Genomic DNA, 82,207 nt, shown 5'->3' with positions numbered 1-82,207 from the left:
GGGGCGGTGCGGGTCGCCCGACCTAAGATCTGGGGGCGCCCGCTCCCCGGGGCGCGGCCCGGGCACCCCGGGCGCCCCCCCCCCCCCCCCCCCCGGGGGGGGGGCCGGGGGCCGTCGGCGTGTCAGGGCTGCGGCGCCTCGCGGCTCACGACGACATGACGCGTGCGTGCAGCGCCTGGACCGCGTACCGGGCGGACCAGAACGCGCCGTGCTGCCAGGCCGAGATCTCCGACATCCAGTCGCCCGCGAAGTAGACGTTCCCCGCGCCCTGCTGGAGCTGCTTGAAGCGCGACGACTGGGTGTTGGGGTAGGCCCACGCGCCCTCGATGTAGGGCACCTTGTGCCACGCGATCGAGAACGACGACTCGAGCTCGGTCCGGTACTTCTCGCCGTGGATCTTCACGCCCTGCTCGACGGCGCGCATCTCGCGCTGGCGCGGCGTCATGTCCGCGTAGGTGCGTGCGTTGGCCCCGGTGTTGTAGTAGCCGACGACGAGGCCCCGGCGCTCGCCGTACCCGTACGACGGGTACCAGATGTGCGCGAGGTCCATGTCGGTCTCGGTGATGCCGCCGAAGATGCGGTGGTCGTCCTCCCAGAACCGCGAGCGGTACTGCAGGCCGATCTTGCCGGCGGGCGAGCCGACCGCGAACTCCCCGAGGGCGGCGTCGATGTCCGGTCCCCAGTTGGTGTCCCAGCGCCGCATCAGGCCCGCGGGGGCGGAGACGATCGCGAAGTCCGCGTCGACCTGGCGCGTCTTGCCGTTGTGCGCGGTGTAGGTGACCGTCACGCCCTTCGACGTGTTCTGCACGCCCGTGACGGGCGAGTTGAACTGCACGTTCTGCTTGCCGATCGCGCGGACGAAGTAGTCGTACGTCGTGTCCATGCCGCCCTTGGGCTGGAACATGAGCATCGACTGCTCCCAATTGATCTCGAACGGGAAGTACTGGCCCACCTTCGAGGCCAGGACCTCCGACACCGAGCCGGGGCCCGGGAGCGGCGTGCCGTGCTCGTTCCACGCCGAGGGGTAGACGGAGTACCCGCGGTTCGCGCCGCCGCGGTAGGTGCCGTCGGACTGGAGCGAGCCCCACGAGCGCAGGAACGAGCGCAGGTTCTCCTTGTCCGCGTCGGTGAGCTTCTGGTCCAGGGCGCCCTGGTCGGTCGCGTAGCTCAGCAGCTCCGACGTGTAGCCGAACACGTCGGCCTTCGCGGTGCGGTAGCGGATCGGGTTGCCGGGCGTCGCGCCGGAGCGCTCGTTGTAGAGGTAGGCGTCCGCGTTCGCGTTCGTGAACACCTCGTAGGGCACGCCGAGCTCGCGCAGGTAGTCCATGGTGACCATCCACTGCGCGATGCGGCCTGCGCCGGCGTTCATGTAGATGCCGTCGGCGAAGTTCGCCTTCTGCGTGACGCCGTTGATGTCGGTCTCGGAGTCGCCCCCGCGTATCGTCAGCGTGCGACCGCCGGGGCGGTGGCGCGCCTCGAGCACGGTGACCTGGTAGCCCGCCTTCCGCAGCTCGTACGCCGACGCCAGGCCCGCCGGCCCGGCGCCGACGATCACGACCTTCTTGGCGGACCGACCGGTGAGCGTGAAGTCGCTGCCCTTCGGCGGCGTCCACGAGTCGGCCTTCGGCTGCGCGGCGGCGGTCGGGGCGAGCCCGACCGCACCCATCGTCGCGAACATGACGCCGGCGCTGGAGCCGACCCCGACGGCCTGGAGGAAGCTGCGGCGCGAGACGCCGGACGTCTTCTCGTCAGTGACCATGTGGCTGGAGCCCTCTCGTCCACGGCCTGACGGACGGTCGGCCCGGCCCACGATGCCGGGTGCCTCCGTCAGCGCCGCGCCCGACGTTAAGGACGCCGCGTCGCGTGCCGGGGTCCGGCACGTTTCGGGTCCGTCAACGCGACATCGATTTCGTAAACGTTCTGTGACATCGCTGTCGGACCGACCCGCGGGAGGACGCGGGAGCGCGCTCCACCTGCGGCGACGCCCGACCCCGACCGGACACGTGGCCGTCACGACGCCGAAACGGCGGGTGTCTAGCGTCGCCGCTCCGGTCGCCCTCGGGCCGCCGGGACGAGGCGCCACGGTGGCGCCCGTCGTCTTCGCCTGGAGGCATGCATGAAGAACTGCAGCAAGGTCGTCCTCGCCGTCGCCCTCACCGCCGCCGTCGCCGTCCCCGGGACCGCGGTCGCCGCGGGCAAGCTGTTCGAGCCCAAGCCGACCGAGGCCGTCTCCTTCATCACGGGGGACACGGCGCAGATCGCGGACGGCGTGGCCATCGGCAAGAACGTCTCCTGGTACAAGTCGTCCGGCCTCGGGCCCTCGGCGATGAACTCCGGGGCGGGCGTCACCGCCGAGCAGCGCTACATCCCGACCGACGTGTTCCCGGGCGGCGTCCTGCCCGCCGGGGTGACGATCACCGAGGCGCAGGGCATCAACGCCCTCATGCGCATCGGGGAGAACCTCGAGAAGGCAGGGCTCTCCTACGACGACGTCGTCTCGATGCGCGTCTTCCTCCAGAACCCGGAGGGCGAGGAGAAGATGGACTTCGCCGGCTGGAACCGCGCCTACCGCCAGTTCTTCGCCAACACGAACCTGGCGACCGGCGCGACGCTCGACGTCCAGCTCGGCTCGACGACGACGAAGCCGATGGTCGTGAACCCGGCGAGACCGTCGCGCTTCGCGCTCGAGATCGAGAACCTGCCGGTCAACGGCTGGCTCGTCGAGGTCGAGGTCGACGCGGTCTACCCGAAGTGACGCCACGGGCCGGCCTCCCGGCGGGGAGGCCGGCCCGCAGCGGCCGTCGTGCGGCCCGCGGTCGCCCGGGCGTCGGGCGTCGCGTCGGGCGGCGCGTCAGTCGCGGAACGTCTCGATGTTCGCCCCGAGCTCGCGCAGGCGCTCGGTGAGGCCCTCGTACCCGCGGGCGATGATGTCGACGCCGCGGAGCACGGACGTGCCCTTCGCGGCGAGCATCGCGAGCAGGATGACGACGGCGGGGCGCAGCGCGGGCGGGCAGCTCACCTCCGCGCCGGACCAGCGCGTCGGGCCCGTGACCTGGAGGCGGTGCGCGTCGAGCAGGCGCACGTCCGCGCCGAGCCGCGTGAGGTCGGTGAGGTGGATGGCGCGACCCTCGTAGACCCAGTCGTGGATGAGCGTCGTGCCGTGCGCGTTCGCGGCGATGACCGCGAAGAACGGCAGGTTGTCGATGTTGAGGCCGGGGAACGGCATGGGGTGGATCTTGTCGATCGGCGCGTGCAGCTCGCTCGGGTGCACGGTGACGTCCACGAGCCGCGTGCGCCCGTTGCGCGCCACGTACTCCGCGCTCAGCGTGTAGCGCAGGCCCATCTCCGCGAGGGTCGCGAGCTCGATCTCCATGAACTCGATCGGCACGCGCGCCACGGTGATCTCGGAGCCGGTGACGATGCCCGCGGTGAGCAGGCTCATCGCCTCGACCGGGTCCTCCGAGACGGCGTACTCCACGTCCACGTCGATGTCCGTGCGGCCGTGGACGCGCAGCGTCGTCGTGCCGATGCCCTCGACGCGCACGCCGAGGAGCTCGAGGTAGAAGCACAGGTCCTGGACCATGTAGTTCGGGCTCGCGTTGCGGATCGTCGTGACGCCGTCGCGGCGGGCCGCGGCCATGAGCGCGTTCTCCGTCACCGTGTCCCCGCGCTCGGTGAGCACGACGGTCAGGTCGGTGCCGGACGCCGGCGCGACGGTCGCGTGGTAGTTGCCGCCCGTGGCGGTCACGGCCAGGCCGAAGGGCCGCAGGGCGATCATGTGCGGCTCGACGGTGCGCGTGCCGAGGTCGCAGCCGCCCGCGTAGGGCAGCTCGAACGCGTCCCGCAGGCCGAGCAGCGGGCCGAGGAACATGATGATCGAGCGCGTGCGACGCGCGGCGTCGACGTCGATCGCGGCGAGGTCGAGGCGGTCCGGCACGACGATCTCGAGGTCGCGCCCGCCGGTCGTCCAGGTCGCGCGGACGCCGATCGAGCGCAGCACGTCGACGATCCGGTCGACCTCGACGATGCGCGCGACCCCGCGCAGCGTCGTGCGGCCGCGGTTGAGCAGCGACGCGCACAGGAGCGCGACGGCGCCGTTCTTCGAGGAGTTGACCTCGATGCGCCCGGACAGGGCGTGGCCGCCCTGCACGCGCAGGTGGGCGTGCTTGGGGCCACCGAGGCTGATGATCTCGGAGTCGAGCGCGAGGCTGATGCGGTTGAGCATCTCGAGGCTGAGGTTCTGGGCACCCTGCTCGATGCGGTGGACGGCGCTCTGGCTCGTCCCGAGCCGCTCGGCGAGCTGGGTCTGCGTGAGGCCCCGGTTCTGGCGGGCGCCGCGGATGAGCGCGCCGACCTGCGTCAGGGGGGCGTCGTCGATCATGGTCATGTTGGCGACGATAACTCATCCATGAGATATCCGCCCCTCGACGCGAGGCTGCAGGCCGGTGATCATCCTTTCCTCACACGTTCTCCATCCGTTTCATGAGATAGCGGCGTGACGGGTGGCACACCCGCGTGCGGCTCACGCGGGCCAGCGGCCGTCCGCCCCGGCGCCGACGTACGGCTGGTCGCGCTCCGGGTCGAGCGCGTCCACCCAGCGGCGGTGGGCGTCCACCTGGAGGTCGTGCAGGGCGTCGGCGCCGAGCGCGGCCAGCCCCGGGAAGGCCCGCGCGAGCGCGTCGAGCAGGTCGAGCGTCGCGAGCACGTCGGCGTCCGCGGTGTGCAGGTGACCGACGTCGAGCACCTCGTACCGCGCGCACAGGTCGACGAGCCGGCGCTTGCCCTCGCGCGCCGGGTCCCACGCCCGGTCGAGCACGAGCGGGTCGAGCACGGGGCGCACGGGCCGCCCGAGGCGTGCGGCCAGCGTCGGCAGGCCGTGCCGGACGAGCTCGGCGTCGAGGATCGCGAGGTCGAACGCCGCGTTGTACGCGACGAGCGGCACGCCGTCGCGCTGCGCGTCCACGACGAGCGTCGCGATCTCGTCCAGCGCCGCCGCGGGCGCGCTCCCGTGGGCGGCGGCGTGCGCCGTCGTGACGCCGTGGATCGACGTCGCCTCCGCCGGGATGTCGACCCCCGGCGCGAGCAGCCACGTGCGCACGTGCGTGGACCCGGGCTCGCGCAGCACGAGCGCCGCCGTGACGACGCGGTCGGTCGCGACGTCGACGCCCGTGGTCTCCGTGTCGAGACCGAGGAGCGGTCCCGCCGTCCAGGGCGTCGTCGTCATGGTCCACCTCGTGCGGGTCGCTCGTCGCCGCCGCTCGTCGCGCCGGCCGCCGCCGGTCGTCCCGGCGACGACCGTCACCCTGCCAGCGCCCACCCACACGGCGGTGGGGCCCGCGGCCCGCCGGTAGGCTGGCCCGGTGAGCAACGAGATCGAGATCGGACGTGGCAAGCGCGGTCGGCGCGCGTTCTCCTTCGACGACGTCGCCGTGGTGCCGTCCCGGCGCACGCGCGACCCGGAGGAGGTGTCGGTCGGCTGGCAGATCGACGCGTACCACTTCGAGCTCCCGATCCTCGCGGCGCCCATGGACTCGGTGATGAGCCCGGCCACGGCCGTCGCGCTCGGCAACCACGGCGGCCTCGGCGTGCTCGACCTCGAGGGCCTGTGGACGCGCTACGACGACCCGACGGCGCTGCTCGAGGAGATCGCCGCGCTCGAGCCGGTCGAGGCGACGCGGCGCATGCAGGAGATCTACGCCGAGCCCATCAAGCCGGAGCTCATCACGCAGCGGCTCAAGGAGATCCGCGCGGCCGGCGTGACCGTCGCGGGCGCCCTGTCGCCGCAGCGCACGCAGGAGCACTACCAGACGGTGGTCGACGCGGGCGTCGACCTGTTCGTCATCCGCGGCACCACGGTGTCGGCCGAGCACGTCTCGGGCGTCGCGGAGCCGCTCAACCTCAAGCGGTTCATCTACGAGCTCGACGTCCCGGTCGTCGTGGGCGGCGCGTCCACCTACACCGCGGCGCTGCACCTCATGCGCACGGGCGCGGCCGGCGTGCTCGTCGGGTTCGGCGGGGGAGCGGCGCACACGACGCGCGTCTCGCTCGGCATCCACGCGCCCATGGCGACGGCGGTCGCGGACGTCGCGGCGGCCCGTCGCGACTACCTCGACGAGTCGGGCGGCCGGTACGTCCACGTCATCGCGGACGGCGGCGTCGGGCGCTCGGGCGACCTCGTCAAGGCCGTCGCGTGCGGCGCGGACGCCGTGATGCTCGGCGCGGCCCTCGCGCGCGCCGAGGAGGCGCCGGGCCACGGCTGGCACTGGGGTTCCGAGGCGCACCACGCGCAGCTCCCGCGCGGCGAGCGCGTCCGCGTCGGCACGGCGGGCACGCTGGAGGAGATCCTGTTCGGCCCGGGCCGCCAGGCGGACGGCACGCTCAACCTCGTCGGCGCGCTGCGGCGCGCGATGGCCACGACCGGGTACTCCGACGTCAAGGAGTTCCAGCGCGTCGAGGTCGTCGTCTCGCCGTACCAGCCGCGCTGAGCCGCGCCGTGGCCGGACGGATCGCGGACGGGCCCCGGCTGACCCGCGCGGGCGACGGGGAGCCGGGCGCCCTGCCGGGTCCGGGCGGGGACGTCGTCCTCTCCGAGATCGTGGACGACGACGTCGAGGCGGTCGTCGCGCTGTGGCGCGCGTGCGGCCTCACCCGCCCGTGGAACGACCCGTACCGCGACCTCGCCGACGCGCGCCTCGGCGAGACCTCGACCGTGCTCGTGGGCCGGGCGGCGCGCGACCTCCCCGCGCTCGGTGACGGGGCGGCGGACTCCGACGACGCGGGGCCGGGCGACGTCGTCGTCCGCGCGGGCGAGGTCGTCGCCACCGCGATGGCGGGCGTCGACGGGCACCGCGGGTGGCTCTACTACGTGGCCGTCGACCCGCGCCTGCAGGGGTGCGGCACCGGGCGCGCCGTCGTGGTGGCCGCCGAGGCGTGGCTGGCCGCGCGCGGCGCCCGCGCCGTGCGTCTCATGGTGCGCTCGACGAACGAGGCCGTGCGCGGCTTCTACGAGCGGCTCGGCTACGTCGACCAGGACTGCGTCGTGCTCGGCAGGCCGCTCGGGGCGCCGGACGCCCGCGACGCCGGGCGATGACCCCGGCGGTCCGCGCCTGGGAGCCCGACGGCGACGACCTCGCCGCGCTCGAGGCCGAGCACCGGGCACGCGCCGCGGCGCACGACGCGCTCGTCGCGGTCCCCGACCTCGGCGCGGTGCCGGGCGACGAGCGCCTAGTCGCCGTGCGCCTCCCGGACGGCTCGCGCGCCGCGGGGCTCGCGACGTCCGGGGACGTGCCTGCCGGGTCGGCGGCGGCGACGTTCCGACCGCTGCGCGAGCACCGGCTGCGCGCGCGTGCCGCGGGCCCGGACGTGGGGGGCGCCGTGCGCGCCCTGGTCGACGCGTGGACCACGCGCGTGGGCGGCGCACCCGGCGTCGCGCCCGACGGCGACGGGCGGCCCGAGCGCGGGCCCGCGCCGCGCGACCACGGCCTCGTGCTCCTGTGGCCGAGCCGGGACGTCGAGGCGGTCGGGGCGCTCGCGGCGAGCGGGCTGCGTCCGACCGTCCACCTCGCCGCGCGCCGGGACGCCCCGCCCGCGTCGCCGCGCGTCGCGCCGGGGGTCGTGCTCGCGGAGGCCGGTCCCGGGGACGTCGCGGACGTCGTCGAGCACCAGCTCGCCGAGCTCGAGTACGACGAGCTCGTCGGCGCGGCCCGCGTGCGGCCCCGGGCGCGCGAGCACCTCGCGGCGCAGGTCGCGGGGGCGGTCGCGAACCCGGCGACGACGGTGCTCGTGGCCCGACGGTCCCCGGCGCACGGCGAGGACGCGGGCGAGGTCGTGGGCGTCGTCGCCGTCGAGCCGCCGGAGCGCGCCGGGGCGGTCGCGGGGACCGTGACCGCGGGACCGGTCTCCTACCTCGTGCTCCTCCACGTCACGGGCGGGTCCCGCGGCGGCGGGGTCGGCGGCGCGCTCGTGGACGCCGCGCTCGCGCGCGTGCGGGACCGGCTCGGCCCGGGCGCCGTCGTGCTGCTCCACCACGGCGTCCTCAACCCGTTGTCCGCCCCGTTCTGGGCGCGGCAGGGGTTCCGACCGGTGCTCACCACCTGGGAGCTCCCGGTCGGGGCTCTGTCACCCGGAGCACGTAGCCTGTCCCCATGACGAGCTCCTCCGGCACACCCGGTTCCGGGCACGGCGACGGCGCCGCGCTGGACGGCCTGATCGACCCCGAGAACCCGGCCGCGACGTACGTCCTCGAGCCGGACGTCGTGGCCCCCCTCGCGCGCCGCCTCGTCACGGGCAACGAGGCGGGCATGCACCGCTCGGTCCTCCCGTTCACGGGCGCGCCCCTCGCCGCGATCCCCGTGTCCTCCACGGACGACGTCGCCCGCGCCGTCGAGCGCGCCCGCGCCGCGCAGCCCGCCTGGGCCGCGCGGTCCGTGCGCGAGCGCGCGGCGGTGGTGCGCCGGTTCGGCGAGCTCGTGCTCGCGCGCCAGTCGGACGGCCTCGACCTCGTCCAGATGGAGTCGGGCAAGTCGCGGCGCAGCGCGTTCGAGGAGGTCGCGGACGTCGCGATCCTCACGCGCCACTACGCCCAGCGCGGGCCGCGCTACCTCGCGGACCGGCGCGCGCCCGGGATGCTGCCCGTCCTGACGGGGACGCGCGTGCACCGCCGCCCGGTCGGGGTCGTCGGTGTCATCGCACCGTGGAACTACCCGCTGACGCTCGCGTTCGCCGAGGCCGTGCCCGCGCTCGTGGCGGGCAACGCCGTCGTGCTCAAGCCGGACCTGCAGACGACGCTCACCGCCCTGTGGGGTGCCGAGCTGCTCGAGGAGGCGGGCCTGCCCGCGGACCTCTTCCTCGTCGTCGCGGGCGGCGGGGACGTCGGTGCCGCGCTCACCGACCACGTGGACCACATCGCGTTCACCGGCTCGACGGCCACGGGACGCAAGGTCGCGGCGCGCGCGGGGGAGCGGCTCATCGGCGCGACGCTCGAGCTCGGCGGCAAGAACCCGCTCTACGTCGCGGCGGACGCCGACGTGCGCGCGGCCGCACGCGGCGCGGTGCGCGCGTGCTTCTCGAACTCCGGCCAGCTCTGCGTGTCGATCGAGCGCCTCGTGCTGCACGAGGACGTCGCGGACGCGTTCCTCGACGAGTTCGTGCCGCTCGTGCGCGAGATGCGGCTCGGCGCGGGCCTCGACTACTCCGCGGACATGGGCTCGCTCACGTCGCAGGACCAGCTCGACCGGGTCGTCGCGCACGTCGAGGACGCGATCGCCCGGGGCGCGCGCGTCCTCGCGGGCGGCGTGCACCGGGCCGACATCGGGCCGTGGTTCTACGCGCCCACCGTCCTCGACGACGTGCCCGACGACGCCGCGTGCGCCCGGGAGGAGACGTTCGGCCCGGTCGTGGCCGTGCGCCGCGTCGCGAGCGACGACGAGGCCGTGCGCGTCATGAACGACTCCGAGTTCGGGCTCAACGCGAGCGTCTGGACGCGCGACGTCGCGCGCGGCCGGCGGATCGCGGCGCGCGTCGAGGCGGGGACGGTCAACGTCAACGACGGGTACTCGTCCGCGTGGGGGTCCGTCGGGGCGCCGATGGGCGGGTTCAAGGCGTCGGGGCTGGGGCGCCGGCACGGGCGCGAGGGGATCGAGGCGCTCACCGAGGCGCAGACGATCTCCGTGCAGCGCGGCGCGAACCAGGGCCTCACGCTCGACACGCTGTACCAGCTCGGCGGCGAGCGCCCGAGCAAGGTCCTCACGTCCGCGCTCGACGTCATGCGCCGCCTGCGGATGCCCTGAGCAGCCCGCTCGGCTGCACGGACCGGGCGGGTCGGGGTGTCCCGGCCGGGCCGGCCCGGCGCCGGGTTCAGCGACGTACGGCGTCGAGCAGGGCCTTCGTCGCCGCGGGGACCTCGCGCACGCGGTAGAGCACGGCCTTCCACGGCTCCACGCTCGCCGCGCTGACGCCGACCCCCACGGCGTCGAGGCCCGCGACGCGGCACGAGAACAGCGTGCGCGGCAGGTGGTAGCCCTGCGTCACGACCACCGCCGTGCCGAGGCCGAGCTCCGACACCGCGCGCGTGCACGTCGCGTGCGTGTCGTAGCCCTCGCGGTCGAGCAGGATCGCGTCGTCGGGCACGCCGCGGTCCAGGAGCCACGCGCGCATCGAGCCGGGCTCGTCGTAGTCGTCGTGCGCGTCGCCGCTCACGAGCACGACGGGGGCGAGGCCCCGCGCCCAGAGGTCCGCCGCGGCGTCGAGCCGGCGGCGCAGGTAGGTGGACGGCGTGCCGTCCGGTCGCAGCCCCGCGCCCGGCACGACGATCGCGGCACGCTCGGGCACGGCGTCCGCCGCGACCACGTGGGTGCGCCCGACGGCCTGCACGACGACGAACGGCGCCAGCACGAGCACCGCGAGCCCGGCGGCCGTCCACAGGGTGGAGCGCCGCCGTCGTGCACCGCGGGGCCGGACTCTCGACGCCCGTGGGGATGCGACGGAGCGCGGGGCTGGTGGGTCGTCGGTCACGGCCCGACCCTAGCGCCGACCATGCGCTCGTAGCCCGCCGACCATGCTCTTGTCGCCCGTCGAGCGTCCGGGAAGGGGGACAGGCACATGTTCGGCGGGTCAGGCGGGGGAGTCGAGGGCCGCGAGCTCCGCGGTGAGGTTCGCGCGGGCACGCTCCTCCCAGCGCGTCGCGCCCTCGGCCGTGCGGAACAGGGCGCTGCCCGCGAGCAGCCCGCACAGGACGGCGGCGCGCCCGGCCCGGAACGCGTCGTCGGGCACGTGCGCGTACTCGGCGCGCACCTGGCGCACGTACCGTGCGTACCGGTCGGGAGCCGACGCGAGGACCGCGAGGTCCGCGTCGGACACGAGGGCCCCGGTCCGGTCGTCGGCGGCGGGGGAGTGGTCCGTCGTGACGAGCACCAGCCGCACCACCTCGTCGACCGCGCCCGCGTCGAGCCGCCCCGCCAGCCGGGCACCGGCGAGCGCGGCCGACCGCTCCTCGTCCCGGCCCGCCTCGCCGTCGTGCACCGCGTCGTGGAACCACAGCGCGAGCTGCGTCACCCCGGGCGCCGAGCCGCCGGGGCCCGACGGCGCACCCGTCCCCGCGTGCCCGGGCGAGCCCGCGGCGTCGGGCACGCCCGGCGGACGCCCCTCCAGGAGCGCGAGCGAGTCGAGCGCGTGCACGAGGTGCTCGGGACCGTGGTAGACGCGGTGCGGCTCGTGCCAGCGCTCGACGAGCTCGACGCCGACCTCGCGCGCGCCCGGCAGGAGCGCGTCCCACCGAGCGAGCAGCGCGTCCGCCTTCGTCGCACGACGCGCCCGGCCCGGCACGCGCAGGCCGGACGCGCCGAGCCGACGCGCGAGCTCCCGGCCGCCGACCGGCACCGCGCCCGCCGCGACCGCGACCTCGTACCGCTCGGCCGCGACGTCGTAGTGGTCGAGGTCGAACGCGCGCGGGCTCACGCCGATGCTCGCGGCGAACGCGTGCAGCTCGGCGAGCGACGTGTCCGACACGAGATGGCTGAACAGCGTCCCGTGCGCGGGCCACGTGGGCGGGTCGATGAGAACGGTCACCGCCCGAGCATCCCACCGCTGACGCGACCGCGCGGCGGCGTCCGGGCCGGGCCCGGGTCGTGACGCTCCGGGGTGGCCGTGCCGGGTCTTCCCCCCCCGCGCCGCTCGTCCCTCGCGCCGCTCCTGCCAGACCCGCCACGACCCGGCACGGCGACCCCTGCGGTCCCGACCCGGCGGGGTCGGGCGCGTTGCCGTCAGCCGGCGCGGGACGCGGCCTCGACGGCCTCCACGCACTGGCGTGCGATGGCGAGCTCCTCCATGGTCGGCACGACCATGACGAGCGTGCTCGTCCAGTCGGGCGAGACGACACGCGGCTCGCCCGACTGCACCGCGTTGCGCTCCGGGTCGACGGCGAGGCCGAGCGGCTCCAGGCCCTCGACGACGGCGGCGCGCACGTGCGCGTCGTTCTCGCCGACGCCCGCCGTGAACGCGAGGACGTCGACGCGGCCGAGCACGGCGTGGTACGCGCCGACGTACTTGCGCAGCCGGTGGATGTACACCTCGAACGCCTGGCGCGCGCCCTCGTCACCGGCGTCGATGAGCCGGCGCAGCTCGCGGAAGTCGTTGACGCCGGACAGGCCCTTGACGCCCGAGCGCTTGTTGAACAGGTCGTCGATCTCGTCGATGCTCATGCCCGCGTTGCGCGCGAGGTGGAACACGACCGCCGCGTCGATGTCGCCCGTGCGGGTGCCCATGACGAGGCCCTCCAGCGGGGTCATGCCCATCGACGTGTCCACCGCGACGCCGCCGCGCACGGCCGACGCGGACGCGCCGTTGCCGAGGTGCAGCACGATCGTGTTGAGCCCTTCGATGCGGCGCCCGAGGACGCGCGCGACCTTCCCGGACACGTACTGGTGGCTCGTGCCGTGGAAGCCGTACCGGCGCACGCCGTGCTCCTGCGCGACGGCCCGGTCGAGCGCGTACGTGGACGCGGCGTCGGGGAGCGTCGAGAAGAACGCGGTGTCGAACACCGCGACGTGCGGCACGTCCGGCAGCAGCTCGCGCGCGACCTCGATGCCCTTGACGTTCGGCGGGTTGTGCAGGGGCGCGAGGGGCGACAGGTCGGCGATCTGGCGCACGACCTCGTCGTCCACGAGCACGGGCGACGAGAACACGGCACCGCCGTGCACGACGCGGTGGCCGACCGCGTACACGTCGGCGTCCGCGAGCGTGGGGCCGACCTCGTCGAACAGGCCGAGGGCGATGCGCAGCGCCTCGCCGTGGTCCGCGACCGGCTCCTCGCGCGTCGTCGTGTTCCCGGCGAACCGGTGCTTGATGATGCCCGAGTCCTCGCCGATGCGCTCGATCGTGCCGGCGGCGATGGCCTCGCCGCCGACGGGGTTGACGAGCTGGTACTTGAGCGAGGACGACCCCGAGTTCATGACGAGCACGGACCCGTGCGCGCCGTACGCGCTGTAGGGGTTCGGGCGCTCGCCCTCGGGCAGGATCGTCATGAGGTGGCTCCCTGGGGGACGGGGGTCGTGGACGGGGCGGGCACGTCGGCCGGGGCCTGCGCCTGGATCGCGGTGATGGCGACGGTGTTGACGATGTCCTGCACGAGCGCGCCGCGCGAGAGGTCGTTCACCGGCTTGTTGAGGCCCTGGAGGACCGGTCCGACCGCGACGGCGCCCGCGGAGCGCTGCACGGCCTTGTAGGTGTTGTTGCCCGTGTTGAGGTCCGGGAAGATGAACACCGTCGCGCGGCCCGCGACGTCCGAGCCCGGCATCTTCGACGCCGCGACGGACGCGTCCACGGCGGCGTCGTACTGGATCGGCCCCTCGACGAACAGGTCGGGGCGGCGCTCGCGGACGAGCGCCGTGCCGCGTCGCACCTTGTCGACGTCGGCGCCCGAGCCGGACTCGCCCGTCGAGTACGACAGCATCGCGACCCGCTGGTCCACGCCGAACTGCTGCGCGGTCGCGGCCGACGAGATCGCGATGTCCGCGAGCTGCTCGGCCGTCGGGTCGGGGATGACGGCGCAGTCGCCGTACACGAGCACGCGGTCCTGCAGGCACATGAGGAACACGGACGACACGACGGAGACGCCCGGCTGGGTCTTGATGATCTCGAACGACGGCTTGATGGTGTGCGCCGTCGTGTGCTTCGCACCCGAGACCATGCCGTCCGCGAGCCCGAGGTGGACCATCATCGTGCCGAAGTACGACACGTCCTGGACGCGCTCGCGCGCCTCCTCGAGCGTCATGCCCTTGTGCGCGCGCAGGCGCTGGTACTCCGCGGCGAAGCGTTCGACGAGCTCCGGGTCGTGCGGGCTGACGACGTGCGCGGCGTCGATGTCGAGGCCGAGCTCGGCCGCGCGGGCCCGCACCTTCTGCTCGTCGCCGAGGATCGTCAGCTCGGCGACCTGGCGGCCGAGGAGCGTCGACGCGGCGCGCAGGATGCGGTCGTCGTCGCCCTCGGGCAGCACGACGTGCTTGCGGTCCGCGCGGGCGCGCGAGAGCAGCTCGTACTCGAACATGAGCGGCGTGACGACCTCGGGGCGCGGCACGTCGAGGCCCGCGAGGAGCGCCGCGCCGTCGACGCTCTGCTCGAACAGCGCGAGCGCCGTGTCGACCTTGCGCTGCGACTCCTTGGTCACGCGGCCGCGCGCGCTCGCTGCGGCGCTCGCGGAGCGGAACGTCCCGAGGTCGGTGCGGATGATCGGCAGGCTCGGGTCGAGGTCCGCGACGAGGCGCGCCGTCGACTCGGGCGGGAAGAACCCGCCGTTGAGGATGACGCCGGCGAGCGACGGGAACCCGGACGCGGAGTGCGCCGCGAGCAGCCCGATGAGGATGTCGACGCGGTCGCCGGGCGTGATGACGACGGCGCCGTCGGTGAGCCGGTCGAGGAGGTGCTCGAACGACATGGCGCCGACGAGCAGGTCGGTGGCCTCGCGGCCGAGGAGCGCCTCCTCGCCGAACGCGAGCGACCCGCCCACGGCCTCCATGAGCGCGCGCACGGTCGGGGCGTCGAGGAACGGGTCCTCGGGCACCGCCCAGCCGGGCAGCCGCGCGCCCGGCGCGTGGTCCGCCGTCGTGCCCGACGCCGTCCCCGCCCCGGCGATCGGCTCGCCGTCCGGGCCGAGCGCGCCGAGCAGGGCGCGCACCGCGTCGAGGTCGCCCGGGTCGACGCGGTTCGCGACGACGCCGATCGGCTGCGCGTGCTGCGACCGGAGCTCGGCGACGCTCACCTCGATGAGGTTGCCCACGGCGTCGGGCGTGCGCCCCTTGCCCGACACGACGAGGAGGACCGGCGCGCCGAGGTTCGCCGCGACGCGCGCGTTGAACGACAGCTCGGTGGGGCCCGCGACGTCGGTGTAGTCCGTCCCGACCACCACGACGAAGTCGCACTGGCTCGCGACCTCGTGGTACCGCGCGACGATCTGCGAGAGCGCGGCCTCCGGGTCGGCGTGCACGTCCTCGTACGTGACGCCGATCGCCTGGTCCGCGGTGAGCTCCACGCCGTCGTGCGCGAGCAGGAGCTCGAGCACGTAGTCCTGCACGTCCGGGCCCGCGGCCCGGGTGACCGGCCGGAAGACCCCGACCCGCTGGACCTTGCGGACCAGCAGGTCGAGGACCCCCAGCGCGATCGTGGACTTGCCCGTCTCGCCCTCGGGCGAGGTGATGTAGATGCTGCGAGCGGTGTCGCTCACTCGTTGTCTCCTCCGGTGTCCTGCGCAGCGGCGCTCGCGCCGTTGTACTGCGGGCCGCCCTCCTCGGTCGCCGTCTCGCCGACGTCGGGCCAGACCCAGTCGCGGACCTCGGGGATGTCCTCCCCGTGCTCGCGCGTGTACTGGCGGGCCGCGAGCCGGGCGTCGACCATCTCCTGGCGCAGCCCGGCGTACGTGGAGCGCAGGGACGGCACGCGGTCGATGACGTCGATCACGAGGTGGTAGCGGTCGATGTCGTTGAGCATCGCCATGTCGAACGGCGTGGTGGTGGTGCCCTCCTCCTTGTAGCCCCGCACGTGGATGTTGGGGTGGTTGGTGCGGCGGTACGTGAGCCGGTGGATCAGCCACGGGTACCCGTGGTAGTTGAAGATGACCGGCCTGTCGGTCGTGAACAGCGTGTCGAAGTCCTTGTCCGACAGCCCGTGCGGGTGCTCGTTGGCGTCCTGCAGCCGCATGAGGTCCACGACGTTGACGACCCGGACCTTGAGGTCGGGGATGCGCCGCCGCAGGATGTCCGCCGCGGCGAGCACCTCCAGGGTGGGGACGTCGCCCGCCGAGCCGAGCACGACGTCCGGGTCCTCGCCCTCGACCTCGGTGCCCGCCCACTCCCAGATGCCGAGGCCGCGCGTGCAGTGCGCGATCGCCTCGTCCATGGACAGGAACTGCGGCGCGGGCTGCTTGCCCGCCACGACCACGTTGACGTACTGGCGCGAGCGCAGGCAGTGGTCGTAGGTCGAGAGCAGGGTGTTCGCGTCCGGCGGCAGGTAGACGCGGACGATCTCGGCCTTCTTGTTGACCACGTGGTCGATGAAGCCCGGGTCCTGGTGGCTGAAGCCGTTGTGGTCCTGGCGCCACACGTGGCTCGACAGCAGGTAGTTGAGGCTCGCGACGGGACGGCGCCACGGGATGTGGTTGGTCACCTTGAGCCACTTCGCGTGCTGGTTGAACATCGAGTCGACGATGTGGATGAAGGCCTCGTAGCTCGTGAACAGGCCGTGCCGCCCGGTGAGCAGGTAGCCCTCGAGCCAGCCCTGGCACTGGTGCTCCGACAGCATCTCCATGACCCGGCCGGCGCGCGCGAGGTGCTCGTCGACGTCGGGCCCGAAGAAGTCCGCGTTCCACTGCTTGTCCGTGACCTCGTACACGGCCTGGAGCCGGTTCGACGCCGTCTCGTCGGGCCCGAAGATCCGGAAGTTGTCCGGGTTCAGGCGCACGACGTCGGTGAGCCACTGCCCGAGGACGCGCGTCGCCTCCGCGACGGCGCTGCCCGGGCCCTCGACGTCCACCGCGTAGTCGCGGAAGTCGGGCAGGCGCAGGTCCTTGAGCAGGAGACCGCCGTTCGCGTGCGGGTTGTCGCTCATGCGCAGCGCGCCCTGCGGCGCGAGCGCGGCGACGTCGTCGACCAGGCGGCCGTCCTCGTCGAACAGCTCGTGCGCGCGGTAGGACTCCAGCCAGCCGCGCAGCACCTCGAGGTGCTCGGGCGTGTCCCGCGCGCTCGCGAGCGGCACCTGGTGGGCGCGCCACGAGTCCTCGGTCTTCTTGCCGTCGATGTCCGGCGGGCACGTCCAGCCCTTGGGCGTGCGGAAGACGATCATCGGCCACGCGGGGCGCTCGTCGTTGCCCGCGGCGGCGTCGGCCTTGATCTGCGCGATGTGGTTGAGGACCTCGTCGAGGAGCGTCGCGAAGCGCCGGTGCACCTCGAAGTGGTCCTCGCCGTCGAACCCGCCCGTGAAGAAGTAGGGCGTGTGGCCGTAGCCGATCATGAGGTCGCGCAGCTCGTCGTCGCTGATGCGCGCGAGCACCGTCGGGTTGGCGATCTTGTACCCGTTGAGGTGCAGGATCGGCAGGACGACGCCGTCGTTGCGCGCGTTGACGAACTTGTTCGAGTGCCAGCTCGTCGCGAGCGGGCCGGTCTCGGCCTCGCCGTCGCCCACGACCGCGGCGACCAGCAGGTCGGGGTTGTCGAACGCGGCGCCGTACGCGTGGGAGAGCGCGTAGCCGAGCTCGCCGCCCTCGTGGATCGACCCCGGCGTCTCCGGCGCGACGTGGCTCGGGATGCCGCCGGGGAACGAGAACTGGCGGAAGAGCCGCCGCAGGCCCTCGGTGTCCTGCGTGACGTCCGAGTACGTCTCGGAGTACGTGCCCTCCAGGTACGCGTTCGCGACGAGGCCGGGGCCGCCGTGCCCCGGGCCGGCGACGTAGATCGTCGACTGGCGGCGCTGCGCGATCGCGCGGTTGAGGTGCGCGTAGAGGAAGTTCAGCCCGGGCGTCGTGCCCCAGTGGCCGAGGAGGCGGGGCTTGACGTGCTCGCGGTCCAGCGGGGTGCGCAGGAGCGGGTTGTCGAGCAGGTAGATCTGCCCGACGGACAGGTAGTTCGCCGCGCGCCACCATGCGTCGACGCGGCGCAGGGTGGCGTCGTCGAGGGGCTCGACCTCGGCGCTTCTCCAGGCGGTGGGCTCGGTGGTCGTGCTCATCTCACGCTCCTGCAGGGGGAAGGGATTCGTGAACGACTACGGCTTCATACAACCGCATCGACCGGGGCGGTGCACGGTCCGTGACGGCCGCCCGCGGTGTGACGTGCGTCGGGACGGGCACAAAGGGCCGAAGGTCCCGTCCGCCCGCCGTGCCGCCGGGGACGTCCGGCCCTCGTCGCCCCGGCCCGCGCCGCTGCCGGGACCGCGCGCGGCGTGTGACGTTCGCCCGCCCGGGGCCGCGGATTCGGGGACTCGCCGCGGGCCCGGATACCGTGGGCACGTGCCCGAGCCCACCGCCCCCCGGTCCTTCTGGGCGGTCGCCCGCCAACCGCGCGTCGTCGGGCTGCTCGTGCTCTTCCTGCTCGCCGCGTTCGTGTGCGCGCGGCTCGGCGTCTGGCAGCTCGACCGCGCGCAGCAGCGCGCCGAGCTCGCGGCGCAGCAGGAGGCCGCCGAGCTCGAGGCGGCCGGGCCCGAGGGCGTCGGGGTGCTCCTGCCGCCGCAGTCCACGTTCCCCGGGGAGCTCGTCGGCCGGCAGGCGTGGGTCGAGGGCGAGTACGACGCCGACGGCCAGCTCCTCGTCGAGGGTCGTGCGCTCGACGGCCGCGTCGGCTACCTCGTCCTCACGCCGCTGCGCGTGACGGACGACGGCACGCAGGGCGCGTCGTGGGCCGAGCTTTCCGGAGCCCCCGTGCTGCCCGTGGTCCGCGGTTGGGTCGCGACTCCCGAGCAGGGCCCGGCGCTCGAGCCGCCGGCCGGCGTCGTGCGCGTGACCGGCTACCTCCAGGCGTCCGAGGCCGCGGGCCAGGGCGGCTCCGCGCCGGGGCTCACCGACTCCGTGTCGACGGGGGCGCTCGTCAACGAGTGGGGCGGACCCATCTACTCGGGCTACCTCGTGCTCCGCTCGTCCGACCCCGAGCAGCCGCCCGCCGTCGACGGCGGTCCGGCGCAGCTCCCGCGCCCGACGATCGAGGGCGGGACCGGCCTCAACCTGCAGAACCTGTTCTACGCCCTGCAGTGGTGGGTGTTCGGCGGTTTCGCCGTGCTGCTGTGGGTGCGCCTCGTCCGCGACGAGGCCGCGGGCGTGCGCCGCCACGGCCGCCGCGAGAGCAGCGGCATCGCCGGTCTCCCCGGCGACTGACCCGGCCCGTCCCCGGCCGTCGCCGCGCCCCTCCCTGGCCGGTCTCGGGGCTGCCGCACCCCTGCGGGAGCTGCCCCTTCCGGGACGACGCACCCCTGCGGGACGGCCCGGCGACCGTCAGGATGGGCGCGTGAGCGTGTACCTGGCCTGGACCGAGCAGGAGCCCGACGGGCTCGACGGACCCTGGAGCGAGGCGCGCGCGGTCGCGCCCGGCCTGCTTCTCGTCGAGAGCACCGCGTCGCTGTCGACCGTCTACCACGCGCTGAAGTGGTCGCTGCCCCACGGCGCCGCGCTCCTCGTGACGCCGGTGGACCGGACGCCGAAGCTGCGCGGCCTCGCGCCCGGCACGACGACGTGGCTGCGCGACCGCACGCGCCCCGCGGAGGAGGCGTGACGCCCCGCCCGTGACGCCCGGCGCCCGTGAGGTCCGCGGCTGGTGGCGTCCGGGGGCCCGCGACGTGCGTGCGTCCCGCCCCCCTCGGCGTCGACCGCGTCAGCCGTCGAGATCGAGGTCCTTGAACCACGACTCGGTGACGTGCTCGGTCTCCCAGCCGAGCGACCGGTACAGCTCGTCGGCCCGGGTCGGGGAGTCGGCGTCGACCTCGAGGGCCACGCGGTCGCGGCCGCTGCGCGCGGCGTCGGCGATCACGGTGGCGAGCAGCGACTTGGCCACGCCGCGGCCGCGCGCGGCGCGGGTCACCCCGATGTACTCGACGTACGTCCCCGGCGCACCGCCCGCGGGCGCCGCGAGCGACGAGCACACCACCGTGCCGGCGGGCACGGGCCGGCCGTCGTCGTCCTCCACGTACGCGAGCCACCAGTGGTCCCAGCTGTGCCCGGGGTCCTCGCGCAGCCGCTGGACGAACTCCGTGAAGCTCTCGCGGTACGAGTTGAAGTGGTCCTGGAACGACGTCTCGAGCATCTCGTGCACCGTCTGGAGGTCGGTCGCGACGGGCAGCCCGTTCTCGTGCCGCTCGACGGGCCGCACGGTGACGCCCGGGCGCGCGGTCAGCCGGGCCTCGTCGGGGGTGACCGGGCGCACCATGTGCAGCCACGTGCGGCGCTCCGCGTAGCCGGCGCGCGCGAGCCAGCCGAGCTGGCGCGTGTCGCCCGCGAACGGGCTCTCGTCGAGCCGCGTGGCGGTGACGCCGCGCAGCCGCGCCATCGCGACCGCGGCGTCCTCGGCCCAGCGGTAGAACGCCTCGGCGATCGCGTCGACCTCGGGCACGTCGCGGTCGAAGTAGCCCCACACCGTCGCGCGCCCCGCGGCGCGGTCGTGCACGGTGATCCACGCGCGGGGGACGTCGTCGTCGGCGACGGCGACGAGCTGGCGCCGCGTCCATGACGCGAGCCCCACGACCTCGGACTCGATGCCGGGGCGGGCGGCGTGGCTCTCCCCGGTGCCCTGGAGCTCGTCGAGGCGCCGCAGCGCGACGAGCGCGTCGACGTCGGCGTATCGCGGGACCCGGGCGCGCCAGGGGCTCGGCAGGGCGGGGACGGTGTGCGGGGTGTCGTGCGCGGCGTCAGGCATCGGCACCATGGTGCTCGATCAGACGCCCGCCGTCACGCGCGCGGCCGCCCGCCGCGTGCCCACGACGTGCAGCGCCGCGCCGACGACGACCCACGCCACGAGGGTCAGCGCCGCCCGGAGTCCGCCCGCGCCGTCGAAGTACGCGGCCGAGCGCACGAGGGTCCCGGCAGCGCCGGGCGGCAGCGCCTGGCCGAGCGCGCCCAGGGCCGGCGGCAGCCACGCGCCGGTGGTCGCGATGCCCGCGAGGGGGTTGCCGAGGAACATCATCGACATCGCGCCGAGCGTGAAGCCCTTCGCGCCGAACGCCTGCTGCAGCCCGGCGAGGGGCACGGCCAGCGCCGCGACGCCCAGCGCCATCGCGCCCGCGACGGGCCAGAACACGCCCTCGACGCTGCCGAACCAGAGCTGCAGCACGGCAGCGACGACCGTCCCGCCGACGGCGGCGAACGTCACGAGCCCGGCGAGCTTCCAGCCGTCGCTGCGCGGGAAGACCTTGCGGAACGCGACGACGGGCACGATCCCGCCGAAGACCAGGGGGAACGCGAGCCCGCCGACGCCGATGCCGGTGGGGTCGTCCGCGGGGAGCGGCACGACGTCGCTGACCGTCACGGGCAGGCCCGTCGCCTGGCCGACCGCGGTCGCCGCCGCCGTGAGGGAGCCCGAGATCGCCGTGGACCCGGCGCTCGCGACGACTGCCTCGAGCCCGTCCGCGGTGACCACGAGCCCGCCGACGACGTCGCGCTCGCGCACGGCCTGCGCGAGGTCGTCCGCGGTGCCGAACGCCTCGACCGCGAACGCGCCGGGTGCCGCGGCGTCCAGGGCCGTCTCGACCGGGGCGGTCGCCGCGGGGTCGCCGACGACGCCGATCGGGAGGTCGTGGGCGCCGCTCGCGAGCGACGGGAGGATGAACAGCGCGAGGAGCGCCACGAGGATCGCGCCGAGCCCGGCCGTCAGTCCCGCGAGCCGGACGACCGGGGGCGTCGCGCCGCGCGCGCCGGGGGCGCGGCCGCGGGGGCTCTTCTCCGGGGTGGTGCCGGGCGTGCCGGTCGCGCCGGGCGTGCCGGGCGCGCCGGCGGGGCCGGCGGTCGAGGTGGTCGTGGTGGTCGCCGCGCTCATCAGGTCCTCTCGGAAGTGGAGGATCTTCCTCCGCTTGTTTACCGGACGATCCTCCTCCGGTTAGAGTGGGGAGTCAAACCGGCAGGTCAGGAGGAGCGGATGCGCGCGGACGCGCTACGGCGCCGGACGGCGGTCGTGCAGGCGGCGAGGTCCCTGATCGCCGCACGGGGGAGCGACGTGGCGCTCGACGCCGTCGCCGACGCGGCGGGGGTCGGGATCGGCACGCTCTACCGCAACTTCGACTCCCGAGCCGCGCTGCTCGACGCGGTGGCGCTCGCGATCCTCGACGAGGTGCACGCCGTGACCCACGAGGCGGCGCAGGCGCTCGCGCACGCCCCGCAGGACGCCTGGGACGACTACGTGCGGCGGCTCGTCGGCCTGGAGCTCGGCGCGCTCACCGCGGCGCTCGCCGACCACGCGGGCGACGCGCTCGCGCGCGACGTGCGCGAGGCGCAGGACCGCGCGCTCGACGGCGTCGGGAGCCTGCTCGCCGCGGCGCAGCGGGAGGGGCTCGTGCGGGACGACCTCACACCCCTGGAGCTCGTGACCGCGGTGGGCATGATCACGCGCCCGCAGCCCGAGGCGGTGCGGCGCGCGGCGCCCGACCTGCGCGAGCGCATGGTGTCGATCCTGCTCCAGGGGCTGCGACCGGAGCACCGCGGCGCCCGGTGGCCCGGGCGCCGCGCGGCGGCTACTCCTGCTGCCAGGAGTGCCAGAGGCGGGCGTAGTCGCCGCCCGCGGCGACGAGCTCCTCGTGGGGCCCGATCTCGCGGACGCGGCCCCCGTCGACGACGGCGACGCGGTCGGCGTCGTGCGCCGTGTGGAGGCGGTGCGCGATCGCGACGACGGTCCGTCCTGCGAGCACCGCGTCGAGCGAGCGCTCGAGGTGCCGGGCCGCGCGCGGGTCGAGCAGCGACGTCGCCTCGTCGAGCACGAGCGTGTGCGGGTCGAGCAGCACGAGCCGCGCGAGCGCGACCTGCTGCGCCTGGGCGGGCGTGAGCACGTGCCCGCCCGACCCGACCGCCGTCCCGAGCCCGTCGGGCAGCGCCTGCGCCCATCCGCGCGCGTCGACGGCGTCGAGCGCATCGAGCAGCTCCGCCTCGGTCGCGTCGACCTTCGCGAGGCGCAGGTTGTCCGCGAGCGTGCCGACGAACACGTGGTGCTCCTGCGTGACGAGCGCGACCTCGCGGCGCAGGTCCTCCAGCGGGAGGTCGACGAGGCGCACGCCGCCCGAGCGGACCGACCCCGCGGTCGGGGGGTGGATGCCGGCGAGCATCCGCCCGAGCGTCGACTTGCCCGCGCCCGACGGCCCGACGACGGCGAGCCGCTCGCCCGGCTCGAGGTCGAGCGAGACGCCGTGCAGCACCGGGTGGCCCTCGCGGTAGGCGTACTCGACGTCGCGCGCGACGAGCCGGTCGCCGTCGGGCATCTCGCCCGAGGGGGTGCGGTCGCCCGGTACCAGCGCGACGCCGACGATCCGCGCGTACGAGGCCGCCGCGACCTGGATCTCGTCGAGCCAGAAGATGAGGTTCCACACCGGCCCGGCGAGCTGGAACGCGTACGTCGTGATCGTCGCGACCGCGCCCAGCGTCGTCTGGCCCTGGGAGAGCAGCCACGCGCCCCACACGAGCGCGGCCACGGGCGCGATCGCGATCGCGAGGTCGATGCCCGGGAACAGCACGGTGCGCAGCCCGAGCGTGTACCGCTCCGCCTCGAACGCCTCCGTGAGGTCGGCGCGCACGCGGGCCCGGCGGCGCTCGGCGAGCGAGAGCGCGTCGACCGTGCGCGCGCCCTCGACGCTCTCGGTGATCGTGCCGTTGAGCGTCGCGTACGCGGCGGCCTCGCGCTGGTAGCCGGCCGACGCGCGCCTGAGGTACCAGCGCGAGACGACGACGAGCAGCGGCACGCCGACGATCAGCGCGAGCGCGACGAGGGGCGCCACGACGACCGCCGCCACGACGGTGAGCAGGAGCGTGACGACCGCGACGAGGAGCTGCGGCACCCCGAACCGCACCGCGTGCTGGATGCGGTCGACGTCGTTCGTGGTGCGCGCGACCAGGTCGCCCGTGCCCGCGCGCTCGACGGTGGACAGGGGGAGGGACGTGACGGTCTCGACCAGGTCCTCGCGCAGCTCGGCGAACACCGTCTCGCCGAACACCATGGACAGCCGCTGCGCGTACCGGCGCAGCACGGCCTGCGCGACGACCGCGCCCGCGCCGACGGCGACGACGGTCGTCACGTACGCGGACGTGGTGCCGTCCGTGACGGCGTCGACGAGGCGGCCGAGCAGCCACGGCCCGACGAGGCCCGCGACGGCGGCGAGCGTGTGGAGCACCGCGATGAGCACGAACGTGCCGCGGTGGCGGGCGAAGAGCCGCCCGGCGGCGGCGCGGACGGCGGGGCCGTCGGCGACGGGGAGCCTCATGAGGTGCCTCCGGCGGGTGCGGTGCGGGCGAGCGCGGGCGCCTCGTCGAGCGAGCGGCCCACGACGCGCAGGTAGCGCGCCGCGGCGTCGTCCGGGGAGGTCCCGTCGGCGTGCGCGCGGTCGACGAGGTCGCGGTGGGTGCCGCGCGCGGTCACGCGCCCGCCCTCGAGCAGCAGCACCTCGTCGACGTGCTCGAGCACGAGCGGCGACGCGGTGACGACGAGCGTCGTGCGGCCGCGCCGGACCTCGGCCAGGCGCGCCGCGATCCGCGCCTCCGTGTGGGCGTCGACGGCGCTCGTCGGCTCGACGAGCACGAGGATCTCCGGGTCCGTGAGCAGGGCGCGCGCGAGCGCGACGCGCTGGCGCTGCCCGCCCGAGAGCGACCGGCCCTTCTCGGGCAGCTCGCCCGCGAGGCCGTCCGGCACGGAGTCGAGCACGTCGTGCGCGTCGGCCGTCGTCACCGCGGCGAGCACGTCCTCCTCCGACGCCGTGCCGCGCGGGTCGAGCTCCTCGCGCAGCGCGCCCGAGAAGAGCTGGGGCGTCGCCTCGGCGACGACGACCCGGCGGCGCAGCGCGTGCTTGTCGAGCTCGGCGAGGAGCGTCCCGCCGAGCCGCACGGGCGTCGCGGCCTCGGCGGCGTCGTCGAACCGGCCCAGCCGTGTCGCTACCGCCGCCGACGCGTCGGGGTCCGCCGAGACGAGCGCGACGACGCGACCGGGCTCGAGGACGAGCCCGCTCGTCTCGTCCACGAGAGGGCTGCCCGCCGGCGGCATGGGCGCGGTGGCCGGGGTCGCGCCCGCGGCGGGCTCGACCGCGAGCACGCGCACGATCTTGCGCGACGCGACGTGCGCGCGCGTCGCGATGTTGAGCATCTGCGTCGCGACCTGGAGCGGCCAGCCGAGGAACGCCGCGTACCCGTAGAACGCGACGAGCTGACCGGGCGTGATGTCCCCGCGCAGGGCCGCCGTCGCGCCGAGGTAGACCACGACCACGACGAGCAGGCCGGGCAGGAGCACCTGGAGCGCGTCGAGCGTCGCCTGCGTGTGCGCGACCTTGACGCCTGCCTCGCGCACCGTCTGCGACTGCCGCGCGTAGCGGCCCACGAACACGCCCTCGCCGCCGATGCCGCGCAGGATCCGCAGGCCCGACACCGTGTCCGCGCCGAGCGTCGTCAGGCGGCCCTGCGCCTCGCGCTGCGCGGCCTGGCGCTGCTGGAGCGGCTTGACGAGCAGCGCGAGCACGGCGGCCACGACCGGCAGGCCGAGCACGACGACGAGCCCGAGCCGGAGCGACGTCGAGAGCATGATGACGGCCACCACGACGTACGCGCCCAGCGCACCGAGGAACTGGCCCATCATCGAGAAGAGCTGACCGACGCGCATCGCGTCGCTCGCGACCGTCGACACGACCTCGCCCGTGGGGAGCTCCTCGGTGATCGCGTCGCCCGATCGTGCGGTGACGTCGCCCACGAGCTGCGACGTCGTGAGCGCGGAGCGCAGCCAGTTCGCGATGTCGAAGCGGTGCTGCGTCACGCCGGTGACCACGATGCCGAGGCCGAGCGCGAGCAGGAGCCCCGCCCACCGCCACAGGTCCGGGCCGAACCCCGCCGTCAGGCCCTCGTCGAGCGCGCGGCCCAGCATGTAGGGCTGGAACGCCTGGCACGCGAAGTTCACGAGCCCCAGCAGCACGGCGACCGTGAGGATCCCCCGCTGCCGCCGGGCGATCCAGAGGAGGTAGCGCGTGGGTCCGCGCAGGTCGGGGGTCCCCGGGTCGGGGAGGGGGAGGGGTCGCACGGTGTTCTACCCTAGGTTCGGCGTCCGACACGCGGCGACGCTTTAACCTGCGACCGCGTCACACGCCACCGCGCGCGGCACGGACCGGCGCGGCCGTCTCGCCGGAACGAGGAACCTCTGCCATGACCACGCAGGACCCCGCCACCCCGACCGCCCCGGCGGCCGCACCCACGACGGACGCGGCGCGGACCGCGATCCGCAAGGCGCGCGGCGCGCTCTCGCGCTACCGGGTCCTCGCGATCGTCACCGGCGTCATGCTGCTGATCCTGTGCGTCGAGCTCCTCGTCAAGTACGGCGTCGGCGCGGTCGTGGACGTCGACCCGGTGATGCGGTACGTGTCCTGGATCCCGTTCGCGCACGGCTGGATCTACGTCGTCTACCTCGTCACGGTCCTCGACCTGTGGACCAAGATGCGCTGGGGCTGGGGCCGCCTCGCGACCATGGTGTTCGCCGGCGTCGTCCCGGTCATGTCGTTCGTCCTCGAGAAGAAGGTGCACGCCGAGGCCGAGGCGAAGCTCGCCGCGCTGGAGGAGCAGTACGCGTCATGACGGCCCTCGCACCCCTCGTCGCTCCCGGCCCCGAGCTGACCGCCGCGGAGCTCGAGCGGTACGCCCGTCACCTGTCGCTGCCCGGCGTCGGGCCCGAGGGCCAGCGACGTCTCGCCGCGGCCCGGGTGCTCGTCGTCGGCGCGGGCGGCCTCGGCAGCCCCGCCCTGCTGTACCTCGCCGCGGCGGGCGTCGGCACGATCGGGATCGTCGACGATGACGCCGTCGACACGTCCAACCTCCAGCGTCAGGTGATCCACGGCGGGTCGGACGTCGGGCGGCGCAAGGTCGACTCCGCGCGCGAGACCGTCGCGGACGTCAACCCGCACGTGCGCGTCGTCGAGCACGCCGTGCGCCTCGACGCGGACAACGCGCTCGACGTGCTGCGCGGCTACGACGTCGTGCTCGACGGCGCGGACAACTTCCCCACGCGCTACCTCGTCTCCGACGCGGCCGAGGTGCTCGGCCTGCCCGTGGTCTGGGGCTCGATCTACCGCTTCCAGGGCCAGGTGAGCGTCTTCTGGGGCGCGCCGCGCCTCGCGGTGCCCGACGACGTCCCGCACCCCGGCGACGCGCCCGCCGGGGCGACGGGGCCCGAGGAGGGGCAGGTGCGCGGCGTGACGTACCGCGACGTGTTCCCCGTCCCGCCCCCGCCGGGCGCCGCGCCCGACTGCGCGACCGGCGGCGTCTTCGGCGCGATGTGCGGGACGGTGGGCTCGGTCATGGCGACCGAGGCGATCAAGCTCGTCACGGGCGCGGGGACGACGCTCCTCGGGCGCCTCGCCGTCTACGACGCGCTCGACCTCTCGTGGCGCCAGCTCACCGTGCGCGCCGACCCGACGCGCGAGCCCGTCACCGCCCTCCTGCCGGGCGACGACGCCTACGCCGCGTTCTGCGGGCTGGCCCCGGCGGGCCGGGCGCCGGTCACGGGGGAGCGCGACGTCACCGGGCGCGACGCCGCGGCGCTCCTCGCCGACGCGTCCCCGGCGCCGTACGTGCTCGACGTGCGCGAGGACTGGGAGGCGCAGGTGCGCCCGCTCCCCGGGGCGACCCTCGTCCCGAGCGGCGCGTTCCTCGCGGGCGACCCGTCGTCGGCGCTCGCCGACCTCCCCGCGGACCGGCCGGTGCTCGTGGTGTGCGCGGTCGGCGCCCGGTCCGCGCGCGTCGCCGACGTCGCCCGCGCCGCCGGGGTCGACGCGCGCTCCGTCGTCGGCGGCGTCCCCGCCCTCCTCGACGCCCTGGCCGCGAGCTCCCCGGTCGCCTAGTACGCACCCACCCCGCCGAACATGCGGTCATGGAGCGTCCCGGGCCGGTGACGGGCGACGACGACATGCTCGGCCCGCCGGAAGGGACGGGCGGCGCTAGAGCGCGAGGTCGAGACGGCCCTCGGGCGACGAGCTCGCGAGCGCGCCCTCGCGGCGCGGGATGCGGCCCGCGCGCGCGGCGAGACGGCCCGACTCGACGGCGAGGCGCATCGCGTGCGCCATCCGGACCGGGTCGGCGGCGCGCGTGACCGCGGTCGCGAGCAGCACGCCGTCGCACCCGAGCTCCATCGCCTGCGCCGCGTCCGACGCCGTCCCGATCCCCGCGTCGAGGATGACGGGCACGCGCGCGGCGGCCGCGATCGCCTCGATGTTGCGCGGGTTGAGGATGCCGAGCCCCGTGCCGATGGGCGCGCCGAGCGGCATGACGGCCGCGCAGCCGACGTCCTCGAGCCGGCGCGCGAGGATGGGGTCGTCGTTCGTGTACGGCAGCACGACGAAGCCGTCGCGCACGAGCCGGTCCGCGGCCTCGACGAGGCCCACCGGGTCGGGCAGGAGCGTGACGTCGTCCGCGATCACCTCGAGCTTGACCCACTCGGTGCCGCACGCCTCGCGCGCGAGGTGCGCGGTGAGCACGGCCTCCCGCACCGAGAAGCACCCCGCGGTGTTGGGCAGCGCGCGGATGCCGAGGCGCGCGAGGAGCGCCCAGATGCCCGCGTCGGGGCTCGCGTCGCCGCCCGCACGGACGGCGACGCGGCGCATCGCGACCGTCGTCAGCGCGGTGCCCGACGCGACGAGCGCGTCCTCGAGCGTGAGCAGGTTCGCGGCCCCGCCCGTGCCCATGACGAGGCGGGACCCGACGGCGGTCCCGGCGACGACGAGCGGGTCGGCGCCCGCGGGGTCGGCCGCGGCGGGGCGGGACGCGGGGGAGAGGTCGGTGGTCACGGTGTCCTCCTCAGCCGCCCTGGACGGCGGTCACGATCTCGATGCGGTCACCGGGTGCGACGACGGTGCTCGCCCACGCGCCGCGCGGCACGACGGCGTCGCCCACGGCGACGGCGACGCCCTGCGGCGTGCCGTCCGCGACGTACGCGGGCACGAGCGCGGCGACGAGCCGTTCGAGGTCGACGTCGCCGTCGAGCGGGTAGGGCTCGCCGTTGACGAGCGCGGTCGGTGCGGTCACGGGGATCACCTCGGTGCGGTCGGGGTCGCGGTCGGCGCGGCCCGGCGGTCGCCGGACGCGGGGTCGTCCCCCGGTCCGGGCACGGTCCCGGGCCGGGTGAAGCGGTCGGTGCGCGTCGCGGCGAGGGCGGTCGCGACGTCGGGGGGCAGGCCGTCGCCCGTGAGGCCCGCGACGACGGCCTCGGCGGTGAGCGGCGCGAGCAGGACGCCGTTGCGGCCGTGGCCCGTCGCGACGTGCAGACCGGGGACGGCGGTCGGCCCCACGAGCGGCAGGTTGTCCGGGGTCGCGGGCCGGGCGCGCGGCGTCACGTCGACGAGCGCGGCCTCGTCGATCCCGGGCAGCAGGGCGCGCGCGTCGCGCAGGAGGGCGAAGGCGCCGCCCGCGGTCGCGCGGCGGTCGTCCGGGTTCTCCTCGGTCGTCGCGCCCACGACGACCTCGCGGTGCCCGGCGCGCGGGCCGCCGGGCACCGGGGTGCGCGGCACGACGTACACCGGCCGGCCCTGCACGACCCCGCGCACGACGTGCTCCAGAGCGAGGTCGGGCCCGGCGTCGAGGCGCAGGGTCTGGCCCTTGACCGGTCGTGTGGGCACGACGACGCCCGGCACGTCGGCGAGCAGCGCGCCCGACTCCCACCCCGCCGCGACGACCACCGCACCGGCCGCGTGGAGGTGACCCGCGTCGTCGTGCACGCCGACCGCGCGCCCCGCGGCGTCGCGCGCCACGCGGGTCGCGGCGGCCCGGACGACGACGGCCCGCGCCGCGGTGCTCGACGCCTCGGCCGGGGCGTCGAGCGCGGCGAGCAGCGCGGCGTGCGTCGCGCGGGGGTCGACCGCGTGGTCCGCGGGCGCCCAGGCCGCGCCCGCGACACGGGGCCCGAGGTAGGGCTCGCGGCGGCGCGCGTCCGCGACGGTGAGCTCGCGCGAGGCGAGGCCGTGCGCGGCGTGCAGGGCGAGGACGCGGCGCAGGAGCGCGAGGTCGTCCGCGTCGTACGCGAGGGTGAGCGTCCCCGCCGGGCGCAGCCCGACGTCCCGCCCGGTCGCGGCGCGCAGGTCGGCCGCGAAGCCCGGCCACGCGGCAGCCGCCGCCAGGTGGAGCCGCAGCGCGTCGTCCTCGCCGAAGTCGGCCTCGGTCACCGGGGCGAGCATCCCCGCGGCGGCGTGCGTCGCGCCGTCTCCCGGAGCCGGGTCGAGCACCGTGACGGTCAGCCCCGCGCGCGCGGCGCGCCACGCGACGGCGAGCCCGACGATCCCGCCGCCCACGACGACGACGTCGCGCGGGCCGGCTGGCGACGGCCCGGCGAAACCGGCCGTGCGGGGCCCCGGACGGACAGGGGTGTGCATGTGCGCTCCCTTCGCTGGCATGACCCAGATCAGGTTCGACGGTCGGCTCCGACGCCCTCTCAGCCCCGTGCGGGGCTCCCGTGCTGTCGGCCACAGTACCGCCTGCGCCCGGAGCGCCGGGGCTAGGCTCCGGCGGGTGAGCACCGAGACCTTCGCCACGCCCACGACGGCCGCCGCACCGGACCCGGACGCCGTGCGCGCCCGGCTCGCCGACGCGCGCCTCTACCTGTGCACCGACGCGCGCGAGGAGCGCGGCGACCTCGAGGACTTCCTGCGGGCGGCGCTCGCGGGCGGCGTCGACGTGGTCCAGCTCCGCGACAAGACGCTCGACGTCGCGCGCGAGCTCGAGCTGCAGGCGCTCGTCGCGCGCGTCGCGACGGAGCACGGCGCGCTGTGGGCCGTGAACGACCGGGCCGACGTGGCGCGTCTCACGGGCGCGCCCGTCGTGCACATGGGCCAGGGCGACCTGCCCGTCCCGGCGGTGCGCGCGCTGCTCGGCGCGGGGCCCGTGCTCGGCCGCTCCACGCACTCCGCCGCGCAGGCCGCCGCGGCCGAGGCCGACCCGGCGGTGGACTACTTCTGCGTGGGCCCGCTGTGGGCGACGCCGACGAAGCCGGGGCGGGCCGCCGTCGGGCTCGACCTGCTGCGCGACGTCGCGGCGACGCGGCCGACCACGCCCTGGTTCGCGATCGGCGGGATCGACGCGGACCGCCTCGACGCGGTCCTCGACGCGGGCGCCACCCGCGTCGTCGTGGTGCGCGCCATCACCGGCGCGCGCGACCCGGAGGCCGCGGCACGGGCGCTGCGCGAGCGCGTCGCCGAGCGGGCCGCGGCGCGCGACGGCGCCTGAGACGGCGGACGGTGCCGCGCCGCACGGCGACTATCCTGGAGCGGTGACGTCACCCGCCACCGCTCCCGACACCCCCACCACCGCCGAGGTCGCCGCGACCCCGCGCCCCGTGCTCGTCGTCGACTTCGGCGCCCAGTACGCGCAGCTCATCGCGCGCCGCGTGCGCGAGGCCAAGGTCTACTCCGAGATCGTGCCGCACACGTTCACGGTCGAGCAGATGCTCGCCAAGGACCCGGCCGCGATCATCCTCTCGGGCGGCCCCTCGTCCGTGTACGCCACGGGTGCCCCGTTCGTCGACCCGGCGCTGTTCGAGGCCGGCGTGCCCGTCATGGGCATCTGCTACGGCTTCCAGGCCATGGCGAAGGCGCTCGGCGGCGAGGTCGCCCAGACGGGCCTGCGCGAGTACGGCGGCACCGAGGTCGAGGTGTGCGCCGCGGGCGTGCTGCTCGACGGGACGCCGACGAACCAGACCACGTGGATGAGCCACGGCGACGCCGTGCACCGCGCGCCCGAGGGCTTCGAGGTCCTCGCGACGTCGTCGGGCTCGCCCGTCGCCGCGTTCGAGGACCGTGAGCGCCGCCTCTACGGCGTGCAGTGGCACCCCGAGGTCAAGCACTCCGCGCACGGCCAGACCGTGCTGGAGCACTTCCTGTACGACGGCGCGGGCCTGGCCCCTGACTGGACGCCCGGCAACGTCATCGCGGACCAGGTCGCGGCGATCCGCGCCCAGGTCGGCGACGCGCGCGTCATCTGCGCGCTGTCCGGCGGCGTGGACTCCGCCGTCGCCGCGGCGCTCGTGCAGCGCGCGGTGGGCGACCAGCTCACGTGCGTGCACGTCGACCACGGGCTCATGCGCGCGGGCGAGGTCGAGCAGATCGAGCGCGACTTCGTCGCGGCGACGGGCGTCAACCTCGTGATTCGCGACGAGAAGGAGCGGTTCCTCACCGCGCTCGCCGGGCACAGCGACCCGGAGACGAAGCGCAAGATCATCGGCCGCGAGTTCATCCGCGTGTTCGAGGACGCGGCGCGCCAGATCGTCGAGGACGCGGGCGAGCACGGCGCCGAGGTAAAGTTCCTCGTGCAGGGCACGCTCTACCCGGACGTCGTCGAGTCGGGCGGCGGCGAGGGCGCGGCGAACATCAAGAGCCACCACAACGTCGGCGGCCTGCCGGACGACCTGCAGTTCTCTCTGGTCGAGCCGCTGCGCACCCTGTTCAAGGACGAGGTCCGCGCCGTCGGCCGCGAGCTCGGCGTGCCCGAGGAGATCGTCGCGCGCCAGCCGTTCCCCGGCCCCGGGCTCGGCATCCGCATCGTCGGCGAGGTCACGGCGGACCGCCTGGAGACGCTGCGCGCGGCCGACGCGATCGCGCGCGAGGAGCTGACGAAGGCCGGTCTGGACGGCGAGATCTGGCAGTGCCCGGTCGTGCTGCTCGCCGACGTCCGCTCGGTCGGCGTCCAGGGCGACGGCCGCACCTACGGGCACCCGATCGTGCTGCGCCCCGTCTCGTCCGAGGACGCGATGACGGCCGACTGGACGCGCCTGCCGTACGACGTGCTGTCCGTCATCTCGACGCGCATCACCAACGAGGTGCCCGAGGTCAACCGTGTGGTGCTCGACGTGACGAGCAAGCCCCCGGGCACCATCGAGTGGGAGTGACCCCCTAGGGGTGGGTCGGACGGGCTGCGACGATCGTCGCAGCCCGTTCGTATGCCGCCTGCACGTCGGCGAGCACGCGCGGCCAGCCGGCCGACGAGGGCACGTCCCGGTTGTGCGCGACGATCCGGTCGAGCAGGCCGTCCTCGGTGACGAGGCGCACGAGCGCGTCGGCGAGGCCCGCGTCGTCGTCCGCGAGGAGCGCGTCGACGCCGTCGGTGAGCCGCTCCGCGACGCCCGACTGCGAGCGCGTCACGACCGCGAGCCCGGCCGCCTGGCCCTCGAGCGCCGCGATGCCGAACGCCTCCTCGACGGCGGGCGCGGCGAACACGTCGGCGCGCGCGTAGAGCCGCCGGAGGCCCGTCGCGTCGAGGCGGCCGGGGAGCGACACGACGGACCCCAGGCCGTGCTCTGCGACGAGGCGCCGCGCGTCGGCCAGCTCGGGGCCGTCCCCGGCGAGCGTCACGTGCAGCGCCCCCTCCGGGAGGCGCGCGACGGCGTCGCGCACGACCTCGAGGAACGGCAGCACGCGCTTGCGCGGGGCGAACCGCGTCGCGGCCACGACGTGGACGGCCGCGCCCTCCATGCGGTCGGCGCGCTCGGTGCGCGGGACGCGCCACGCGTCGAGGTCGAGGCCGTTGTGCAGCACCGCGACCTCGCCGTGGTCGCCGACGATGCGGCGCAGGGGAGCGGCGGTGAGCTCGCTCACCGCGGACCACAGCACGGGCCACCGCGACCACCGCACGACGCGGTCGAGCCCGGCGAACACCGTCTCGGCGGCGCCCCAGACGCTGTGCACGGTGAGGACGGCGGGCAGCCCCGTGCGCACGACGGTCCGCAGCGACGCCTGGGTCGACGGCGTGAGGACGCCCATGTGCAGGTGCGCGACGTCGGGCCGGTCGGCGCCCAGGATCCGCGCCACGTGGTGCGGGGCGCGCGGGTGGACGGGGTAGCCGCCCGGGACGCGCGCGGCGAGGCGGTGCACGGTGACGTCGCCGTCGCGCTCGGTCGAGACGCCGTGCGCCCCGGGACGCGCGGGCGTCGTGCAGATCACCGACACGTCGTGCCCCGCCGCGGCCTGCTGCTGCGCGAGGCGGGCGACCTGGGTCTCGATCCCGCCGAGCAGCGGCAGGTAGCAGTCGGTCAGGTGGGTGATGCGCACGGACGGCATCCTCCCATCCCCGCAGGGACCCGCCGCGACCTCGGGCGGCGCAGCCCCGCGAGGTGCGGGTTCGCCGCGCGGTCGACCCCTCTCGTCGCTACCGTTGCTCCCGTATGGGTGGTTCGACCGTCCCGTGACCGACCGGCGCCGTGCAGGTCGCCTGACGAGGGCGGACGCAGGTGGGTCCTGACGAAGGGGAGAACGCGCCATGTCGAGCACCGTCACCGTCACTCCGGCCAGAGGGGCGCGGGGCATCGGCCTCGTGTCGATCATCGCCGGCATCATCCTTCTCCTCGCGGGCATCGGCACGTGGATCGTCGTGGCGAACCAGCTCTCCGCCGAGGAGATCACCGTGTCCGACGACGCGGCGTTCCTGGCGGGCCGGCACGTGAACGGGCCCCTCACGGCGTACGCGCAGGCCGAGGTCATCAACAAGCACGCGCTCGAGGCGAGCGGTGGCCAGACCTACGCCCAGCTCGACCAGGACGACCCGACGCGGCAGACCGTCATGACGGCGTCGTTCCTCCGGGCGTCGCTGTACACGTCGGTCGTCGCGTTCGGCGTCTGCCTGCTCGTCATCGGCCTCGGGATCCTGTTCGTCCTCGTGGGCATCGCGCTGCGTCGGCTCGCCGGAGGGCCGAGCGTCGCCGTCGAGACCCCGGCCGCGTACACGTCCTCGGGCGACCTGTCGGACGCCGGGCGCCACGCGGCCCCGGCGCACGCCCAGCCGTCGCCGACCACGCCGCCCGTGCGCCCCGAGCCGACGACGCCCGAGCGCACCTCGGCGCTCTCGACGCCCGGGGCCGAGGCCCGCGCGGCCGCTGCCGGTGCCCCGGCCGCGACGACCGCCGCTCCGGTCGAGGCGACCGGGGCACCCGGGACGGGCACGCCGTCCGCGCCGGGCTCGTCGCCCGCCGCGTCGCCCGACACGCCGACCACCACCGACGGGCCGGGCGTCGTCCCGCCCGAGCGCAGGGGTGACGAGCCGCCCCGCTGACCGTTCCGGCCGTCCGTCCGGACGCCGAGGACCCGCTCCCACCGGGTCGCACCGGGGGGAGTGCGCGGGGCGGCGTCGCTCGGACACGTCGAAGGGCCGTGGCGCCTGCCACGGCCCTTCGGTGTGTCCGGGGACGGGTCGTCAGCCGCGCCGCCGGCGCGCGCCGGAGACGATCGAGCCGACGACGAGCGTGACGCCCGCGGCGGCGAGCACGACGATCGAGGCGAGCCCCAGGTCGACGCGCGCACCGAGCGCGCCCGCGAGGACCACCGCGCCGAACGCGACGATCACGAAGCCCCACACGATCGTCGCGACGCGCGGGCCGCGCCTCGCTGCGAGGGGCGACACCGGCCCGGTCGGGCCCGGCTGCCCCGCGGTGGCCGTCGGCCCGGCCGGCCCGGCCGGCCCGGCCGGCCCGGTCGGCCCGGTCGGTCCCGGCTGCCCGGCGGGCGCCGTGGGTCCGGGGTTCTGCGCGGCCGCCGCAGGCCCTGGGGCGTGCGCGGGTGCCGGGTCGGGCACGTCGAGGACGGTCGTGTCGTCGTCGCGGCCGGCGGTCGGCAGCGGCTCGGTGGGCCGGGCGTCGGCCGCCGTCCCCGCGTCCGTCCGGCCCTCGAACAGCTCGTCGCCGAGCGGCCGCGTGTCGTCGCGGCGGGTGTCGTCGTTCATCAGTCCTCCTCGATCGTGACCTGGCCGGCGCCGACCTCGACGTGCAGCACGAGCAGCGGGTCGTCGCCCGCCTGGACCTCGTCGTTGTCGAACGTCACCGGCTGGGTGCTGACGCCGCCGATCTGCTGCCGGTCGCCGTCGATGTGCCAGCGCGCGTTGCCCGCGAGCACCTGGACCTCCGCCCGCACGGGCACGCCGTCCGGCACGACGACCGTCACGTCGCCCGCGCCGAGCTGGACGGGGACGTCGACGGGGGAGCCGGGCGTGGCGTCCGACAGGTCGAGCCCCGACAGGTCGATCGTCGGGTCGCCGAACGACACGCCGAACCCGCGCTCCGCGACCTCGGGATCGGACACGCGGTGCGTGCCGTCGGTCACCGTCCGCACCGAGTCGTCCAGGAAGAACGTCGCGGGCGCCGCGCGCCACGCCGAGGCGGGCACGGCGACGAGCAGGACGATCACGGCGAGCCAGCCGAGGCCTCCGCTCGTGCGTCCGCGCAGGCCGCTCACGACGATCGCGAGGCCGGCGAGGATCGTGGACAGCGCGGCCCACGTGAGGAACACGGGCCAGGGGAGGTCGCCCGAACGCTCGACGACGAGGAGGAACGCACCCAGCAGGAGGCTGATCCCGACGACGACGCCCGTCGTCGTGGCCCCCGGACCGCCGGGACGTGGCGGCTTCGGCGGCTTCGGCGGCTCGGGCGCACGCGGGGGCGCGACCGGCGGCGGGGCGGCACCGAGCGGCGCCCCGGTCCCCGGTGCGTACGGGGGGAGGGGAGCCGTCGTGCGCGGGGCGGTCGCGGCGTAGGGGCTCGCCTCGGCCGTCCACGGTGCCCGGTCCTGGACGCCGGGCGCGGGCGCACCCGGGCCGGTCGCGCCGTACGGGGCGCCGGCCGGACGCGCGGGGCCGGGCGAGCCCCACGGGGCGTCGGCGGGGGCGCCGGGGCCCGCCGGGACGGGGCCGTGGCCCGCGGCCGGGGCCTGGCCCGGGCCTGCGGGGGTGCCCGGCCCGGGGGCCGGGTGGCCGCCCCGGCCGGGACCCTGCGGGGACTGGCCCGGGCGGGAGCCGCGCTGCGTGAGCGCGGAGACCACGACGACGGCCACGGTGACGAACGCGGCGACCCAGAAGAGGCCGGTCAGCCAGCCGAGGTCGATCGCGTCCCACCACGACCACCAGCCGCCGCCCCACGACAGGCCGACGACGACGAACGCCGCCGCGCCGAGCAGGGCGACGTCGACGTTGCCGCGGAACGCCTCCTGGAGGTGGATGCGGCCGTCGCGGCGCTCGGGCAGCAGGGCCCACGCCGCGCCGTACAGCACGAGGCCGGCGCCGGAGAGGAAGAACGTCACGAACAGCAGGCCGCGCACGACGAGCGGGTCGATCCCGAACCGCTCGGCGACGCCGGAGGCCACGCCCCCGATCCAGCGGTCGTCGGAGCGGAAGATGCCGACCCGGCGCACGGCGTCGAAGAAGCCGTCGCCGCCGGTCGGGCGCGCGCCACCGGGCGCGGCGCCGCCCGGCGCCCCGGGGGGCGGGGCCTGCGCGGGGTCGGGTCCGGTCCAGGCCGTGCCGGGTCCCGGCGCGGGGCCGGACGGCCCGGGAGGGACCGTGCCCGGCTGCGGGCCGGGCGTCGAGGGGTCGCCGGGGTGCCCGGGCTGGCCGCCGGGTCCGGGGAGGTCGGGAGTGCTCATGACCACCATGCTGGTCCGCGGGCCGCGCGTCGGGTATCGGGTGCCACCCTGACCCGACCCTGAACGGTGCGCCGGACGACCCTGGTTTCGCGGTCGGGGGGTCCTCCGGGGGCGCGCCACGTGTGACGATCGGGGGGTGACGTCAGCCCTCTCACCTGCCCGCCGACCCGGAGACCTCCCGCTGCGCCGACCCGAGCGCGGCCGGTGGGTCGGCGGCGTGTGCGCGGGGCTCGCGGCGCACCTCGGCGTCGGCGTGGGCGTCGTGCGGCTCGTCATGGCGCTCCTCGCGCTCGCGGGCGGGGCCGGCGTCGCGCTCTACGTGTTCTGGTGGCTCACCGTCCCGCCGGGCGACCCGGAGACGGCGCGCGACGAGCAGCGCCCCGCGTCCCTGTCGCGGCTCGCGCCGCGGCTCCAGGGCGGGGTGCGGCGGCTGCCCGTGCGCGACGTCGCGGTCGGCGTCGTCCTGCTCGGCGGCGCCGCGCTGCTCGTCGCGCTGCGCACCGGCGTGGACGTCGAGGTGTCGTGGGTGATCCCCGTCCTCATCGCGCTCGCGGGCGCGGCGCTCGCGTGGAGCCAGCTCGACGCGGTCGAGCGCGGCCGGCTGCTCACGCGCGCGGGCGGGCGCACGCCCGCCGGGGTGCTGCGCATCGCCGGGGGCGTCGTGCTCGTGCTCGTCGGCATCGTCCTGCTCGTGGGCCAGGACGCGCGCCCCACGCAGATCGTGCGCGCGGCCGTGGCGGCCGTCGCGGTGCTCGCCGGCGTGGCCATCGTGCTCGCCCCGTGGTGGCTGCGGCTCATGCGCGAGCTCGGCGACGAGCGGGCCGCCCGCGCGCGCGAGGCCGAGCGGGCCGACATCGCCGCGCACCTGCACGACTCGGTGCTCCAGACGCTCGCGCTCATCCGCGCCCGGTCCTCCGACGCGGACACCGTCGCGCGCCTCGCACGTGCCCAGGAGCGCGAGCTGCGCGAGTGGCTGTACGACGACCGCCCCTCGCCCGGCACGTCGCTCGCCGCCGAGCTCCGCGCGCTCGTCGCGGAGGTCGAGGACGGCCGCGTCGGCCGCCGGGCCGAGCCCATCGGCGGGGTGCCGGGGGAGGCCGAGCCCGGCCCCGTCGTCGTGGACGTCGTCGTGGTGGGCGACTGCACGCCGACGCAGGAGACGGCCGCGCTGCTCCAGGCGACGCGCGAGGCGCTCGTCAACGCCGTGGCGCACGGCGGCCCGCCGTACTCCGTCTACCTCGAGGTGAGCGACGACGCGGCCGAGGTGTTCGTGCGCGACCGCGGCGACGGGTTCGTCATGGACGACGTGGCGCCCGACCGGTTCGGGGTGCGCGAGTCCATCCTCGGGCGCGTGCAGCGGCGCGGCGGCAAGGCCGAGATCATCAGCCGGCCCGGGTGGGGCACCGAGGTACGGTTGCGCGTGCCGCGCGCGGTCGCCGAGCCGGGCGCGACGCCGGGTCCCGCGACGGGCCCGGCGGCCCGGGCCGAGGGCGGCACGGGCCGCGCGCACGCCCCGACGAGCGAGGAGACGCCGTGACGACCATCCCCAGCGCGACGACCGACGGCGCGCCCGCGACCGGGCCCGTGTCCGTGGTGCTGGTCGACGACCACCACATGTTCCGTGCGGGCGTGCGGGCGAGCCTCGACCCGGCGCTCGTCACGGTGGTCGGGGAGGCCGACGACGTCGAGTCCGCGGTCGCGCGCGTGCACGAGCTGCGACCGCCGGTCGTGCTGCTCGACGTGCACCTCCCGGGCGGGAACGGCGGCGGCGGCGCCGAGGTCATCCAGCGGTGCGCGGACGTGCTCGGCGAGGTCCGGTTCCTCGCGCTCTCGGTGTCCGACGCCGCGGAGGACGTCGTCGCGGTCATCCGCGCCGGAGCGCGCGGGTACGTGACGAAGGCGATCTCCGGGCCGGACCTGTCGGCCGCCGTCGGGCAGGTCGCGGGCGGCGACGCGGTGTTCTCCCCGCGCCTCGCCGGGTTCGTGCTCGACGCGTTCGGCACGGGCGCGGGCGACGTCGCGGTGCACGACGACGAGCTCGACCGCCTCTCCGCGCGCGAGCAGGAGGTCATGCGCCTCATCGCGCGGGGCTACACGTACCGCGAGGTCGCGTCGGAGCTGTTCATCTCGATCAAGACCGTCGAGACCCACGTCTCCGCGGTGCTGCGCAAGCTCCAGCTCTCCTCGCGGCACGAGCTCACGCGCTGGGCTGCCCAGCGCCGCCTGCTCTGACGGCGCTCAGCGCGGGGCGGCGCCCGCCCACGCGGGGGAGAGGGTCACGACGTCGCCGACGACGGTGACCGCCGGGGGCCGGACGCCGGCCTCGCGCGCCCGCTCCGCGATCGTCGCGAGCGTCCCGACCGTGGTCCGCTGGCGCGGTCCGTAGCCGTCCTCGACCACGGCGACGGGCGTCCCGGGCGAGCGGCCCTGCGCGACGAGCGCGTCGGCGGTCTCGGCGAGGCGCGAGACGCCCATGAGCAGCACGACCGTGTGGTCCCGCGCGGCCGGGACCGTGCCGACGTCCTCGTGCCCGGTGAGCACCGTGAACCCGCGCGAGAGGCCGCGGTGCGTCACGGGGATGCCCGCCGCGGCGGGGACGGAGACGGCGCTCGTCACGCCCGGCACGACCTCGACCGGGACGCCGTGCTCGCGGCACGCCTCGAGCTCCTCGCCGCCGCGCCCGAACACGTACGGGTCGCCGCCCTTGAGCCGCACGACCCGCCGCCCGACGAGCGCGTGGTGCACGAGGATCCGGTTGATCTCCGCCTGCGGGACGGGATGGTGGCCCGGCGTCTTGCCGACGTCGATCACCTCCACGTCGTCGCCGAGCTCCGCCAGCAGGCCGCGCGGCCCGAGGCGGTCGACCACGACGACGTCCGCCTCGGCGAGCAGGCGGCGACCGCGCACCGAGACGAGCCCGGTGTCGCCCGGGCCGCCGCCGACGAGCGCGACGGAGCCGACCGGACGCACGAGCGGTGCGGTGACGGCCCCGGCGAGAGACGTCTCGCCGTCGGTCCCCGGTGCGGGGGTGCCCGCGCGCGCCGGGCGCACCGCGCGCAGCGGCAGCTCGCCGGTCTCCAGGAGCACGGCGACGGCGTCGCGCACGCGCTGCGCCCGCCGCGGGTCGCGGCCCGCGTTGACGGACACGGTGACCTCGGCGTCCGCGGCGGCCGCCGCGGACGACGGCGACCCGACGCGCGTGCGCGCGACCGCGGGCACCCACGCCGTCGCGAGGTGCGCGTCGCCCGCCGTGACGCAGAAGACGCGGTCCGCCTCGGCGTCGGCCGCGACCTGCGCGTCCACGGCAGGGTCGCCCGTCGCCGCGTGCGCGAGCCACGCGCCGTCGAGGTCGCCCGTGAGGTAGTCGCGGCGGACCCACGTGAGCCGCGCACCCGTCGCGGGGCGCGCGCCGGGCGCGTGCTCGGCGACGAGGTCCGCGAGGTCCTCGCACACGAACGGCGCGACGACGGTCACGACCGCTCCCGCGTCGAGGAGACCCCGCGTGCGACGCGCGGCGACGGGCCCGCCGCCCACGACGACGGCGAGCCGCCCCGCGAGGCGCAGGCCGAGCGGGTAGGTCTCGTGGTGCTGCGCGCTGGTCGTCACGGTGTCCTCAGATCGCGTACGAGCCGGGTCGCTCGGCCGGGCGACGGACCGCGGCGAGCGCGTCGCCGACCATCCCGGCCGCGAGGGTCCCGCCGTCCTGGGCGTCGACGAGCAGGAACGCCCCGGTGCGGCGGGCGACGACGTACTCCTCCGCGGCGACGGGCGCGGCGAGGCGCAGCGTCACGCGGCCGATGTCGTTGAGCTCCAGGCGCTCGGCGGGCTCGAGCTCGGCCGTGTCGAGGTCGAGCCGTCCGACGACGTCACGCACCACGGCCTGCACGGTGCGGGTCGTGTGCTTGAGCAGCACGCGCGCGCCAGGCAGGAGCGGGCGGTCGCCGAGCCACGCGAGCGTGCCCTCGACGTCCTGCGTGACGTCGGGGGCCTCGGCCGCGGCGGCGATGAGGTCGCCGCGCGCGACGTCCACGTCGTCGGTCAGGCGGATCGTCACCGACTGCGGCGCGAACGCCTCGGTGAGCGTCTCGCCGCTCGCGAGCGAGTCGGCCGTGTCGATCCCCGCGACGGTCGTGCGGCGACCCGAGGGCAACACCACGACCTCGTCGCCGACGCTGACGACGCCGGACGCGACCTGCCCCGCGTACCCGCGGTAGTCGCGGTAGCGCTCGTCGGCCGCGGCCTGCGGCCGGATGACGACCTGGACGGGGAAGCGGAACGACTCGGTCTCCGGGTCGTCACCCGTCGGCAGCTCCTCGAGGAGCTCCAGCAGGCTCGGGCCGTCGTACCAGGGCGTGCTCGCGCTCGACCGGTCCACGACGTTGTCGCCGACGAGGGCCGAGACGGGGATCGTGTGGACGTCGCCGACGCCGAGCGACGTCGCCGCCGCGCGGATGTCCGCGGCGAGCTCCGCGTAGCGGGCCTCGCTGTAGTCGACGAGGTCGATCTTGTTCACCGCGACGACCACGTGCGGCACGCGCAGGAGGCTCGCGACCGCGAGGTGCCGGCGCGTCTGCTCCAGCAGGCCCTTGCGCGCGTCGACGAGCAGCACGACGACGTCCGCCGTCGAGGCGCCCGTCACGGTGTTGCGCGTGTACTGCACGTGCCCGGGGCAGTCCGCGAGGATGAACGACCGGCGCGCGGTCGCGAAGTACCGGTACGCGACGTCGATCGTGATGCCCTGCTCGCGCTCGGCGCGCAGGCCGTCGGTGAGCAGCGCGAGGTCCGCCGTCTCGAGGCCGCGGTCGCGCGAGACGCGCTCGACGGCGTCGAGCTGGTCGGCGAGCACGGACTTGGAGTCGAACAGCAGGCGGCCCACGAGCGTGGACTTGCCGTCGTCGACGGACCCGGCGGTCGCGAGGCGCAGGAGCGTGCCGCGGCGCGTGTCGTCGAGCGGCACGGACTCGCCCTCGACGGTGCTGGTCTGGGTGCCCATCAGAAGTACCCCTCCTTCTTGCGGTCCTCCATGGCGGCCTCGGAGAGGCGGTCGTCGGCGCGGGTCGCGCCGCGCTCGGTGATGCGCGTCGCGGCGACCTCGGCGATGACGTCCTCGACGCCGGCGGCGTCCGAGCGCACGGCACCCGTGCAGGACATGTCTCCCACCGTGCGGTAGCGCACGGTCTCGGTGCGCACGGACGCGGCCTCGGCGTCGGTGCGGGGCGCGGAGTACGGCCCGACGGCGAGCAGCATGCCGTCGCGGTCGAACACCTCGCGCTCGTGCGCGTAGTAGAGCGCGGGCAGCTCGATGCGCTCACGCGCGATGTACCGCCACACGTCGAGCTCGGTCCAGTTCGACAGCGGGAACACGCGCACGTGCTCGCCCGGCCGGTGGCGCCCGTTGTAGAGGTTCCACAGCTCCGGGCGCTGGTTGCGCGGGTCCCACTGGCCGAACTCGTCGCGCAGCGAGAACACGCGCTCCTTGGCACGCGCCTTCTCCTCGTCGCGGCGCCCGCCGCCGAACACGGCGTCGAACCGGTGGTCCGAGATCGCGTCGAGCAGCGGCTGCGTCTGGAGCGGGTTGCGCGTCCCGTCGGCGCGCTCGCGCAGCCGGCCGTCGTCGATGTAGTCCTGCACGCGCGCGACCTCGAGCCGCAGGCCCAGGCGCTGCGCCGTCGCGTCGCGGTAGGCGAGCACCTCGGGGAAGTTGTGGCCCGTGTCCACGTGCAGCACGGGGAACGGCACCGGGCCGGGCGCGAACGCCTTGACGGCGAGGTGCAGCATCACCACGGAGTCCTTGCCGCCGCTGAACAGCAGCACCGGGCGCTCGAACTCGGCCACCACCTCACGGATGATGTGGATGCCCTCGCTCTCGAGCGCGTCGAGCTGCGTGAGGCGGCGCGCGCCGGGCAGGGCCGCGGTCGGGGTCGGCGCCGCGTCCGGGGTGGAAGGTCCCGCGGACGGCGCGTCGGTCGTCAGGTCGATGGTCGTCATGCCCGTCCTCATACGTGGAGTCCGCACTCCGTCTTGTCGAGCCCGGCCCAGCGGCCGGCCCGAGGGTCCTCGCCCGGCGCGACGCGCCGGGTGCACGGCTGGCAGCCGATCGACGGGTAGCCGTCGTTCAGCAGCGGGTTGAGGGTCACCTGGTGCCGGGTCGCGTACGCGAGCAGGTCGTCGAACGACCAGGCCGCGAGCGGGTTGATCTTCACGAGCCCGTTCTTCTCGTCGAACGTGACGAGCGGCGTGCGCGTCCGCGTCGGCGCCTCGTCGCGGCGCACGCCGGTGACCCACACCTCGTAGCCGGCGAGCGTGCGGTGCAGCGGCTCGACCTTGCGCATCTGGCAGCACAGGCCCGGGTCGCGCGCGAAGAGGTCCTTACCGTGCGCGGCGTCCTGCTCGGCGACGGTGAGCTCGGGGCGCACGTCGACGATCGTCACGTCCAGCTGCTGCTCGACCGCGTCGCGCGTCCCCACCGTCTCGGCGAAGTGGTAGCCCGTGTCGAGGAACAGCACGTCCACCCACGGGATCTGCGCCGCGACGACGTGGGGGAGCACCGCGTCCGCCATCGAGCACGCGACCGCGACTGACGTGCCGAACTCGCGCGCCGCCCAGGCGACGACCTGCTCGGCCGTGGCCTCGTCGTCCGCCCCGATGCCGGAGCCCGCGAGCTCGGCCGCGCCGCGCCGCGCGATCTCGCGCAGCTCGTCGAGCGACCGCTTGGGCCGGCCGTGCCGCGCGCGCTCGGCGTGGTGCGCGGCCTTCGCAGCCTCGCGCTGCTCGGTGCGGGCCCGCGCGGCGGCGCGCAGCGCGGCCAACGGGTCGGTCGTGCCCGGCACGGTCGTCGTGGTGGCCTGGTCCTCGCTCACTGCAGCGCCTCCTCGTCGGCCCGGTGCGCCCACTCGGCGAACGTCTCGGTCCCGGTCTTGTCCGCCTCGTACCGGCGCACGACCCGCTCGACGTAGTCCGGCAGGTCGGCGGCCGTGACCTTGAGCCCGCGCACCGTGCGGCCCATGCCCGCGACCTCGCGGTCCTGCGAGGCGAGCCCGCCGCCGAGGTGGACCTGGAAGCCCGGGACCTGCTCGCCGGCGTCGTCCATGACGAGCTGGCCCTTGAGCCCGATGTCCGCCGTCTGGATGCGTGCGCACGAGTTGGGGCACCCGTTGACGTGCAGCGTCACGGGACGCATCTGCGACAGGTCGCCGAGCCGCTTCTCGAGCTCGTCGATGGTCGTGGTCGCGGTGTCCTTGGTGTCGACGATCGCGAGCTTGCAGTACTCGATGCCCGTGCACGCGATCGTGCTGCGGCGGAACGGGCTCGGGTTCGCGTCGAGCCCGTTCTCCTTGAGCGTCGACACGACGTGCTCCACGTGCTCGTCGGGCACGTCCAGCACGAGGAGCTTCTGGTGCGGGGTGAGCCGCACGCGGCGCGAGCCGACGGACTCGGCGAGGTCCGCGACGCGTCCGAGGATCGTGCCCGACACGCGCCCCACGTACGGGGCCGCGCCGACGTAGTTGAGCCCGTCCTTCTGCTTGTGCACGCCCACGTGGTCCCCCGGGACGGGCGGCTTCGGCGCGGGCGGGCCGTCGGGCAGCCGGTAGCCGAGGTACTCGGTCTCCAGCACCTCGCGGAACCGCTCGGGGCCCCAGTCGGCGAGCAGGAACTTCAGGCGCGCCTTGTTGCGCAGGCGCCGGTACCCGTAGTCGCGGAAGATCTGCACCACGCCGTGCCAGACGTCGGGCACCTGCTCCTCGGTGGCGAAGACGCCCAGGCGCTCGCCGAGGCGCGGGTTCGCGGACAGGCCGCCGCCGACCCACACGTCGAACCCGACGCCGAGCTCGGGGTGGCGGTGCGCGACGAACGCGACGTCGTTGATCTCGTGCACGACGTCCTGGCTCGGGTGCCCGGTGAGCGCCGTCTTGAACTTGCGGGGCAGGTTCGCGAGCTCGGGGACGCCGATGTAGCGGCGCGTGATCTCGGCGATCGCCGCGCTCGGGTCGATGAGCTCGTCGGCCGCGATCCCCGCGACGGGGCTGCCGAGCACGACGCGCGGGACGTCGCCGCACGCCTCGGTCGTCTGCAGGCCCACGGCCTCCAGGCGGCGCCAGATCTCGGGGACGTCCTCGACCTCGACCCAGTGCAGCTGGATGTTCTGGCGGTCGGTGATGTCGGCGGAGTCGCGGCCGAACTCCTTCGAGATGTCCGCGATGACGCGCAGCTGCTCGGTCGTCAGGGCCCCGCCGTCGATGCGGACCCGGAGCATGAAGTACCGGTCCTCGAGCTCGTGCGGCTCGAGCGTCGCCGTCTTGCCGCCGTCGATCCCGGGCTTGCGCTGCGTGTACAGCCCCCACCAGCGGAAGCGCCCGTGCAGGTCGTCGCCGGGGATGGAGTCGAAGCCGTCGCGCGCGTAGATCGTCTCGATGCGCTCGCGGACGGACAGGCCGCCGTCCTCCTGCTTCCACTTCTCGTTCGCGTTGAGCGGCTCGGTGCCGTCGACCTTCCACTGCCCGTGCGGTCGGGCGGCCCGCGCGGGTCGGGCGGGCGCGTCCGTGCGCGCGGGGCGGCCGGCGGTCCGTCGTGCGGGCCGGCCGGGCGGAGCGGCGCCGTCCGTGGCCTCGGGCGCAGTCGTTGCCTGCGTCATCGGGTTCCTCGTGTCCTCGTTCGGGTGCGGGGACGCGCGACGGCGAGCGCTCAGCGAGGGTGCGAGGGGCTGAGGACCGACGGCGCGCGCCGGTTCTCAGAGTTCTCCAGGGGAGGGGGCGAGCCGGGGCTCGCGCTGAGTCGGGCGCGGTTCAGCGACAACAGCTGAGACACGTGTGCGCGCACGCCGGCATCCCGTGACGCGAGGTCACGAGGAGGGTGCGGGCTGCCGTGGTCATGCCGAGAACCATAGCCGCGGCCCGCGCGCGTGGACACCCCTGGTCCGCATGGTGGGAAACCGGAAATTCTAGACTCTTTCGATCCAGTTTGTCGATCCTGCCGTGACCTGCGAAGGCGCTGTCCGTCGCGTCCGGGCGCGGGGCCCACTGCATGTCAGGACGTCCGTCCGGCACCGGGGCGCATCTCACTTTGTGCAAACTTTCACGACGGGGGCGTCAGCAAATACCATGTCCCCATGGAGATCCTCTACAACGTCTTCCTCACGCTGCACTTCGTCGGCTGGGCCGTCGTCCTCGGCGGCTACCTCGCGTCGCTGCGCACGCCGGGCCTCTACACGGGCGTGCTCCACGGCGCGCTCACCGCGCTCGTCGCGGGCATCGCCATGGTGGGCGTCGGCGAGGCGTCGGTCTGGGAGACCTGGCCGAATGGCGGCCCGGACATGGCCAAGATCGCCGTGAAGCTCACGGTCGCGCTCGTGATCTCCGTGCTCGCGTTCGTCGCGAAGCGCCAGGGGAGCAAGGCGGCCGACGGTGCCGTCGCGCCGGGTCTCAAGCACGCGATCGGCGGGCTCACCCTGGTCAACATCCTCGTCGCCGTCTTCTGGAACTGATCCCTTCCGACCCGTGCGGCCCGTCGACGCTCCTGCGTCGGCGGGCCGTCGTCGTCCCGGCCGGGACCGTTGACGCGGAACTAGGTGCATGGTCCACTAGTCGCATGGTCCTTCGCTATCTCGTGCTCGGGCTCCTCACCCTCCGGCCGATGACCGGCTACGACCTCAAGCGCGCGTTCGACTCGTCCGTGCGCCACTTCTGGGCGGCCGACCGCTCGCAGCTCTACCGGACCCTCGCCGCGATCGTCGATGCCGGGCTCGCGGAGGTCGAGGTGGTGCCGCAGGAGAGCTACCCCGACCGCAAGGTCCACACGATCACCGACGCGGGCCGCGCGGCCCTGCGCGACTGGCTCGGATCGCCGCTCGAGGCGGAGGACTCGCGCGAGCCGTTCCTCGGGCGGCTGTTCTTCGCCGACCAGGTCGACGACGCGGAGGTCGCCGCGCTCCTCGCGGCACGCCGCGCGCAGGCGGAGGAGACGCTCGCCGCGCTGACCGCCGAGGAGGAGCGGGTCGCCGCGGTCCTCGCCGGCGGCGGACCCGACGCCGACCGCGTCCGGGGCACGCGGGGGCTCGCCCTGCGGCTCGCGACGCTGCGGCACGGGCTCGCGCACGCACGCACCGAGCTCGCGTGGCTCGCCGAGACCGAGCGCGAGGTGCTCGCGTGAGCCTGCCGGACGCCGTCGTGCACCACCCCGCCCGACGGACCGGCGCGGCCGCCACGGAGCGCACGTCCGTCGTCCTGCTGCACGGGGGCAACGTCGCGTCGTGGATGTGGCAGCCGCAGGTCGAGGCGCTCGACGACCTCGACGTGTGGACGCCCGACCTGCTCGGCTTCGGCACTCGCGCGGGCGAGGTCCCGGCGTCGCTCGACGCGGTCGCCGACGACGTCGCCGCGACCGTCGCGGGGATCCCCGCCGAGCACGAGGTGCACGTCGTCGGGCTGTCGTTCGGCGGGGTCGTCGCCCTGCGCCTCGCGGCGCGGCACCCGGGCCTCGTCCGCTCCGTCCTCGCCTCGGGCGCCGTGCTCGACGGCGTGCACGGCCTCGCCGGGGCGCTCGGCCGCGCGCAGCTCCGGGTCTGGGACCGGCCCTGGTACTGGCGCGCGCAGGCGCGAGCCACGGGCGTCCCCGCCGACGCGCGGGACCTCTTCGTGCGCTCGGGCCTCGCGATCCGCCGCGCGACCATGGAGCGCATCGTGGCCGATGCCTACGGCGGGTGCTGGCCGGACGGGATCGAACGGTCCGGAGCACGCGTGCTCGCCGTCGCGGGCGGAAAGGACGTGCGTGCCGCGCGCGGCGCCCTGGCGACCGTGCGGCGCCGCCTGCCGGACGCCGTCGTGCGCCTCGCGCCCGGGATGCACCACCAGTGGAGCGCCGAGGACCCCGACCTGTTCAGCGCGATGATCCGGTCGTGGGTGCTCGACGGCGTCGCGCACCCGCGGCTCGTGCCGCTCCCGGGACGTGCGCGCGGCCGCTGACGTGCGAGGGTTGCCCTCGTGAGCGTCGGTGGAGAGGTCCTCGTCGGGCTGGCGATCCTCGTCGGGCTGGTCGGGATCGTCGTGCAGGTCCTGCCCGGGAACGTCCTCGTGCTCGGGGCGGTCCTCGTGTGGGCGGTCGTCACGGGCGGCACGGCGGCGTGGGTCGTCTTCGCCGTGGCGGCCCTCTTCGTGGTGGCGGCGGAGGTCGCGCAGTACGTGCTCGCGGGTCGGCACATGCGCCGCGCCGAGGTCCCGTGGTCGACCCTCGTGTGGGGCGGGGTCGCGGGGGTGGTCGGGTTCTTCGTCATCCCCGTGATCGGGCTCTTCATCGGGTTCGTGCTCGCCGTGTTCGTCGCCGAGCTCCTGCGCCGCCGCGACCGACGCGCCGCGTGGCGCGCGACCGTCGCCGCGATGCAGGCCACCGGCATCACGGTCCTCGTCCAGCTCCTGGGTGGCCTGCTCGCCGCCGCGACCTGGGGCGTCGGGCTCGCGATCACCTGACCCGGCGGCTCAGCCGGGCAGCTCCATGACGTACAGCGTGTTGCCGTCGACGTCGCGCAGCGCGAACATCGGCGGCACGCCCTCCCAGCGCAGGAGCTCGCCCGTGTCCGCACCGGCCTCGCCGAGCGCCGCGTGGTCGGCGGCCGCGTCGGAGGTCGTGAGCCGGATCCCGGTGTCGACGCCCGCGGGGAAGCCGTCGCCGGCCGCGACGAGGGCGAGCGACGTCGCGGCTCCCGGGGGCGCGACCTCGACCCACCGGAACCCCTCCTGGAGCTCACCGTCCATGCGGACCTCGAGCCCGAGCGTCCCGGTGTAGAACGCGAGCGCGCGGTCCTGGTCGGCGACCGGGACCGCGACGGTGTGCACGCCCGTGAGGCGGGTCGTCGTCATGGTGTCTCCTTCGACAGGGCGGGGCGTGCCGCCCGGACGGGCGGTCACGAACGGCAGACCGCCCGGGGTGGCGCGACTCATCGGCCGATCGGCGCCGGGTGTGGGCGCGGGCGCCTAGGCTGGAGGGGCTATGGCTTCGCTCTTCGAGAACCTCCCGCTGCCCGGCCTCGACACGCTGTTCGACGGCCCGCGCGTCGACCACGGCGGCGAGTCCCGCCTCCCGCGGACCGCGCCGCGCTGGACCGACGACCCGGCCGTGCCCGACGGCGCGGGCTCGCCGGTCGGGGACGCCGCGGCGGGCGGGACGACCGCGCCGGGCGACGGCGCGCCGTCGGGCACGGGGGAGCGACGCGGCAGGTACGCCCACCTCGACCCCGACGCGCTGCTCGACGGGCTCAACCCGCAGCAGCGCGAGGCCGTCGTGCACGCGGGCGGGCCGCTGCTCATCGTCGCGGGCGCCGGGTCGGGCAAGACGCGCGTGCTCACGCACCGCATCGCGCACCTGCTCGCCACGGGCCGGGCGCGCGCGGGCCAGATCCTCGCGATCACGTTCACCAACAAGGCCGCAGCCGAGATGCGCGAGCGCGTCGAGGCGCTCGTCGGGCCGTCCGCGCGCACCATGTGGGTCTCCACGTTCCACTCGGCGTGCGTGCGCATCCTGCGGCGCGAGGCCAAGACGCTCGGGCTGCGGTCGAGCTTCTCCATCTACGACGCCGCGGACTCCCAGCGGCTCATCACCCTCGTCACGCGCGAGCTCGACCTGGACCCAAAGAAGTACCCGGCGCGCTCGCTCGCGAACAAGATCTCGGACCTCAAGAACGAGCTCGTCGACCCCGAGACGTACGCGCGCGACTCCGGCGCGCACGCGACCGACGAGGGTCTCGCGGCTCGCGGCGCGAGCGTCCCCGAGTTCGACCAGGTGCTCGCCGACGTCTACACGCGCTACCAGGCCCGTCTCGTCGCGGCCAGCGCGCTCGACTTCGACGACATCATCATGACCACGGTCAACCTGCTCCAGGCGTTCCCCGCGGTCGCCGAGCACTACCGCCGCCGGTTCCGCCACGTGCTCGTCGACGAGTACCAGGACACCAACCACGCCCAGTACGTGCTCGTGCGCGAGCTCGCGGGCGTGGGCGAGGACTCCGCCGCGACCGACGCCGCGACGAGCGGGACGGGCGAGGCGCAGGTCCCGGCGCTCGACCCGGCCGAGCTCACCGTCGTCGGCGACGCCGACCAGTCGATCTACGCGTTCCGCGGCGCGACGATCCGCAACATCCTCGAGTTCGAGGCCGACTACCCGGACGCCCGCACCATCCTGCTCGAGCAGAACTACCGCTCGACCCAGAACATCCTCTCGGCCGCCAACGCCGTCATCTCGCGCAACCCCGACCGCAAGCCCAAGCGCCTGTGGACCGACTCGGGCGCGGGCGCGAAGGTCATCGGCTACGTCGCGGACAACGAGCACGAGGAGGCGCGGTTCGTCGCGGAGGAGATCGACCGCCTCGGCGACACCGAGGGCGTGCGTCCCGGCGACGTCGCGGTGTTCTACCGCACCAACGCGCAGTCCCGCGCGCTCGAGGAGGTGCTCATCCGCGTCGGCCTCCCGTACAAGGTCGTGGGCGGCACGCGCTTCTACGAGCGGCGCGAGGTCAAGGACGCCGTCGCGTACCTGCGGGCGATCGACAACCTCGACGACGACGTCAACCTGCGGCGCGTGCTCAACGTCCCCAAGCGCGGGCTCGGCGACCGGGCGGAGGGCGCGGTCGCGGCACTCGCGGACCGCGAGCGCATCTCGTTCGGCGCGGCGCTCGACCGCATCGACGAGATCCCGGGCCTGACGAACCGCACGCTCAACCCGCTGCGCGCGTTCGTCGAGCTCATGACGGGCCTGCGCGAGCTCGCGGACTCCGGCGCGACCCCGGCCGAGATCCTCGGCGCCGTCCTCGACCGCACGGGCTACCTCGCCGAGCTGCGCGCGAGCGACGACCCGCAGGACGCGACGCGCGTCGAGAACCTCGCGGAGCTCCACGCCGTCGCGACCGAGTTCACCGAGCTCGAGCCCGAGGGCACGCTGTCCGACTTCCTCGAGCGCGTGTCCCTCGTGGCGGACGCCGACCAGATCCCCGCCGAGGACGTCGCCGACGGCGCGAGCGAGGCCGAGGAGAAGGAGGACCCGGGGGTCGTCACGCTCATGACGCTCCACACGGCGAAGGGCCTCGAGTTCCCCGTCGTGTTCCTCACCGGCATGGAGGACGGCACGTTCCCGCACATGCGGTCCCTGCACGACGACGCCGAGCTCGCCGAGGAGCGCCGCCTCGCCTACGTGGGCATCACCCGCGCGCGCGAGCGCCTCTACGTCTCGCGGTCCGCGGTGCGGTCCGCGTGGGGCATGGCGAACGAGTTCCCGCCCAGCCGGTTCCTCGAGGAGATCCCCGAGGAGCTGTGGGACTGGCGACGGCGCGAGTCGTCGATGGCGACCCTGCGGGCGGGCGGGTCGGTCTGGGGCCGCGGCTCGTCGTCGGGCTCGTGGTCCGGTGCGCGGTCCGGGCCGTGGTCGGGGTCGCGGGCAGGTGCCGACGGCGACGGATCTGCCCCTCGTGGCCCTCGTTCCTCGGGGTCCTCGCGCCAGGCCCGCCGCGACCCGGCGTCGACCACCTCTGCGCGCTCTTCCTTCGGCTCGGCGTCCGGAGGGGCGACGTTCGGGTCGGCGACGCCGCGGGCCGACGGGGACGTGCCGAACCTCGCCGTCGGGGACAAGGTGACGCACGACGCGTACGGGCTCGGGACGGTCGTCGCGCTCGAGGGCGCCGGGCCGAACGCCGTGGCGAAGATCGACTTCGGCGCGGACGGGACGAAGCGGCTGCTGCTGCGGTACTCGCCCGTCACCAAGCTCTGACGCTCAGCCGAGGCTGCCGACGGTGCCGAGCCAGATGTAGGCGGAGTAGAACGCGCCCGCGACCACGGCCGTGCCCGCGACGGTGACGACGACCGGCCACGTGCCGCGGACGCGGCGCGCGAGCATCGCGGCGAGCAGGACGAGCGACGCGACGCCGGCGACCACCCAGTAGGTCGCGCCGGTGTGCTCGGCGACGGTCAGGAGGCCGTACGTGCCCTCGCCGACCCCGATCCCGGCGAGGAGCGCCGTCGCGAGGGCGGCGCGCACGCCCTGGGTCCGCAGCCACGCCGCGGCGACGCCGACGAACGGGCCCGCGACGACGCCGACCAGCCCGAACAGCAGCGGGTGGTACACGAAGCCGCGGAGGTCGGCGGCCACGGTGTACCCGAGCACGAGGAGCACGAAGCTCGCGGCCCCGAGCACCGCGGCGTGCCACGTCCGGGCGCGGGGTGCGCCCGCGAACCACGCCACGAGCAGCACCGTGAGCAGGGTCCACCCGCTCGACGAGTTGGCGAACGGGCTCGCGGCGTCCGGCAGGAAGCCCTGCGCGTACGACGTGAGGCCGCCCAGCAGGAACGACGCGGCGACGACGACGAGGGCGCGCACCGCGGTGCGGGCCGCTCCGTCGGCCGGTACGGGTCGGCTCGGCGCGGACGAGGGGAGGGCGGCGGAGGCCGTGCGGGCGGCGGGTTCGGTGGCGGGCACGGAGCCACGCTAGGTCGCCGCACGAGCGCCGTCGTCCGACCGTCGCCCGACCTGGGGCGCACGAGCGTCCACCCGTGGTCGGAGTCGAGGGTCGCGCATATCGATCATCGTTGTTATCGTTTCTCGATGTTATCGATCGTCGATACGCGACGATCCGCGACCCCAGGAGGAACGGTGCCCGCCACCGAACGCCAGCGCTTCTCGTTCGTCGAGCTCGACCGGACCGACGTCGTGGTGACGTACGTCGTCGCCGCGCTCGTCGTGGTCGGCTCCGCCGTCGCCGTGGTGCGGCGCGTCGCCGAGCTCCTCGGGGGCGGGCCCGTCCCGGTGCGGATCGAGCTCACGGGCGACGAGACGCTGCGCGCACCCCTCGGGCCGGGCGGCGCGGACGTCCCGGCCACGGCGGGATCGGTCGTCGTCGAGGTGCCGCACCTGCCCGGCCTCGCGACGGGCGTCGCGCTGCTCGAGGCGGTGCTCGTGCCCGCGGCGTACGGCGTCACCGCGGTGTGCCTCGCGCTGTTCTGCCGGCGCGTGGTGCGCGGGGCGGCGTTCACGGCCGGGACCACGCGGCTCGTGCTCGTGTCGTGCGTCGCGCTGGTCGTGGCGTGGCTCGTCCAGGTCGGCGCGACGACGGCCGTCGGCGACGCGGCGCGCGCCGCCCTCGGCGGGGCGGAGGCGGACCCCGGCGCCGTGTTCGTGGCGTCGTTCCCCCTCGGGCTCCTCCTCGTCGCGATCGCGCTCGGCGCGGTCGCGGGTGCGATGCGCGTGGGGGAGCGGGTCCAGCGCGAGACCGAGGGGCTCGTCTGATGCCGCCCGAGGAGGAGGCCGGCCGGGTCCACTGCCGGCTCGACGAGCTCCTCGAGGAGCGCGGCATGACGCTCAGCCGGCTCGCCGAGCTCGTCGGCGTCACGGTCGTGAACCTCTCGGTGCTCAAGAACGACCGCGCGCGGGCCGTCCGCTTCTCGACCCTGACCGCGATCTGCGACGCGCTCGGCTGCGAGATCGGCGACCTGCTGGTCCTGCGACCGCACGCGTAGCGCCGGCCCCTCGCGCGTGCCTCGCGCGTCCGGCGAAGGAGCGCGCGAGGCCCGGGCTCAGGACGCGGTGCGGTGCTCCGTCGCGAGCGCGGTGCGCAGGCCGTCGAGGTCGCTGCCCGCCTCGGCGAGCGCCGCGACCAGGGCGCGGTGCGCCGTCGTCCCGTCCGCACGGACGAGGGCGAGGAGCACGTGACCGGAGTCGATGGACCGCGAGCCCACGCGGACCGCCTCGCGCAGCGAGAGCTCGAGCGTCTTCTTCGCCTCCTTCGTGAACGGCAGGTGCCCGCGACGGGCGTGCCGGCGCCGGTCGAGCGCGCCCGCGCCGAACGCGGCGTCCGTCCGCGCGCGGACCGCGTCGAGGTCGATCCCGAGCGATGCGAGCGCGGGGCCGTCGAGGTCGTCGCGGGCCCCGGGTGCGGCGGCGTGCCGGTCGACCGCGTCGGGCGTGACCCCGACGGCGGCGAGGGCGCTGGCGGCGACGCCGCCCGGCTGGTGGGCGAGGGCGAGGAGCAGGTGGACGGCGTCGATGGCGTCGTCGCCGCGCTCGCGCGCGTGCGTCTGGGCCTCGACGACCGTCGCCCGCGCGTCGCCGGAGAAGCGTTCGAACATGTCATGACCTCCTGGTGCTACGGGACGCCGCGTACTTCTTGTGCACGGCCTGCCGGGTCACGCCGAGCCGGTCCGCGATCTCCTGCCACGACCAGCCCAGCGAGCGCGCGTTCTCGACCTGCAGCGCCTCGAGGCGCTCGGCGAGCACGCGCAGCGACCGCACGGCGCGCAGACCCACGTCCGGGTCGGTGCTGCTCGCGGCGTCCATGTCGACGGGTTCCATGGCTGTCAATCTAGGTTGACGGCGCCTTCGTGTCAACCAGTGTTGACGAACGGTGCCGGGGCGGGTCCCGGACGGCGCGCGCGGTCCACTAGGGTCGTGGCGCCGCGCCGGCGTCCGAGGGCGCAGGGGGCACACCGACGACCACGGAAGAGGACACGATGCAGCAGCGGTCCGACGCGCCCGGGGGACGCGCACGGCGCGCGCTCCTGGCGCTCACGGCGTGCGTGACGGCGGCGACGCTCGTCGCCGGGTGCGGGACGACGACCAGCCCCGAGGAGCCCGGCGAGACGTCGGCGTCCGAGGGCGCGGTGGCGCCCACCCGGTCCACGGACCCCACGCCGGTCGTGGTCGAGGGCCACGTGCGCGGCGTGGACGTCGAGGCGAGGGTCGGGCCGGTCGCCGTGGACGGCGACCTCGCGGTGCTCCGCGTCGAGGTCGAGGCCACCGGCGGCGACGAGGCGGTCATGGCCGGGTTCGTGTTCGCCAACCGGGCGCTCACCCAGGAGGACTCGTTCGACGGCGTGCGGCTCGTCGACCTGGAGGCCGGCGTCGTGCGGGAGGCGGCACGGACCGCGGACGGGGCCGCGCTCGCGTCGATGGGCGAGGAGTACATGCTCTCGCCCGGCCGTGAGCCCGTCGTCGGGCACGTCGCGTTCGACGCCCCGCCCACGGCCACCACCTCCGTGCTCGTCCCGGCCGTCGGCCTCGTCGAGGACGTGCCCGTCGTCGAGGCGGCGGACGCGGACGGCCTCACCGTCCCGGTCGCGGAGCTCTCGTCGGGCGACCTCGCGGGCGTCGTCGCTCCCTCCGCCTACCTCGAGACGTTCAGCACCACGGCCGGCGACGCCGTGCGCACGCGCGACGCGCACGACGTGGTCAGCGTCGTGGTCGACTCCGACGTCCTCTTCGACGTCGACTCCGCCATGATCGGGCCGGGCGCGGACGAGGCGCTCGACGCGGTCGTCGCGCAGCTCTCGCTCGCGGCCGACGGCGAGCTCGTCGTCGTCGGGCACACCGACGACCAGGGCGAGGAGGCCGCGAACCAGGAGCTCTCGGAGCGGCGCGCCCGGGCCGTCGCGGACCGGTTGGCCGAGATCGCCGACCTGGGGCGGTTCGACGTCCGGGTCGAGGGTCGGGGCGAGAGCGAGCCCCTCACGACGGAGGCGACCGACGAGGCGCGCGCGCTCAACCGCCGCGTGACCGTCGAGTTCACGCCCGCCACCGACGCCGCGACGGTCCGGGCGCCCGCGGGCGACGGGCTCGTCCCGGCCGAGGGCCCGACGATCGAGGGCCTGGGCGGCGCCGTCGTCCTGCACGGCGACGGCGTCGGCGGGGTGCAACGCCTGCACGTCGAGCTGCTCGGGGTGCGGCGCGTCGGCGGATACCTCGTGGGCGAGCTCGCCGTGCGCAACGACGGCGCCGAGCAGGCGTCCTTCGTCAGCGTCCTCGGCTCCGTCCGCGACGGCCGGGGCGACCTCGGCCTGGGCCTGCTCGGCGCGAGCAACGTGACCCTGCTCGACGGCGGGGTGCGGGTCTATCCCGTGGACTACCTCGTCGACGAGGACCTCTACGAGATCTCGGCCCGGAACGTCCTCGCGGACGCCGCGGTCGGCTCGCTGGCGTCGGGGACGACGTCGGTCGTCAGCGTGGTCTGGCCCGACCGGGGTTCCGACACGGTCGTCGTCGACGTGCCCGAGGGGTCGACGTCCGTCACGGACGGCAGCACGCCCATCCGGTTCGTGGACGTCCCGGTCTCGGGCTGAGCCCCCGCGGGGCGCGCTCCGCTGCCGGAGGGCTGCGGCCGCGTGACGAACGAAACACGCGTCGTCGGCGGCCGGGGGTCGGCCCGCGATAGGAGCGCTCGGCTTCGCGGGCTACCCTGTAGGGGGATGTCTTGATGTCGAGACATCGGTCATGCCGCACACGGCGCATCAGACGGAAGGACGCAGCAGGGTGGACCTGTTCGAATACCAGGCGCGCGACATCTTCGAGAAGCACGGCGTGCCCGTGCTGGGCGGGGTCGTCGCGACGACGCCCGAGGAGGCCCGCGCGGGCGCTGAGAAGCTCGGCGGCGGCACCGTGGTCGTCAAGGCCCAGGTGAAGACCGGCGGCCGCGGCAAGGCCGGCGGCGTCAAGCTCGCCCACTCGCCCGAGGAGGCCGCCGAGAAGGCGTCCGAGATCCTCGGCATGGACATCAAGGGCCACACGGTCCACCGCGTGATGATCGCGCAGGGCGCCAAGATCGCCGAGGAGTTCTACTTCTCGGTGCTGCTGGACCGCTCGAACCGCAACTACCTCGCCATGTGCTCCGTCGAGGGCGGCATGGAGATCGAGCAGCTCGCGGTCGAGCGTCCCGAGGCGCTCGCGAAGGTCGCCGTCGACCCGATCGTGGGCATCGACGAGGCGAAGGCGCGCGAGATCGTCGACGCCGCCGGCTTCGCCGAGGACCTCAAGGCCCCGGTCGCGGCGGTCGTCCAGAAGCTGTGGACCGTGTTCACGGCCGAGGACGCGACGCTCGTCGAGGTGAACCCGCTCGTCCGCACCGAGGACGGCTCGATCGTCGCGCTCGACGGCAAGGTCACGCTCGACGACAACGCGTCGGAGGTCCGGCACCCCGACCACGCCGCGCTCGAGGACAAGGAGTCGACCGACCCGCTCGAGGCCAAGGCGAAGGCGAACGGCCTCAACTACGTCAAGCTCGACGGCGAGGTCGGCATCATCGGCAACGGCGCCGGGCTCGTCATGAGCACGCTCGACGTCGTCGCGTACGCGGGCGAGAAGCACGGCGGCGTGAAGCCCGCCAACTTCCTCGACATCGGCGGCGGCGCCAACGCGCAGGTCATGGCGAACGGCCTGGACGTCATCCTGGGCGACCCGCAGGTCAAGTCGGTGTTCGTCAACGTCTTCGGCGGCATCACCGCGTGCGACGAGGTCGCCAAGGGCATCGTCGGCGCGCTCGAGATCCTCGGCGACGAGGCCTCGAAGCCGCTCGTCGTGCGCCTCGACGGCAACAACGTGGACCTCGGTCGCGCGATCCTGCGCGAGGCGAACCACCCGCTCGTGACCCTCGCCGAGACCATGGACGGCGGGGCCGACAAGGCTGCCGAGCTGGCCAACGCCTGATCGCCCGAAGACGCGGAAAGCTGAGACAGAGAACACCATGTCGATCTACCTGAACTCCGACTCCAAGATCATCGTCCAGGGCATCACCGGCGGGATGGGTGCCAAGCACACCGCCCTCATGCTCGACTCGGGCGCGCAGATCGTCGGCGGCGTCAACGCGCGCAAGGCCGGCACGACCGTCACGCACAAGGACCACGAGGGCAACGACGTCACGCTGCCCGTGTTCGGCACGGTCGCCGAGGCGATGGCCGAGACGGGCGCGAACGTGTCCGTCCTGTTCGTCCCGCCGGCGTTCACCAAGGACGCCGCGATCGAGGCGATCGACGCCGAGATGCCGCTCATCGTCGTCATCACCGAGGGCGTGCCCGTCCAGGACACGGCCGAGGTCTGGGCCTACCTCCAGGGCAAGAAGACGCGCATGATCGGCCCGAACTGCCCCGGCATCATCACGCCGGGCGAGTCGCTCGCCGGCATCACCCCGCACACCATCACGGGCAAGGGCCCGGTCGGTCTCGTGTCGAAGTCGGGCACGCTGACCTACCAGATGATGTACGAGCTCAAGGACCTCGGGTTCTCGACCGCCATCGGCATCGGCGGCGACCCGATCGTCGGCACCACGCACATCGACGCGCTCGAGGCGTTCGAGAACGACCCCGAGACCAAGGCGATCGTCATGATCGGCGAGATCGGCGGCGACGCCGAGGAGCGTGCCGCGGCCTACATCAAGGAGCACGTCACGAAGCCGGTCGTCGGCTACGTCGCGGGCTTCACCGCGCCCGAGGGCAAGACGATGGGCCACGCCGGCGCCATCGTCTCCGGCTCGGCGGGCACCGCCCAGGCGAAGAAGGAGGCCCTGGAGGCCGTCGGCGTGAAGGTCGGCAAGACGCCGTCCGAGACCGCCGCGCTCCTGCGCGAGGTCCTCGCCTGACACCGGGGTCCGCGGCCGGCGCATGACGCCGGCGCCACCCGCACCCGACGCCCCGCGACCCTCCGGTCGCGGGGCGTCGTGCGTCCGGCACGGCGTCGCCGACCCCGGCGTCGTGGCCCTTGGCGTCGTGGCCCCCTGGCGTCGTGGCCACGGCCACGGGTGCGCAGCGCCCGGCGCGGGGGCATCGCGGGGCACGGGTAGTCTGGCGCGCCGGGGCGAATGTCACGAACCGACCTCCCGATCGACGACGATAGGCACCATGAGCACCACCAGCACGACGCGTGGTGCGCGCACGCGCACCGTGGACGGCAGCCCGGCACCAGCACCGGTGGTGGTCCGGCGCGGTCCCTCCGGGGTGCTGGCCGCGCTCCAGGCGTTCGTGCTGTCCCTCGCGGTCGTCGTTCTGCCGGGCGTCGTGGCCTTCCTCGGCTCGTCGAGCGGGACGTCGGAGGGCAGCGGGTGGGGCCAGTCGGTGACGATCGCCGCGGGCTTCTGGCTGCTCGGCCACGGTGTCCCGCTCGTCGCGAGCGGCACGACCGTCACGCTCGTCCCGCTCGGCCTCACCGCGCTCGCCCTGTTCTGCTGCTTCGCGTCCGCGCGCCGGTCCGCGTACACCTCGACCGCCGCGTGGGCCGCCGGGACGGCGACGTACGCGCTCGCGACGCTGGGCGTCGCGCTCCTCGCCGGCTCGACGCCGCCGTGGGGTCTCGGGGTCGCGGTCGCGGGCGGCGCGCTCGTGGGCGGGCTCGGCCTCGGGGCCGGGATCCTCGCGCGCCCGGACGCCCCGCTCGTCGGCGACCTCACGCAGCGGCTGGACCGCTGGGTGCCGCCGTCGCTGCGGCTCGGGCTCCGCGGCGGTCTGCTCGGCACGAGCCTCCTCGCGGGCGTGTCCGCCGTCGTGGTCGGAGCCTGGCTCGTGGCGGGGCGCGCGACGTCCGCGGACATCGTCGCCGGCCTCGTGCCCGGGACGATCGGGGGGATCGTGCTCGCGGTCGCGCAGCTCGCCGTGCTGCCCAACCTCGTCGCGTGGGCCGGGGCGTGGCTCGTCGGGCCGGGCTTCGCCGTCGGCGAGGGCAGCACGTTCGCGCCGACGGGCTCGCAGCCCGGCGCGCTGCCCGCGATCCCGCTCCTCGGGGCGCTGCCCGGCGACGACTGGACGAACCCCCTGACGCCGTGGGTGCCGGCCGTCGTCGTGGCGCTCGGCGTGGTGGCGGGGCTCTTCGTGCAGCGCCGGCTGCGCGACGTCACGGGCACCCACCCCGACGACGACGTGCCGTGGCTCGACGCGTGCCTCGCCGTCACGGGCACGGCGGTCGGCGTCGGGCTGCTCGCCGGGCTCGTGAGCTGGCTCGCGGGCGGCGCGGTCGGGCCCGGCCGGCTCGAGGTCGTCGGGGCCGACGCGCTCGTCGTGGGCGCGCTCGCCGCGGCCGAGATCGGCGGCGGCGCCGCGCTCGCGGTCCTCGCCGCCCGGCTCGACGTCCTCGGACGGCGCCGCACCGAGGACTGAGCGAGGGGCGCCCTCGGGTCAGGGCGACGTCGGCGCGGGCGCGGGGAACCAGCGCGCGAGCTTCTCCTCGAGGGCCTGCGTGCGCTCGACGTCGCAGCGCTTCTCCGCCGCGACCGTGATCGCGCCGTCGAGGCACTGCTGGTGGGCGAGCGCGACGTCCCACGTCACGAGCGTCGAGACCATCTGCAGCGCGAGCATCGCCGACAGCCCCACGCCGATGCCCAGCGCCGGGACGAGCGCGCCGCGCACACGCGCGCGCCACACGGTCAGGAGCGCGCGGATGCCCACGACGATCGCGCCGAGCGCGAGCGCGAGGCTCACCGCCTGCCACGGGAACGGCATCGTGCTCACGACGATCACGGCGAGCAGGAGCAGGCCGAAGTGCAGGGTGCGCCGCGTCGCCTGCCGAGCGAGCTCAGGGTCCGGCTCCGCGGGTTCCGGTGCGGGCGGGCGGCGGTCGGCGGGGGAGCCGTGCGGGGGCGGGGGCACGGGACCCGACGGGCCGTGCCCGGCGCCCGACGGGACCGGCGCGTCCGGACGCGAGCCGTCGTCCGGCGGCTGCGGCGACTCGGGGCGGGGCCGCCGCGGCGCGTCGGGACGGGGCGGTGCGTACGGGTTGCCCACGGGCGGCTCCTCGGTCGGTCGGGCGGCTCGCGGTACATTCTCCCATCGGACGCCGGGTGCCCGGGAGGGTGCCCGCCCGTCCCGCCCGACCGGCGCCCCGGCGCCGTGCGGGCGCCGCACCGACGCCGACCCACCCGACCGAAGCCCCGCAGGAGCACCGTGCAGACGCCGTCCGGCCACCCCGTCGAGTCCACCTCCGCAGCCCGCGTCGTCGTCCTCGTCTCGGGCGCGGGCAGCAACCTCGCGGCCATCCTCGCGGCGCACGACGACGCGGCGTACGGCGCGCGCGTCGTCGGCGTCGTGTCCGACAAGGCCGACGCGGGCGGGCTCGACCTCGCGCGCCGAGCGGGCGTCGCCGCCGTGACCGTCGCGCCCGGGGACTTCGTGGACCGGGCGGCGTGGAACGAGGCCGTCGCGCAGGCCGTCGACGTCTTCCGGCCGGACCTCGTCGTCCTCGCCGGGTTCATGCGGATCCTCGGGCCCGCGTTCGTCGGGCGCTTCGCGGGCCGCACCATCAACACCCACCCGGCGCTCCTGCCGTCGTTCCCGGGCGCGCACGGGGTCCGCGACGCCCTCGCGTACGGCGTGCGCGTCACAGGGTGCACCGTGCACGTCGTCGACGACGGCGTCGACACGGGCCCGATCATCGCCCAGATCGCGGTCCCGGTCGAGGACGGCGACGACGAGGAGTCGCTGCACGAGCGCATCAAGGTCGCCGAGCGGGCCCTGCTCGTCGAGACCGTCGGCCGCGTCGCGCGCGAGGGCATGCGCATCGAGGGTCGTCGCGTCGTGCTGGGCGGGGTGTCCTGACCGACTGAGGTCGGCACGTCCGTCCGAGATCGGCATTCCCGTCCGTGATCGGCGGTCCGGGCTGCCGATCTCGCGAGGGAGCGCCGATCTCACCGCTCGGCGGGCGGGCCGGCGTCGCGCGGCGCGAGCACCGCGAGGAGCTGGTAGGTCTCGCGGGGCGCGTCGGGGCTCGCGCGACCCTCGTCGACCGAGCGCGCGGACCAGCGCTCGACGAGCTCCTCGATCTCTCGCGTCATCGCCGACGCCTGGTCGGGCGTGAGCACGAGCGCGCTCAGCGCGAAGATGCGGTCCTCCCGGGGCGCGGTCCCGCTCCCACGGCGCAGCGTCTCCTCGACCCAGGCGAGCGCGGGGCGGACGACCTGGCGCACGGCGTCCGGCGTGCCGGGCTCGACCGTGTAGCTCTCAGCGACGTTCCTCCAGACGCGGTCCCGCCGGTCCCGGGCGTGCTCCGGGGCCTCGACGATCATGCCCGCCCGGGCGAGGACCCGGAGGTGGAAGCTCACCGAGTTCGCGGGCTCCCCGGTGGCCCGGGCGAGGTCCGCGGCGCGCGCGTGCCCGAGGACGGCGAGCTCCATGAGGATCCGCTGGCGCGTCGGGTGCGCGATCGCGCGCAGCGCCGCGGGGTCCTGGACGCGGAAGGTGTCGAGCACAGGGCGAGGCTAGCAACGCGAGCGGCGCGCGAGGCATGTGCACATCCGACGTTGCGCAATGGGGATTGCGCAACGTGAGTTGCGCATGTACGTTGCCGCCATGTCCACCCCGCCCTCCGCCGAGAGCCGTCCGTCCCTCGCGTCGCCACCGGCGCCCGACGCCTCGGGCGACCTCGACCCCGGCACGGGCGCCCCGCCGTCGCTCCTGCGCAACCGGTCGTACCTGCTGCTCATGACCGGGCTGACCGCGGAGTCCCTCGGAGCCGGGGTGGCGCTGTTCGCCGTGCCCCTCGTGGCGTACGGCCTCACCGGGTCCGTCGTCCAGGCCGGGGTGGTGGCCGCCGTCGGGCAGGTGGGCGCGCTCCTGGCCACGTTGCCCGCCGGCGTCGTCGCGGACCGCGTGGACCGCCGCCGCCTCGTCGTGGCCGCGGCGACCGTCGGGGCGCTGCTCTGGACGACCGTCGCGGTGGCCGCCGGCACCGGGTCGCTCTCCGCGTGGCACCTCGCCGCCGTCCTGTTCGGAGCCTCGGTCGTCGGCGCGCTCGTGGACCCGGCGACGAGCGGCGCGTTCCGCTCGGTGGTCCCGGTGCCGCAGCTCCCGACGGCGCTCGCGGCCGTCCAGGGGAGGGACGCGGTGGCGAGTCTGCTCGCCGGACCGCTCGGCGGGGCGCTCTACGCCGTCGCGCACGCCGTCCCGCTCGCCGGGGCCGCGATCGGGCACGCGGCGACCGCGGTGTGCACGTGGCTCGTGCGCGAGCCGCTCAACGGCGACGTCGCGGCGGCGCGCGCCACCCGGCCCGTCGCGGCGCTGCGCGAAGGGCTGCGCTTCGTGTGGTCCGTGCCGCTGTTCCGCGCGCTGCTCGGCCTGTTCGTCGTCATCAACGTCGCGTTCGGCGGACTCATGGTCGGCATCAACCTCGAGCTCGTGCGCACGGGGACGGCACCGCTGCTCATCGGCCTCGTCGATCTCGCGGTCGGCGTGGGCGTGCTCGTCGGGGCCGTGCTCGCGCCCCGGCTCGTCGCGAGGGTGCGCGCCGGGCTGCTCGTCGTCGCGGCCCTGGGCGTGCTCGCCGCGGGGGCCGTCGTCATGGCCGTCCTGGAGTCGTACGCCGCCTACCTCGCGGTGCTGCCGATCGCCCTCGTGCTCGTCCCGGCGGTGAACGCGGGCCTGTCCGGGTACGCCGCGGCCGTCACGCCGCCGCAGCTCCAGGGACGGCTCTCGTCCGTGCTCGGGCTCACCGGCCTCGCGGCGGGCCCGCTCGTCCCGCTGGTCGGCAGCGGGCTCCTCGACCGGTTCGGGCTCGGGACCGCGCTCGCGGTGCTCGCGGGGCTCCTCGTGGTCACCGTCGCGGTCGTCAGCACGGTCCGGCCACTCTGGCGGGTCGGCACGCCCGACACCTGGGCGGACGACGCCGTCGCGCTCGCCGCGTCGGGCGCGGTACCGGGAGCCACGGCGGGCGTCGCGCCGGACGAGCCCGGGCGCCCGGGGCCGGGCCGCTAGACTGGGCGGCGGCCGCGACTGGCGAGGGTGGGAACGACCACCGGGGAGCGGCCGGATCTACCTGCTGGTGCGTCGACCGCCTGGGCGCCTGGGTTCTGCCACTCGCGACGGCCACGTCCGTCGCAGCGACCGCGACCCAGAGGAGCCCCTCGTCATGTCTCATCCCGCACCCTCCGCCCCCGACGTCCAGCTCGCCGACGACGCGCAGCGGCCCGTGCGCCGCGCGCTCCTCAGCGTCTACGACAAGACGGGCCTCGTCGAGCTCGCGACGGCGCTCCACGCCGCGGGCGTCGAGCTCGTCTCCACCGGCTCGACCGCCGCCACCGTCGCGGGCGCGGGCGTCCCCGTGACCAAGGTCGAGGACCTCACCGGCTTCCCCGAGTGCCTCGAGGGCCGCGTCAAGACCCTCCACCCGCGCGTGCACGCCGGGATCCTCGCGGACTCGCGCAAGGCGGACCACCTCGCGCAGCTCGACGAGCTCGGCATCGCGCCGTTCGAGCTCGTCGTGGTCAACCTCTACCCGTTCGCCGCGACCGTGGCGTCGGGCGCGGGGCCGGACGAGGTCGTCGAGCAGATCGACATCGGCGGCCCGTCGATGGTCCGGGCGGCGGCGAAGAACCACCCGAGCGTCGCGGTCGTCGTGGACCCGGCCCGGTACGACGACGTCGTCGCGGCCGTGCAGGCGGGCGGCTTCACCTACGCGCAGCGCAAGGCGCTCGCCGCGGCCGCGTTCGTCCACACCGCGACCTACGACGTCGCGGTCGCGTCGTGGATGGGCAGCGTCGTCGCGCCCACCGACGCCGTCGAGACCGACGGCGGGACCGTGAGCACGGGCTTCCCCGCCTGGATCGGCGCCACGTGGGACCGTTCCGACGTGCTGCGCTACGGCGAGAACCCGCACCAGCGTGCCGCGCTCTACACGGCCGGCCACGGCGCGACCGGTCTCGCCCAGGCGACGCAGCTCCACGGCAAGGCCATGAGCTACAACAACTACGTGGACGCCGACGCCGCGTGGCGCGCCGCGCACGACCACGACGAGCCCGCCGTCGCGATCATCAAGCACGCCAACCCGTGCGGCATCGCCGTCGGCGCCGACGTCGTCGAGGCCCACGCGCGCGCCCACGCGACCGACCCCGTCTCCGCGTACGGCGGCGTCATCGCCGCGAACCGCGTGGTGACCAAGGCGGCCGCCGAGCAGATCGCGCCCGTGTTCACCGAGGTCGTCGTCGCTCCCGGGTTCGAGCCCGACGCGCTCGAGGTGCTGCAGGCCAAGAAGAACATCCGCCTCCTCGTCGTCGACGCGCCGCCCACGGCCGCCGTCGAGACGCGCCCCGTCAGCGGCGGCCTCCTCGTGCAGAGCGCCGACCGGGTCGACGCCGTCGTGACCGACGCCGACGGCACCGTCACCGGCGGTGACGCGCCCGAGCACTGGACGCTCGTCACGGGCGACGCCGCGGACGACGCGACCCTCGCCGACCTCGCGTTCGCCTGGCGCGCGATCCGCGCCGCGAAGTCCAACGCGATCCTGCTCGCGCGCGACGGCGCGGCGGTCGGCGTCGGCATGGGCCAGGTCAACCGCGTCGACTCGTGCCGCCTCGCGGTCGAGCGCGCCAACACCCTCGCCGACGGCGAGGAGCGCGCCCGCGGCGCCGTCGCGGCGTCCGACGCGTTCTTCCCGTTCGCGGACGGCCTGCAGATCCTGCTCGACGCCGGCGTGCGCGCCGTCGTCGCGCCGGGAGGCTCCATCCGTGACGCCGAGGTGATCGAGGCCGCGCGGGAGGCGGGCGTGACGATGTACTTCACGGGGACGCGCCACTTCGCGCACTGACGGGCCGAGCATGTCGTTGCGGCCCGTCCCCCGCCCGGGACGCGCCGCAACGACATGTTCGGCGGTGGTGGGGTCGGCGGCCGGTCGGTCAGCGCAGGGCGTCGCGCAGGCGCCGGGTCGGGTCGAGCGCGACGTCGAGGTCGACACGCAGGTGGCCCGTGCGGTTCATCGCCTTGCGGACGGGGCCGACGTCGCGCGGCGAGTCGACGAGGAGCACCGCCCGGACCTCGGCGACCCGGCCGCCCGGCGCGGGCTCCGCCGTCGGGCCGGACGCCGGGCCCGAGCCCGCCGCCGGGTCGTCGCCGAGCGAGCCCCGGGGGACGTAGAACGCGACCCAGCCGTCGTGGCCCGACGTCCCACCCGCGGGGTCGCCGCGCACGAGCACCTCGTCGTCCTCGGCGGGCACGCCGAAGAGCGCGAGGTCGTGGCCGAGCTGCTGCGAGAACACGTACGGCGCGTGACCCGGGCCCGCGGGCGCCGCGCCGAGCATCGCGGCCACGGTCTCGTCCGGGTCGTGGAGGGCGGCCGACCAGTGGCCGCCCGGCACGGCGCCGAGCACCGGGTGCTCCCGCGTCGCGCAGTCGCCGACGGCCCACAGGCCGGGAAGGCCGGGGACCGCCCCCGACGCGTCCACGCGCACGCTGCCGCGCGCGTCGCGCGGGACCGCGCCGTCGAGCCAGTCCGTCGCGGGCCGCGCGCCGACCGCGGCCAGCACGACGTCCGCGGCGAGCTCGCGCCCGTCGGCGAGGCGGACGCCGTCGGGCCGGACCTCGGCCACGAGCGCACCGGTCACGAGCTCCGCGCCCGCCGCCGCGTACCAGGGCGCGAGGTGCGCGCCGACGACCGGGCCGAGCTGGCGACGCAGCGGCGTCGGCGCGGCCTCGACGACCGTCACGCGGGCGCCCGCCCCGGCAGCGACCCCGGCGATCTCGGCGCCGATCCACCCCGCGCCGACCACGACCAGCCGCAGCCCCGGGCGCAGCGCGCCGCGCAGGGCCTCGGCGTCGTCGACCGTGTGGAGGAGGCGCGCGCCGTCCCACCCGCCGGGCAGGAGCGGTGTCGAGCCGACCGCGAGCACGACGTGGTCGGCGGCGACACGCTCACCCGCCCGGGTCGTGACCTCCCACGACGCCCGCCCGGCCGCGTCGTGCCGCTCGACGCGCACCGCCGGGTCGGCGAGGCACACCTCGTCCGCGAGGGCCTCGACGTCGACGCCGAGGTCCTCCGCGAGCCACGCCGGGCCCGGGCGGCTCAGGAGCTCCTTCGACAGCGGCGGGCGGTCGTACGGGGGCACGCCCTCGGCGCCCAGCAGCGTGACCCGGCCCGCGAAGCCCTGGCGGCGCAGCGCGCCGACCGTCTGCGCGCCGGCGAGGCCGGCCCCGACCACGACGACGGACGACGACGGACCCAGGGCCGGCGCGGACGGGGCCGAGGGCTGAGGTGCGGGAGGGGCCTGCTCGACGGACGCCATGCACGTCACGCTAGGCCACGACGGTAGGCTTCCGGGCGTGGAAGGTGCAGCAGCGTGAGCGACGTCACCGCCGACGGGGGCACGCAGCACCCGCCGCGCCCGACGCTCGTCCCGGCGTGGCACCACGTCGACGACGACGCCCCGGACGGCCCCGGGTCCGCGCACGACCCCGCGCGGGACGACGACGCGACCCCGCCCCGGGTGCCCGAGCCCCCCGCGAGCCTCGCGCCGTCCCGCCAGCCCGCGATGTGGCTCGTGCTCGCGGGCGTCGCGGTCGCGACGGCCGTCACGATGCTCGTCGGGGCGCGCGCCGGGTGCTTCACGCTCGCCGGCCTCCTCGCCGTCGCCGGGCTGTGCCGTGCGACGATCCCCGGCCCGGGACCGGTCGGCATCACCGTGCGCTCGCGCGGTCTGGACGTCTTCTTCTTCCTCGCGCCCGCCGTCGTCATCGCGTTCCTCGCGCTGACCCTCGACCAGGGCGAGATCTGACGCCTGCCGCCCCGTGCCCGGGACGGACGCACGTCGCCCGGCGCTGACGCCTCGCATCCCGGCCCGCCGCCGGGCACCTGGCGCTGCTCCCGGCGTCCCGCGCCCCGCACGACGACGGGCCCGGACCGCGCGTGCGGTCCGGGCCCGTCGGGGGAGCGGTGCGGTCAGGCCTTGGGCGTCTCGTCCGTGCCCGTGGCGTCGTCCGCGGAGCGGGCGTCGGGCTCCTCCGCCTCGACGACCTCGACGGCCTCCTCGACGGCGACGACCTCGCCGTCCTCGTCGGTCACGACGACCTCCTCCTCGACGACCGCCGCCGCGGCGCCCGCGGTCGCCCCGGTCGCCGCCCCGGCCGAGTAGGCACCGCCGGCCGGGGCGCCCTCGGTCACCGTGACGACCTGCTCCTCGCCGAGGAGGTCGTCCTGCTTCGGGGCGAACGCGAACGCGCGGTAGAACAGGCCGGCGATCGCCGCGCCGAGCAGCGGCGCGACCCAGAAGACCCAGAGCTGGCTGAGCGCCCAGTCGCCGCCGAACACGGCCGAGACCGTCGAGCGCGCCGGGTTGAGCGACGCGTTGGTGAACGGCGCCGCGACGAGGATGAGCACACCCAGCGCGAGGCCGATCGCGACCGGGGCCACGGTGCTGCGCGAGCGCGAGTCCGTCACGCCGAGGATCACGCCGACGAACAGGGCGGTCGCGATGACCTCGATGAGCAGCGCCGCGACGAGCGGCAGCGTGACCTCGAGCCCGAGCTGCTGGGCCGCGCCCCCGAACGTGCCGACGATCGGCGAGTGCTCGTCGAAGCCGTTCGCCGTCGCGCGGAACAGCGCGCCCGTCGTCGCCTCGTCGAGGAGCTGGTTCTGCTGCAGCACGTCGAGCGTCGCGCGGGGGATCGTGGCGAGGAGCACCAGGCCCGCGAGCAGCGCCCCGACGAGCTGGGCGATCCAGTAGGGGAGCACGTCGCGCCACGCGGTGCGGCCGCCGATCGCGGCACCCAGCGTCACTGCGGGGTTGAAGTGGCCGCCCGAGACGTGCCCCACCGCGGCGACCGCCGCGAGCAGCGCGAGACCACCGGCCAGCGCGACCGCGAGCACGAGGTTGCCGTTGAAGAACCGCACCCACATCGCCACGCCGACGATCGCGAGGACGAGGAAGAACGTGCCGAAGACCTCGGCGCCGAGGCGCGCGAGGAGGCCGGGCTGGACGACGGCGACGGTCTCGGCCGGCGCGTGGCGCGCGTCGTCGGCGATGCCCTCCGGTGCGCCGGGAGCGGTGGTGTCCTGGGACATGATGATCCTGTCTGCTTCGGTGGGAAATCGGGCGGTCCCCGCCCCGCCGGCTCCGGTACGGCACCGGCGGACGTCGGGACGACGGCACGATGCCTGACCGAGGTGCCCGGCCATTCCGGCATCTGGGGGCATCTTGCCACCACGACCCGGGAGATGGGTGAAGATCGGCGGTGCACCACCTGAGAACCGGCGCGTCGTCTCACGATGCGAGCCGTGGTCGTTCGGTCGCAAAGTATCTTGACGTCGAGAAGTCGAGTACCCTGGACCGCGGTCAGCAACGCCCTCGTGTGCGACGGACCGGGCCCCACGGGCCGCACCGGTCGCCGTCAGCCTCCCGGGGGCACCAGTCCCCGACAGTTGGAGCGATCTGCGCATGGGCAAGATCAAGGTCGTCAACCCGGTCGTCGAGCTCGACGGCGACGAGATGACGCGCATCATCTGGCAGTTCATCAAGGACCGCCTCATCCACCCGTACCTCGACGTGGACCTCAAGTACTTCGACCTGTCGATCCAGAACCGCGACGCGACGGACGACCAGGTGACGATCGACGCCGCCAACGCGATCAAGCAGTACAACGTCGGCGTCAAGTGCGCGACGATCACGCCCGACGAGGCGCGCGTCGAGGAGTTCGGCCTCAAGAAGATGTGGGTCTCGCCCAACGGCACGATCCGCAACATCCTCGGCGGCGTCGTCTTCCGCGAGCCGATCATCATCTCCAACATCCCGCGCCTCGTGCCGGGCTGGAACAAGCCGATCATCATCGGCCGTCACGCCCACGGTGACCAGTACAAGTCGACGAACTTCAAGGTCCCCGGCCCCGGCAAGATCACGATGACGTTCGAGCCGGCCGACGGCTCCGAGCCGCAGAAGTTCGAGGTCGTGACCATGCCCGAGGAGGGCGGCGTCGCGATGGGCATGTACAACTTCAACGAGTCGATCCGCGACTTCGCGCGCGCCTCGTTCGCGTACGGCCTCCAGCGCGAGTACCCCGTGTACCTCTCGACGAAGAACACGATCCTCAAGGCCTACGACGGCGCCTTCAAGGACATCTTCCAGGAGGTGTTCGACGCCGAGTTCAAGGACCAGTTCGACGCCAAGGGCCTCACCTACGAGCACCGCCTCATCGACGACATGGTCGCCTCGGCCATGAAGTGGGAGGGCGGCTACGTCTGGGCCTGCAAGAACTACGACGGCGACGTCCAGTCCGACACCGTCGCGCAGGGCTTCGGCTCGCTCGGCCTCATGACGTCCGTCCTCATGACGCCCGACGGCCAGACCGTCGAGGCCGAGGCCGCGCACGGCACGGTGACGCGTCACTACCGCCAGCACCAGCAGGGCAAGCCGACGTCGACCAACCCGATCGCGTCGATCTTCGCGTGGACCCGCGGCCTCATGCACCGCGGCAAGCTCGACGGCACGCCCGAGGTCACCGAGTTCGCGCAGACGCTCGAGGACGTCGTCATCAAGACCGTCGAGTCCGGCAAGATGACGAAGGACCTCGCGCTCCTCATCGGCCCGGACCAGGAGTGGCTGACGACCGAGGAGTTCCTCGCCGCGCTCGACGAGAACCTCAAGGCGCGCCTGGGCTGACCGGCCCTCCTCGCACGCCCGACGGCGGCGTCCCCTCGCAGGGGGCGCCGCCGTTCGTCGTCCCGGGCCGCGAGCCTCTGGCGGGCTGCCCTCAGGGCGCTCCGCTGGAGAGGAGCCCGTGGTCGGGGTCGCTTTCGCGGGGCGCTCCGAGGAGGAGGGCGCGGGTCTTCCATCCGGCCGCTCGTTCCTCGCGGCCTCCCGCCAGACCCGCCACGACCCGCGCCCTCCTCCTCTGCGCGCCCCGCTCCCGGTGCCGTCGCCTGCCGCGCGGGCCGAGCGGGCGACGACGGCCGGGTGAGCCGGGCGGCTGGGGGTCGAGCGGGCGACGACGGCCGGGTGAGCCGGGCGGCACAGGGCGGCTGGGCGGGCCGTGCCGCGGGCGCCGGCCGCACGGGCTGGGCCGCATGGTCCGGGCTCCCGATGTGCCGGGTGCGTCGTGACCAGGGTGGGGCGACGCCCGGACGGGCCGGGTCGGGTGCGAAGGGCGTCAGAGCCGCGCTTGGGAAGCGAGGACGACGGGCGGAGGTGACGGCGCGGCAGCCCGAGCACGTGAGCCGTCCCGTCCACCCAGAGGCGACCCCGCGCGTCGTGACCCACGCCGGCCACGAGGCGCCCCGTCCACCCAGACGCGACCCCGCGCGTCGTGACCCACGCCGGCTACCAGGCGCCCCGTCCACCCAGACGCGACCCCGCGCGTCGTGCCCCACGACGGCGGGGCGTGCGAGGCGTCCGAGCGCGGCGCGTTGTGGGAGAGTGAGCGCATGACTTCCCCCGTGAACGTGACGGTGACCGGCGCGGCCGGTCAGATCGGCTACGCACTGCTCTTCCGGATCGCGTCGGGCCAGATGCTCGGCACCGACACCCCGGTGCGCCTGCGCCTCCTGGAGATCCCGCAGGGCGTCAAGGCCGCCGAGGGCACCGCGATGGAGCTCGACGACTGCGCCTTCCCGCTGCTCGCGGGCATCGACATCTTCGACGACCCGACGGCGGCGTTCGAGGGGACGAACGTGGCGCTCCTCGTAGGCGCGCGGCCGCGGGGCCCGGGCATGGAGCGCGGTGACCTGCTGGAGGCGAACGGCGGCATCTTCAAGCCGCAGGGCCAGGCGATCAACGCGGGCGCGGCGGACGACGTGCGTGTGCTGGTCGTCGGGAACCCGGCGAACACGAACGCGCTCATCGCGGCGTCGAACGCGCCCGACGTGCCGAAGGACCGGTTCACGGCGATGACGCGCCTGGACCACAACCGGGCGCTCACGCAGGTGGCGAAGCGCGCGGGCGTGCCGGTGTCCGAGGTCCGCAAGGTGACGATCTGGGGCAACCACTCCGCGACGCAGTACCCGGACATCTTCCACGCGGACGTCGCGGGCACGCCGGGCGCGCAGCTCGCCCAGGACCGCGAGTGGCTGGAGGGCACGTTCATCCCGACGGTCGCGAAGCGCGGCGCGGCGATCATCGACGCGCGGGGGGCGTCGTCGGCGGCGTCGGCGGCGAACGCGGCGATCGACCACGTGCGCGACTGGGTGCTCGGCACGCCGGAGGGCGACTGGACGAGCGCGGGCGTGGTGTCGGACGGGTCGTACGGCGTCCCGACCGGCCTCATCTCGTCGTTCCCGGTGGTCTCGCGCGGCGGGTCGTGGGAGATCGTCCAGGGCCTGGAGCTCTCGGACTTCTCGCGCGGGCGCGTCGACGCGTCGGTCGCAGAGCTCCAGGAGGAGCGCCAGGCCGTCGAGGAGCTCGGTCTGGTCTGAGCCGTACAGCCGCGGCCCGGGTCCTTCGGGGCCCGGGCCGCGCTGCGTTCGGGGGCGACCCGAGCCGGCCCGGCTCGGCCCCGCGCCGACCGGGCCGGGCAGGGCTGCGGGCAGCGAAAATCTCTGCGTCGCCGGGGGCGGGTCGCCGTAGGGTCGTGGGGCCATGATCGACGCCTCCCTGCCGACCGAGCAGCCCACGAACCCCCCGTCCGACCCGCACGCCACGCCGTCGGCCACAGCCCCGCGCTCGACCGACCCGGCCCGGCGCCTGGACTGGCGCCGCCTGCGCAGGCCGCAGGCCGTCGTCGCGCTGCTCGCGCTCACCGTGGGCGCGGTCGGCTCCGCGCTGGGCACCGTCATCGCCGGGTGGCTCGCCGAGGACCCGACGACGGCGACGCTCCAGCTCCTCGCGGTGTGCGTCGTCGGCGCGGCGCTGCTCGACACCGTCGGCCAGGTCGTGTGGGCGGGCGTCGTGGACCGCGCCGAGGGGCGGCTGCGCGGCGACCTGCTCACGGCGGCGCTGCACCAGCCGCTCGCGACCCTCACGGAGCAGGCGGTCGGCGAGGTGCTCGACCGCGTCGACGACGACACGCACGCCGTCGGCACGCTCGTGCGCCGCCAGCTGTGGGGCGCCGGCCGCACGGTCGTGGGCGTCCTGCCGATGTGGGTCGTCGCGGGTCTGACGTGGTGGCCCGCGTGGCTGCTCTTCCCCGTGCTCGGCGCGCTGGCCGCGGTGATCGTGCGCCCGATGCTGGGCGAGATCGCGCGGCGCAAGGTGATCGAGGAGGCGGCGTGGACGGACCACGCCGCTGCGTTCGAGGAGTCCGTCGCCGCGCGGGACGACCTGCGCACGAGCCTCGGGCAGTCGTTCGCGGTGCGGCGGCTCGCCGAGCGCTCGGCGGACGTGCACCGGAAGTTCGAGTCGGTGCTCGTCGTCGAGTCGCGCATGCTCCGCCGGGCGGGGCTCGTGCTCGCGTCGCTGCTCGCGGGTGTCGCCGTCGCGGGGGCCGCGCTCGCCGCGGACGGCGACCTGGGCGTGGACCGCCTGGTCACGCTGTTCCTCGTGACGGCGATGTTCGTGGGGCAGGTCGACAACCTGGTCCACCACCTCCCGGACATCCAGGAGGGCCTGGGCGCCCTGACCCGGATCCGGCAGATGCTCGCGGTCGAGCCGGAGCCGACGGGCGGGCGCCCGCTGCCCCCGGGGCCCGTGGGGATCGAGCTGCGCGACCTCCACTTCTCGTACGCGGAGGGCACGTTCGCGCTCGACGGCGTCACCCTGCGCGTGCCCGCCGGTCAGACGGTCGCGCTCGTGGGGCGCACGGGCTCGGGCAAGTCGACGCTCGCGTCGCTCCTGTCGCGCGCGGTCGAGCCGCCGCGCGGCGCGGTGCTCGTGGGCGGTGTGGACGTGCGCGACCTCGACCTGCAGGCGCTGCGCGCCGCCGTCGGGGTCGTGACGCAGCGCACGGAGATCCTCGCGGGCACCCTCGCGGAGAACATCGCGCTCTTCGCGGACGTGCCGCGTGCCGACGTCGAGGCGGCGGTGCGCGAGCTGCGCCTCGACGACTGGGTCGCGGGTCTGCCGGACGGCCTCGACACGCTGCTCGGACCGGGCGGGACGTCGCTCTCGGCGGGGGAGGAGCAGCTCGTCGCGTTCGCGCGCCTCCTGGTCCGCGACGTGCAGGTCGTCGTGCTCGACGAGGCGACGGCGCGCATGGACCCGCTGACGGAGGCGCGGGTCGTCGCGGCCTCGGAGCGGCTGCTCGCGGGACGCACGGGCGTGCTCGTCGCGCACCGGCTCACGACGATCGAGCGGGCCGGGCTGCTCGCGGTGCTCGACCAAGGCCGTGTGGTGCAGCAGGGGGAGCGGGCGGCGCTCGCGCGCGTCCCGGGGCCGTACCGCGACCTGCTCGCGGCGAGCGTCGCGCAGGGCGACGTCGTGCTCGACGCACAGGGTGACACCGCGCCCGACGCGCAGGACGACGCCGCGCCCGACACGCAGGACAGCGCTGCGCTCGCGGCGCCGGACGCGACCCGCACCGACCGCGCGACCGACGCCGTCGGCGGTCGGCGCCGGCGCGGCACGCCCCCCGTGCTCGCCGACCCGGGCGACGGGCCCTCGCTGGCGCGCGGGGTCGTGCACGCGCTGTTCGTGCGTCCGGCGTGGGGCGTCGTGGGCGCCCTGCTGTTCCTCGTCGCGAGCCTCGTCTCCGCGCAGGGTGCGATCACCGGGTTCCTGTGGGGCCGCGCGGTCCAGGACCTCGACGAGGGCTTCCCCGCGCAGCTCCTCGTCCCGCTCGCCGTGCTGCTCGTCGTCGCGCCGCTGTGCCTCGCGTGGGCGCTGTACGTCTACCCGCGCTGGTGGATCGAGGTGCTGCTGCGCGTGCGCATGGCGGTCATGGCAGGGCAGACGCGCCAGCACCGCCTCACGGCGACGCCCCCGGGCGAGGTCGTGGCGCGCGCCATGGACGCCGACCGCTTCGTGCGGTACGCGGACCGCTGGGTCGACCTCGTCAACGGCCTCGTCATCGCGGGCGTGACGGCCCTGCTCAGCGGGTCGTGGCTCGCGGGCGCGGTGCTGCTCGCGGTCATGGTGGTCTCGGCGGCCGCGTCGGCGCTCGGCCGGCCCATCGCGGGCCGGTCGGCCACGCGCTCGTCGGCCGCCCGCGCCCGGTTCGGGCGGGCGCTGGTCTCGGCGCTCGACTCGGCGCGCACGGTCAAGCTCGCCGCCCGCACCCCGCAGGTGCACGCGCACCTGCGGGACGTCGACGCGGGCCGCGTGCGCGCCGCGATCTTCGAGCACCGCGTCCAGGCCGCGCTCGACGGCGTCCCGCTCGTCATGATCCAGCTCGGCGTCGTCGCGGCGTGGGCCGGGCTCCTCGCGGGCACGTGGGACCTCGCGACGGCGCTCCTCGTCGCCAACGCCGTGACCGGCTTCGGCTGGTTCGGCGTCGTCGCCGGCGCCGTCGTGACGGAGGCCCCGGGCACGCGCTCGTGGCAGCGCGCGACGAGCCGGTTCGCGGCCGGGACCGACCTCATGGACCTGCCGGACGGCGTCGACCTCCTCACGGGCGCGGCGCCCGCGCCCGCGCCCGGTCCGCGGCGTCCGCTCGACCGCCTCGACCTCGAGGACGTCACGGCGCTGCACGACGACGGCACGATCGGCGTCCAGGGGGTCGACCTCGCGGTGCGCCGGGGCGAGCTCGTGCTGCTGCTCGGTCAGGTGGGTGCGGGCAAGTCGAGCCTGCTGTCGGCGCTCGCCGGCCTCATGGAGCACACGGGCAGCATCCGCTGGAACGGCACGGACGTCGTCGACGCCCAGACGTTCCTGCGCCCGGGCCAGGTGGCGCACGTCGCGCAGGTGCCGCGTGTCCTCTCGGGGTCGTTCGCCGACAACGTGCGCCTCGGTCACGAGCGCGACGTCCGCGGGCCGGTCGCGGCCGCGCGGCTCGAGCGCGACGTCGTCGAGGCCGGCGGGCACGAGGCGCTCGTCGGGCACCGGGGCGTGCGCCTCTCGGGCGGCCAGGTGCAGCGCCTCGCCCTCGCGCGGGCGCTCGCGACCGACGCCGAGCTGCTCCTCGCGGACGACGTCTCGAGCGCGCTCGACGCGGCGACCGAGATCGAGCTGTGGACGTCGCTGCGCGAGCGCGGCACGACCGTCATCGGCGCGACGTCGAAGCGCGCGGCGCTCGCGCGCGCCGACCGCGTCGTCGTGCTCGACGAGGGTCGCGTCGCGGCGGTCGGGCCGTGGCGGGATCTCGCGTCGCGATGGGGGCACCTCGCGGGCTGACGCTCCCGGCTCCCGGACGGGGCCGCCTCTCACGGACGCACCGTGGGGGCGGCCCCGCGCGTGTGCTCGGGACCGCCGGGGCGGCACGGCCGTTGCGGACCCTTGCTGCAACTTTCTGCAACCAGTACAGTTCAGCCAGCCGTACGCTGAGGAAGCCACGGTCGACGTCGACCACCGCCGGCGGCGTCGCCCGCGTTCTCGTCGGCCGTGCCTGCTCACGCCTGCGGTCCCGCACCAGCCACCGGACGAGGGAGTCCTCATGACCTCCACGCCGCGACGACGCCGCGACCCGCGCACACCGTCGCCCGCTTCACCCGACCAACCGTCCCGACGCCCCCGGGCGACTCGCGCGACCGCGTCGGTCACCGCCGTCGCGCTCGCGACCTCCGGGCTCGCGGGCCTCACGCTCGCCGCGCTCGCGACCCCCGCCGCGGGAGCCGACGAGCGCACGCTCGCCCTCGTGGGCGACCTCCAGTCCGAGCTCGGCTGCGGCGCCGACTGGGACCCCGCGTGCGCGGCGACCGAGCTCGACCCGACCGACGTCGCCGGCGTGTGGACCGCCGAGTTCGACCTGCCCGCGGGCGCCTACGAGTACAAGGTCGCCTACGACGACGCGTGGGACGAGGCGTACGGGCGCGACGGCGGCCAGGACAACGTGCCGCTCGTGCTCGGTGGCGACGCGACCGTCCGCGTCACGTTCGACGAGGCGACGCACCGCATCGCCCTCACGCCGCTCGGGCTCGCAGGCGGCTACGACGAGGCGCAGGACGCCGACCTCGTGGTGCCGCCCGTGCGCCAGCCCGGGTCGGACGAGCGCTTCTACTTCGTCATGACCGACCGGTTCGCCAACGGCGACCCGTCGAACGACACCGCGGGCCTGGGCGACGACCCGCTCGTCTCCGGGTTCGACCCGACGAACAAGGGGTTCTACCAGGGCGGCGACATCGCGGGCCTGCGCGAGAACCTCGACTACGTCGAGGGCCTCGGCACGACCGCGATCTGGCTCACGCCGTCGTTCAAGAACCAGCCCGTCCAGGGCACCGGGGCCGACGCCTCGGCCGGGTACCACGGGTACTGGATCACCGACTTCACGCAGATCGACCCGCACCTCGGCACCAACGCCGAGCTCGAGGCGCTCGTCGACGAGGCGCACGACCGCGGGATCAAGGTCTACTTCGACATCATCACGAACCACACGGCCGACGTGATCGACTACGAGGAGCAGCAGTACTCGTACGTCGACCAGGCCACGTCGCCGTACCGGGACGCCGAGGGCACCGTGTTCGACCCGGCGGACTTCGCCGGCACCGGCGACTTCCCGGCGCTCGACCCCGCGACGTCGTTCCCGTACACGCCGGTCGTCCCCGCGGGCAAGGAGGACCTCAAGGTCCCGGCCTGGCTCAACGACCCGACGCTCTACCACAACCGCGGCAACTCGACGTGGACCGGGGAGTCCGTGACGTATGGCGACTTCGACGGCCTCGACGACCTCATGACCGAGCACCCGACGGTCGTCGACGGGTTCGTCGACGTCTACCAGGACTGGATCGACCTCGGCATCGACGGCTTCCGCATCGACACCGTCAAGCACGTGAACTTCGAGTTCTGGGAGACGTGGACCACCGAGGTCCTCGACTACGCGCACGCGCAGGGCAAGGACGACTTCTTCATGTTCGGCGAGGTGTACGACGCCGACGCGGCGAAGCTCTCGCCCTACGTGCGCAGGACCGACATGAGCTCGACGCTCGACTTCACGTTCCAGTCCGCCGCGACGAGCTTCGCGAGCGGCAACAGCGCCAAGGGCCTCGCGTCGCTGTTCGCGAGCGACGACATGTACACGACGCCGACGACGAACGCGCAGGCGCTGCCGACGTTCCTCGGCAACCACGACATGGGCCGCGTCGGGTACATGCTCGCGAGCACCGACGACCCGCTCGCGCGGGACGAGCTCGCGCACGACCTCATGTACCTCACGCGCGGGCAGCCCGTCGTCTACTACGGCGACGAGCAGGGCTTCGCGGGCACGGGCGGCGACAAGGACGCGCGCCAGACCCTGTTCGCGACCCAGGTCGCCGAGTACGCCGACCAGCCGCTCGTCACCGGCGAGCAGGCGGGCAGCGTCGACCGCTTCGGCACCGACGCGCCGCTGTACACGCACATCGCGGACCTCGCCGCGCTGCGCGAGGCGCACCCGGCGCTCGCGGACGGCGCCCAGGTCGAGCGCTACGTCGAGAACGGCGCGGGCGTGTACGCGTTCAGCCGCGTCGACCGCTCGGAGAAGGTGGAGCACCTCGTCGCGCTGAACAACGCGACCGCCGAGCGCTCGGCGACGTTCACGACCCTCACGCCGGGAGCCTCCTACGAGGTCATGCACGGCGACGGGGCGCAGCCCGTCACCGCCGACGCCGACGGCGTCGTCACGGTCACCGTCCCCGCGCTCGGCACGGTCGTCCTGCGGGCCGACCGCGAGGTCGGCGCCGACTCGTCGGGCGAGATCGCCGTCGCAGTCCCCGCCGCGGGTGCCGCGGTGACGGGCGTCGCTCCCGTCGCCGCGACGGTCGACGCGGACGCGTGGTCCGAGACGTCGTTCGCGTGGCGCGAGGTCGGCAGCGCCGAGTGGCACGCCCTCGGCACCGCCGAGGACACGACGCCGCGCGTCTTCCACGACGTCGCGGGCCTCGCCGAGGGCACGCTCGTCGAGTACCGCGCCGTGACGACCGACGCGGACGGCGACCGCGCCGCCGCGTCGACGTTCGCGAGCGTCGGGGTCGACGTGAGCGGCGACGTCAGCGAGGAGCCCGAGCCCGAGATCGACCTCGTGACCGTGCCCGGGAGCCACAACGCGGCCATGGGCTGCGCGGGCGACTGGGCCCCGGGCTGCGAGGCCGCGAAGCTCACGCGGCGCGCCGACGGCGTCTACGAGGGCACGTTCGACGTCCCGGCCGGCACGTACGAGTACAAGGTCGCGATCAACGGGTCGTGGACCGTGAACTACGGCGTCGGCGGCGTGCAGGACGGCCCGAACGCGACGTACACGACGGCCGGGGGCCCCGTGACGTTCTACTGGGACCCGGTGAGCAAGGACTTCTCCAGCACGGCCCAGGGCCCGATCGTCACGCTCCCCGGCTCGTTCCAGGACCAGGTGGGCTGCCCCGGCACGTGGGCGCCCGACTGCCTCGCGACGTGGCTCAAGGACCCCGACGGCGACGGCGTCTACACGTGGTCGACCGACCGCCTCGCGGCCGGCGCGTACGAGGGCAAGGTCGCGCACGGCCTGAGCTGGGCCGAGAACTACGGCGTGGGCGGCGCGCGCGACGGGGCGAACTACCCGTTCTCCGTCGGCGACGGCGAGAACGTCACGTTCTCCTACGACCTCGCCTCCCACGTCCTGACGATCGACGTCGCGAACCCGCCGCTCCCCGGCACCGGCCAGCAGGCCGCGCACTGGGTGCGCGAGGGCCTCGTCGCGTGGCCGGACGACCTCGGCACCGGCGACGAGTGGACCCTGTGGGCCGCGCCCGAGGGCGGGCTGGTGGTCACCCCGGGCGGTACCGACGGCGAGGTGCAGGCCCCGGAGGGGACGGCGTCGTACACGCTCGAGGCGGACCCGGCCGGGCTGCCCGACGACGTCGCCGCGGACTTCCCGGCTCTCGCCGGGCACACCGCGCTGCGCGTCCTGGGCGACGACGGCGAGCCGCTCGGCCGGGCCGCGGTCGAGGCCGCGCTCACCGGCGAGCTCCTCGTCACCCGGGCCGACGGCGGCGCGCTCACCGCCGCGACCGGCGTCCAGGTGCCCGGCGTCGTCGACGACCTGTTCGCGCAGGGCGCGGCCGAGCGCGAGCTCGGTGTGTCGTGGCACCCGAACGGCAAGTGGGCGTCGTTCGCGCTGTGGGCCCCGACGGCGAAGGCCGTCACCGTGCTCGCCTGGCCCGCCGGGGCGTCGCTCGACGACGACCCGCGCCGGTTCGAGGCCGCGCGCCAGTCCGACGGCACGTGGACGCTCGACGGCAAGGCGGCCGACAAGAAGCTCGGCGGCGCGGACGTCGGCTGGAAGGGTGCGCGCTACCTCTACGAGGTGCAGGTCTACGTCCCGAGCACGGGGAAGGTCGAGACGAACGTCGTCACCGACCCCTACTCGGTGGGCCTCACGCTCGACTCGACGCACTCCGTGGCCGTCGACCTCGACGACCCCGCGTTCCGCCCGAGCGTCTGGGAGGGCACGCCCGCCCCGGTCGTCGAGCGCGCGGTGGACCAGACGATCTACGAGCTGCACGTGCGCGACTTCTCGATCGCGGACGAGTCGGTCCCGGCGGAGCGGCGCGGCACGTACCTCGCGTTCGCCGAGGAGGACTCGGCCGGCATGACGCACCTGCGCGAGCTCGCGGACGCGGGCGTCACCACGGTGCACCTGCTCCCGACGTTCGACATCGCGTCGATCCCCGAGGACCGCGCGGCCCAGGCCACGACCGGCGACCTCACCGGGTTCGCGCCCGACTCGCCCGAGCAGCAGGCCGCCGTCGCGGCCGTGCAGGCGCAGGACGGCTTCAACTGGGGCTACGACCCGTGGCACTTCTCCGTGCCCGAGGGGTCGTACGCGGTCGACGCGGACGGCGGCGCGCGGGTGGCCGAGTTCCGCACGATGGTCGGCTCGCTCCACGGCGCCGGGCTGCAGGTCGTGCTCGACCAGGTGTTCAACCACACCGCCGCGAGCGGACAGGACGCGAAGTCGGTGCTCGACAGGGTCGTGCCGGGGTACTACCACCGGCAGAACCCGACCACGGGTGCCGTCGAGACGAGCACGTGCTGCCAGAACGTCGCGACCGAGCACGCGATGGCGGGCAAGCTCATGGTGGACTCCGTCGTCACGTGGGCCAAGGACTACAAGGTCGACGGGTTCCGCTTCGACCTCATGGGCCACCACTCGAAGCAGAACATGCTCGACGTCCGGGCCGCGCTCGACGAGCTCACGCTCGCCGAGGACGGCGTCGACGGGCAGTCCGTCTACCTGTACGGCGAGGGCTGGGACTTCGGCGAGGTCGCGGGCAACGCGCTGTTCGAGCAGGCCACGCAGGGCCAGCTCGGCGGCACGGGCATCGGGACCTTCTCCGACCGGCTGCGCGACGCCGTGCACGGCGGCTCGCCCGTCGACGGCGCCTCGACGTTCACGCAGGGCTTCGGCACGGGCCTCGCGACCGACCCGAACGGGCAGCCCGCCCGGGCGGGGGAGCCGGGGACCGTGAACGACGGCTCCGCGGACGAGTACGCCGACCTCGGCCACCAGACCGACCTCGTGCGCCTCGGCCTCGCGGGCAACCTGCGCGACTACACGCTCGTCACGTCGACGGGCGAGGAGAAGCGCGGCGACGAGATCGACTACCGCGGCTCGCCCGCGGGGTACGCCGACTCGCCCGAGGAGGTCGTGACCTACGTCGACGCGCACGACAACGAGACGCTGTTCGACCTGCTCGCGCTCAAGCTCCCGGCCGACACGCCGATGGACGAGCGCGTGCGCATGAACACGGTCTCGCTCGCGACCGCGGCGCTCTCCCAGACGCCGTCGTTCTGGCACGCGGGCACGGACCTGCTGCGGTCGAAGTCGCTCGACCGCAACAGCTACGACTCGGGCGACTGGTTCAACGCGATCGACTGGACCGGTCAGGACAACGGCTTCGGCAAGGGACTGCCGATGGCGGCGGACAACGAGGACAAGTGGCCGCTCATGGCCCCGCTCCTCGCCGACCCTGCGCTGAAGCCGTCGCCCGACGACATCGCCACCGCGTCGGCGCAGGCGCAGGACCTCCTGCGGCTGCGGCACTCGACCGCGCTGTTCCGGCTCGGCGACGCGGAGCTCATCCGGGAGAAGGTCACCTTCCCGGGTGCCGGCCCGGACCAGGTGCCGGGCGTCGTCGCGATGTCGGTCGACGACACCGTCGGTGCCGACGCCGACCCCGCCCTCGACGGGCTGCTCGCGGTCTTCAACGCGTCGCCCGACGAGGTCGAGGTCCCGCTGTCCGCGCTCGCGGGCCGCGAGTACGTGCTCTCGCCCGTGCAGCAGGAGGGGAGCGACGGCGTCGTGCGCGGCACCACGTGGGACACGGCCACCGGCACGGTGACCGTCCCCGGGCGGTCCGTCGCCGTGCTCGTCGAGCCGCAGGGCGGGGCCGACCTGCCCGTGTCCGTCGACGTGCAGGCGCGCTGCCTGGCCGGCACGGCGTACGTCGCGGTCCGCGCGACGAACGACGGCGCCGTGCCGGTGGGCGTCCGGCTCGCCACGCCGTTCGGTGAGAAGGCGGTCGCGGACGTCGCGCCGGGCAAGAACGCCTACCAGTCGTTCGCGACGCGCCAGACGGCGGTCGCGGCCGGCGAGGCCACGGTGACCGCGACCGCCGTGGTCGACGGCGAGGAGGTCACCTCGACCTTCGTCGTCGAGCACGCGGGGGCCGCCTGCTCCTGACCCCTACCGCCGAGCATGCGGTCGTCGCC

Annotated in this window: 64 protein-coding genes, 1 pseudogene and 2 riboswitches; of the genes and pseudogenes, 34 read left to right on the top strand and 31 right to left on the bottom strand. The window is 75.3% G+C overall.

Features of this window, described 5'->3' with window-relative positions; all coding sequences use genetic code 11:
- Window positions 1-145: 145 nt before the first annotated feature.
- Window positions 146-1,759, bottom strand: a complete 1,614-nt coding sequence (locus GYH36_RS05270; protein WP_162289303.1) for a flavin monoamine oxidase family protein — start codon at window positions 1,757-1,759, stop codon at window positions 146-148.
- Between the two features lie 357 nt (window positions 1,760-2,116).
- Between GYH36_RS05270 and GYH36_RS05265 the strand changes: the two genes are divergently transcribed.
- On the top strand, window positions 2,117-2,755 hold the full coding sequence (locus tag GYH36_RS05265) for a Rid family hydrolase (protein WP_162289302.1): 639 nt from the start codon (window positions 2,117-2,119) through the stop codon (window positions 2,753-2,755).
- A gap of 96 nt (window positions 2,756-2,851) precedes the next feature.
- On the opposite strand, the gene GYH36_RS05260 is transcribed toward GYH36_RS05265, so the two are convergent.
- Both GYH36_RS05260 and GYH36_RS05255 read right to left on the bottom strand, forming a co-directional pair.
- Entirely contained in the window at window positions 2,852-4,387 is a 1,536-nt protein-coding gene (locus tag GYH36_RS05260; protein WP_203231598.1) for a helix-turn-helix domain-containing protein, read from the bottom strand.
- 135 nt (window positions 4,388-4,522) lie between these two features.
- A complete protein-coding gene (locus GYH36_RS05255) occupies window positions 4,523-5,224 on the bottom strand; it encodes an exonuclease domain-containing protein (protein ID WP_024840367.1) in 702 nt (233 codons plus the stop codon).
- A 136-nt stretch (window positions 5,225-5,360) separates the two neighbouring features.
- Here GYH36_RS05255 and GYH36_RS05250 point away from each other — a divergent pair, with 136 nt between their 5' ends.
- From GYH36_RS05250 to GYH36_RS05235, 4 genes are read left to right on the top strand one after another with little or no spacing between them, the layout of a single operon-like run.
- Window positions 5,361-6,485: a GuaB3 family IMP dehydrogenase-related protein gene (locus GYH36_RS05250; RefSeq protein WP_162289301.1), complete on the top strand. Its 1,125-nt coding sequence runs from the start codon at window positions 5,361-5,363 to the stop codon at window positions 6,483-6,485.
- 8 nt (window positions 6,486-6,493) lie between these two features.
- Window positions 6,494-7,090, top strand: a complete 597-nt coding sequence (locus GYH36_RS05245) for a GNAT family N-acetyltransferase (protein WP_312028513.1) — start codon at window positions 6,494-6,496, stop codon at window positions 7,088-7,090.
- Window positions 7,087-8,148, top strand: coding sequence for a GNAT family N-acetyltransferase (locus GYH36_RS05240; protein WP_162289300.1), 1,062 nt, complete (start codon window positions 7,087-7,089; stop codon window positions 8,146-8,148). The genes GYH36_RS05245 and GYH36_RS05240 overlap by 4 nt, the downstream gene beginning before the upstream one ends.
- Complete coding sequence (locus GYH36_RS05235) at window positions 8,145-9,788, top strand: succinic semialdehyde dehydrogenase (protein WP_162289299.1); 1,644 nt, start codon at window positions 8,145-8,147, stop codon at window positions 9,786-9,788. The genes GYH36_RS05240 and GYH36_RS05235 overlap by 4 nt, the downstream gene beginning before the upstream one ends.
- A gap of 67 nt (window positions 9,789-9,855) precedes the next feature.
- Here the strand turns inward: GYH36_RS05235 and GYH36_RS05230 are convergent, their stop codons facing one another.
- The 5 genes from GYH36_RS05230 to GYH36_RS05210 form a co-directional block, all read right to left on the bottom strand.
- Window positions 9,856-10,512, bottom strand: a complete 657-nt coding sequence (locus GYH36_RS05230) for a SanA/YdcF family protein (RefSeq protein ID WP_115942097.1) — start codon at window positions 10,510-10,512, stop codon at window positions 9,856-9,858.
- 99 nt (window positions 10,513-10,611) lie between these two features.
- The gene (locus GYH36_RS05225; protein ID WP_162289298.1) at window positions 10,612-11,565 is read right to left on the bottom strand and encodes a DUF4031 domain-containing protein; all 954 of its coding nucleotides are present in this window, start codon (window positions 11,563-11,565) and stop codon (window positions 10,612-10,614) included.
- A gap of 194 nt (window positions 11,566-11,759) precedes the next feature.
- Window positions 11,760-13,019 (bottom strand): acetate/propionate family kinase, encoded by a 1,260-nt coding sequence (locus GYH36_RS05220; RefSeq protein ID WP_024840374.1) that lies wholly within the window; start codon window positions 13,017-13,019, stop codon window positions 11,760-11,762.
- Entirely contained in the window at window positions 13,016-15,214 is a 2,199-nt protein-coding gene (pta, locus tag GYH36_RS05215) for a phosphate acetyltransferase (protein WP_115942100.1), read from the bottom strand. Before pta ends, GYH36_RS05220 begins: the two co-directional genes overlap by 4 nt.
- A complete protein-coding gene (locus GYH36_RS05210) occupies window positions 15,211-17,706 on the bottom strand; it encodes a phosphoketolase family protein (RefSeq protein WP_024840376.1) in 2,496 nt (831 codons plus the stop codon). The genes pta and GYH36_RS05210 overlap by 4 nt, the downstream gene beginning before the upstream one ends.
- A 280-nt stretch (window positions 17,707-17,986) precedes the next feature.
- Between GYH36_RS05210 and GYH36_RS05205 the strand changes: the two genes are divergently transcribed.
- A complete protein-coding gene (locus GYH36_RS05205; RefSeq protein ID WP_024840377.1) occupies window positions 17,987-18,844 on the top strand; it encodes an SURF1 family protein in 858 nt (285 codons plus the stop codon).
- 130 nt (window positions 18,845-18,974) lie between these two features.
- The gene (locus tag GYH36_RS05200) at window positions 18,975-19,238 is read left to right on the top strand and encodes a hypothetical protein (protein WP_024840378.1); all 264 of its coding nucleotides are present in this window, start codon (window positions 18,975-18,977) and stop codon (window positions 19,236-19,238) included.
- 99 nt (window positions 19,239-19,337) lie between these two features.
- Here the strand turns inward: GYH36_RS05200 and GYH36_RS05195 are convergent, their stop codons facing one another.
- Together GYH36_RS05195 and GYH36_RS05190 are read right to left on the bottom strand one after the other, a co-directional pair.
- Window positions 19,338-20,375, bottom strand: a complete 1,038-nt coding sequence (locus tag GYH36_RS05195; protein WP_203231597.1) for a GNAT family N-acetyltransferase — start codon at window positions 20,373-20,375, stop codon at window positions 19,338-19,340.
- A gap of 18 nt (window positions 20,376-20,393) precedes the next feature.
- Window positions 20,394-21,491 (bottom strand): hypothetical protein, encoded by a 1,098-nt coding sequence (locus GYH36_RS05190; RefSeq protein WP_203231596.1) that lies wholly within the window; start codon window positions 21,489-21,491, stop codon window positions 20,394-20,396.
- A 99-nt stretch (window positions 21,492-21,590) separates the two neighbouring features.
- Here GYH36_RS05190 and GYH36_RS20445 point away from each other — a divergent pair.
- Window positions 21,591-22,082, top strand: a pseudogene (locus GYH36_RS20445) (TetR family transcriptional regulator); the annotation flags it as partial.
- Window positions 22,083-22,182: 100 nt separating this feature from the next.
- Here the strand turns inward: GYH36_RS20445 and GYH36_RS05180 are convergent.
- On the bottom strand, window positions 22,183-23,916 hold the full coding sequence (locus tag GYH36_RS05180; RefSeq protein WP_162289297.1) for an ABC transporter ATP-binding protein: 1,734 nt from the start codon (window positions 23,914-23,916) through the stop codon (window positions 22,183-22,185).
- Window positions 23,913-25,709 carry an ABC transporter transmembrane domain-containing protein gene (locus GYH36_RS05175; protein WP_162289296.1) on the bottom strand — a complete coding sequence of 599 codons (1,797 nt, stop codon included), beginning with the start codon at window positions 25,707-25,709 and terminating at the stop codon, window positions 23,913-23,915. Before GYH36_RS05175 ends, GYH36_RS05180 begins: the two co-directional genes overlap by 4 nt.
- A gap of 122 nt (window positions 25,710-25,831) precedes the next feature.
- On the opposite strand from GYH36_RS05175, the gene GYH36_RS05170 reads away from it, so the two are divergent.
- Window positions 25,832-26,257, top strand: coding sequence for a DUF3817 domain-containing protein (locus GYH36_RS05170; protein ID WP_162289295.1), 426 nt, complete (start codon window positions 25,832-25,834; stop codon window positions 26,255-26,257).
- On the top strand, window positions 26,254-27,519 hold the full coding sequence (locus tag GYH36_RS05165) for a ThiF family adenylyltransferase (protein ID WP_115942106.1): 1,266 nt from the start codon (window positions 26,254-26,256) through the stop codon (window positions 27,517-27,519). Before GYH36_RS05170 ends, GYH36_RS05165 begins: the two co-directional genes overlap by 4 nt.
- A 96-nt stretch (window positions 27,520-27,615) precedes the next feature.
- On the opposite strand, the gene GYH36_RS05160 is transcribed toward GYH36_RS05165, so the two are convergent.
- From GYH36_RS05160 to thiO, 3 genes are read right to left on the bottom strand one after another with little or no spacing between them, the layout of a single operon-like run.
- On the bottom strand, window positions 27,616-28,461 hold the full coding sequence (locus GYH36_RS05160) for a thiazole synthase (RefSeq protein ID WP_024840386.1): 846 nt from the start codon (window positions 28,459-28,461) through the stop codon (window positions 27,616-27,618).
- Between the two features lie 10 nt (window positions 28,462-28,471).
- Window positions 28,472-28,699, bottom strand: a complete 228-nt coding sequence (gene thiS, locus GYH36_RS05155; protein WP_024840387.1) for a sulfur carrier protein ThiS — start codon at window positions 28,697-28,699, stop codon at window positions 28,472-28,474.
- 5 nt (window positions 28,700-28,704) lie between these two features.
- Window positions 28,705-30,039 carry a glycine oxidase ThiO gene (thiO, locus tag GYH36_RS05150; protein ID WP_162289294.1) on the bottom strand — a complete coding sequence of 445 codons (1,335 nt, stop codon included), beginning with the start codon at window positions 30,037-30,039 and terminating at the stop codon, window positions 28,705-28,707.
- Window positions 30,040-30,043: 4 nt separating this feature from the next.
- A riboswitch (TPP riboswitch) is annotated at window positions 30,044-30,123 on the bottom strand.
- Window positions 30,124-30,175: 52 nt separating this feature from the next.
- On the opposite strand from thiO, the gene thiE reads away from it, so the two are divergent.
- Both thiE and guaA read left to right on the top strand, forming a co-directional pair.
- The gene (gene thiE, locus GYH36_RS05145; RefSeq protein WP_312028512.1) at window positions 30,176-30,889 is read left to right on the top strand and encodes a thiamine phosphate synthase; all 714 of its coding nucleotides are present in this window, start codon (window positions 30,176-30,178) and stop codon (window positions 30,887-30,889) included.
- Between the two features lie 43 nt (window positions 30,890-30,932).
- A complete protein-coding gene (gene guaA / locus GYH36_RS05140; RefSeq protein ID WP_115942108.1) occupies window positions 30,933-32,546 on the top strand; it encodes a glutamine-hydrolyzing GMP synthase in 1,614 nt (537 codons plus the stop codon).
- Between the two features lie 4 nt (window positions 32,547-32,550).
- On the opposite strand, the gene GYH36_RS05135 is transcribed toward guaA, so the two are convergent.
- The gene (locus tag GYH36_RS05135; protein ID WP_162289293.1) at window positions 32,551-33,705 is read right to left on the bottom strand and encodes a glycosyltransferase family 4 protein; all 1,155 of its coding nucleotides are present in this window, start codon (window positions 33,703-33,705) and stop codon (window positions 32,551-32,553) included.
- A 208-nt stretch (window positions 33,706-33,913) separates the two neighbouring features.
- On the opposite strand from GYH36_RS05135, the gene GYH36_RS20270 reads away from it, so the two are divergent.
- Window positions 33,914-34,702 (top strand): hypothetical protein, encoded by a 789-nt coding sequence (locus GYH36_RS20270; protein ID WP_024840392.1) that lies wholly within the window; start codon window positions 33,914-33,916, stop codon window positions 34,700-34,702.
- Window positions 34,703-34,843: 141 nt separating this feature from the next.
- On the opposite strand, the gene GYH36_RS05125 is transcribed toward GYH36_RS20270, so the two are convergent.
- Together GYH36_RS05125 and GYH36_RS05120 are read right to left on the bottom strand one after the other, a co-directional pair.
- Window positions 34,844-35,368, bottom strand: coding sequence for a hypothetical protein (locus tag GYH36_RS05125; protein WP_162289292.1), 525 nt, complete (start codon window positions 35,366-35,368; stop codon window positions 34,844-34,846).
- The gene (locus GYH36_RS05120; RefSeq protein ID WP_162289291.1) at window positions 35,368-37,059 is read right to left on the bottom strand and encodes a PspC domain-containing protein; all 1,692 of its coding nucleotides are present in this window, start codon (window positions 37,057-37,059) and stop codon (window positions 35,368-35,370) included. Before GYH36_RS05120 ends, GYH36_RS05125 begins: the two co-directional genes overlap by 1 nt.
- A 136-nt stretch (window positions 37,060-37,195) precedes the next feature.
- Between GYH36_RS05120 and GYH36_RS05115 the strand changes: the two genes are divergently transcribed.
- Together GYH36_RS05115 and GYH36_RS05110 are read left to right on the top strand one after the other, a co-directional pair.
- Complete coding sequence (locus GYH36_RS05115; RefSeq protein WP_115942111.1) at window positions 37,196-38,596, top strand: ATP-binding protein; 1,401 nt, start codon at window positions 37,196-37,198, stop codon at window positions 38,594-38,596.
- Window positions 38,593-39,291: a LuxR C-terminal-related transcriptional regulator gene (locus GYH36_RS05110; protein ID WP_312028511.1), complete on the top strand. Its 699-nt coding sequence runs from the start codon at window positions 38,593-38,595 to the stop codon at window positions 39,289-39,291. Before GYH36_RS05115 ends, GYH36_RS05110 begins: the two co-directional genes overlap by 4 nt.
- A 6-nt stretch (window positions 39,292-39,297) precedes the next feature.
- Here the strand turns inward: GYH36_RS05110 and cobA are convergent, their stop codons facing one another.
- The 5 genes from cobA to GYH36_RS05085 form a co-directional block, all read right to left on the bottom strand.
- Complete coding sequence (gene cobA / locus GYH36_RS05105; protein ID WP_162289290.1) at window positions 39,298-40,665, bottom strand: uroporphyrinogen-III C-methyltransferase; 1,368 nt, start codon at window positions 40,663-40,665, stop codon at window positions 39,298-39,300.
- 7 nt (window positions 40,666-40,672) lie between these two features.
- Window positions 40,673-42,052, bottom strand: coding sequence for a sulfate adenylyltransferase subunit 1 (locus GYH36_RS05100; protein WP_162289289.1), 1,380 nt, complete (start codon window positions 42,050-42,052; stop codon window positions 40,673-40,675).
- Entirely contained in the window at window positions 42,052-43,047 is a 996-nt protein-coding gene (gene cysD, locus GYH36_RS05095) for a sulfate adenylyltransferase subunit CysD (protein WP_034604101.1), read from the bottom strand. Before cysD ends, GYH36_RS05100 begins: the two co-directional genes overlap by 1 nt.
- An 8-nt stretch (window positions 43,048-43,055) precedes the next feature.
- Window positions 43,056-43,754, bottom strand: coding sequence for a phosphoadenylyl-sulfate reductase (locus GYH36_RS05090; RefSeq protein WP_051471615.1), 699 nt, complete (start codon window positions 43,752-43,754; stop codon window positions 43,056-43,058).
- Window positions 43,755-43,915: 161 nt separating this feature from the next.
- Window positions 43,916-45,691, bottom strand: coding sequence for a nitrite/sulfite reductase (locus GYH36_RS05085; protein ID WP_162289288.1), 1,776 nt, complete (start codon window positions 45,689-45,691; stop codon window positions 43,916-43,918).
- Window positions 45,692-46,165: 474 nt separating this feature from the next.
- On the opposite strand from GYH36_RS05085, the gene GYH36_RS05080 reads away from it, so the two are divergent.
- The 4 genes from GYH36_RS05080 to GYH36_RS05065 all read left to right on the top strand — a co-directional run bounded on the left by GYH36_RS05080 (window position 46,166) and on the right by GYH36_RS05065 (window position 48,518).
- On the top strand, window positions 46,166-46,540 hold the full coding sequence (locus GYH36_RS05080) for a hypothetical protein (protein WP_024840402.1): 375 nt from the start codon (window positions 46,166-46,168) through the stop codon (window positions 46,538-46,540).
- A 104-nt stretch (window positions 46,541-46,644) separates the two neighbouring features.
- Entirely contained in the window at window positions 46,645-47,205 is a 561-nt protein-coding gene (locus GYH36_RS05075; protein WP_024840403.1) for a PadR family transcriptional regulator, read from the top strand.
- Complete coding sequence (locus tag GYH36_RS05070; RefSeq protein WP_024840404.1) at window positions 47,202-48,017, top strand: alpha/beta fold hydrolase; 816 nt, start codon at window positions 47,202-47,204, stop codon at window positions 48,015-48,017. The genes GYH36_RS05075 and GYH36_RS05070 overlap by 4 nt, the downstream gene beginning before the upstream one ends.
- Window positions 48,018-48,035: 18 nt before the next feature.
- Window positions 48,036-48,518 carry a DUF456 domain-containing protein gene (locus tag GYH36_RS05065; RefSeq protein ID WP_162289287.1) on the top strand — a complete coding sequence of 161 codons (483 nt, stop codon included), beginning with the start codon at window positions 48,036-48,038 and terminating at the stop codon, window positions 48,516-48,518.
- Between the two features lie 9 nt (window positions 48,519-48,527).
- On the opposite strand, the gene GYH36_RS05060 is transcribed toward GYH36_RS05065, so the two are convergent.
- The gene (locus GYH36_RS05060) at window positions 48,528-48,908 is read right to left on the bottom strand and encodes a VOC family protein (protein ID WP_162289286.1); all 381 of its coding nucleotides are present in this window, start codon (window positions 48,906-48,908) and stop codon (window positions 48,528-48,530) included.
- A gap of 130 nt (window positions 48,909-49,038) precedes the next feature.
- On the opposite strand from GYH36_RS05060, the gene pcrA reads away from it, so the two are divergent.
- Window positions 49,039-51,804 carry a DNA helicase PcrA gene (pcrA, locus tag GYH36_RS05055; protein WP_115942118.1) on the top strand — a complete coding sequence of 922 codons (2,766 nt, stop codon included), beginning with the start codon at window positions 49,039-49,041 and terminating at the stop codon, window positions 51,802-51,804.
- Between the two features lie 3 nt (window positions 51,805-51,807).
- Here the strand turns inward: pcrA and GYH36_RS05050 are convergent, their stop codons facing one another.
- Window positions 51,808-52,509 carry a DUF6518 family protein gene (locus GYH36_RS05050; protein WP_024840408.1) on the bottom strand — a complete coding sequence of 234 codons (702 nt, stop codon included), beginning with the start codon at window positions 52,507-52,509 and terminating at the stop codon, window positions 51,808-51,810.
- 174 nt (window positions 52,510-52,683) lie between these two features.
- Here GYH36_RS05050 and GYH36_RS05045 point away from each other — a divergent pair, with 174 nt between their 5' ends.
- The gene (locus tag GYH36_RS05045) at window positions 52,684-53,316 is read left to right on the top strand and encodes a hypothetical protein (RefSeq protein WP_162289285.1); all 633 of its coding nucleotides are present in this window, start codon (window positions 52,684-52,686) and stop codon (window positions 53,314-53,316) included.
- Window positions 53,316-53,546 (top strand): helix-turn-helix domain-containing protein, encoded by a 231-nt coding sequence (locus tag GYH36_RS05040; RefSeq protein ID WP_024840410.1) that lies wholly within the window; start codon window positions 53,316-53,318, stop codon window positions 53,544-53,546. Before GYH36_RS05045 ends, GYH36_RS05040 begins: the two co-directional genes overlap by 1 nt.
- Before the next feature lie 57 nt (window positions 53,547-53,603).
- Here GYH36_RS05040 and GYH36_RS05035 read toward each other — a convergent pair whose 3' ends face one another.
- Together GYH36_RS05035 and GYH36_RS05030 are read right to left on the bottom strand one after the other, a co-directional pair.
- Window positions 53,604-54,155 (bottom strand): Clp protease N-terminal domain-containing protein, encoded by a 552-nt coding sequence (locus tag GYH36_RS05035; protein WP_115942121.1) that lies wholly within the window; start codon window positions 54,153-54,155, stop codon window positions 53,604-53,606.
- Window position 54,156: 1 nt separating this feature from the next.
- Complete coding sequence (locus GYH36_RS05030; protein WP_024840412.1) at window positions 54,157-54,378, bottom strand: helix-turn-helix domain-containing protein; 222 nt, start codon at window positions 54,376-54,378, stop codon at window positions 54,157-54,159.
- Between the two features lie 158 nt (window positions 54,379-54,536).
- On the opposite strand from GYH36_RS05030, the gene GYH36_RS05025 reads away from it, so the two are divergent.
- From GYH36_RS05025 to GYH36_RS05010, 4 genes are all read left to right on the top strand, one after another.
- A complete protein-coding gene (locus GYH36_RS05025) occupies window positions 54,537-56,141 on the top strand; it encodes an OmpA family protein (RefSeq protein WP_162289284.1) in 1,605 nt (534 codons plus the stop codon).
- Window positions 56,142-56,331: 190 nt separating this feature from the next.
- Window positions 56,332-57,501: an ADP-forming succinate--CoA ligase subunit beta gene (gene sucC / locus GYH36_RS05020; protein WP_024840414.1), complete on the top strand. Its 1,170-nt coding sequence runs from the start codon at window positions 56,332-56,334 to the stop codon at window positions 57,499-57,501.
- A 37-nt stretch (window positions 57,502-57,538) separates the two neighbouring features.
- Complete coding sequence (gene sucD, locus GYH36_RS05015; protein WP_024840415.1) at window positions 57,539-58,429, top strand: succinate--CoA ligase subunit alpha; 891 nt, start codon at window positions 57,539-57,541, stop codon at window positions 58,427-58,429.
- Window positions 58,430-58,688: 259 nt separating this feature from the next.
- Window positions 58,689-59,936: a cell division protein PerM gene (locus GYH36_RS05010; protein WP_162289283.1), complete on the top strand. Its 1,248-nt coding sequence runs from the start codon at window positions 58,689-58,691 to the stop codon at window positions 59,934-59,936.
- A gap of 18 nt (window positions 59,937-59,954) precedes the next feature.
- On the opposite strand, the gene GYH36_RS05005 is transcribed toward GYH36_RS05010, so the two are convergent.
- Entirely contained in the window at window positions 59,955-60,560 is a 606-nt protein-coding gene (locus GYH36_RS05005; RefSeq protein WP_024840417.1) for a hypothetical protein, read from the bottom strand.
- A gap of 159 nt (window positions 60,561-60,719) precedes the next feature.
- Between GYH36_RS05005 and purN the strand changes: the two genes are divergently transcribed.
- Entirely contained in the window at window positions 60,720-61,370 is a 651-nt protein-coding gene (gene purN / locus GYH36_RS05000) for a phosphoribosylglycinamide formyltransferase (RefSeq protein WP_162289282.1), read from the top strand.
- 89 nt (window positions 61,371-61,459) lie between these two features.
- Here the strand turns inward: purN and GYH36_RS04995 are convergent, their stop codons facing one another.
- Complete coding sequence (locus GYH36_RS04995) at window positions 61,460-62,020, bottom strand: ArsR/SmtB family transcription factor (RefSeq protein WP_024840419.1); 561 nt, start codon at window positions 62,018-62,020, stop codon at window positions 61,460-61,462.
- Between the two features lie 100 nt (window positions 62,021-62,120).
- On the opposite strand from GYH36_RS04995, the gene GYH36_RS04990 reads away from it, so the two are divergent.
- Together GYH36_RS04990 and purH are read left to right on the top strand one after the other, a co-directional pair.
- Window positions 62,121-63,521, top strand: coding sequence for an MFS transporter (locus GYH36_RS04990; RefSeq protein ID WP_162289281.1), 1,401 nt, complete (start codon window positions 62,121-62,123; stop codon window positions 63,519-63,521).
- Between the two features lie 4 nt (window positions 63,522-63,525).
- Window positions 63,526-63,614: riboswitch (ZMP/ZTP riboswitch) on the top strand.
- A gap of 61 nt (window positions 63,615-63,675) precedes the next feature.
- Window positions 63,676-65,349 (top strand): bifunctional phosphoribosylaminoimidazolecarboxamide formyltransferase/IMP cyclohydrolase, encoded by a 1,674-nt coding sequence (gene purH, locus GYH36_RS04985; protein ID WP_162289280.1) that lies wholly within the window; start codon window positions 63,676-63,678, stop codon window positions 65,347-65,349.
- 88 nt (window positions 65,350-65,437) lie between these two features.
- Here the strand turns inward: purH and GYH36_RS04980 are convergent, their stop codons facing one another.
- Entirely contained in the window at window positions 65,438-66,820 is a 1,383-nt protein-coding gene (locus tag GYH36_RS04980) for an NAD(P)/FAD-dependent oxidoreductase (RefSeq protein ID WP_162289279.1), read from the bottom strand.
- 54 nt (window positions 66,821-66,874) lie between these two features.
- On the opposite strand from GYH36_RS04980, the gene GYH36_RS20265 reads away from it, so the two are divergent.
- On the top strand, window positions 66,875-67,309 hold the full coding sequence (locus tag GYH36_RS20265) for a DUF3017 domain-containing protein (RefSeq protein WP_115942127.1): 435 nt from the start codon (window positions 66,875-66,877) through the stop codon (window positions 67,307-67,309).
- 164 nt (window positions 67,310-67,473) lie between these two features.
- Here GYH36_RS20265 and GYH36_RS04970 read toward each other — a convergent pair whose 3' ends face one another.
- Window positions 67,474-68,595, bottom strand: coding sequence for an aquaporin (locus GYH36_RS04970; RefSeq protein ID WP_246209204.1), 1,122 nt, complete (start codon window positions 68,593-68,595; stop codon window positions 67,474-67,476).
- 373 nt (window positions 68,596-68,968) lie between these two features.
- Here GYH36_RS04970 and GYH36_RS04965 point away from each other — a divergent pair, with 373 nt between their 5' ends.
- The 4 genes from GYH36_RS04965 (at window position 68,969) to pulA (ending at window position 82,178) form a co-directional block, all read left to right on the top strand.
- Window positions 68,969-70,186 (top strand): NADP-dependent isocitrate dehydrogenase, encoded by a 1,218-nt coding sequence (locus tag GYH36_RS04965; RefSeq protein WP_024840425.1) that lies wholly within the window; start codon window positions 68,969-68,971, stop codon window positions 70,184-70,186.
- A gap of 761 nt (window positions 70,187-70,947) precedes the next feature.
- Window positions 70,948-71,934, top strand: a complete 987-nt coding sequence (locus GYH36_RS04960; RefSeq protein WP_024840426.1) for a malate dehydrogenase — start codon at window positions 70,948-70,950, stop codon at window positions 71,932-71,934.
- A 163-nt stretch (window positions 71,935-72,097) separates the two neighbouring features.
- Window positions 72,098-75,724, top strand: a complete 3,627-nt coding sequence (locus GYH36_RS04955) for an ATP-binding cassette domain-containing protein (protein ID WP_162289277.1) — start codon at window positions 72,098-72,100, stop codon at window positions 75,722-75,724.
- 259 nt (window positions 75,725-75,983) lie between these two features.
- Complete coding sequence (gene pulA, locus GYH36_RS04950) at window positions 75,984-82,178, top strand: pullulanase-type alpha-1,6-glucosidase (RefSeq protein WP_162289276.1); 6,195 nt, start codon at window positions 75,984-75,986, stop codon at window positions 82,176-82,178.
- Window positions 82,179-82,207 lie beyond the last annotated feature (29 nt).

It is taken from the genome of Cellulosimicrobium composti (genome assembly GCF_010287905.1).
Lineage (GTDB): Bacteria > Actinomycetota > Actinomycetes > Actinomycetales > Cellulomonadaceae > Cellulosimicrobium > Cellulosimicrobium composti.
Note: the sequence above shows the minus strand (reverse complement) of the source record. Positions and strands in the feature narration are given on the sequence as shown.

Excerpts from the sequence above, each read along its gene's own strand:
- GYH36_RS05270 (WP_162289303.1), bottom strand. The coding sequence starts at position 1,759 with ATGGTCACTGACGAGAAGACGTCCGGCGTCTCGCGCCGCAGCTTCCTC.
- GYH36_RS05265 (WP_162289302.1), top strand. The coding sequence starts at position 2,117 with ATGAAGAACTGCAGCAAGGTCGTCCTCGCCGTCGCCCTCACCGCCGCC.
- GYH36_RS05260 (WP_203231598.1), bottom strand. The coding sequence starts at position 4,387 with ATGACCATGATCGACGACGCCCCCCTGACGCAGGTCGGCGCGCTCATC.
- GYH36_RS05255 (WP_024840367.1), bottom strand. The coding sequence starts at position 5,224 with ATGACGACGACGCCCTGGACGGCGGGACCGCTCCTCGGTCTCGACACG.
- GYH36_RS05240 (WP_162289300.1), top strand. The coding sequence starts at position 7,087 with ATGACCCCGGCGGTCCGCGCCTGGGAGCCCGACGGCGACGACCTCGCC.
- GYH36_RS05235 (WP_162289299.1), top strand. The coding sequence starts at position 8,145 with ATGACGAGCTCCTCCGGCACACCCGGTTCCGGGCACGGCGACGGCGCC.
- GYH36_RS05220 (WP_024840374.1), bottom strand. The coding sequence starts at position 13,019 with ATGACGATCCTGCCCGAGGGCGAGCGCCCGAACCCCTACAGCGCGTAC.
- GYH36_RS05210 (WP_024840376.1), bottom strand. The coding sequence starts at position 17,706 with ATGAGCACGACCACCGAGCCCACCGCCTGGAGAAGCGCCGAGGTCGAG.
- GYH36_RS05195 (WP_203231597.1), bottom strand. The coding sequence starts at position 20,375 with ATGCCTGACGCCGCGCACGACACCCCGCACACCGTCCCCGCCCTGCCG.
- GYH36_RS05190 (WP_203231596.1), bottom strand. The coding sequence starts at position 21,491 with ATGAGCGCGGCGACCACCACGACCACCTCGACCGCCGGCCCCGCCGGC.
- GYH36_RS05180 (WP_162289297.1), bottom strand. The coding sequence starts at position 23,916 with ATGAGGCTCCCCGTCGCCGACGGCCCCGCCGTCCGCGCCGCCGCCGGG.
- GYH36_RS05170 (WP_162289295.1), top strand. The coding sequence starts at position 25,832 with ATGACCACGCAGGACCCCGCCACCCCGACCGCCCCGGCGGCCGCACCC.
- GYH36_RS05165 (WP_115942106.1), top strand. The coding sequence starts at position 26,254 with ATGACGGCCCTCGCACCCCTCGTCGCTCCCGGCCCCGAGCTGACCGCC.
- thiO (WP_162289294.1), bottom strand. The coding sequence starts at position 30,039 with ATGCACACCCCTGTCCGTCCGGGGCCCCGCACGGCCGGTTTCGCCGGG.
- GYH36_RS20270 (WP_024840392.1), top strand. The coding sequence starts at position 33,914 with ATGTCGAGCACCGTCACCGTCACTCCGGCCAGAGGGGCGCGGGGCATC.
- GYH36_RS05125 (WP_162289292.1), bottom strand. The coding sequence starts at position 35,368 with ATGAACGACGACACCCGCCGCGACGACACGCGGCCGCTCGGCGACGAG.
- GYH36_RS05120 (WP_162289291.1), bottom strand. The coding sequence starts at position 37,059 with ATGAGCACTCCCGACCTCCCCGGACCCGGCGGCCAGCCCGGGCACCCC.
- GYH36_RS05100 (WP_162289289.1), bottom strand. The coding sequence starts at position 42,052 with ATGGGCACCCAGACCAGCACCGTCGAGGGCGAGTCCGTGCCGCTCGAC.
- cysD (WP_034604101.1), bottom strand. The coding sequence starts at position 43,047 with ATGACGACCATCGACCTGACGACCGACGCGCCGTCCGCGGGACCTTCC.
- GYH36_RS05085 (WP_162289288.1), bottom strand. The coding sequence starts at position 45,691 with ATGACGCAGGCAACGACTGCGCCCGAGGCCACGGACGGCGCCGCTCCG.
- GYH36_RS05080 (WP_024840402.1), top strand. The coding sequence starts at position 46,166 with ATGGAGATCCTCTACAACGTCTTCCTCACGCTGCACTTCGTCGGCTGG.
- GYH36_RS05075 (WP_024840403.1), top strand. The coding sequence starts at position 46,645 with ATGGTCCTTCGCTATCTCGTGCTCGGGCTCCTCACCCTCCGGCCGATG.
- GYH36_RS05060 (WP_162289286.1), bottom strand. The coding sequence starts at position 48,908 with ATGACGACGACCCGCCTCACGGGCGTGCACACCGTCGCGGTCCCGGTC.
- pcrA (WP_115942118.1), top strand. The coding sequence starts at position 49,039 with ATGGCTTCGCTCTTCGAGAACCTCCCGCTGCCCGGCCTCGACACGCTG.
- GYH36_RS05040 (WP_024840410.1), top strand. The coding sequence starts at position 53,316 with ATGCCGCCCGAGGAGGAGGCCGGCCGGGTCCACTGCCGGCTCGACGAG.
- GYH36_RS05035 (WP_115942121.1), bottom strand. The coding sequence starts at position 54,155 with ATGTTCGAACGCTTCTCCGGCGACGCGCGGGCGACGGTCGTCGAGGCC.
- GYH36_RS05030 (WP_024840412.1), bottom strand. The coding sequence starts at position 54,378 with ATGGAACCCGTCGACATGGACGCCGCGAGCAGCACCGACCCGGACGTG.
- GYH36_RS05025 (WP_162289284.1), top strand. The coding sequence starts at position 54,537 with ATGCAGCAGCGGTCCGACGCGCCCGGGGGACGCGCACGGCGCGCGCTC.
- sucD (WP_024840415.1), top strand. The coding sequence starts at position 57,539 with ATGTCGATCTACCTGAACTCCGACTCCAAGATCATCGTCCAGGGCATC.
- GYH36_RS05010 (WP_162289283.1), top strand. The coding sequence starts at position 58,689 with ATGAGCACCACCAGCACGACGCGTGGTGCGCGCACGCGCACCGTGGAC.
- GYH36_RS04990 (WP_162289281.1), top strand. The coding sequence starts at position 62,121 with ATGTCCACCCCGCCCTCCGCCGAGAGCCGTCCGTCCCTCGCGTCGCCA.
- purH (WP_162289280.1), top strand. The coding sequence starts at position 63,676 with ATGTCTCATCCCGCACCCTCCGCCCCCGACGTCCAGCTCGCCGACGAC.
- GYH36_RS04980 (WP_162289279.1), bottom strand. The coding sequence starts at position 66,820 with ATGGCGTCCGTCGAGCAGGCCCCTCCCGCACCTCAGCCCTCGGCCCCG.
- GYH36_RS04970 (WP_246209204.1), bottom strand. The coding sequence starts at position 68,595 with ATGTCCCAGGACACCACCGCTCCCGGCGCACCGGAGGGCATCGCCGAC.
- GYH36_RS04965 (WP_024840425.1), top strand. The coding sequence starts at position 68,969 with ATGGGCAAGATCAAGGTCGTCAACCCGGTCGTCGAGCTCGACGGCGAC.
- GYH36_RS04960 (WP_024840426.1), top strand. The coding sequence starts at position 70,948 with ATGACTTCCCCCGTGAACGTGACGGTGACCGGCGCGGCCGGTCAGATC.
- GYH36_RS04955 (WP_162289277.1), top strand. The coding sequence starts at position 72,098 with ATGATCGACGCCTCCCTGCCGACCGAGCAGCCCACGAACCCCCCGTCC.
- pulA (WP_162289276.1), top strand. The coding sequence starts at position 75,984 with ATGACCTCCACGCCGCGACGACGCCGCGACCCGCGCACACCGTCGCCC.